This window comes from Paraburkholderia sp. RL17-347-BIC-D (assembly GCF_046027915.1).
Classification (GTDB): domain Bacteria; phylum Pseudomonadota; class Gammaproteobacteria; order Burkholderiales; family Burkholderiaceae; genus Paraburkholderia.
Genome location: NZ_JARESS010000011.1, coordinates 1 through 115343, shown reverse-complemented (window position 1 = coordinate 115343; position 115343 = coordinate 1). Strand labels below are relative to the sequence as shown.

Annotated in this window: 99 protein-coding genes, 1 pseudogene and 1 riboswitch (1 of these 101 running past the window's edge); of the genes and pseudogenes, 35 read left to right on the top strand and 65 right to left on the bottom strand. The window is 64.3% G+C overall.

Features of this window, described 5'->3' with window-relative positions; genetic code table 11:
• The 5 genes from P0D96_RS17220 to P0D96_RS17200 form a co-directional block, all read right to left on the bottom strand.
• A protein-coding gene (locus P0D96_RS17220) for a carbonic anhydrase (protein WP_408180954.1) crosses the window boundary here: on the bottom strand, positions 1–551 show its 5' portion. 169 nt of this gene lie to the left of the window's left edge; the window shows 551 of its 720 coding nt (coding positions 1–551); its start codon is at positions 549–551; its stop codon lies beyond the left edge, outside the window.
• 122 nt (positions 552–673) lie between these two features.
• Positions 674–1309, bottom strand: coding sequence for a carbonic anhydrase (locus tag P0D96_RS17215; protein WP_408180955.1), 636 nt, complete (start codon positions 1307–1309; stop codon positions 674–676).
• A gap of 353 nt (positions 1310–1662) precedes the next feature.
• Complete coding sequence (locus P0D96_RS17210) at positions 1663–1971, bottom strand: DUF4148 domain-containing protein (RefSeq protein WP_132377319.1); 309 nt, start codon at positions 1969–1971, stop codon at positions 1663–1665.
• Positions 1972–2116: 145 nt separating this feature from the next.
• Positions 2117–3268 carry a porin gene (locus P0D96_RS17205; RefSeq protein WP_408314478.1) on the bottom strand — a complete coding sequence of 384 codons (1152 nt, stop codon included), beginning with the start codon at positions 3266–3268 and terminating at the stop codon, positions 2117–2119.
• A 295-nt stretch (positions 3269–3563) separates the two neighbouring features.
• Complete coding sequence (locus P0D96_RS17200; RefSeq protein WP_132377321.1) at positions 3564–3830, bottom strand: DUF1488 family protein; 267 nt, start codon at positions 3828–3830, stop codon at positions 3564–3566.
• 215 nt (positions 3831–4045) lie between these two features.
• Between P0D96_RS17200 and P0D96_RS17195 the strand changes: the two genes are divergently transcribed.
• A complete protein-coding gene (locus P0D96_RS17195; protein WP_408290708.1) occupies positions 4046–5539 on the top strand; it encodes an MDR family MFS transporter in 1494 nt (497 codons plus the stop codon).
• A 75-nt stretch (positions 5540–5614) separates the two neighbouring features.
• Here P0D96_RS17195 and P0D96_RS17190 read toward each other — a convergent pair whose 3' ends face one another.
• The 3 genes from P0D96_RS17190 to P0D96_RS17180 all read right to left on the bottom strand — a co-directional run bounded on the left by P0D96_RS17190 (position 5615) and on the right by P0D96_RS17180 (position 8639).
• On the bottom strand, positions 5615–6739 hold the full coding sequence (locus tag P0D96_RS17190) for an alpha/beta hydrolase family protein (RefSeq protein WP_408314476.1): 1125 nt from the start codon (positions 6737–6739) through the stop codon (positions 5615–5617).
• A gap of 2 nt (positions 6740–6741) precedes the next feature.
• The gene (locus tag P0D96_RS17185; RefSeq protein WP_408314474.1) at positions 6742–7635 is read right to left on the bottom strand and encodes an AraC family transcriptional regulator; all 894 of its coding nucleotides are present in this window, start codon (positions 7633–7635) and stop codon (positions 6742–6744) included.
• Positions 7636–7751: 116 nt separating this feature from the next.
• On the bottom strand, positions 7752–8639 hold the full coding sequence (locus P0D96_RS17180; protein ID WP_408180960.1) for a LysR substrate-binding domain-containing protein: 888 nt from the start codon (positions 8637–8639) through the stop codon (positions 7752–7754).
• A 178-nt stretch (positions 8640–8817) separates the two neighbouring features.
• Here P0D96_RS17180 and speB point away from each other — a divergent pair, with 178 nt between their 5' ends.
• A complete protein-coding gene (speB, locus tag P0D96_RS17175) occupies positions 8818–9795 on the top strand; it encodes an agmatinase (RefSeq protein WP_408314472.1) in 978 nt (325 codons plus the stop codon).
• A 61-nt stretch (positions 9796–9856) separates the two neighbouring features.
• Positions 9857–10942 carry a polyamine ABC transporter substrate-binding protein gene (locus tag P0D96_RS17170; RefSeq protein ID WP_408314586.1) on the top strand — a complete coding sequence of 362 codons (1086 nt, stop codon included), beginning with the start codon at positions 9857–9859 and terminating at the stop codon, positions 10940–10942.
• Positions 10943–10969: 27 nt separating this feature from the next.
• On the opposite strand, the gene P0D96_RS17165 is transcribed toward P0D96_RS17170, so the two are convergent.
• The gene (locus tag P0D96_RS17165) at positions 10970–11902 is read right to left on the bottom strand and encodes a LysR family transcriptional regulator (protein WP_408314470.1); all 933 of its coding nucleotides are present in this window, start codon (positions 11900–11902) and stop codon (positions 10970–10972) included.
• Between the two features lie 135 nt (positions 11903–12037).
• On the opposite strand from P0D96_RS17165, the gene metE reads away from it, so the two are divergent.
• On the top strand, positions 12038–14332 hold the full coding sequence (gene metE / locus P0D96_RS17160) for a 5-methyltetrahydropteroyltriglutamate--homocysteine S-methyltransferase (RefSeq protein ID WP_408314468.1): 2295 nt from the start codon (positions 12038–12040) through the stop codon (positions 14330–14332).
• 84 nt (positions 14333–14416) lie between these two features.
• On the opposite strand, the gene cobM is transcribed toward metE, so the two are convergent.
• Genes cobM through cbiE form a run of 4 tightly spaced genes read right to left on the bottom strand, consistent with a single transcriptional unit; the run spans position 14417 to position 18429 of the window.
• Entirely contained in the window at positions 14417–15142 is a 726-nt protein-coding gene (gene cobM / locus P0D96_RS17155) for a precorrin-4 C(11)-methyltransferase (protein WP_132377327.1), read from the bottom strand.
• Between the two features lie 46 nt (positions 15143–15188).
• Positions 15189–15911: a cobalt-precorrin-6A reductase gene (locus P0D96_RS17150; protein WP_408314465.1), complete on the bottom strand. Its 723-nt coding sequence runs from the start codon at positions 15909–15911 to the stop codon at positions 15189–15191.
• On the bottom strand, positions 15908–17005 hold the full coding sequence (locus P0D96_RS17145) for a cobalt-precorrin-5B (C(1))-methyltransferase (RefSeq protein ID WP_408314464.1): 1098 nt from the start codon (positions 17003–17005) through the stop codon (positions 15908–15910). Before P0D96_RS17145 ends, P0D96_RS17150 begins: the two co-directional genes overlap by 4 nt.
• The gene (gene cbiE, locus P0D96_RS17140; RefSeq protein WP_408314462.1) at positions 17005–18429 is read right to left on the bottom strand and encodes a precorrin-6y C5,15-methyltransferase (decarboxylating) subunit CbiE; all 1425 of its coding nucleotides are present in this window, start codon (positions 18427–18429) and stop codon (positions 17005–17007) included. Before cbiE ends, P0D96_RS17145 begins: the two co-directional genes overlap by 1 nt.
• An 84-nt stretch (positions 18430–18513) precedes the next feature.
• Positions 18514–18692: riboswitch (cobalamin riboswitch) on the top strand.
• A gap of 84 nt (positions 18693–18776) precedes the next feature.
• Here cbiE and cobG point away from each other — a divergent pair.
• The 4 genes from cobG to cobJ are packed head-to-tail and all read left to right on the top strand — an operon-like array spanning position 18777 to position 23297.
• On the top strand, positions 18777–20246 hold the full coding sequence (cobG, locus tag P0D96_RS17135; RefSeq protein ID WP_408314460.1) for a precorrin-3B synthase: 1470 nt from the start codon (positions 18777–18779) through the stop codon (positions 20244–20246).
• Positions 20239–20865 carry a precorrin-8X methylmutase gene (locus P0D96_RS17130; RefSeq protein ID WP_408314458.1) on the top strand — a complete coding sequence of 209 codons (627 nt, stop codon included), beginning with the start codon at positions 20239–20241 and terminating at the stop codon, positions 20863–20865. Before cobG ends, P0D96_RS17130 begins: the two co-directional genes overlap by 8 nt.
• Positions 20866–21597: a precorrin-2 C(20)-methyltransferase gene (locus tag P0D96_RS17125; protein ID WP_168790346.1), complete on the top strand. Its 732-nt coding sequence runs from the start codon at positions 20866–20868 to the stop codon at positions 21595–21597.
• Positions 21594–23297, top strand: coding sequence for a precorrin-3B C(17)-methyltransferase (gene cobJ, locus P0D96_RS17120; RefSeq protein ID WP_408314584.1), 1704 nt, complete (start codon positions 21594–21596; stop codon positions 23295–23297). The genes P0D96_RS17125 and cobJ overlap by 4 nt, the downstream gene beginning before the upstream one ends.
• 15 nt (positions 23298–23312) lie before the next feature.
• On the opposite strand, the gene P0D96_RS17115 is transcribed toward cobJ, so the two are convergent.
• The 5 genes from P0D96_RS17115 to P0D96_RS17095 form a co-directional block, all read right to left on the bottom strand.
• Positions 23313–23924 (bottom strand): hypothetical protein, encoded by a 612-nt coding sequence (locus P0D96_RS17115; protein ID WP_408314456.1) that lies wholly within the window; start codon positions 23922–23924, stop codon positions 23313–23315.
• A complete protein-coding gene (locus P0D96_RS17110) occupies positions 23921–24391 on the bottom strand; it encodes a DUF2778 domain-containing protein (protein ID WP_408314455.1) in 471 nt (156 codons plus the stop codon). Before P0D96_RS17110 ends, P0D96_RS17115 begins: the two co-directional genes overlap by 4 nt.
• A 30-nt stretch (positions 24392–24421) precedes the next feature.
• A complete protein-coding gene (locus P0D96_RS17105; RefSeq protein WP_408180973.1) occupies positions 24422–24898 on the bottom strand; it encodes an Hcp family type VI secretion system effector in 477 nt (158 codons plus the stop codon).
• A 233-nt stretch (positions 24899–25131) separates the two neighbouring features.
• Positions 25132–27789, bottom strand: a complete 2658-nt coding sequence (locus P0D96_RS17100; protein ID WP_408314452.1) for an AAA family ATPase — start codon at positions 27787–27789, stop codon at positions 25132–25134.
• Positions 27786–28928, bottom strand: a complete 1143-nt coding sequence (locus P0D96_RS17095; protein WP_408314451.1) for a metallophosphoesterase family protein — start codon at positions 28926–28928, stop codon at positions 27786–27788. The genes P0D96_RS17100 and P0D96_RS17095 overlap by 4 nt, the downstream gene beginning before the upstream one ends.
• A gap of 215 nt (positions 28929–29143) precedes the next feature.
• Between P0D96_RS17095 and P0D96_RS17090 the strand changes: the two genes are divergently transcribed.
• From P0D96_RS17090 to P0D96_RS17075, 4 genes are all read left to right on the top strand, one after another.
• Entirely contained in the window at positions 29144–30424 is a 1281-nt protein-coding gene (locus P0D96_RS17090; RefSeq protein ID WP_408314450.1) for a DUF445 domain-containing protein, read from the top strand.
• A 136-nt stretch (positions 30425–30560) separates the two neighbouring features.
• Complete coding sequence (locus P0D96_RS17085; RefSeq protein ID WP_132377340.1) at positions 30561–32513, top strand: AI-2E family transporter; 1953 nt, start codon at positions 30561–30563, stop codon at positions 32511–32513.
• A 161-nt stretch (positions 32514–32674) separates the two neighbouring features.
• A complete protein-coding gene (locus tag P0D96_RS17080; RefSeq protein ID WP_408314448.1) occupies positions 32675–34432 on the top strand; it encodes an FAD-dependent oxidoreductase in 1758 nt (585 codons plus the stop codon).
• 18 nt (positions 34433–34450) lie between these two features.
• Positions 34451–34642 (top strand): hypothetical protein, encoded by a 192-nt coding sequence (locus tag P0D96_RS17075; RefSeq protein WP_132377342.1) that lies wholly within the window; start codon positions 34451–34453, stop codon positions 34640–34642.
• Positions 34643–34699: 57 nt separating this feature from the next.
• Here the strand turns inward: P0D96_RS17075 and P0D96_RS17070 are convergent, their stop codons facing one another.
• From P0D96_RS17070 to P0D96_RS17060, 3 genes are all read right to left on the bottom strand, one after another.
• A complete protein-coding gene (locus tag P0D96_RS17070; protein WP_408314446.1) occupies positions 34700–35683 on the bottom strand; it encodes a 2-dehydropantoate 2-reductase in 984 nt (327 codons plus the stop codon).
• Positions 35684–35687: 4 nt separating this feature from the next.
• The gene (locus P0D96_RS17065) at positions 35688–36479 is read right to left on the bottom strand and encodes a class II aldolase/adducin family protein (RefSeq protein ID WP_132377344.1); all 792 of its coding nucleotides are present in this window, start codon (positions 36477–36479) and stop codon (positions 35688–35690) included.
• A gap of 197 nt (positions 36480–36676) precedes the next feature.
• Entirely contained in the window at positions 36677–37876 is a 1200-nt protein-coding gene (locus tag P0D96_RS17060; protein ID WP_408290671.1) for an amino acid aminotransferase, read from the bottom strand.
• A gap of 284 nt (positions 37877–38160) precedes the next feature.
• Here P0D96_RS17060 and P0D96_RS17055 point away from each other — a divergent pair, with 284 nt between their 5' ends.
• On the top strand, positions 38161–39102 hold the full coding sequence (locus P0D96_RS17055; protein WP_408314444.1) for a LysR family transcriptional regulator: 942 nt from the start codon (positions 38161–38163) through the stop codon (positions 39100–39102).
• Positions 39103–39126: 24 nt separating this feature from the next.
• Here the strand turns inward: P0D96_RS17055 and P0D96_RS17050 are convergent, their stop codons facing one another.
• The 5 genes from P0D96_RS17050 to P0D96_RS17030 form a co-directional block, all read right to left on the bottom strand.
• Complete coding sequence (locus P0D96_RS17050; protein WP_132377347.1) at positions 39127–39945, bottom strand: helix-turn-helix transcriptional regulator; 819 nt, start codon at positions 39943–39945, stop codon at positions 39127–39129.
• Positions 39946–40219: 274 nt separating this feature from the next.
• Positions 40220–41347 carry a hybrid sensor histidine kinase/response regulator gene (locus P0D96_RS17045; protein WP_132377348.1) on the bottom strand — a complete coding sequence of 376 codons (1128 nt, stop codon included), beginning with the start codon at positions 41345–41347 and terminating at the stop codon, positions 40220–40222.
• 9 nt (positions 41348–41356) lie between these two features.
• On the bottom strand, positions 41357–41983 hold the full coding sequence (locus P0D96_RS17040) for a chemotaxis protein CheB (RefSeq protein ID WP_408290664.1): 627 nt from the start codon (positions 41981–41983) through the stop codon (positions 41357–41359).
• A gap of 10 nt (positions 41984–41993) precedes the next feature.
• Positions 41994–42839 carry a CheR family methyltransferase gene (locus P0D96_RS17035; RefSeq protein WP_408180985.1) on the bottom strand — a complete coding sequence of 282 codons (846 nt, stop codon included), beginning with the start codon at positions 42837–42839 and terminating at the stop codon, positions 41994–41996.
• A gap of 18 nt (positions 42840–42857) precedes the next feature.
• A complete protein-coding gene (locus tag P0D96_RS17030) occupies positions 42858–46433 on the bottom strand; it encodes a response regulator (protein ID WP_408314441.1) in 3576 nt (1191 codons plus the stop codon).
• 263 nt (positions 46434–46696) lie between these two features.
• Here P0D96_RS17030 and treF point away from each other — a divergent pair, with 263 nt between their 5' ends.
• Positions 46697–48511 carry an alpha,alpha-trehalase TreF gene (gene treF, locus P0D96_RS17025; RefSeq protein ID WP_408314440.1) on the top strand — a complete coding sequence of 605 codons (1815 nt, stop codon included), beginning with the start codon at positions 46697–46699 and terminating at the stop codon, positions 48509–48511.
• Between the two features lie 68 nt (positions 48512–48579).
• On the opposite strand, the gene katE is transcribed toward treF, so the two are convergent.
• Both katE and P0D96_RS17015 read right to left on the bottom strand, forming a co-directional pair.
• Positions 48580–50703, bottom strand: a complete 2124-nt coding sequence (katE, locus tag P0D96_RS17020; protein WP_408314439.1) for a catalase HPII — start codon at positions 50701–50703, stop codon at positions 48580–48582.
• A gap of 199 nt (positions 50704–50902) precedes the next feature.
• The gene (locus P0D96_RS17015; RefSeq protein ID WP_342960403.1) at positions 50903–51799 is read right to left on the bottom strand and encodes a MipA/OmpV family protein; all 897 of its coding nucleotides are present in this window, start codon (positions 51797–51799) and stop codon (positions 50903–50905) included.
• 238 nt (positions 51800–52037) lie between these two features.
• Between P0D96_RS17015 and P0D96_RS17010 the strand changes: the two genes are divergently transcribed.
• Positions 52038–52169, top strand: coding sequence for a hypothetical protein (locus P0D96_RS17010; protein WP_408314437.1), 132 nt, complete (start codon positions 52038–52040; stop codon positions 52167–52169).
• A 22-nt stretch (positions 52170–52191) separates the two neighbouring features.
• Here P0D96_RS17010 and msrA read toward each other — a convergent pair whose 3' ends face one another.
• The 3 genes from msrA to P0D96_RS16995 all read right to left on the bottom strand — a co-directional run bounded on the left by msrA (position 52192) and on the right by P0D96_RS16995 (position 54189).
• A complete protein-coding gene (gene msrA / locus P0D96_RS17005) occupies positions 52192–52935 on the bottom strand; it encodes a peptide-methionine (S)-S-oxide reductase MsrA (RefSeq protein ID WP_132377354.1) in 744 nt (247 codons plus the stop codon).
• A gap of 24 nt (positions 52936–52959) precedes the next feature.
• A complete protein-coding gene (gene msrB / locus P0D96_RS17000) occupies positions 52960–53511 on the bottom strand; it encodes a peptide-methionine (R)-S-oxide reductase MsrB (protein WP_408314436.1) in 552 nt (183 codons plus the stop codon).
• A gap of 147 nt (positions 53512–53658) precedes the next feature.
• Positions 53659–54189 (bottom strand): Lrp/AsnC family transcriptional regulator, encoded by a 531-nt coding sequence (locus P0D96_RS16995; protein WP_408314434.1) that lies wholly within the window; start codon positions 54187–54189, stop codon positions 53659–53661.
• Positions 54190–54350: 161 nt separating this feature from the next.
• Between P0D96_RS16995 and P0D96_RS16990 the strand changes: the two genes are divergently transcribed.
• Entirely contained in the window at positions 54351–55367 is a 1017-nt protein-coding gene (locus P0D96_RS16990; protein ID WP_408314432.1) for a 1-aminocyclopropane-1-carboxylate deaminase, read from the top strand.
• Here P0D96_RS16990 and P0D96_RS16985 read toward each other — a convergent pair.
• The gene (locus P0D96_RS16985; RefSeq protein ID WP_408180038.1) at positions 55364–56251 is read right to left on the bottom strand and encodes a LysR family transcriptional regulator; all 888 of its coding nucleotides are present in this window, start codon (positions 56249–56251) and stop codon (positions 55364–55366) included. The genes P0D96_RS16990 and P0D96_RS16985 overlap by 4 nt on opposite strands.
• A gap of 131 nt (positions 56252–56382) precedes the next feature.
• Between P0D96_RS16985 and P0D96_RS16980 the strand changes: the two genes are divergently transcribed.
• Both P0D96_RS16980 and P0D96_RS16975 read left to right on the top strand, forming a co-directional pair.
• The gene (locus P0D96_RS16980; RefSeq protein ID WP_408180037.1) at positions 56383–57108 is read left to right on the top strand and encodes a pirin family protein; all 726 of its coding nucleotides are present in this window, start codon (positions 56383–56385) and stop codon (positions 57106–57108) included.
• Between the two features lie 80 nt (positions 57109–57188).
• The gene (locus P0D96_RS16975; RefSeq protein ID WP_408180036.1) at positions 57189–57602 is read left to right on the top strand and encodes a DoxX family protein; all 414 of its coding nucleotides are present in this window, start codon (positions 57189–57191) and stop codon (positions 57600–57602) included.
• A gap of 125 nt (positions 57603–57727) precedes the next feature.
• Here P0D96_RS16975 and P0D96_RS16970 read toward each other — a convergent pair.
• The 4 genes and pseudogenes from P0D96_RS16970 to prpR form a co-directional block, all read right to left on the bottom strand.
• Positions 57728–58057, bottom strand: a pseudogene (locus P0D96_RS16970) (alkane 1-monooxygenase); the annotation flags it as partial.
• A 31-nt stretch (positions 58058–58088) separates the two neighbouring features.
• Positions 58089–59681: an alkyl hydroperoxide reductase subunit F gene (gene ahpF / locus P0D96_RS16965; protein WP_132377360.1), complete on the bottom strand. Its 1593-nt coding sequence runs from the start codon at positions 59679–59681 to the stop codon at positions 58089–58091.
• 152 nt (positions 59682–59833) lie between these two features.
• On the bottom strand, positions 59834–60397 hold the full coding sequence (ahpC, locus tag P0D96_RS16960; protein WP_063499251.1) for an alkyl hydroperoxide reductase subunit C: 564 nt from the start codon (positions 60395–60397) through the stop codon (positions 59834–59836).
• A gap of 138 nt (positions 60398–60535) precedes the next feature.
• Entirely contained in the window at positions 60536–62530 is a 1995-nt protein-coding gene (gene prpR / locus P0D96_RS16955; RefSeq protein WP_408314429.1) for a propionate catabolism operon regulatory protein PrpR, read from the bottom strand.
• A gap of 203 nt (positions 62531–62733) precedes the next feature.
• On the opposite strand from prpR, the gene P0D96_RS16950 reads away from it, so the two are divergent.
• The 4 genes from P0D96_RS16950 (at position 62734) to P0D96_RS16935 (ending at position 66720) form a co-directional block, all read left to right on the top strand.
• Entirely contained in the window at positions 62734–63615 is an 882-nt protein-coding gene (locus P0D96_RS16950) for an isocitrate lyase/PEP mutase family protein (protein WP_408180033.1), read from the top strand.
• A gap of 350 nt (positions 63616–63965) precedes the next feature.
• Positions 63966–65405 carry an MFS transporter gene (locus P0D96_RS16945; RefSeq protein WP_408314428.1) on the top strand — a complete coding sequence of 480 codons (1440 nt, stop codon included), beginning with the start codon at positions 63966–63968 and terminating at the stop codon, positions 65403–65405.
• A gap of 58 nt (positions 65406–65463) precedes the next feature.
• Entirely contained in the window at positions 65464–65898 is a 435-nt protein-coding gene (locus tag P0D96_RS16940) for a GNAT family N-acetyltransferase (protein ID WP_408314426.1), read from the top strand.
• 165 nt (positions 65899–66063) lie between these two features.
• On the top strand, positions 66064–66720 hold the full coding sequence (locus tag P0D96_RS16935; protein WP_408314424.1) for a cation diffusion facilitator family transporter: 657 nt from the start codon (positions 66064–66066) through the stop codon (positions 66718–66720).
• 19 nt (positions 66721–66739) lie between these two features.
• On the opposite strand, the gene P0D96_RS16930 is transcribed toward P0D96_RS16935, so the two are convergent.
• From P0D96_RS16930 to P0D96_RS16920, 3 genes are all read right to left on the bottom strand, one after another.
• Positions 66740–67627 carry a 2OG-Fe(II) oxygenase gene (locus P0D96_RS16930; protein WP_408314422.1) on the bottom strand — a complete coding sequence of 296 codons (888 nt, stop codon included), beginning with the start codon at positions 67625–67627 and terminating at the stop codon, positions 66740–66742.
• A 91-nt stretch (positions 67628–67718) separates the two neighbouring features.
• Complete coding sequence (locus tag P0D96_RS16925) at positions 67719–68204, bottom strand: nuclear transport factor 2 family protein (protein ID WP_408314420.1); 486 nt, start codon at positions 68202–68204, stop codon at positions 67719–67721.
• A 124-nt stretch (positions 68205–68328) separates the two neighbouring features.
• Complete coding sequence (locus P0D96_RS16920; protein WP_408314418.1) at positions 68329–69894, bottom strand: MFS transporter; 1566 nt, start codon at positions 69892–69894, stop codon at positions 68329–68331.
• A gap of 112 nt (positions 69895–70006) precedes the next feature.
• On the opposite strand from P0D96_RS16920, the gene P0D96_RS16915 reads away from it, so the two are divergent.
• The 3 genes from P0D96_RS16915 to P0D96_RS16905 all read left to right on the top strand — a co-directional run bounded on the left by P0D96_RS16915 (position 70007) and on the right by P0D96_RS16905 (position 73172).
• Positions 70007–70882, top strand: a complete 876-nt coding sequence (locus tag P0D96_RS16915; protein ID WP_408314582.1) for a LysR family transcriptional regulator — start codon at positions 70007–70009, stop codon at positions 70880–70882.
• 18 nt (positions 70883–70900) lie between these two features.
• Positions 70901–71671, top strand: coding sequence for a hypothetical protein (locus P0D96_RS16910; RefSeq protein WP_408314416.1), 771 nt, complete (start codon positions 70901–70903; stop codon positions 71669–71671).
• A gap of 148 nt (positions 71672–71819) precedes the next feature.
• A complete protein-coding gene (locus tag P0D96_RS16905) occupies positions 71820–73172 on the top strand; it encodes a DUF2325 domain-containing protein (RefSeq protein ID WP_408180024.1) in 1353 nt (450 codons plus the stop codon).
• Positions 73173–73196: 24 nt separating this feature from the next.
• On the opposite strand, the gene P0D96_RS16900 is transcribed toward P0D96_RS16905, so the two are convergent.
• The 3 genes from P0D96_RS16900 to P0D96_RS16890 form a co-directional block, all read right to left on the bottom strand.
• A complete protein-coding gene (locus P0D96_RS16900; protein WP_243658296.1) occupies positions 73197–73598 on the bottom strand; it encodes a winged helix-turn-helix domain-containing protein in 402 nt (133 codons plus the stop codon).
• A gap of 52 nt (positions 73599–73650) precedes the next feature.
• A complete protein-coding gene (locus tag P0D96_RS16895) occupies positions 73651–74196 on the bottom strand; it encodes a nitrogen fixation protein NifQ (RefSeq protein ID WP_408180044.1) in 546 nt (181 codons plus the stop codon).
• 173 nt (positions 74197–74369) lie between these two features.
• Positions 74370–74858, bottom strand: coding sequence for a molybdopterin-dependent oxidoreductase (locus tag P0D96_RS16890; protein WP_408180023.1), 489 nt, complete (start codon positions 74856–74858; stop codon positions 74370–74372).
• A gap of 216 nt (positions 74859–75074) precedes the next feature.
• Here P0D96_RS16890 and P0D96_RS16885 point away from each other — a divergent pair, with 216 nt between their 5' ends.
• The 3 genes from P0D96_RS16885 (at position 75075) to P0D96_RS16875 (ending at position 78823) form a co-directional block, all read left to right on the top strand.
• Positions 75075–76001: an NHL repeat-containing protein gene (locus tag P0D96_RS16885; RefSeq protein WP_408291072.1), complete on the top strand. Its 927-nt coding sequence runs from the start codon at positions 75075–75077 to the stop codon at positions 75999–76001.
• 78 nt (positions 76002–76079) lie between these two features.
• A complete protein-coding gene (locus tag P0D96_RS16880) occupies positions 76080–76970 on the top strand; it encodes an extracellular solute-binding protein (RefSeq protein WP_408291070.1) in 891 nt (296 codons plus the stop codon).
• Between the two features lie 5 nt (positions 76971–76975).
• Positions 76976–78823: an ABC transporter ATP-binding protein/permease gene (locus P0D96_RS16875; RefSeq protein ID WP_408314414.1), complete on the top strand. Its 1848-nt coding sequence runs from the start codon at positions 76976–76978 to the stop codon at positions 78821–78823.
• Here the strand turns inward: P0D96_RS16875 and P0D96_RS16870 are convergent.
• From P0D96_RS16870 to P0D96_RS16860, 3 genes are all read right to left on the bottom strand, one after another.
• Positions 78820–80262, bottom strand: coding sequence for a nicotinate phosphoribosyltransferase (locus P0D96_RS16870; RefSeq protein WP_408314412.1), 1443 nt, complete (start codon positions 80260–80262; stop codon positions 78820–78822). The genes P0D96_RS16875 and P0D96_RS16870 overlap by 4 nt on opposite strands.
• Before the next feature lie 342 nt (positions 80263–80604).
• A complete protein-coding gene (locus tag P0D96_RS16865) occupies positions 80605–81807 on the bottom strand; it encodes a CpaE/TadZ family protein (protein WP_408291064.1) in 1203 nt (400 codons plus the stop codon).
• A gap of 67 nt (positions 81808–81874) precedes the next feature.
• Positions 81875–82162 (bottom strand): hypothetical protein, encoded by a 288-nt coding sequence (locus P0D96_RS16860; protein ID WP_408291062.1) that lies wholly within the window; start codon positions 82160–82162, stop codon positions 81875–81877.
• Positions 82163–83511: 1349 nt separating this feature from the next.
• On the opposite strand from P0D96_RS16860, the gene P0D96_RS16855 reads away from it, so the two are divergent.
• The 4 genes from P0D96_RS16855 to P0D96_RS16840 all read left to right on the top strand — a co-directional run bounded on the left by P0D96_RS16855 (position 83512) and on the right by P0D96_RS16840 (position 90359).
• Positions 83512–84948 (top strand): sigma 54-interacting transcriptional regulator, encoded by a 1437-nt coding sequence (locus P0D96_RS16855; RefSeq protein ID WP_408180016.1) that lies wholly within the window; start codon positions 83512–83514, stop codon positions 84946–84948.
• Positions 84949–85172: 224 nt separating this feature from the next.
• Positions 85173–86921: an MFS transporter gene (locus P0D96_RS16850; protein ID WP_408314411.1), complete on the top strand. Its 1749-nt coding sequence runs from the start codon at positions 85173–85175 to the stop codon at positions 86919–86921.
• A 140-nt stretch (positions 86922–87061) separates the two neighbouring features.
• A complete protein-coding gene (locus P0D96_RS16845) occupies positions 87062–87412 on the top strand; it encodes an NIPSNAP family protein (protein ID WP_408314409.1) in 351 nt (116 codons plus the stop codon).
• A gap of 286 nt (positions 87413–87698) precedes the next feature.
• Positions 87699–90359 carry a mechanosensitive ion channel family protein gene (locus tag P0D96_RS16840; protein ID WP_408291055.1) on the top strand — a complete coding sequence of 887 codons (2661 nt, stop codon included), beginning with the start codon at positions 87699–87701 and terminating at the stop codon, positions 90357–90359.
• Here the strand turns inward: P0D96_RS16840 and P0D96_RS16835 are convergent.
• From P0D96_RS16835 to P0D96_RS16770, 14 genes are all read right to left on the bottom strand, one after another.
• Entirely contained in the window at positions 90298–91149 is an 852-nt protein-coding gene (locus P0D96_RS16835) for an alpha/beta fold hydrolase (RefSeq protein WP_408314408.1), read from the bottom strand. The genes P0D96_RS16840 and P0D96_RS16835 overlap by 62 nt on opposite strands.
• 121 nt (positions 91150–91270) lie before the next feature.
• A complete protein-coding gene (locus tag P0D96_RS16830; RefSeq protein ID WP_408314407.1) occupies positions 91271–93535 on the bottom strand; it encodes an ATP-dependent DNA helicase in 2265 nt (754 codons plus the stop codon).
• Positions 93532–95325, bottom strand: coding sequence for a VRR-NUC domain-containing protein (locus tag P0D96_RS16825; RefSeq protein WP_408314405.1), 1794 nt, complete (start codon positions 95323–95325; stop codon positions 93532–93534). The genes P0D96_RS16830 and P0D96_RS16825 overlap by 4 nt, the downstream gene beginning before the upstream one ends.
• Positions 95326–95408: 83 nt before the next feature.
• Positions 95409–96296 carry an MBL fold metallo-hydrolase gene (locus tag P0D96_RS16820; RefSeq protein WP_408314580.1) on the bottom strand — a complete coding sequence of 296 codons (888 nt, stop codon included), beginning with the start codon at positions 96294–96296 and terminating at the stop codon, positions 95409–95411.
• A 280-nt stretch (positions 96297–96576) separates the two neighbouring features.
• Entirely contained in the window at positions 96577–97992 is a 1416-nt protein-coding gene (locus P0D96_RS16815; RefSeq protein WP_408314403.1) for an MFS transporter, read from the bottom strand.
• 37 nt (positions 97993–98029) lie between these two features.
• Positions 98030–99043, bottom strand: coding sequence for a succinylglutamate desuccinylase/aspartoacylase family protein (locus P0D96_RS16810; protein ID WP_408314402.1), 1014 nt, complete (start codon positions 99041–99043; stop codon positions 98030–98032).
• A 156-nt stretch (positions 99044–99199) separates the two neighbouring features.
• Positions 99200–100084, bottom strand: a complete 885-nt coding sequence (locus P0D96_RS16805; RefSeq protein ID WP_408314400.1) for a LysR family transcriptional regulator — start codon at positions 100082–100084, stop codon at positions 99200–99202.
• Between the two features lie 71 nt (positions 100085–100155).
• Positions 100156–100743: a LutC/YkgG family protein gene (locus P0D96_RS16800; RefSeq protein WP_408314398.1), complete on the bottom strand. Its 588-nt coding sequence runs from the start codon at positions 100741–100743 to the stop codon at positions 100156–100158.
• On the bottom strand, positions 100730–102124 hold the full coding sequence (locus P0D96_RS16795) for a lactate utilization protein B (RefSeq protein WP_408180005.1): 1395 nt from the start codon (positions 102122–102124) through the stop codon (positions 100730–100732). The genes P0D96_RS16800 and P0D96_RS16795 overlap by 14 nt, the downstream gene beginning before the upstream one ends.
• Positions 102121–102864, bottom strand: a complete 744-nt coding sequence (locus P0D96_RS16790) for a (Fe-S)-binding protein (protein WP_408314396.1) — start codon at positions 102862–102864, stop codon at positions 102121–102123. Before P0D96_RS16790 ends, P0D96_RS16795 begins: the two co-directional genes overlap by 4 nt.
• Before the next feature lie 347 nt (positions 102865–103211).
• A complete protein-coding gene (locus P0D96_RS16785) occupies positions 103212–103958 on the bottom strand; it encodes a FadR/GntR family transcriptional regulator (protein WP_408291039.1) in 747 nt (248 codons plus the stop codon).
• A 181-nt stretch (positions 103959–104139) separates the two neighbouring features.
• Positions 104140–105924 (bottom strand): S10 family peptidase, encoded by a 1785-nt coding sequence (locus tag P0D96_RS16780; RefSeq protein ID WP_408314394.1) that lies wholly within the window; start codon positions 105922–105924, stop codon positions 104140–104142.
• A 187-nt stretch (positions 105925–106111) separates the two neighbouring features.
• The gene (locus P0D96_RS16775; RefSeq protein WP_408314392.1) at positions 106112–107290 is read right to left on the bottom strand and encodes a pyridoxal phosphate-dependent aminotransferase; all 1179 of its coding nucleotides are present in this window, start codon (positions 107288–107290) and stop codon (positions 106112–106114) included.
• A 134-nt stretch (positions 107291–107424) separates the two neighbouring features.
• Positions 107425–108906, bottom strand: coding sequence for an RNA polymerase factor sigma-54 (locus P0D96_RS16770; RefSeq protein ID WP_408314391.1), 1482 nt, complete (start codon positions 108904–108906; stop codon positions 107425–107427).
• A 496-nt stretch (positions 108907–109402) separates the two neighbouring features.
• On the opposite strand from P0D96_RS16770, the gene P0D96_RS16765 reads away from it, so the two are divergent.
• Positions 109403–109744 carry a BON domain-containing protein gene (locus P0D96_RS16765; protein WP_408180000.1) on the top strand — a complete coding sequence of 114 codons (342 nt, stop codon included), beginning with the start codon at positions 109403–109405 and terminating at the stop codon, positions 109742–109744.
• Between the two features lie 190 nt (positions 109745–109934).
• Here the strand turns inward: P0D96_RS16765 and P0D96_RS16760 are convergent, their stop codons facing one another.
• Positions 109935–110387 (bottom strand): PA2169 family four-helix-bundle protein, encoded by a 453-nt coding sequence (locus tag P0D96_RS16760; RefSeq protein ID WP_132377396.1) that lies wholly within the window; start codon positions 110385–110387, stop codon positions 109935–109937.
• A 371-nt stretch (positions 110388–110758) separates the two neighbouring features.
• Here P0D96_RS16760 and P0D96_RS16755 point away from each other — a divergent pair, with 371 nt between their 5' ends.
• Positions 110759–111001, top strand: a complete 243-nt coding sequence (locus P0D96_RS16755) for a hypothetical protein (RefSeq protein WP_408314389.1) — start codon at positions 110759–110761, stop codon at positions 110999–111001.
• A gap of 92 nt (positions 111002–111093) precedes the next feature.
• Here the strand turns inward: P0D96_RS16755 and P0D96_RS16750 are convergent, their stop codons facing one another.
• The 5 genes from P0D96_RS16750 to P0D96_RS16730 all read right to left on the bottom strand — a co-directional run bounded on the left by P0D96_RS16750 (position 111094) and on the right by P0D96_RS16730 (position 113814).
• A complete protein-coding gene (locus P0D96_RS16750; protein ID WP_408314387.1) occupies positions 111094–111675 on the bottom strand; it encodes a hypothetical protein in 582 nt (193 codons plus the stop codon).
• Between the two features lie 94 nt (positions 111676–111769).
• Positions 111770–112114 carry a DUF1488 family protein gene (locus P0D96_RS16745; protein WP_132377399.1) on the bottom strand — a complete coding sequence of 115 codons (345 nt, stop codon included), beginning with the start codon at positions 112112–112114 and terminating at the stop codon, positions 111770–111772.
• Complete coding sequence (locus P0D96_RS16740; protein ID WP_408179997.1) at positions 112111–112674, bottom strand: DUF4142 domain-containing protein; 564 nt, start codon at positions 112672–112674, stop codon at positions 112111–112113. The genes P0D96_RS16745 and P0D96_RS16740 overlap by 4 nt, the downstream gene beginning before the upstream one ends.
• Positions 112675–112774: 100 nt before the next feature.
• On the bottom strand, positions 112775–113326 hold the full coding sequence (locus P0D96_RS16735) for a type 1 glutamine amidotransferase domain-containing protein (protein ID WP_408179996.1): 552 nt from the start codon (positions 113324–113326) through the stop codon (positions 112775–112777).
• 146 nt (positions 113327–113472) lie between these two features.
• Positions 113473–113814 (bottom strand): chemotaxis protein, encoded by a 342-nt coding sequence (locus P0D96_RS16730; RefSeq protein ID WP_132377402.1) that lies wholly within the window; start codon positions 113812–113814, stop codon positions 113473–113475.
• A 202-nt stretch (positions 113815–114016) separates the two neighbouring features.
• Here P0D96_RS16730 and P0D96_RS16725 point away from each other — a divergent pair, with 202 nt between their 5' ends.
• Positions 114017–115309, top strand: coding sequence for a DNA topoisomerase IB (locus P0D96_RS16725; RefSeq protein ID WP_408314578.1), 1293 nt, complete (start codon positions 114017–114019; stop codon positions 115307–115309).
• Positions 115310–115343 lie beyond the last annotated feature (34 nt).

The following is a 115343-nucleotide window of genomic DNA, read 5'->3' as shown; positions in this document are numbered from 1 at the left end:
ACTTTCGCCAATTGCACGGCGGGTTTGAGCGCACGGACCAGTTCCGGCAGATGGCCGGGCAAACGCGTTCCGTCCTTCAGCGCCTTGACCGTGGCGGTTACCGCGCCACACTGCGTGTGCCCGAGCACCATGATAAGCGGCACGCCGAGAATCTCGACGCCATACTCGAGGCTCGCGAGAATATCGTCGTTGACGAAATTGCCTGCCACGCGCACCACGAACAGATCGCCCGGCCCCTGATCGAAGGCGAGCTCCGGCGCGACCCGCGAATCCGCGCAGCCGACGATGGCGGCAATCGGATACTGCGCCGAGACACGCGCCGCGCGGTCAGCGGAATAGTCCTTGTTTGAAGGGGTATTCGCGGCGTAGCGGGCGTTGCCCTGCATCAGGCGGTCGAGCGCTTCAGCAGGTGGAATCGAATTCGGCGCATTGCCGGACGCGGGCTGCGCCGCCACGGCAACGTGCCGCGACAAACCCGCCAGCGTGATCGACGACGCACCAGCCAGCAGCAGATTGCGCCGCATGGGGGAAGACAGATGACGGCCCCACATGGCTCGCCTCCTATGTCATGAGCAACGCCCCAGCGGTGCCGTTCGAACGGGCATGAGCCGTGAAAGTTGGTCGCGCACGCGACGCCTCATCGTGCGCCTCTCACGTTCAAACATCAATCAAGTTAGACGGCGTAAATGTCCGGGTTGTCCGCCAGCGGCAAAAACTTGCCGGTAGATCCGTCGAGCGCGAGCATCGCACCGCTTTCGATATCGAAGATCCAGCCGTGCAGCCGCAGCGTTTTGTTCGCGAGCCCGACTGCCACCGACGGATGCGTGCGAATGTTCGCAAGTTGCGCAATCACGTTGTCTTTGACCAGGGCTTCGAGACACTCCGCGTCCGAATGGTAAGTGCGTGATGCGTTGATGGCCTTGGCCGCATCCGCGTGACGCAGCCAACCCGCCACCGCCGGCAGATGGTCGAGGTTTTTGCACGTCGAGATCGCCGTCATCGCGCCGCAATTCGAGTGGCCGCAAATCACGATATCGCGAACACCCAATACAGCCACCGCGTACTCGACGGTCGCCGACACGCCGCCCGGCTCCGGACCATAAGACGGCACGATGTTGCCCGCATTGCGGATCACGAACAGCGAACCCGGCTCGGTCTGCGTCAGCAGCTCCGGCACGACACGGCTGTCCGAGCACGTCACGAAAAGCGTACTGGGACTTTGCGCCATCGACAAACGCTTGAACAATGCGCTCTGCTGCGGAAAGACTTCTCGTTGAAAGCGGATGAAGCCTTCGATGATTTCCTGCACGGTTGTTCTCCAGATAAATCAAAGAATGAGCCTGCGGTGCCCGCGACAATACGAAAGCCGGGAGCACGCAGGCGATCTATTCGCGCGACTATACCGCAGCCGCAACCACGAACTCGACGAACCTGCAGGCGCGAGCAGCAACGAGGCGCCTTCATCACGACATCTTCATGCCTCACTGAAGCGCAACAAAAAAAAGCCCCGGCTGTTACCAGCCGGGGCCAACTCTCTCGCTCGCACACCGGAAACCGTGCGTGCATGACTACTTTACCGATACCGACGAAGCCTATCTATACGCCGCGCTGGAAGAGTCCTTTCCAACGTGGCCCAACACACACTACGTCGGGCCCGTCGAATCAACGGCTATACATTGCGTTCCAGTCCGCTGCGGACACAGCCGGGCGGCCACTTTGCGACGAACCCACCACGCTGCCGCCATAACCGCTGGTCTCGCCGTTGCGCGCGGCGACGCGCGCTTGCGCGGCCTGAATCGCTTCCGGATAACGCGTCTGATCGCCGTCGCCGACGTGATAGCCGGCCTGTTGCAGTTGAACCAGTTCCGCGCGCACCTGCTCGCGCGTGATGCGGGAATTCGATTGGGCGAATACGGTGGCCGAAGCAGCCAGCGATGCAACGATAACGACGGCCTTGATCAGGGACTTCATGATGGAAACAACCTCCGGGAATTGATGGTCAGCGACACTTCGAATCACTCTCCGTGCAACCAGTGAACTCAATATAGGCGCCGATTCCTCAGAGAATAATTGCCGCCCGTCGAAGGGATTGTTCCTGAATCTGGAGAAATCACGCTTAGAAGCGCGTGCGGATCCCCACCGTGCCGACCACCTGATTGCCCGTCGACGACGCGCCGCCCGCCGTGTTGATAAACGCGGTGTAGCCCTTGCCGCTCACGTGCTGGTACATCGCTTCGGCATACACGTCGGTGCGCAGCGACAGCGCATAGACGGCCTGCAGGTTCACCTGATTCCATTTCGGATCGGAGCCGAAGCTCGACGTGCCGCTCACATGCGCGTTCGTATACGTGTAGGCCACGCCGAGACTCAGCGCCGGCGTCACGGTGTACTTGCCGTTCACCTCGTAGTTGTCGAAGCGCATCGAACCATGCGTGGCGCCGAACGACGCGGTGTTCTGGAACTGGCTATGCGTATAGACGAAGCCGGCCGTCACGGGACCGAAGCCATAGCTCAACGCAGCACCGGCAGTGCGTTGCACATCGGCGCCGAGCTGGAAGCCGCCCGTGCCGTTGGCCGCGGATTCGCCGAGATCGATCGCGCCGGCCGTATTGGTAGTCGAGTTCGAACCGTTGATCTGCAAATAGCCTGCAGCCGCCTTGAACGGACCGTTGGCATAGCTCACGCCGGCGCTATAGGCACGATTGACCGCAAAGTCCGTGTTGTTCGAAAACGCATACATCCCGCCGAACTTCAGACCGGCATAATTCGCGCTCGTGTATTTCACGGCGTTGCTCATGCGCACAGAGTGGTTCAGATTGTCGTTGTCGAACGGATGCGCGAACCCGGTATCGCCGAAGGTGCCCGCCGTGCCCGAGAGCGGCGCGACGAAGTCGACCAGCGAGTCGTACTGGCGGCCGAGCGTGAACGTGCCGTACTGCTTGCTGCTCAAGCCGACGAATGCCTGACGGCCGAACAGCCGGTTATTCTGGCCGAGCTTTCCGTTCTGCACGTTGTAGCCGTTCTCCAGCACGAAGATCGCCTGCATTCCGCCGCCGAGATCCTCGGCGCCGCGCAAGCCGAAGCGGCTGCCGTTGATGTTGCCGCTCGTCGCCTGAACCAGCGGACCCTGCGAGTTGCCCTTCTTCACGTTGTTGGTGTACATCACGCCGGCGTCGATGAGGCCGTACAGCGTGACCGAACTTTGCGCATGCGCGGTGGCGGCGGCGAGTCCTGCGAACGCCGCGACCGCGGCGGAAATCTTTTTCACGTCAATGCTCCTGCGTAGCTGAAATGTCAGGTTGAACAGCGACGCGAGTATAGAAACGCGGGCATCGAAAACGAATGCCCGTGGCCTGGAGCAGTCCTTTATGGAATCTGGAAGAATCGGTCATCTAAACGCAGCAATCGCGATGCGCTGCGCTTTGACGAGGTGTTTTGGAAGGTAAAGACGCGCGACGATGGGTGTGCGCGAAGTGAACGGGTTGCGTGTGAACAACAACCGTCGAGTGGCTTGCGAGCCCGGCGCGCGCGCCGGACTCATCGTCAATCAGAAACCGGGCCGCTCAGGCCCTGTTGAAATCGCCAGTCTCGAGTTCCACGGACTGTCCCCCGTTTTTTTCGAGGACCCGGCGTGTAGCGTTTTCAATCCGCGTGCGATTCGCCTCGAAGGTATTGACAAGGTTGTGGGCCGATGGGCCGTCGTTGCCGAAATGGTCGTTCAGCGCATCCAGCGACACGCTACACCAGACGTCGGCCCCGTCGACATTGGCTTCGAAGGCGACGCGTGCCGCTGCTACGACTTCACGGCGTCCGGTGAATTCGATCCTCATGATGACCCTCCATTTGTCGAAAGAAAGCTTCGAACGCGCAAACGCTGTGCCAAGGCGGCGTGGTCCGCAAGGCCGCCCAGGGTCAGCGCACATTCTCAGCAGGGTGCATACTCGACACCGGCCGTCCTCGTACGGTCGTGCTGATGCGTCACGGTGTGCCCGCTTTTGGCCACGCCGCCCGACGTGCCTTATATCCTAATACTAACTCCTGGCCCATGTCCCGCAACCCGCAATCGTCGCGTCCTCTCGTCATTGCCGCCGTGATGGCGTCCATGGCGATGGTCGCCATCGAAGCCACCATCGTTTCCACCGCCATGCCTCAGATCGTCGCGCAACTCGGCGATCTGCATCTGTACAGCTGGGTCTTCTCGTCGTTCCTGCTCACCCAGACCGCGATGACCGTGGTCTTCGGCAAACTCGCCGACCTGTATGGCCGCAAGCCGATCGTGCTGGCCGGCATCGCGATCTTTCTGATCGGCTCGGTGCTGGCCGGCTTTGCCTGGTCGATGCCGGCGATGATCGCGTTCCGTCTGATTCAGGGCGTCGGCGCGGGCGCGATCCAGCCGGTCACGCTGACCATCGTCGCCGACCTCTATCCCGCGCGCGAACGCGGCAAGGTGCAAGGCTATCTCGCGAGCGTCTGGGCGATTTCGGCGGTGGTGGGTCCGATGGTCGGCGGCTTCATCATCCACAACATGTCGTGGGCCTGGATCTTCTGGATGAACGTGCCGATCGGACTCGCCTCCGCGGCCGGCTTCATCGCGTTCCTGCGCGAATCGGAACGGCATGCGCGCCCTTCGATCGATTTCGGCGGCGCGGCGCTGTTCATGGCGGCAATCGCCGCGCTCATGATGGCGCTCACTTACGCCGGCGACGACCAGGTCGCGCAAGCCTCGATGGCGGGCGGAGCCTTCGTGCTGTGCGTGCTGCTGTTCGTGTGGCAGGAGCGCCGCGCGGCTGAACCGATGATCTCCTTCGCGCTGTGGAGCCGCCGGCCGATCGCCGCCTGCAACGGCTCGACCTTGCTGTCCGGCATGATCCTGATGGGCGCCACCACGTTCCTGCCAATGTACGTGCAGGGCGTGCTGCATCGCTCGCCGGTGATCGCCGGCCTCGCGTTGACGATGATGATGGTGGGCTGGCCGACCGGCGCCACGTTCGCAGCGAAGTCGTTTCATCGCCTCGGCTTGCGGCGCATTCTGATCGGCGGCAGCACGTTCATTCCGCTCGGCGCGGTGCTGCTGCTGTTCCTGTCGCCCGGCGGCTCGCCGCTCGTCGCCGCGTTCGGTTCGCTCATCATGGGCTTCGGCATGGGCACGTCGAGCGTCAGTTCGCTGGTGCTGATTCAGGAGATCGTCGGCATGGGCGAGCGCGGCAGCGCCACCGCGTCGAACCTCTTCTCGCGTAATCTCGGCAGCACGTTGGGCGCGACGCTGTTCGGCGCGGTGCTCAACTTCGGGCTCAGTCATTCGAATGGCGCGGCCGCGGTCACCTCGGATCAGTTGAGGGCGCTGCTGCAGAATCAGGCCGTCAATCTCGGCGAGAGCGACATGATCCGCGCGGTACTGCATCAGTCGCTGCACCTCACGTTCATCTCGCTCTTCGTCATCGCGATCTTCGTGGTCGCGCTGCTGTTGTTCGTGCCGTCGATCAGCATCGGGGCGGAGAAGAAGATGCCGCTCGAGGCGTTGTCGCCGCTAGAGGATTGACATGCGTGGTGAGCACGGCGCCGCACTGCGCGCTGCCACGCTCGGTTCGATAGCGCGGCGGCGCTGTTGCTAGCGTCAGCGCGCGGGCAACGTCGCCGCGAAAAAGCGGATCGCCCGATCAGCAGCCAGCGCATGCACCGCATCACGATCGACGCCCGGCCCGTCCTCGCAGATGCCCGCGAGATGCGCGACCACATCGGCGAGACACGTATCCAAGAATGTGTAGTGCGACGCGCCCGGCACCATCTCGACATGCGCTTTGGGCATCAAGCCCGCGATGCGGTGAATGTTGGTGGCCACGGGCGCGGTGACGTCGGCCTCGCCCGCGAGCAGCGAGACTGGAATCGTCACGTCGGCGAACGTGGCGCTGTCGAAGGCTTCACCGAGCGCGGGCGCAATGGCGAACACGGCTTTAACGCGTGGATCGCGATACGATGCGCCGGACCGTGCGCGCGACGCCTTGGTTTCCGGCGAAAGATCGTCGAGCGTCAAGGGCGCCGCGCCCGATGCGTCGCTGATCCGCGCCGCCTCTGGTGGATGGCAGATGGCGTCGGCCTGGGGTGACGTGCAGAAGCGCTCGAACGCCTGCAGATTGGTCCGCGCGCCCGCCAGTTCGAGCACCGTGTAACCGCCCAGCGAGAACCCCACCGCGCCGATCCGCTCGCGGTCCACATGCCGGCCGAGCATCGGATCGGCGAGCACGCCGTCGAGCACTTCGCTCGCGTCGGTGGCGCGCTCCCACCAGAGCATGAAGCCGTCGCGGGTCAGCGGCGCCGCCGCGGTGTTACCCGGATGATTGGCGCCCGCCACGATATAGCCTTGCGCGGCGAGCGCCGCGGCCAGCCAGTCGAGACTGTCCGCGGTGCCGCCCGTGCCGTGCGAGAGCACCAGCAACGGGTAGCTTGTGCGCGCGGTGGAGAGCGGCGCATCGTCGGCGGCGGCGTGGCCGCGAAAGATCGGATGACCGGGCGCGCCGATCTCGCGCGGCGTCTGCGGCACCGACGTATCGACCGGATACCAGATGCGCGTCACCAGCGCCTCGGTCTTCGCCCCGCGCCAATTGCGGGCTACGGCGGGATGAAACACCCGCGTGGTCTCGCCCACATGCAAGTCGACCTGATCCGCCGACGCGGCACCCGCCCAGCACAACGCCGCCGCACACGCCAGCCTGGCGATGACGGCACAACTCACACGAAACATGGTCAGTCCTTGCGGATTGGAATCATCAGGTCGGTCACGCACGTCTGCTGCAAACCGGCGACCAGTGGACTGCGATACAACTCGAGCGCGGGACGCCGGTCGCGCAGAAAGCCGCTTTGCGGCAGCCAGCCGCCGTAAAGTGCGCGAAAGGTCGGTGAGATCAGCGCATACGGGCCGATCAGCCGATGCACCGCATACAGTCCGCCTTCGAGCCGCAAGGGTTCGACGGCGTCGTCCATCTCGACGGCCACGGCATGCGGCCCCGTGAGAATCGCCGCGCGATAGCTGAAGCTGTCCTTTACCGCGGGATCGCGCACGCAGATGCCCACGCGCTGATCCATCGCCGCGTTTTCGTCGCAATGCAGCATCGTCATGAGCGAGCGAAAGGTCTGGCCGATGGTCGCGACCGGCCCGTCATGCCGAAGACTGAGCACGTCGAACGGCGCGATCTCCGTGAGTTCGACGGCAGGCAACGCCGGAACCGGGACGTTGCTCCGTGACGCGGCGAGCGGTGCGTCCGCCGACCTGCCCGTGCATGGCGCCGCCAGACGTTTCTGGCGCGCCTTGAACTCGCTCGGCGAAACACCGGTGAAGCCGCGAAACGCCCGCGCGAAAGCCTGCGGGCTGTTGTAGCCGGCATCGTGCGCGACCGTGGTGACCGACGCGGCGGCATCGGTCAACCGTTGCGCCGCTTGCGCAAGCCGCAGGCGTTGCACGGTCTCCACGACGCTTTCGCCCGTCAGCGCGCGGTAGACGCGATGAAAATGAAACGGCGACAGATGCGCCACCGCGGCGAGGCTCTCCAGCGTGTGGTGCGCGCCGGGTTCGAGCAGAATCGCCTCGACCACGCGGGCGATCCGTCGGCGGTAGTCACGTTCGGTGCTGGGCTTCATCATGGCGCTAGGATAGCGGCGTCGCTGCCGCAAGACGGTGCAGAGCTTGCGAAATTTTAGGCGGCGCGTGCCATGTGATGTTTCACACTCATTCCCGTTCGGGTCGGCAGCCCGTTCGGTCAAGCTCCGGCGCGGCATTGCGCCATCATCCACGCATGAACCGCATCCACCGCGGCCGAGCGCGCCGGCTGCGCGGAGCGCATCAAAAAGAGCGGCGCGAGCGCGAAGCCCGGCACTTGCGGCAGGACTTCGACGCGGCCGCTTGTCAGCGCGTCGCCCGCGTCGAGTCGCGACACCATCGCGATGCCCGCTTCCTGTTCCGCAGCGGCTACGAGAAAACGTGGATCGCTGACCGTCATCGCCCGGCGTGTGCGCAAGCCGCCGCGCTTCAGTTCGGGCAGCCACGGCGCCCATTCGGGATGCGCCTCGTGAACCAGCAACGGCGCCTGCGTCAGCACCCCGGGAAACGGCGCGTCGCGCAGACGGCGCGCCGTCATCGGTCCGCAGATCGCCACGGCCGCTTCTTCGAGCAACGGCTCGCACACGACTTCGGGCGTACGGATCGCCTTCGCCGACACCACCAGGTCGACATCCACACGATCGATCTCGTTGACTTCCTCGCCGGTCACGAGCCAGAGCTCCAGATTGGGCAAGGCCTCGGCGAACGCGCCCATGCGCGGCATCAGCCAGCCTGAAGCGAATTGTGGCGCGCACACCAGAATCACCGAATCCGGATTGCCGTACGGCTCGATGCGATCGCGCCCGTCGGCAAGCGTGGCGAGCGCCGTCGCCACGGTTTGCGCGTACAGCGTGCCGGCGGCCGTCAGCGCCACGCCGCGGCCGATCCGGCGAAACAGCGGCTGCCCGGTCCACTCCTCGAGTTGCTGGATCTGATGGCTGATCGCCGATTGCGTCAGCGCCAGTTCCTGCGCGGCGCGCGTGAAGCTGCCGAGCCGCGCGGCGGCGTCGAAGGCGAGCAAGGCTTGCAAGGGCGGAAGTCTGCGCATCGTTCGGTCAGGGTCAGATATTAGATATTTCGATACTTCCAGCAAGATTCTTCGCTTTTCGGCGGAATTTTTCCCCGCAATCATAGACCCAGTTGCCCATCCCTCGTAATTGCGGTTCTGCAGATATGAAAAATATTGGTGTGATGGGCACCCCATAAAACCGATTGGATTACTCCGCATGACCTTGAATCTGAACGCGCCGCACCCGTATCTGAAAAGCCCCGGCCAGGACGGCGGCCAGCCTGCCGCTCCAACCTACGCGGGCGTGCTGTCCTTCATGCGCCGCCCCTACTCGCGCGACCTCAGCGGCGTGGACGTGGCCGTGTCGGGCATTCCGCTCGATCTCGCCACGACCTTCCGCCCCGGCACGCGCTTCGGTCCGGCGGGCGTGCGCGCCGCCTCCGTACAACTGGCGGAACTCGGCGCATTTCCGTGGGGCGTCGATCCTTTCGACCATTTGAACGTGGTCGACTACGGCGACTGCTGGTTCGACGCGCACAACCCGTTGGGCATTCGCGACGCGATCATCGCGCACGCCCGCGGCATTCTCGCCACCGGCACGCGCATGCTGACGTTCGGCGGCGACCACTACATCACGTATCCGCTGCTGGTCGCGCACGCCGAGAAATACGGCAAGCCGCTGAGCCTGATCCATTTCGATGCGCATTGCGACACCTGGCCGGACGACAACCCCGATTCGCTGAACCACGGCACGATGTTCTACAAAGCGATCCGCGAAGGGCTGATCGATCCCGCGCGTTCGGTGCAGATCGGCATTCGCACCTGGAACGACGACTTCATGGGCGTGCGCATTCTCGACGCGCCGTGGGTCCATCGCAACGGCACGCAAGCGACGATCGACGAAGTGCTGTCCGTCGTCGGCAGTGCGCCCACTTACCTCACCTTCGACATCGACTGTCTCGATCCCGCCTTCGCGCCCGGCACGGGTACACCGGTGGCAGGTGGCCTGAGTTCGGCGCAGGCGCTGGAGATCGTGCGCGCCCTGGGCGCCGTGAATCTGATCGGCGCGGACGTGGTGGAAGTGTCGCCGCCGTACGACCACAGCGACGTGACCGCGCTCGCCGCGGCGCATCTCGCCGCGGACATGCTGTGCCTGATGCGCAATCAGAAGCTGCAACGCCTCGCGCGTCAATAGGCGCGCCCTCGCCCCGTTGAACCCTTTCCGGATGAGATGACCCACCATGCCCCGCACCACGATGAAACCGCTTCTGGCCGCCTTGCTGCTCGGTGCATTCAGCGCCGCCTCGCACGCCGACGAAAAACAGCTCAACCTGTACAACTGGGCGGACTACATCGCGAAAGACACCGTGCCGAACTTCGAGAAAGAGTCGGGCATTCATGTGCGTTACGACGTGTACGACGGCGACGAAACCCTGCAGGCCAAACTGCTGACCGGATCCACCGGCTATGACGTCGTGGTGCCGACCTCGAACTTTCTCGCGAAGCAGATCGAAGCCGGCATCTATCAGAAGCTCGACAAATCGAAGCTGCCGAATCTGACGAACCTCGACCGCAACCTGCTGAAGCTCGTCGCCGACGCGGACCCCGGCAATCAGTACGCGGTGCCGTGGGCGTGGGGCACAACGGGGCTCGGCTACAACGTCACCCGCGTGAAAAAGATTCTCGGCAGCGAGCTGCCGCTCGATAACTGGGACATCCTGTTCAAGCCCGAGTACCTGAGCAAGCTGAAGAGTTGCGGCGTCTCTGTGCTCGATGCGCCGTCCGATGTGTTCGCGGTCACGCTGCACTATCTCGGCCGCGACCCGAACAGCGAGAATCCCGCCGACTATCAGGCCGCGTACGACGCGCTGAAAAGGATTCGCCCGTATATCACGCAGTTCAACGCGACGAGCTACATCAACGACCTGGCCGGCGACGACGTCTGCTTCGCACTGAGCTGGTCGGGCGATGTTTCGATGGCGAGCCATCGCGCGCGCGAAGCCGGCAAGAGTTACGAGGTCAAGTACTTCATTCCGCAAGGCGGCGCGCCGGTCTGGTTCGACATGATGGCGATCCCGAAAGATGCGCCGCACCCCGAAGCGGCGCTCGACTGGATCAACTATATCGAGCGCCCCGAAGTGCACGCCGACATTACCAACACCGTGTTCTATCCGAACGCGGATGCCGCCGCGCGCAAATTCGTGCGGCCGGAAATTCTCAACGACCCGACCGTGTATCCGCCTGAGCCCGTGCTGAAAACGTTGTTTCTGCTCAAGCCCTTGCCCGCGCAGATCAAGCGTCTGGAAGGCCGCTTGTGGGCGCAGCTGAAATCGGGTTCGTGATGTACCGCTGAAGTAACCGGGCGGCCGTCAGGCCGGCTGGCCTTCCGCCGTTAGCAACTCGATGCCGTCGAGTTGCGCCGCGCAGGTATCGCGCACGATCGTGACGAAATCATCGAAATAAGGCCGGCTCGCGAAGCCTTTCGCGGCCACCGCGTACAGCTCGCTCCACAGTCCCTGTGTGCCCACGCGTTTGGCCAGCACGTAATCGTGGTCGACGTAATTTTTCACGCCCCAGTTCGGCAGCGCCGCGATCCCGCGGCGGCTCGCTACCAGTTGCATGATGGCGATGGTCAGCTCCGCCGTGCGTCGTTCGAGTTTGATACCGGCCGGCTCCAGCACCTGGCGAATCAGATCGATGCGCGCCTCGGGCACCGGATAGGTAATCAACGTCTCGTCGCGCAGATCGTCCGACACCACGCGACGCTTGTTGCGCAGCCGATGCTCGTTGGCCATCACCACCAGGATCTCGAAGCGGAATAGCGGCGCGATATGCAGGCTGCGCCGCGTGGCCGGTTTCGAGCCGATCACCACATCGGCCTTGCCGTCGCTCAGCAAGCGCAACGGGTCAGCGTGGAAGCCGGCGACCAGATCCACTTCGACTTCCGGCCAGCGCCGGCGGAACTCGTCCATCACCGGCATCAGCCAGTCGAAGCAGGTGTGGCATTCCAGCACGATGCGCAACTCGCCGCGCGTGTCGCCCTTCAGACGCACGAGATCGCGCTCCGCCGCACTCACCGCCGCGATCGTCTCGCGGCCGAGCGCCAGCAGCCGCTCGCCGGCGGCGGTAAAGCGCAAGCCCTGTTTGGTGCGCTCGAACAGCGACACCTCGTAGTGCGCCTCGATATCGCGAATCTGATGTGACAGCGCCGACTGGCTCAGATGCACGCGCTCGGCGGCCGCCACCAGCTTGCCCGAATCGGCAATGGCAATCAGCGAACGCAAGTGGCGAAGCTCAAGCATGGGATGGCTCCGCGTTAAACGAATCAGGTTGGATATGAATCTGGCTCATACATTGGTGAAAACATGTCGCTTGATGAATCATAGCGTGACTTTCACACTGGGCGCCAATTCACACAACGTACAACAGGACTTCACATGGCCCGCACGCATATTCCCGGCTTTCCCCGCATCGGCGCGCAGCGCGAACTGAAATTCGCGCAGGAATCGTTCTGGCGCGGCGAATCCGACGAACAGTATCTGCGTGGCGTCGCGCGCGAACTGCGCGCCCGTCATTGGCAATTGCAGCAGGATGCCAGGCTGGATTTCGTCACCGTCGGCGACTTCGCCTACTACGACCAGATGCTCAATCTGAGCGCGCTGCTCGGCGCATTGCCGCAGCGGTTCGGCTTCGATCCGAAGGCGCTGTCGCTCGCGCAGTACTACGAGCTCGCGCGCGGCAACGCCGCGCAACCGGCGATGGAAATGACCAAATGGTTCGACACGAACTACCACTACCTCGTCCCCGAACTGGGCCCGCAGACGAGTTTCGACGGCGGCGTCGAGTGGCTGTTCGAGGAGATCGATGAAGCGCTCGCGCTGAATCTGCCGGTCAAGCCGGTGCTGATCGGGCCGATCACTTACCTGTGGCTGTCGAAGAGCCATGTCGCCGGTTTCGACCGTTTGTCGTTGCTGCCGAAGCTCGTGATCCGCTACAGCCGTCTGCTGGACAAGCTCAAGCAGCGCGGCATCGAATGGGTGCAGTTGGACGAGCCGGCCTTGTGCGTCGATCTGCCCGCTGAATGGCTCGACGCGTTTTCCGCCGCCTATGACGTGCTCGGCACGTCGGGTGTGAAAGTGCTGCTGGCCACGTACTTCGAAAGCGCCGCGGAGCACGCGCCGCGTGTGGCCGCGCTGCCGGTCGCCGGCGTGCATCTCGACCTGGTGCGCGCCCCGCAGCAACTCGACGCGTGGCGCGCGGCCTTGCCCGCGCACGCGGTGTTGTCGGCCGGTGTGATCGATGGCCGCAATATCTGGCGCGCGGATCTCGGCGAGATCGTCGAATCGTTGCAGGCATTGCATGCGGAATTTGGCGAACGGCTGTGGGTTTCGTCGTCGTGCTCGTTGCTGCATGTGCCGGTCTCGCTCGACGCGGAAAAGAAACTCGACGCCGATCTGAAATCCTGGCTCGCCTTCGCCACCGAGAAACTCGACGAAGTCGCCACGCTCGCCCTCGCCTTGCGCGATCCCGCGGCAGCCGAAGCGACGCTCGCCGCCACTGACCGCGCGCTCGAAGCGCGCCGCCACTCCAGCGCGGTGGTCAACGCGTTCGTGCAAAAACGCGTGGCCGCGGTGAGCAGTGCGATGGCCGACCGGCAAAGCCCGTTTGCCGAACGCATTCGTCTGCAGCGCGAAGCGCTCGGTCTGCCGCTCCTGCCGACCACCACGATCGGCTCGTTCCCGCAAACGCCGGCGATCCGCCAGGCGCGTGCCGCTTACAAACGCGGCGAACTGCGCGCGCTCGACTATCTGCAGCGCATGCGCGCCGAGATCGAGATCGCCGTTCGCAAACAGGAAGAGTTAGGTCTCGACGTGCTGGTGCATGGCGAAGCCGAACGCAACGACATGGTCGAATATTTCGGCGAACAGTTGTGGGGCTATGCGTTCACGGAAAACGGCTGGGTGCAGAGCTACGGCTCGCGCTGCGTGAAACCGCCGATCATCTACGGCGATGTCTACCGTCCCGAACCGATGACGGTCGAGACCACGCGTTACGCGCAATCGCTCACGCAGCGTCTGATGAAAGGCATGCTGACCGGCCCGGTGACGATGCTGCAATGGTCGTTCGTGCGTGACGACCAGCCGCGCTCGAGCACCGCACTGCAACTCGCGCTCGCGATCCGCGACGAGGTCGTGGATCTGGAAAAGGCCGGCATTCGCATCATCCAGATCGACGAACCGGCTTTCCGCGAAGGCTTGCCGTTGCGTCGAGCCGATTGGGCCGCCTATCTGGAATGGGCCACGCGTGTGTTCCGCATTTCCGCAGCGGGCGTCGCCGATCAAACGCAGATTCATACGCATATGTGCTATTCGGAGTTCAACGACATACTGCCGTCGATAGCCGCGATGGATGCCGACGTGATCACCATCGAAACCTCGCGCTCGGCGATGGAACTGCTCGACGGCTTCGGCGCCTTCGCGTATCCGAACGAAATCGGCCCGGGTGTCTACGATATCCACTCGCCGCGCGTGCCGGACGCGCAAGCCATGCAACGTCTGCTGGAACGCGCGTGCGAAGTGATTCCGGCCGAACGCCTGTGGGTCAATCCGGATTGCGGGCTGAAGACGCGCGGCTGGCCGGAAACGGAAGCGGCGCTGACGAATATGGTTCGGGCCGCCAAGGCATTGCGTGCGAAGCTGGCGGCGAGGCAGCCGGATGCATTGACGGCTTAAGAGGATCAGCCGTTGATCTGGCGTTGGTCGCCCATCCGTGCGTTGTTTCGTGTCGCGCGGATGGGTTTTTTCACGTAGACAGGTTCAGTCTTTCGCGTACAGCGTCGAGTCCGCGAAGCCTTCCGCGGCGAGCACCTGTCCGACCAGAATCAACGCGGTCCGCTCGATGGATGTCGACTGCACCTTGCTGACGATGTCGTCGAGCGTGCCGGTGATCTTCTCCTCGTCCGGCCAGCTCGCGCGATAGATCACCGCGATCGGACATGCGCCGCCGTAATGCGGCCGCAATTCGTCGACGATGCGTGCAAGGTGCCGCACGCCGAGGTGAATCGCCATCGTCGCGCGATGGCGGGCGAGGTCGGCCAGTTGTTCGCCTTCGGGCATGCTGGTTTTGCTTGCGAAGCGCGTGAGGATCAGCGTCTGCGAAACGTCGGGCAGCGTGAGTTCGCAACCGAGCGCCGCCGCGCTTGCCGCCGTAGCGGTGACACCCGGCACGATCTCGTAGGGAATCTTCAGTTCGCGCAGTCTGCGGATCTGTTCGCCGATCGCGCCGTACAAGGACGGATCGCCGGAATGCACGCGCGCCACATCCTGGCCTTTGGCATGCGCGGCCGCGAGCAACGCGATGATCTGATCGAGGTCGAGCTCGGCGGTGTTGACGACCTGCTGCGCCGCGTGACCTTCGAGCACCGCGGCCGGCACGAGCGAACCCGCGTACAGGATCACCGGACAGCTGCGCACGAGGCGCTGCCCTTTTACCGTGATCAGTTCCGGGTCGCCGGGACCCGCACCGATAAAAAACACCGTCATTCACTACTCCATGATTCGTTGAGGCCGCATGGCATGCATGCACGATTCAGGCTGCGGCTTGCAGCGCGTCGAGCAGACCTGAAACGCTTTCGAATTCCCGCTCCGCCGCCGGTAACTCGGGACGGCGCAGCATCACGACTGGCAAACCGCGTTCACGCGCGACTTCGAGTTTCGCCTCGGTTGCGTTGCCGCCGCTGTTTTTACTGACGACCACGTCGAATGCTTGCAGCGCGAACAACGCGCGCTCGCCTTCGGGCGTGAACGGACCGCGCGCCGCGAGTATCCGCGCACGCGGCGTGTCTGCGTGTGCTTCGAGACAACGCACGATCCAGAACTGATGCGGGGGAATCTCGTCGAGATGCGCGAGCGGCTCGCGGCCGAGCGTGAAGAGCGGCTTTCTGAACGGCGCGAGCGCATCCGTGAGCTCGTTCCAGTTGCCGACCATGCGCCAGTCGTCGCCGGCTTGCGGCTGCCAGGCCGGGCGGCGTAGCGCCCAATATGGCACGCGCATGGCGCGGCTCGCCTGCGCCGCATTTGCGCTAATTTGCGCGGCATAGGGATGTGTCGCGTCGATCACGAGACCAATGCCTTCGCTTTCGATGTAGCGTGCCATGCCTTCGCTGCCGCCGAAGCCGCCCACGCGCACCGTGCACGCCAGATCGTCCGGCACCTTGCCGAGGCCGGCGAGACTATACACGTGCTCAGCGCCGAGTTGCCGCGCGATCCGCAGCGCGTCGCCGGTACCGCCGAGTAGCAGAATCCGCTTCATTGCGCGGCTCCGATCAGCTTGCCCTGGCGATCGATCGCGAACATTTCGACGTTGACCTGCGGCGGCACGATCTCGCGCGCCACCGCCAGCGCATGCCGGCAGACGATATCGCCGAGCGGCACCTGCTGCGCGCGCGCCAGCGCAACCGCCTGCTGACTTGTGTTGGCCGCACGGATCGCAGCCTGAAGCGCGTCGTCGGCACCCTGTTCGGCGGCCCATTGCGCGAGCCGTTCGAGGTCGATGCTCGAATTGCGGCTATGCAGGTCGAGATGCCCCGCCGCCAGCTTGCTGAGCTTGCCGAAGCCGCCGCACACGCTCAGGCGCTCGACGGGCGCGCGCTTCATATGCTTGAGCACCGCGCCGACGAAGTCGCCCATTTCGATCAATGCGATATCCGGCAGGCCGTAATGCGCGCGCATTGCGTCCTCGCTCGCGTTGCCGGTGCAGGCGGCGAGATGCGTGTAGCCGTTCGCGCGCGCGACGTCGATGCCCTGATGGATCGACGCGATATACGCCGAGCACGAGAAGGGCCGCACGATACCGGTGGTGCCGAGGATCGACAACCCGCCGAGAATGCCGAGGCGCGGGTTCATCGTTTTCAGCGCGAGCGCTTCGCCGCCTTCCACGCCGATCGTCACTTCGAAGCCGCCGCCATACGCATGCTCCGCTGCGAGTTCGGCGAGATGCTCGGTCATCATTCTGCGCGGCACCGGGTTGATGGCGGGTTCGCCGACCGGCAGCGTCAATCCCGCGCGCGTCACCGTGCCGACGCCCGGCCCCGCGCGAAATATCACGCCCGGTTCGGCGACGAGGCGCACGCGAGCGAAGACGACCGCGCCGTGCGTGACGTCGGGATCGTCGCCGGCGTCCTTGACGGTGCCGGCTTCGGCGCCGCCGCTGCCGTTGTCGATCAGGCGGCAGAACACCAGCGGCATTGGCACATGCTGGCCCTTCGGCAACACGATCTCGGCGACCTCGCTGACGACACCCGCGAGCAACAGACGCGCCGCCGCCAGCGACGTCGCGGTGGCGCAACTGCCGGTCGTGTAGCCGCTACGCAGCGGCGCGGGGTGTTCGGGCGTTTCTTCGCGCATCAGGGTTTTTGCGGTAAGTCGGTGTTGGTGGTGCTTGTGCCTTTCGTAGCTTTCGCTTCGTTCGTGACACTCGTGGAGCTCACGGCGTTCGTGGCACTCTTGGCGTTCGCGTCGTTCTTGGCGTTCGTGCCGGTCTTAACGTTGGTAGCGTTCGTGAAACTCTCGGCAGTCGCGGCGTCAATCGCGTTAGCGGTTCCAGCGGCGTTCACGTCCCCGCCCCCGACCGGCTTCGTCGCCTCCAACAGCGTAATCGGCAACGCCTGCCGCCACGTATCGAAACCGCCGAGCGGTTGCGCATCCGCCAACGCGATCCGCGTCAACGTCCCGCCATGCCGCTCGCGCCATGCCGCCAACGCCGCCTCGCCTTGCAACGTGACCGCATTGGCGACCAACCGGCCGCCTTCGCGCAGACTGGCCCAGCAAGCCTCCAGCACGCCCGGCGCCGTCACGCCGCCGCCGATGAACACGGCGTCCGGCACCGGCAACCCCTGCAGCGCTTCAGGTGCGCGGCCCGCCACGAGTTGCAGGCCCGGCACACCCAGCGCATCGCGATTGTGTTCGATAAAGCGTTGCCGCTCCGCGTGTCCTTCAATCGCGATCGCGCGGCAGGTGGCATGCGCGCGCATCCATTCGATGCCGATCGAGCCGCTGCCCGCGCCCACGTCCCACAGCAATTCGCCCGGCGTCGGCGCGAGGCGCGCGAGCGTGATCGCGCGCACGTCACGCTTGGTCAACTGGCCGTCGTGGCGAAAGGCGTCGTCGGGCAAACCGCAGGTCAGCGGCAGACGCGGCGCGCCTTCAGTGGCACGGCAGTCGAGCGCGATCAGGTTCAGCGCGGCCACCTCGCCCGCGGACCACTGATCCGCGCGGCCGTCGATGCGCCGTTCCAACTCGCCGCCCAGGTGTTCCAGCACGCTCATGCGTGTCGCCCCGAAACCGCGTGCATTCAGTAGTTCTGCGAGCGCCGCGGGCGTGCGGCCGTCCGCGCTCAGCACGAACACGCGCGCGCCGTCGTGCAGATGCGCGTTCAGCGTGGACAACGGCCGGCCCACCAGCGACACCGTCGCGATGTCCTGCAACGGCCAGCCGAGGCGCGCGGCCGCGAGCGACAACGACGAGGGCGCGGGCAGCACCCGCAACTCCCCCGCCGGCAATTGCCGCGCGAGCGTCGCGCCGACGCCGAACAGCATCGGGTCGCCGCTCGCCAGCACGCACACGGCGCCACCGCGCTCGGCGAGCAGCGGTGCGAGATCGAACGGACGCGGCCACGCGGCACGGCGCGCAGTGAGGCGCGCGGGCAGCATCGCCAGATGGCGTTCGCCGCCGTACACCACTGATGCTTCCAGCAAAGCACGCCGCGCGGGCCTTCCCAAACCGGCGAAGCCGTCGTCGCCTATGCCCACCACCGTCAGCCACGCCGGCATGCATCCATCCTCGTTCTGTGTCTTCAAATAATGCGCTGTGCCACGCCGATCAAAGCGTCCAGCCTCGTTGTGCTGTTCGAAAAAAGGCATAATACAGCCGCCGGTGCCCTTCGGGGCCGAAGAGGGAACACAGTGCCGCTGTGGCTGCCCCCGCAACTGTATGCAGCGAGTCCGCCTGCGCTCCACGCCACTGGTTCGACCGGGAAGGCCGCGGCGGACCACGACCTGCCAGCCAGGAGACCTGCCGGCGAGACTGTTCGTGCCAGCCAACATCGGGCGGGGTGTACCGATGCCGTAGCAATGCCCGCCTCGCGGCTTGCTCGGGCCGTCGCGCGACGCTAAACCCGGTGTCCGTCTTGAATCAAGCTTCGCCTTTCACCGTTTTATCCGACGCGGCTCTCACGCTGCGGCCCTCGGCGTGTCCGGGGCTGCTGCGCATCGTCGCCGCGCGCGACGGCGGGATTTGCCGGATCAAGTTGCCCGGCGGTGAATTGAGCGCGGCGCAGGCTCGGGCGGTCGCGCAGGCCAGCGCACGGTACGCGGCCGGGGTGATCGAGCTGACCAATCGGGCGAATGTGCAGGTGCGTGGGGTGAAGCGCGGTGACGAGGCGGCGTTGATTGCGGCTTTGGTCGATGCGGGTCTCGGGCCGATGCCGGCGACCGGCGCGGGGAACGCTGCGGACGCACTCGCCGCAGCCGCAGCCGACGACGTGCGCAACGTAATGATCAGCCCCGCTGCCGGACGCGATCCGTTCGCCCTGTTCGACACGCGCCCGCTAAGCGCCGAGTTGCTCACGATGCTGCAAAGCGAAGCGCGTTTCGCGGCGCTATCGCCGAAATTCGCGCTGCTGCTGGACGGCGGCGAGCGGCTCGCGAGAGTGGATCATCCGCACGATGTGTGGCTGGCGGCATCGCAAGAGGCGGATGGCGTGCGGTTCGTGTTCGGGTTGGCGGGTTGTCCGCCTGTTAGCGAGTCTGCTGGCTTTTTAGCACACAGCGAGCGCATCGCGCCGGACAAGCCCCGCGCAGACGGCACAGGCGCATTAGCCGCGATACTTCCTTCGCAAGTCACCGCACTAGTCCGCGCGCTGCTCCTCACATTCCTCGACCTCGCTTCCGCCGACGCCACGCGCATGCGCCATCTGCTAGCCGCGCATTCCGTCAATGCTGTACTGCGTCACGCTCAGCGATATCTCGACTTCCCACTGACGCAAAACGCGAAGCTGGCCAAGTGGCATCGCGTTGCACCGGCCGACGCCAGCCTCCGCCTCGGCGCCCACGCTCAACGCGTGGCCGAAACCTGGCACGTCGGCGGCCAGCCGTCGCTCGGACGCCTCGACGCCGACACCCTTAACGGCCTCGCGACACTTTCGCAACAGCACGGCAACGGCACGCTTCGCCTAACACCCTGGCAAAGCGTGCTGCTACCCGACATCGCCACGCACGCCGTCCCGACAGTGCTGTCCGGTCTGAACACGCTCGGTCTCGCCTGCGATTCCGCGCAAGCCATCACGCGCCTGATCGCGTGCGCCGGATCGAGCGGCTGCGTGAAGGGCCTCGCCGACACCAAGTCCGACGCGCTGCGCCTCGCGGCCCGCCTGCCTGCGGACGTCGACGTGCATCTGAGCGGCTGCTCGCGCTCGTGCGCCGCCGCGCATTGCGCACCGTACACGCTGCTCGGAGCCGCGCCCGGCCTCTATGACCTTTATCGACGCGACGGCCAGCCCGGTTTCGGCCAGTGCGTCGCGCGCCAACTGACGATCGGCCAGGCCGCCGACATGCTCGAACGCCTCGCCCGGAGTGACACCGATGCTTGATTACATTCGCGACGGTCAGGAGATCTATCGCCAATCCTTCGCGACGATTCGCGCGGAGGCCGACTTGTCGCGCATTCCCGCCGACCTCGAGAAACTCGCGGTGCGCGTGATCCACGCGTGCGGCATGGTCGACGTGATCGACGATCTGCAATCGTCCGCAGGCGCGGGCGCAGCGGGCCGCGCGGCGCTCGCGCAAGGCGCGCCGATCCTGTGCGATGCCGGCATGGTCGCGCAAGGCATCACGCGTGCGCGGCTGCCGGCGCACAACGAAGTCATCTGTACGCTCGCGCATCCGGACGTGCCGTCGCTCGCACGCGAACTCGGCAATACACGCTCGGCGGCGGCGCTCGAATTGTGGCGGCCACATCTGGCGGGCAGCGTCGTGGTGATCGGCAATGCGCCGACCGCCCTCTTTCATCTGCTCGATATGCTCGACGCCGGTGCGCCCAAACCCGCGCTGATTCTCGGCTTTCCAGTGGGTTTTGTCGGCGCGGCCGAATCCAAAGCCATGCTCGCGGACGACAGCCGCGGCGTGCCCTACGTGGTGGTGCATGGCCGGCGCGGCGGCAGCGCGATGGCGGCAGCCGCGGTGAACGCGCTGGCCACGGAGGTCGAATAAATGACGGCGCAAGGACGTTTGTTCGGACTCGGCGTCGGCCCCGGCGACCCGGAACTCATCACACTGAAAGCGCTGCGTTTGCTGAAGGCGTCGCCGGTGGTCGCGTACTTCGTCGCCAAGGGCAAGAAAGGCAACGCGTTCAGCATCATCGAGGCGCATTTGCACGACGCGCAACAGCATCTGCCGCTGGTGTATCCCGTCACGACGGAGGCGCTCGAACCGCCGCTTTCGTATGAAGCGATCATCGCCGACTTCTACGACACCGCCGCGGAAGTCGTCGCCGCTCACCTCGATGCGGGCCGCGACGTCGCGGTGATCTGCGAGGGCGATCCGTTCTTCTACGGCTCGTACATGTATCTGCACGATCGCCTTGCGGCGCGCTACGAAAGCGAAGTGGTGCCCGGCGTCTGCTCGATGCTCGGCGGCGCCGCCGTGCTCGGCGCGCCGCTGGTGTATCGCAATCAGAGCCTGTCGGTACTCTCGGGCGTGTTGCCGGAAGACGAACTGCGCCGGCGTCTCGCCGACGCCGACGCCGCCGTCGTGATGAAACTCGGCCGCAACTTCGACAAGGTGCGGCGCGTGCTCGGCGAACTCGGTCTCGCGGACCGCGCGCTCTACGTCGAACGCGCGACGATGGGCAATCAACGCATCGTGCCGCTCGCCGAAGTGGATCCGATGGCGTCGCCGTATTTCTCGCTGCTCGTGGTGCCGGGGGAAAAATGGCAAGGATGAGCGCGCCCGCGATCGTGATTCTCGGCACGGGCGCGTTGGCGACGGCGCGGCGCATTCAGGCGTTGTATGCCGGCAGCCAGGTGCATGCGTTGCAAGGACGCGTCGAAGCGGACGTGTCGTATAACGAACTCGGCGCGCATCTGCGGGAACTGTATGCGCGCGGCACGCCGATCGTCGCGTTGTGCGCGACAGGGATCGTGATTCGTTGCCTCGCGCCATCGTTGTCGAACAAGGGCGTCGAGCCGCCGGTGCTGGCCGTTGCCGAAGACGGCAGCGCGGTCGTGCCGCTGCTCGGCGGCCTCGCCGGCGTCAACCTGATGGCGCGCGAAATTGCCGCGATGCTGGCCGTGCCGGCCGCCATCACGACGAGTGGCGAATTGCGTTTCGGCACCTGCCTGCTCAATCCGCCCGACGGCTATACGCTCGCCGACATCGGCCAAGGCAAGCGCTTCGTGTCGGACCTGCTGGCCGGCGAAAGCACGCGCATCGAAGGCGAAGCGCCGTGGCTCGACGACGCGCAACTACCCCGCTCCGCCTCGGCGCGTCTTGCGATTCGCGTGACGCCGCGAGCATGGGACGGACGCGAGGATGAACTGGTGATTCATCCACGCAGCGTGGTCGCGGCGGTGACGGGCGTGGATGGCGGCATCGTGGCGCGCGTGCGCGAGGCACTGGACTCGCATGGTCTCGCGCCGCTGTCGCTCGCGGCCTTGCTGGCACCGTCTGATCGCATGGCGGACCCGGCACTTGCCGAAGCCGCGGCGAACCTGGACGTGCCGTTGCGTTTCGCGCTGGCACGCCCCGAAGATGGCGAGCCGCCTGCCAACCTGCTGCACGCCGCGCTGCGCATTCCCTACGAGACGTTGCACAACGATGCAGTTGCAGGCGTCGCGCTGGCGTTGGCGCCGCTCGCCATCGATGCGGACACGATCGGCCGCAAGCGTGGCCGCCTGAGCGTGATCGGTCTCGGGCCCGGCAGCGCCGATCTGATGGTGCCGGCCGCTCGCACGGCGCTCAACGTTGCCACCGATATTCTCGGCTACGACACCTACGTAAAGATGGCCGGCCCGTTGCGCGCCGACCAGCGCGTTCACGGCACGGACAATCGCGAGGAAATGCAACGCGCGCGGCATGCGTTCGAACTGGCGAGCGAGGGACGCGCGGTGGTCATGGTGTCCTCGGGCGATCCGGGGGTGTTCGCGATGGCGGCGGCGGCACTCGAAGCGCTGGAGTCGTCGGATAACGCGGATTGGGCGGCGGTCGAACTAAAGATCGTGCCTGGTGTATCGGCGGCGATGGCAACGGCGGCGCAAGCAGGTGCGCCGTTGGGTCACGACTTCTGCATGCTGTCGCTGTCCGACAATCTGAAGCCTTGGACGATTATCGAAAAGCGTCTGAGGCATGCCGCCGAAGCGGATCTGGTGATGGCGTTCTATAACCCGATTTCGCGCGCACGGCCATGGCAACTGGATAAAGCGCTGGACATCGTACGGGAGTATCGTGCGGCGCAAACTCAGGTTGTGCTGGGCCGAGACATCGGTCGACCCGGCAGCACGCTGAGGACGATCACGCTAGGCGAACTGCGCTCGTCCGATGTGGATATGCGCACGATGGTGATCGTGGGGTCGTCGACGACGCGGCGGTTTGGCAACGTGGCAGAAGGTCGTGAGTGGGTTTATACGCCTCGGTGGTATGAGTGAGTGGGCAGGCGGTGGTTATGGTGTTTTTCTGTGTATGAACCGGCGTATCGCGAGGCAGCAGACGAGCACAGGTGTGCCGATAAGTAGCGTAGCCACGGCCCAATAAAGGTTCATGACATACGACAACATATCGCCCTCGTTATCTGCCTTACTGCCTTCGCCCGTGACTGACAGCCAGAGTCTGACTATCGCACTGACAGATGACGGGACATGCAACGGGTATGTTGTGTACGGACTCGACAGGTACCATCCAAGATCACTAATGGCGAGAAGTGCAAGTAAAGATGCAATGAGGGTTACGGAAAAAGGCATCCTGGGAGTCTTCTTGCCACTCTTTCTTGCAACGAGATAGCGAGGCAGCCATCCTTTGAATTTCGCCAGAGCTAAAGCAATCAATAACGTAGAAACTAGCCAGTAGAGCAGCCACGCAAGCACGTTGATGTCATCAGGATTTGCCAGATATTCCGTGTTCGTGCAGCGTAGCCAGAATAGGAAAAATGCTTCCTCGCTGCTGGACATTTCGACCGGAAGTATGTCGAGAAGATGCACTGCGTACCAACCAGCAATCCCCGATATCACGGTCAAAACGGTGTAAATCGAAAGACGGATTGCGAATCGTTTTTTCATTTCACGTCGATCGTTCCGTAAGCTCGTAAAGCTGTGCCTGGCACTGGCACAGTCTGTCCCCTCGAACGAATGAATTTCTGAAGTCGATCGAATTCCTGAGGGTTCACGACGGTGATACATCCGTGACTCAACCTCAAGTGCCCCATTGGATGCAGTCGGAAGTTACCGCGCTTGATGCCATTGATATTGGTCGTGTCTCCCGTTGCTGGATTCCAGAGCGTGAACCACTTTCGACGGTCGGTAGTGACGGAGTCGGTCGCATACAACCAATCGTACAGAAAACCCATTAAGCCCCCTGACTGACGATCAACGAGAAAGTAGGTTCCCTTCGGAATCGGTCCAACGTTTTCTATCGCAGTATCAGCTGGGTTATCCCGGCCGTGACCGGTTCCCGAGAAGGCAGCAACGGGGATGCTTCCCTCGCACAAAAGGACCGAATCCGTCTGCCCATAAGAACAAAAGTACATTTAACCGGCATCTCCTCTTCCCCCGCCCGGTCAGTTCGTAGTGTTGTTCTTGATATACAGCGTCGCGGTCACCGCACCGCCGCTTCCTCCCTGGGCGTTTTGCACGAAGTACTCATGCTTCATCGTAGAAAAAGACAGATGAACATCTTCGTGGCATTCGTCGCCGCCGCCGATCGGCTCGACCTGGGTAATGACCACGTCGTACATCGTGATCATCAGGTATTCGAACGGCACTCCCCCGGCCTTGCGCACGGTCAGTTTCACCTGGTCAATATGCTTGCCGGTGAAGCAATATCTGGCTAGATTCGGACTCGCGCGGTCCAGCTTGTGCGTGAACTCCAGATCTGAAACGGTGGCCTTGCCCGCGCCACCGCCGGAGCCCGACATCATGGTTGCATCCTGTGAAACCTTCCAGCGCCAACCGATTACGTCGATTTCGTTCAGATGCGAGGCGTCCTGCGATTCGCCGTCGCAGCCGTTAATCTTGATGAACGTGTCTTGAGCCATTGACCACCCCCGTGACATTTGCGACTGTTCAGACGGTCGTCACGCGGACAGGCATAAGCATTCGACACAAGCAGATTTGACTACTGTTGGCAAAAGGCGCAGACCGCAGCGAAGACTCGAATCAGTAGTGTCGGGGGAAATGACAACTGACGGAGATGCGATCTTTCTGCAAATGTGCGTGGATTTACGTAAATTCATCGGCCGCATGCCACGATTCATGCGGTCTGGCCTGTTCATCCCGACACCGTGCTCGCCTGGCCCGGCGCCCAAGCAGCCACCTTTAAATCCTCAATCGACCGCTGCCTCACGCCGAGATCGTCCCACAGCTCCGGGTGGCACGTGAACACAAGAATCTGATGCCGCGTGGCCGCGTCGATCAGCGCGCGCTTGATCGCATCGCGCCGCGCGGCATCGGTATGCACGGCGGCATCGTCGAGCATGAGCAAGGTCGGCCGGCCCGACGCCTTCAGCAGATCCGCATACGCGAGCCGCGTCAGAATGCCGAGTTGTTCGCGCGTGCCGAAGCTCAGCGCATCGAGCGTGTCCGCGCGGCCGAAACGGTCCAGCGTGGCGGGACTCAGATCGTCGCCGAGCGCGATCGTCGACTGCGGAAAAATCCGCTTCAGATAATGCCCCAGCCGTTCGGTCAACGGCGCGCGCAATTGCGCCACCGCGGCATCGCGTTCGTCGACCAGCACTTCGTCGAGCAGACTCAGCGCGCTCGCGCGCAAGCCAAGTTCGTCCTTGCGCCGCGTGGCCTGCTCCACCTTGGCCTCGACCGCCGCCAGACGCTCGCCGAGACCGGACGCGCCGACCGTCTCCAGTTGACTGCGCAATCCCGCGATCTTCACTTGCCGATCGTTCTGCTCGCCGCGCGCAAGTTCCGCCGACGCGCGATAGCGCTTCGCCTCGGCCGCCGGATCGTCGAGGCGCGCCGCTTCCAGCTCGCGCTCGCGCCCTTCGCGCTGCTTGCGCAATGCCTCGACCTGCACGCGTTGCTCGACGATTTTCGTCTGCCACTGCGCGCGATTGCGGCGGAACGCTTCGTCGTTCAACTGCGCTTCCTTGCGCTGCAACTGAGCCGCGAGTGATTCCTCATTCGCCATGCCGGTCGATTTTTTATCGGCCGCCTGGATCAGCACTTTGCGCGCGGCCTCCAACGCGTCGCGCGCGATCTCGGCGTTGCGGCGCGCTTCGTCGAGCGGCGGCGCAGCCGACACGTCGGGCAGACCCGCGAGCCGCTCGTTGGCGGCCTGCATGCGCGCCGCGGCCGTTGCCGACGCCGCGCGCAACACCTCGATGCCTTGCGGCGCGTGCACGTCGAGAATCTTCGCCTGGCTTTTCTGCTGCGCGACCGCAGCCTTCCAACGCTCGTGCCTCGACTCGCCCTCGGCGAGCGAGGCGACGCCGAGCGCCTGCAACAACTGCGCATGCTGGGCTTCGAGCGACGCGAGTTCGGACAAGCGCGCCGGCAGATCGGAGACGCCCGGAATCACCTGCAAGTCGCCTAACGTGCCGAGACTGATCCGCTTCTCCTCGTCCAGACGCAGCACGCCTGCGCCGCTCAGCGGCTCATCGTTGACCGTGATCGCGCCGTTCAAGCGGTATTCGATGCGCGTCATGGCGGCTTCGGTGCGGGCGCGCAGCACGCTCAACTCGCTGCCGAGCGAGGCAAGCCGCTTCAGTTTCGCCTCGTCGATTTCGAGCGTGGCCGCCTCGCGCGCGGCTTCGAGCACGGCGTCGTTCGCTTTGCTGGCGGCGGCGATCGATGCTTCGAGCCGCTCGCTCTCAGCGCGATAGAGTCCGATCTGGCTACGCAGATCGGCTGCGGTCACTGCCGCGTTGGCCAGTTCGAGCGCGCGGTTGGCATCGGCGAAAGCCTGCTCGAATTGCGTCACGCTGGAGACTGCTTGCCCGTGCTCGGCCTGGACCGCCGCCACGCTCGCCCGCAGTGCGTCGAGTTGCTGGCGCTCGCGCGCGACGGCCGCTTCCAGTTCGAGCGCGTTCTGCTCCTGTTGCAACGGCAGCGCCAGTTCGGCTTCGCTCGCCTTCAGCGACTGCTCAAGTCCTCGCAGGCTGCCCGCGAGTTGCACGACGGCGTCGGCGCGTAGCTGCGCCTGCAAGGCCTTCTGCTCGTGAAGCTCCCACGGACGCTTGCGCTGGGTATCGTCGAAAGCTTGCTGCTGCGCGGCGAGACTCGCAATGTTCGCCTCGAACTGTTGACGCTGCTGTTCAAGATCCCCACGCTCTTCGATCAACCTGGCCAGCGTCTGCTCCGCCTCCGCCAGCGGCCCAGTCGGCTTCTGCGTACGCGCGGTGAGCAGTTGCCGAAGCTCACGCTGCACGGCGGCGATCAGCGCATCTTCGCCCGCCGATTCGCGGCTGCCCGAGAGTTGCGACAGCGCATCGCGCAGATACTGCGCCGCGTGACCGGTGGAATCGCGCATCTCCTGCGTGCTGCCTTGCTGCACCCACAACAAACCGGGAACGCCCGCGTTCTCGGCCTTCAACGGCCCACGCGCGGCGCGTGAAAAACCGAGCAAGGCCGCGAGCCTGTCTTCGGCTTCATCTTCGCCGAACGCGCTCTGGCCGATCTTCAACTCGCAGCGCTGCCGCGTGACGAACTGCTTCGACAATCGGCACGCCGTGCCGTCCAGATCGAAACTCACTTCGACCGACGGCTGTCCGCTCGCCTTGCCCCACGGCAACAGGTCTTTCAGATGCGAGGCCTTGTAGCGCTCCAGAAACACGGCGCGTACGGCTTCGGCAATGGTGCTCTTGCCGGCCTCGTTCGGACCGACAAAGAGATTCAAACCAGGCTGCAGATCGTCGATGACGAGCTTGCCGGTGAACTGCTTGAATTCCTGAATCGCAATACTTTGCAGCTTCATGCGGACCTCGCTTCGCGCGGCAATTCACGTTGAAAACGCGCCAGAAGCAGCAATGCCTCGGCCGCGCGCTTGACCTCTTGCGGGTCGGACTGTGGGTCTTCCTGCAAGCCACGCAGACGCGCCACCACCTTAGCGAGGTAGCCGCTTTGCGCGCCGAGTTCGGCGAGGTCGTCGTCGGTGGGCAGCACTTGCAGGCCACTCAGGTCGACGCGCAAGGCCCGCACGCGGGCTCGCGCTTCTTCCACCGCGACGTGAAGCGCTTCGGCGTCGGCCAGCGCGGCCGTGCCTTCGACCGTCACGCGCAGCACGTCATGGCTGCCCAGCGTGGCGAGGCGCGCCTTCAGCGTATCCACATCGGTCGGCACGGCGATGGTTTCGTCCCAGCGATGCCATTGATATTGACCGACCCGCACCGGCTCGACCACCGGCGACGCGCCCGGCTCGTTCAGCGTGACGTCGAGCATGAAACCGGGATCGTTGCCGCGGAAGCGGTCCTGTTCGTGCGTGCCGGCATACCAGATGCGCTCATCGACACGCAGATGGCCGTGCCAGTCGCCGAGCGCCAGATAGTCCAGACGCGCACTCGCGGCACGCGACGGCGCGAGCGGATTCGACGAGTCGATGCCTTCCTGCAGAATCCCGCTCACGCTGCCGTGCGCGAGCCCGATGCGGTGATAGCCCGGCGGCGTCTCCGTCGTATCGAAGAAACCGGTGGTGTCGTCATACGTGATGCGTTGCGTGAGCGGCGCACATAGCAACGCGCAGCGGCACTCGTCCAGCAGCACCACGCCGGGTTCGAGCACCAGGCGCACATTCGGCGCGACGCAGTTCAGGCGCTGCGCGCGGGTCCACACGCTCTCGACGAGCGCGGCGTCGTGATTACCCGGCAGCATGATCCACGGCCCGGTGAAGGCTTGCAGCGCGCCGAACAGACGGCGGATCACCGTGTCCGAGACCGTTTGCAGATCGAATACGTCGCCGGCCACGAGCACCGCATCCACCTTGCGCGCGGCGGCTTCTCCGGCTATCCGGCGCACGGTCTCGAAGCGCGCCTCGGCAAGATGCGCCGCTTCGTCCGGCTCGAACTGGCCGAATTGCGTGCCGATCTGCCAGTCCGCGGTGTGCAGAAACCTGATCACTGTGCCTCCCTTCCATTCAATTGCAATCTGCCTCGCCGGGCAAGGCGGCGCAGTCTAACCGCAGATGTTACCGTGCCCACGCGGCAAAGCTAGTCCTTGACGGCCAGCGCGCCTGACCCGTGTGCTGACGAGCGGCGCTACACTCGCGTTTCCGGACGCGCGAGCCAAGCGCTCCACATTATTTCAATCGACCTCGACCCGCTGCCCTGCCGCCGATGAACAAAGCAATCGAACTGAAGAAGGCCAAGCGCACGCCGTTACTGCTGTTGCTCGCCGCCGCCTGCGTTTTCGTGGTGACCGCGTTCATGCCGCGCGGCATCTGGGTGGACGGCATCAAGGCGATCGCCGAGGCCGCGATGGTGGGCGCACTCGCCGACTGGTTCGCGGTGGTCGCCCTGTTTCGCCGCGTGCCGATCCCGATCGTCTCCGCGCACACCGCGATCATTCCGAGGAACAAGCACAAGATCGCCGACAACCTCGCGGTGTTCGTGCAGGACAAGTTTCTGGATGTGCCTTCGCTAGTCGGCCTGATCCAGAAGCACGATCCGGCGCGCAGCATCACCGGCTGGCTGACGCAGCCGGCCAACACCGCGCGTTTGGGCGACTACGTCGTCAAGCTCACCAGCGGCATTCTGGAATTGACCGACGACGTGCGTATCCAGGTCTTCATCAAGGACGCGCTGCGCGACGTGCTGGCCAAGGTGGATCTGTCGCAATCGATGGGCGCGATTCTCGACACGCTCACCAAAGACGGCCGTCATCAGGAACTGCTCGACGCCGGCATCGAACAGGTGGTGGCGCTGCTGCGCGAACCGCATGCGCGCGAGTTCATCGCCGAACGGATCGTCGACTGGGTGAAAAGCGAGTACCCAACGATCGAAAAGATTCTGCCTTCGGCGTGGCTCGGCGAGAAAGGCGCCGAAGCCATCGCCAAGGCGGTGAACCGCATGCTCGAACAGATCAGCGAGAACCCCACGCATCAGTTGCGCCAGAAGTTCGACGACGCCGCGCACAAGCTGATCGTCAAGCTCAAAACCGATCCCGCGTTCCTGCAAAAAGGCGAGGAGCTGAAACGCTATCTGGTGGAAGGCGACGCGCTCAGTTCGTATGTGAAAGACATGTGGGGCGAATTGCGCGCGTGGCTCAAGCGCGATCTGCAAAGCAGCGACTCGGCGCTGCATGCGCGCGTGGTGGCGATGGGCCAATGGGTCGGCCGCGAACTCGCGCACGATCCGGCGTTGCGCCAGTCGCTCAATGACCACCTTGAGGAAGCCGCACGCGCGATGGCGCCGGACTTCGCGCAGTTCCTGACGCGCCATATCAGCGACACCGTCAAGAACTGGGACTCGCACGAGATGTCACGGCAGATCGAACTGAACATTGGTAAGGATCTGCAATACATCCGCATCAACGGGACGATTGTCGGCGGCTTTATCGGCCTGCTGCTGTATGCGAGCTCGCAATTGCTCGGCTTGCTGCGTCTGCACATGGGCTGAGCAATAGGCCGTCCTGCGTCAAAGCGCCTACAATCCGGGCATATGAATTGCTCATGCGTATGGCCCGGACTCCCTCTCTGTGTCCGCTAGCGGCGAGCATAAGAACGACAGCGCGTCTCAATCGGAAAGTGTGCTCATGAAAATATCCTTACCGCCGCACGGGCGGCCAAACCGCGTTTACCCGCCGGGCACGCCCAGTCTGCATGGCCTCGCGTCGGTGATTACCGGCGTGGTGGTGGTGTGCGGGTTGTACTTCGGCCGCGCGGTGTTGATCCCGATCACGCTCTCGGTGTTGCTCAGCTTCCTGCTCGCTCCGCTCGTGCAGATGTTGCGGCGTTTCCATATGGGGCAACTGCCGTCGATCTTCATCGCCGTGCTGTTCGCATTGGCCAGCTTGCTCGCGGTGGGTGCGCTGATCGGTGCGCAACTGGTGCAACTCGCGGCCGATCTGCCGCAGTATCAGGAGGCGATCGAGCAGAAAATCGAAACGGTCCAGGAGAAAACCGTCGGCCGCGCCGATTCGCTGATGAGCCGCGCCGCCGTCGCCTTGCAGCGCGTGGCCCCGCCCAAGCCGAACCCGCCGCGTCCCACCGGACGCGCCGCGCGCAACGCGCCCGCCGTGCCGCAGCAGGTCGAGGTGCACGAGCCGTCGCCCACGCCGATGCAACTCGCGCAACGCGCGTTGTCGCCGGCCATCGCGCCGATCGAAACGACCTTTATCGTGCTGGTCGTGACGATTTTCATCCTGCTGCAACGCGAGGATTTGCGCGACCGTTTGATCAGTCTGTTCGGCTCGCGCGATCTGCACCGCACCACCACCGCGATCAACGACGCCGCCGTGCGCCTCTCCCGCTACTTCGTCGCGCAACTCGGTGTGAATCTGAGCGCGGGCGGCGTGATCGCTATCGGTCTGGCCATCATCGGTGTGCCGGGTGCGCTGCTGTTCGGGGTGATCGCCGCGTTGCTGCGCTTCGTGCCGTATATCGGCATCTGGATCGCCGCGATTCTCGCCGTGTTCCTCGCGGCCGCGATTCAGCCGCAATGGACCATGGCGGTCTATACGCTGATCCTGTTCATCGTCGTCGACGTGGTGGCGGGGCAGATCGCCGAGCCGCTGCTGTATGGCCACCGCTCCGGCCTGTCGCCGCTCGCGGTGGTGGTGGCGGCGATTTTCTGGAGCTGGCTGTGGGGGCCGGTCGGCCTCGTGCTGTCGACGCCGCTCACGTTGTGCGTGGTCACGCTGGGGCGCTACGCCGACCGCCTGAACTTTCTCACGGTGCTGCTGGGCGATCAGCCCGCGCTCACGCCCGCGCAGAACTTCTATCAGCGGCTGCTCGCGGACGATCCGCACGAGGCCATCGTGCAGGCGGAGCGCCTGTTGCGCGAGATGTCGCTGATCGACTACTACGACAAGGTCGCGCTCGAAGGCCTCAAGCTCGCCCGCAACGACGCGATGCGCGGCGTGCTGATGCCGGACCAGTTGCAGCGTATCAACGACGCGCTGGTGGACATCGTCGAAAACCTGGAAATCGCGGACGGCTTGCCGGACCGCCTCGCGCGCAGCGAACCCGCTGACACCGCGAGCGCGCTGCTCGCTTCGGCCTCGGCCGATCTTTCCGAGCGCCACGATAGCCACATTTCAGCGCAGCCACAGATGCGCCGTGAAACCGAAAAAACGTCCGTGCTGTGCGTACCCGGACGCGGTTCGTTCGACGAAGTCACCACCGCGATCGCCGTGCAGTTGCTCGGCCGCCAGGGCCTCGCGCCGATGATGGCCACGCACTCGGGTTATCGCAGCGCACGCGCCGACGAACCGAGCTTCAAGGACGCGCCGATCATCTGCATCGTCTCGCTCGATGCGCCGGAATCGCCGCCGTATCTGCGCAACATGCTGCGGCGCACGCGCGAATGGCGGCCGCGGGCGACGCTGGTGGTCGGCGTCGGCGGCGCGCCGGAAGGCGGGCCGGAGACGGGCGCGACCGGCGCTTCGCACGCGGCCCCCACCTTCCGCGCGATGATCGAGGAATGCCAGGCGGCCTCGAGCCTGCAGCATGCGCGCCAGCCTTCGCATGTGGGCGGAGCGGACTGAGAGCCTGCTTCGCCGCCGCGGCCTTGCCCCGCTCTTTGTACCCAAAATGAGGACAGCCGCACGCGCGCCCTCCTTCATACTTCGTTATCGATTCGCACCGCCTTGAAGAGCTAACCAGCCCCGGCGGGCAATTCCCGGCATCGAAGATCCAGGAGACACGCATGAGCCGCCCCTTCAAACCCTATCCGTTTTCGCCTCGTCACTATGAGGGCGTGGTGCCATCGCTCGTCGACGGGCGCGACCCGCTCAGGCGGTCCGTGGCGATCGTCGGCGGCGGGCCGGTCGGCATGACGCTGGCGCTCGCGCTGGCTCGCCAGGGCGTGCGCTCGGTGCTGATCGAAGCCGACGACGGTGTGTGCACCGGCAGCCGCGCGATCTGCATCTCGCGGCGCAGTCTGGAGATATTCAAGCGACTCGGCGTCGTGCAAGGCTTCCTGCAAAAAGGCTTGCCGTGGACGGGCGGCCGCAGCTTCTACCGCGACACCGAAGTGTTCCGCTTCGCCATGCATCAGGACGACGAGCAATCGCTGCCGCCGATGATCAACATCGCGCAATACCAGATCGAACAGTTGCTGCTCGACGAGGTGGAACGGCATGCCGATCTGATCGAGATCCGCTGGCAGACGCGCGTGACCGGCATCGAACAGCACGCGGCGGAAGGCGGCCGCGGGAACCTGGAAAGCACGGGCGGGGCGACGCTCGCGCTGCGCACCGGCGACACCGCGTGGCAGATGCACGCCGACTGGGTGGTCGCCTGCGACGGCGGCCGCAGCACGATCCGCGAGGCGCTCGGCCTCAAGCTCACCGGCACCACATATGAAGGCCGCTACGTGATCGTGGACATCGAACTGGACAGCGCACGCGCCACCGAGCGTCTCGCGTATTTCGATCAGCCCTCCAACCCCGGCTCGACGGTGCTGGTGCACAAGCAGCCCGACAACGTCTGGCGCATCGACTATCAGCTTCGCGACGACGAAGACCCGGAAGCCGCCGTGCAGCCCGAGAACGTCATGCCGCGCGTGCAGAGCGTGCTCGACTCGATGGGCGAAACCGGCGCATGGTCGCCGATCTGGATCACCGTCTACAAGGCCAACGCGCTAACGCTCGAACGCTACCGGCACGGCGCGGTGCTGTTCGCGGGCGACGCCGCGCATCTCGTGCCGATTTTCGGCGTGCGCGGCGCCAATTCCGGTATCGACGACGCGGACAACCTCGGCTGGAAACTGGCCTGCGTGGTGAACGGCGTGGCATCGCCGCGACTGCTCGACAGCTACAGCGACGAGCGCGTGTTCGCGGCACGCGAGAACCTGAGCTACGGCATGAAGAGCACGGAGTTCATGGCGCCGCCCTCATTCGCCTTCGATCTGATGCGCCGCGCGGTACTTGGCCTCGCCGAGCATCATGCGGCCGTGCGTCCGCTGATCAATCCTCGGCAGACACATGCGATTGCCTATGTGAAGTCGCCGCTCAACGAAGCCGCGGGCGACGTGGCCGACGCTTTCAAGCAAGGCCCGGTGCCCGGCACGGTGTTGCCGGAATGCCGGCTCAAACGTACGGAAGATGGCGTGGTCGTCGATATTCATCTGACGGATCTGCTCGGGCCTTGCTTCACCGCGCTGTGCTTCGGTCCAAACGCGAACGCGAACGACGACTCCGCGCAACACACAGCGTGGCAGCCATTGCAAACCACGCTGGCCGAACAAGGGATTCCGTTCAAAGCCGTCATGCTGGTCAGGAACGACACGCAAAACGCTACGAGCTCAAACGTGATCGACCACACCGGCCGTCTGCACGACATGCTCGACGCCACGCCCGGCACCGTCTATCTGATCCGCCCCGACGGCCACGTACTCGCCCGCTGGCGGGACGGCAGCGCCGCGGCCACGCAGCGCGCCATCAGCACGGCGCTGACGACTTAACAAAAGGAGACCCACCTCATGACCGATAGCGATCTCGATCTCGTCTACACGACGCTCTGCAAGACCCTCACGAACGAAGGCGAAGCTCAGGCGCCGTTGTATCTGGCCCGCCTCGCGATGCTGTGCCTGACCGAACTCGACAACCCGCGGCGCGCGTTGTCGTTGATCGAAGCGGCACGGCTGCCGGCTTCGACCGCGGTGACGGCATAAGGCGTAAAAAAGCCGCCGCGCCTCTCATGGCACGGCGGCTTTTCATCGAGGCTGGTGTCACTGCTTCGGATACAAACCCAGCGTGCTCGCGTGCAGACGCGCGAGACCGAGCAACGCATCTGTATATGGCGTAGCTACGCCTGTCAGTTGTCCTAGTTCGCGCACCGCGGCCACCAGCGCGTCGAGTTCGACCGCTTTACCCGCTTGCACGTCCTGCAGCATCGAGGTTTTCATCGCGCCGAGTTTCAGTGTGACCTCGTGGCGATCCGCCGGCTCCTGGTCGATCGGAATGCCGAAGCGCGCGCCGATTTCCTTTGCCTCCAGCATGATGCTCGTCACGAAGTTGCGCGCCAGCTCGTCGCTGAGAATCCGGTCGGTGGTCGTGCCGGTGATGGCGCTGATCGGATTCATCGTCATATTGCCCCACAGCTTGTACCAGACGTCGCGCTGGATCTGCGCCGACACCGACGCATTGAAGCCCGCCGCCGCAAGCGTGGCCATGAGCGCCGCGACACGCTCGCTCGACTGCCCCGACGCTTCGCCGATAATCAGCCCATTGCCCTGATGATGGCGGATCACGCCCGGCGCTTCGACCAGACAACTGGCGTGCACCACGCAGCCCACGGTCTGCGCAGACGGAATCGCGGCGGCAATCGCGCCGTCGGGATCGATCGATTTCAGGCGCCTGCCGGCGAAGTCCGCGCCGAGCCCGTCGCAGAACCACCATGGCACGCCGTTCATCGCGGTCAATACGATCGTTTGCGCGCCAAGCAGCGGCGCGATCTGCGCGGCCACCGACGCCATCGCCGGTCCCTTGACGGCGACCACGACGAGATCCTGCACGCCGAGGTCCGCGGGCTTGTCGCTCGCCATCACCTTCACGGCATGCGTCACGCCGCCTTCGATCAGACGCAGGCCGTGCTCGCGCAGCGCGTTCAGCGTCCCGCCGCGCGCCACCACGCTCACGTCATGGCCGGCCTGCGCGAGCTTCACACCCATCCAGCCGCCGATCGCGCCTGCGCCGTAGATAGCTACTTTCATCGTTTCAATCCTTGTAACTGGCGTCGATGCGGTCCACTCGCCGCACCAACGCATCGAACACGTCCTGCCCCGCGCCGTGACGCGGATCGAACTGCAGCGCGTCGCGCGAGCAGCGAATCGCAACGTCTTCCGGCACCGGCCGTGCGCGGCCCATCGCGAATGTCGCCATCTGGATTTCGCAGGCGCGGTTGAGCGTCCACAGGACCGCGAAAGTTTGCGGCAAGGTGTGGCCCCACGCAAGCAGGCCATGATTGCGCAAGATCACCGCCTGCCTGTCACCGATGTGCTTCAGGAGGCGCGGACCTTCTTCGGCGTGAACCGTGATGCCCTCGAAGTCGTGATACGCAATGCGGTCGTGCAATTGTGCGCTGTAGAAATTGGTCTGCTGCAGACCGTCTTCCAGACAGGCCACGGCGACGCCTGCCGTGGTATGCGTGTGCATCACGCAGTGCGCGTCGGGCAAGCCTTCGTGAATCGCCGCATGCACGACGAAGCCGGCCGGATTCACCGGATACGGCGAGTGATCGAGCACGCGTCCCTGTGCATCGATCTTCACGAGGTTGCTCGCGGTCACTTCGCTGTAGTGCAGCCCGAACGGGTTGATCAGGAACTGCCGCTCGCCGCCGCTCACGCTGGCGGGGACGCGCAGCGTGATGTGGTTATAGATCATCTCGGTCCAGCCGAGCATGTCGAAGATCCGATAGCACGCCGCAAGCTGCACGCGTGCATGCCATTCGTCCGGATGCATCGAGTGGGCCTTCGGCGCGCTCGGCGCTTGTATGTCGAGGGTGGTCATTTGGGTCTCCCTTGTCGACCGGAGTTGGCGCTTTAGCGCTTACTCCGGTCCCATGCAAAGCGGTCGACCAGAGTTGGCGCTTTAGCGCCTTACTCTGGTCCCATGCAAAGCGGTCGACCAGAGTTGGCGCTTTAGCGCCAACTCCAATCCCATGCAAGATCGTTGCTGTTATCGTTCTCTTGATCGAAAAAACGCGCTTATGCGCCCGACACCACGGCCGCGATCGACGCCGCCACATACTCCGCATTGCGTTCGTTCAGACCGGCCACGCACATGCGCCCGGAGCGCAGCACATACACCGCGTATTCGCTGCGCAGGCGTTCCACCTGGCTTTCGCTCAAACCCGTATAAGTGAACATGCCGCGCTGCGCGACATAGCGCGCGCGCATCACTTCGTCCACACGGCCCGCGAGTCCGGCGTGAATCGTTCCGCGCATGGCGAGAATCCGCTCGCGCATGGTGGCGAGCTCCGCTTCCCACGAAGCGCGCAACGACGCATCCGCGAGCACGTTGGCGACGAGCCGCGCGCCGTGCGTCGGCGGATTGCTGTAGTTCGCGCGCACCGTCGACATCAATTGGCCGAGCACGCGGCCGGCCTCTTCCGCGCTCTTGCAAACCACGCTCAACGCGCCGACGCGCTCGCCGTACAGCGAGAAATTCTTCGAGAACGAATTCGCGGCGATCAACGGAATGCCCGCGTCGGCCAGCAGACGCACGCAGGCGGCGTCTTCTTCCAGACCGGCTCCGAAACCCTGATAAGCCATATCGACGAAAGCGATCAGCTTGCGGCGCTGCAAGACCGGCACCAGCTCGGCCCATTGCGCCGGGCTCAGATCGACGCCGGTCGGGTTGTGGCAGCACGCGTGCAGCAGCACGACGCTCTGTTCAGGCAAGCGGCCGATCGTCTCGATCATGTCGGCGAAACGCAAGCCGCCGGTGTGTTCGTCGTAATACGGGTAGGTGTTGACCGTCAGCCCCGCGCCTTCGAACACGACGCGATGGTTTTCCCAGCTCGGATCGCTGATCCAGATCTGCGAGCTGGGGAAATAGCGCTTCAGGAAATCGGCGCCGACCTTGAGCGCGCCCGAGCCGCCGATGGTTTGCAGCGTCGCGATCCGGCCTGCTTTGCGCGCCTCGCTGTCCGCGCCGAATACCAGCGCCTGCGCCGCGTCGCGATAGAGCGGCAGGCCAGCCATCGGTAGATACGAGCGCGGGCCGATCGAATCGAGCAGCGCGGTTTCGGCGCGGCGCACGGCGTCCATCACCGGCAGCTTGCCGGCGTCGTCGAAATAGATGCCGATGCTCAGATTGACCTTGTTGGTGCGCGGGTCGAGTTGAAAGTCTTCGTTCAGGCTCAGAATCGGGTCGCCTGGGTAAGCGGGAATGTGGTCGAACATGGCAATTCCTTGAATGCGGCCGCGCTGCGGCCTTGGTGTGACGCTTGGTGTGGCGTAACGACAGCCCGGCGTGAACCGGCTTGCGTGCCGGCCTGGCTCAGACGGCAATTCACTTGCATGGGACCGGAGTAAGCACGAAGGCGCCAACTCTGGTCGACAGAGCGAGACCGAAGTCTAAGCGGGTTTGGCTGGGTGCGTCGATTAGGAGAAGTCTCCGCGCATGGCGCACGGCGCACAATCAATCGATTTTTCACGATTCGTTAGTTTTTCTTTAGAATCGCCGAATGCCACTCACGCGCGTCACCATCCGTCAGTTCGAAGCGTTTCTCGCCATCGTCGATTTGCATAGCATCGGCGCGGCGGCGGACCGGCTCGGCCTGACTTCGTCGGCGGTCAGCCAGTTGCTGGCCGACCTCGAAGCGGAACTCGGCTTTCGCCTCTTCGACCGAACCACGCGGCGCGTGAATCTGTCGAGCGCGGGGCAGGATTTTCTATCGTCGGCGGAATCGGTGCTGCGCCACGTGCGCGCCGCCGCGCAATCCGCCGACGATATCCGCAACCGCGCCGCGGGCATCGTGCGGATCGGCGCGCCGCTGGTGCTGGCGGCGACCGCGCTGCCCGCGGCCATCGCCGAATATGCGCGCGACAAGCCGAAGGTGGTCGTGCGCATTTGCGACACCGTGGTCGAGCAACTGGTGGAACGCGTGGAAAGCGGCGACGTGGACCTCGCGATCGGCCCCGACCGGCCAAGCGGCACACGCGTGCGATGCGACCCGGCGTTCGCGAGTCCGTGGGTGATGTGGTGCGCGCCGAGCCATCCGTTGAACGCGCGCCGCCGCGTGCTGTGGCCGCATTTGCGCGAGGTGCCGATCGTCGCCACCGGCCGCGACCACGAACGCGCGGTCGGTCAAATGCTGGCCAATCTGCCGGCGGAGGCGCGCATCATTCCGGTGGACGTGGTGGACAACGTCACCACGGCGTTCGGCCTGGCCTCGCAAGGGCTGGCCGTTACGCTCGCGCCCGCCTATGTCGCGCCGCTGGCGCGGACCTTCGGGCTGGTAATGAAGCGCATCGTCGATCCCGAAACGATCCGCGAGGTGTGCGTGTATCGTTCCACCGAGCGCGCATTGTCGCCGCCCGCCGATGGTTTCGCGGATTTCATCATGCCGTGGCTGAAGCGCTGGGATCGCGAGACGCAGGCCGATGTGCGGCCTAAGCGTGCGTGACAGGCGACTGCTGAACGCGTCGGCTCAAGCCCGCTCGGGCACCATGCACAGCGCGAACAACTGGCGCTGGCTAGAGATGCCAAGGCGCGCGTAAGCGCGCTTTTGATAGGTGACCACACTGGCAGGCTTGACGCCCATTTGCACAGCGATTTCCGCGGCGCCGGCGCCTTCGAGCGTGCCGCGCAACACATCGAGTTCGCGCGGCGTGAGTGCCGGGCAAGCGCGTCTGACCCGCGCCAGCATCGCGGCGGCCGAACCCTGCTGATGCTGTCCATTCAGCGCGTAATGACTCTTCGCCGCGTGCGCGAACAGATGCGCGAGGCTTTCGACGCGTTCCAGCTCGCCCGGCTGAAACACGCCATAGGCGCGGTCGCGATACAGATTGATCGACAGCCAGACGCTTTCCATCGGCTGCACGAGCAGCGATAGCCGGTCGGACACATTCGGCTGCGCGTAACAGGCCGCGCGATACGCTTCGTTTTCGATCTCTTCGCTTTGTTGCTGGTGCAGCACCAACGCGTCGCGCGCCGGTTTTTCATGCGAACGGCCGATAATCGCGCGATTGCCGTCGAGGGCATAAAAGTGCGTGGCGTAGCGATCGGCGACGTCGCGCAGAAAGCGGCCGCCGCGATGATCGGCGGCTGACACGGTGCGCGGCCTCGCGTCGAATTCATAGGCGAAGATGGTGCACTGCGAGACAGGCAGCGTATCGCCGACGGTTCTGAGGATGCTGGCGGCGAGCGCGTCGGCATCCGCGTGCGAGATCGACATGACGAGCTCGGTCGCGCGCGAGGTGCTGATCTGTTCGTTGCGGTGCGGTGCAGAGATGCGCCAGGAACGCATGATGAGAGTCGGGTCGCTGTGCAAGGGGTTCGGTTCGCCAAGCGTAGCACAGCGCAACGCGGGACTGTTTCCGGTGGTCTGCAAGAACGCCTACAGTTGTCCAGAACGCGTGATCTCACTGACTGAGCAAGGAGCACTGGCATCACATCGACATGCGCGGACATGCGCTATCGCAGCATCGAGATCGACGGCCTGGGCATTTCCTACCGTGAAGCCGGCCCCCGTGACGCATCTCGCCCGCTGATTACCGGACCCTGCCGGTGACATCGGGCGCTTACTTGCCCGTAAACGACCCGCGCTGGAACGTCACCATTCTCGGCAACTCGATCGTAAAGATCGTCCCTATCGCTTCGTCGGAATGCACGCTGACATTGCCGCCGTGCATCCGCGCGATCTCCTGCACGATATGCAGGCCGAGCCCCAGCCCTTCGCGCGAGCGCGCACCGCTGTTGTTCGGGCCAAACGCCTTGAACAGATGCGGAAACACCTCGGCCGGAATCGTGCCGCGATTGGCGACCTTCAGACGCACGGACTCGACCGCTTCGCCATCCACCTCGACGCCGATATCGCTGCCCGGCGCGCCATGATGCAGCGCGTTGCTCACCAGATTCGACACAGCCTGCCAGACCAGGTCCGTGTCCCACGCGCCCGATGTATTGCCGCGGCTCGCGAACACGATCTGCTTGCCGTTCTCGCGCGACGCGAATTCGTCGATCACGGAACGGCACAGCGTCGCCAGTTCGATCGAGCGCGGTTGCAACGGCAGGCGCCCGCCCTGCAAACGCGCGAGATTGAGCAACTGGTCGACCATGCGCGCCATGCGCAGCGAACTGTTCTTCACCCGCGCGGCCACTGTCACCGACTGTTCGTCGGCCGCCGTGCGCATCAGATATTCCGCCGACGCCAGCACCGCGCCGAGCGGCGTGCGCAAGTCGTGACTCAGCACCGCCATCAGCATCTCGTTGGCTTCGAGCATCTGCCGCGTGGTGACGAGTTGCGCCGCGAGCTGGCGCTTCTGCTGTTCGAGCTGCACGAACACATCGACCTTGGATTGCAGAATCCGCGGATCGAACGGTTTGTAGAGAAAGTCGACCGCGCCGGCTTCGTAGCCGCGGAACGTGCGCGACGCATCCTGCGCGGTTGCCGTCAGAAAGATGATCGGCACGTGCGAGGTGCGCGGGCTGCCACGCATCAGCGCGGCCAGTTCGAAGCCGTTCATGCCGGGCATGTTGACGTCGAGAATCGCCAGCGCGACTTCGTGCTTGAGCAGCAGGTCGAGCGCCGCCGTGCCCGAGTCGGCCACCAGCACGGCGAGATCCGGCCGTGCCAGCAAGGCTTCGAGCGCCGTGATGTTGTGGACGATGTCGTCGACGATCAGAATGTTCACAGGTGAGTTCGTCATGGCATCGGGTCAGAAAGAGGCCGGCAATGCGGCAAGCCGCCGGGCCATGGTTTCGGGAGTGTAAATAAAATCCGCCACGCCGCGTTCAATCGCGGCGCGCGGCATCTCGGGGGAAGCAGCGGAGTCCGGCGCCTGCACCCAGGCCGTGCCGCCGAACGCGCGCACGCGCTTCAGGCCTTGCGCGCCGTCGTCGTTGGCGCCGGAGAGCAGCAGCGCCAGCAGGCGTTCGCCATACACGGGGGCGGCCGACTCGAACAGCACGTCGATCGAGGGACGCGAAAAGCGCACGGCGGCGTCGGTCGACAGCGCGACGGTGCGGTCCACCTCCACCAGCATGTGGTAGCCCGGTGGCGCAATGTGCACGCGGCCCGGCATGATGCGTTCGCCCGCATCGGGCTCGAGCACCGGCAACGCGCAGCGATGCGCGAACGCATCCACCAGGTAGCTCGGCGGATCGGGCGGCAGGTGCGTGACGATCAAAACGGCCGGCGCGAAGTCCGCGGGCAGCGCGCCGAGCAGCACGTTCAGCACTTCGATGCCGCCCGCCGACCCGCCGATCACGACGAGCTCGTAGCCGCGCGCCGCTTCGGCGCGCGGTTCGGAATCGACGGCTGGCTGGACAGGTGAGCGTGGCATGGTGAGCGTGCTAGCGCTTCTGATAAATGCGTTCGCTCGGACGGAATTCGTCGAACGCTTCGTAATGACGGGAAAAACGCAAACTTTCCTTGCTGCCCAAGCCCAGAAAACCACGCCGCACGAGCGCGTTCTCGAACAGACCCAGCGCGCGATCCTGCAAGCCGCGATCGAAATAGATCAGCACGTTGCGGCACGACACCAGATGCGCTTCGAGAAAGACTTCGTCGGTGGACAGGCTGTGGTCGGCGAACACCACGCGCTCCTTCAGCGAGCCCGCAAAGCGCGCGCCGCCATAGGCAGCATGATAGTAGTCGGACAGCGAACGCTTGCCGCCGGCCGCCAGATAGTTCTGCGTGAAGCCCTGAATCCGGTCCAGCGCGTAGATGCCGGACTCGGCGCGCGCCAGCGCGTCCGGGTTGATGTCGGTCGCGTAGAACAGCGTGCGCTCGGTCAGGCCCTCCTCGTCGAAGAGGATTTTCAGCGACCAGAGTTCTTCGCCCGTGCTGCATCCCGCTACCCACACCTTGATCGACGGATAGGTGCGCAAGCGCGGCAGCACGTGTTCGCGCAGCGCGAGGAAATACGCCGGGTCGCGAAACATCTCGCTGACCTGGACCGTGAGGTACTGGAACAGCCGCGAAAACTCGTCGCCGTTGCGCATGATGCGGTCCTGCAACTGCGACAGTGTCTTCAGCCCGAATTCCTCGAGCGCCTGCGACAGGCGGCGCCGCAGCGACGACATCGCGTAGTGCCGGAAGTCGTGCTGATACTTGAGATACACCGCCTCCAGCAGCAGCTTCAACTCGATGTCGAAGTCGCTGATGCGTTGCGGCGCGTCGAATTCTGACTGGCTCATTCTGTTCCCGTGTTCCTGCTACCGTTGCCGCAACCAGACGCGGCATAGCGCGACCAGCTTGTCCACGTCGATCGGCTTCGAGACGTAGTCGTCCGCGCCGGCTTCGAGGCAGCGCGTGCGGTCGTTCGCCATGGCCTTTGCCGTCAGCGCGATGATCGGCAGATGAGCAAAGCGCGGATTGCGGCGAATCTCGCCCATCGCGGTCAAACCGTCCATCTCCGGCATCATGATGTCCATCAGGATCAGATGCACTTCGGGCCCGTTTTCCAGCGCTTCGAGCGCTTCGCGGCCGTTGCGCGCAATCTGCAGTTTCGCACCGAGCGGCTCCAGCACGTGCGAGAGCGCGAAAATATTGCGGACGTCGTCTTCGGCCAGCAGGATCGTGCGGCCCTCGAAGGCATTGTCGCGCTGCCGCACCGTGCGCAGCATGCGCTGCTGCTCGGGCGCGAGCGACGACTCCACGCTATGCAGGAACAGAGTCACCTCGTCGAGCAGGCGCTCGGGCGACTTCGCGCCCTTGATGATGATCGATTTCGAATAGCGGCGCAGGCGGTGCTCTTCCTCGTCGGACAGCATGCGGCCCGTGTAGACGATCACTGGCAGCGCGGCATGCGCGGTGTTCGCGGCGAGCCGTTCGAGCAGATCGTAGCCGGTGCCGTCGGGCAGCGCGAGATCGGTCACCACGCAGTCGAAGGTGAATTTGCCCAGATACTCCAGCGCTTCGGCCAAGGTTGCGACTGCAACGATCTCGGTGTTCTCGCTTTGCAGGAGCGCGCGAATGCTTTCGCGCATCGGCGCGTCGTCCTCGATCACCAGCACGCGTTTGAGGCGCTGCTGCAGACGCGCTTCGAGGCGGCGGATCGCGGCTTCCATCGTGCTGCGCGCGGTCGGCTTGAGCGTATAGCCGATGGCGCCGAGATGCAGCGCCTTGTCGGCGTGATCGGTGGCCGAGACGATGTGGATCGGGATATGACGCGTGAGCGGATCGTTCTTCAGCCATTCCAGCACGGTCAGGCCGGAACGGTCCGGCAGGCCGACGTCGAGCAGCACCGCCGCCGGGCGCATGTCGCGCACGAGGGCGAGACCGGTGGCGGCACTGCTGGCGTGGACGAAGTCGAAGTCGAGGTCGTGCGTCAGATCGCGCAGGATTTCGGCGAAGGCGAGATCGTCTTCCACCGCGACGATCAGACGGCCGGCGCGCGTGCGGTTGTCGCGGTCGTCGGCAATCGGGCCGTTGGTGGTTTCGGGCGCGTTGCCGTTGATGAAGCCGCTCGTCAGGCCATTGGCCGGCGTGATCACCGTGGGCTGGCTGCCGCCCGAAGACGGGCGCACGAGCAGCGGTTCCATCGTCGATTCGGCCGCGGCCGGCGCGCCGGCTGACGTCTGAGCCGAGGCGAAGGCCGGCGCCGGCGCCGGCTGCGCGCCCTGGCTTGCGTTCAAGGCCGCCTCTGCATCGAGCGGCAACCACAGCGTGAACACACTGCCCTTGCCGACCTCGCTGGCGACGGTGATCCGGCCGCCCAGCAAGCGCGAAAACTCGCGCGAAATCGATAAGCCCAAGCCGCTACCGCCGTATTGTCGGCTGGTGGAACCGTCGGCCTGCTGGAACGCTTCGAAGATCATGTCCAGCTTGTCCGCCGCGATGCCGATGCCGGAGTCGCGCACGTCGATACGCAGCATGTCGCCTTCGGCCGGTGCCACCGAGAGCGCCACCTCGCCGCGTTCGGTGAATTTCACCGCGTTCGAAAGCAGGTTGCGCAGAATCTGAGTGACGCGCTGGCCGTCGGTGATGAAGGTATCCGGCGTGCCCGGCGAGCGGTCGAACGCGAGACGCAAATGCTTGGCGCTGGCCATCGGCCTGAACAGTTCCTCCAGCGCCTGCAGGGTTGCGTCGATCGACACCGTTTCGAGTTCGACCGTGACCTGGCCGGCTTCGACCTTCGACAGATCGAGAATGTCGTTGATCAGCACCAGCAAGTCGCTGTTGGAAGCATGAATCGTTTCCGCGTAGCGCACCTGCTCTTCCGTCAGATTGCCGGTGCGGTTCTGCTGCAGCAGCTTCGCGAGAATCAGCGAACTGTTCAGCGGCGTACGTAGTTCGTGCGACATGTTGGCAAGGAACTCGGACTTGTAGCGGCTCGACTGTTCGAGGCGCGCCGCGTTGGCCGCGAGGTCGTCCTGCGCGCGCAGCAGATCGGACTTCTGCCGCTCGAGACGTTGCGCGTATTCCTCCAGCTGCACGTTGGTCTGTTCGAGCTCGGCCTGCTGCGCCTCGAGCCGTGTTTGCGATTCCATCAGCGCGCGGCCGCGCTCTTCGAGTCCTTCATTGGAGACGCGCAATTCCTCCTGCTGCACCTGCAGTTCTTCGTTCAACTGTTGCGTTTCGGCCAGCGCGTCCTGCAGACGCTCGCGATACAACGCGGCTTCGACGAAGTCGCCCATGCCCTTGGCGATCAGTTCCATGAACTCCTGGTCACGCGCGGTCAACTCGCGCATGAAGCCCAGTTCGACGACGCCATTGACCTCGCCGTCGTTTTCGATCGGCATGACGAGCAGGTTCTTCGGCGCGCTGCTGCCGGTCGCGGACACCACTTGCACGTAATTCGCCGGCAAGTCGCGCAAGATCAGCGTGCGGCGCGCGAGAGCCGCCTGGCCGACAAGCGTCTCGCCTTCGGCAAAATTGCGCGCGCTGGCCTGCTCGCTTTCGCGGCTGAAACCATAAGTTGCGATGCGCCGTAGCGCGCCGTGCTGCCTGTCGCGCACGTAGAGCGCGGCCACGGCGGCGTCCAGATATTGCGCGAGAAAGTCGAGCATCGCACGGCCCACCAGCGGCGAAGTCGCCTGACCGACCACCTTTTCCGCAAGCAGGCGCTGCCCCGAGCGCAACCACACTTGCCCTTGCAGCATCTCGGTCTGTTCGGCCTGCTGGCGCAGCGCGCCGTCATACGTGGTCGACAGGCCCATCAGTTCGCGCCGGCCCATCCACGCGAGCAGGCCGCTCACGCTCAGGCTGAACAGCAGGAACACGCTCACCAGCGTGGTGGTGACTCGGCGCGTCGCTTCACTGCGCTCCTGACGCAAGCGCAACTCGACGTCGAGAAACTCTGCAAATTCACGGCGCGTTTCGTCGAATTCGGTCTTGCCGCGACCGCTCGCCAAGGCGTCCTCGAAATTCTGATTCCGACGGCGTGCGTCGATCATCTCTTCCGCGAAACGGCTCCAGCGTTGCTGAATGGCCTCGATCTGCTTGAGCTTCTCGACTTGCGGCGGGTTGTCGGCGACCATCTCCTGCAAGGCCTCGATCTGCGTCTTGAAGCGCGGGCCGCCGGCTTCATAAGGCGCGAGGAAGCTCTCGTCGCCCGTGATCAGGAAGCCTCGCATCGAGGTCTCGCGGTCGACCGCGAGGCGCAGCATTTCATTGGCCTGGCCGATCACGCGCTCGGAATGCTCGGCCCAATTCATGGTCGAGACCAGGTAGGCAATCAGTCCAACGAAGACGGCCATCGTGACCAGGCCGACACCCAGAGGCAAGGCAATGTTGCGGCGAATGATGCTGCGAAAACGATTCTGGTCGACGGCCTGGGATGCGGTCATTTTTTCTGTCTTCGGCTTGGCGAATCGAGTCGATTCGGAATATTTTTCGGGTATTTCGTGTGATTCATTTTGTCGCGATGCGACGCGCGTAATCATACAGGATGGGGGTTGTTTTTGAGGCGCGTGTCAGCGGTTCAGGCTTGCTGGACGGGCCTGTTGCCGACTCACGCAACTTTGCGCCGCTCACGCGGGTCAATCGTGCGAGGAATGCAAATCCGCTCTCTTCGATCAACCGATCGCCGTCCACTCTCTTCCGGTAGCCGATGCCTTCTCACGCCCTCACCGATTTCTCCCGCGCGCCCTTGCGTATCGCCCTCGCCGCCGCGTTCATCTGGCATGCCTCGTTGAGCGGCGCGGCGCAGGTTGCCGAGCCGCCCTCGGCACACGGCAGCATCGTGGCCGCCACCGTGCACGTCGAGGCGCCCACGGAAGCTTCGCCGGTCGTGCCCATCCCGCCGTCCGAGCAATATCCGACGCTCTATCGTGATGTGCAGCTCGCGCATCTCTATCCCGACAGCAAAACTTTCGCGGACATGGTGCCGCTTTCGGCGCCTGCGCAGATCGCGGCTGCGTATAGCACCGCCAGGCAACAGCCCAACTTCAATCTCGCCGACTTCGTGAAGCACAATTTCACGCTGCCCACGCGCACGGCGAAGGTCTATGTGTCCGATCCGAATCAGGACGTGGTGGGCCATATCGATACACTCTGGAACGTGCTGCGCCGCGAGCCGGATGCGACCGCAAGCCCATGGTCCTCGCTGCTGCCGCTGCCGTACGCGTATATCGTGCCGGGCGACCGCTTCGATGAGATCTACTATTGGGACTCGTATTTCATCATGCTCGGCCTCGAACAGAGCGGACAGCATGCGCTGGTCGTCGACGAACTGAAGAACTTCGCAACCCTGATCGACCGCTACGGCCATATTCCGAACGGCAATCGCACCTACTACCTGAGCCGCTCGCAGCCGCCGTTCTTCGCGCAGATGGTGCGGCTCGTCGCCGAAAAGGATGGTGACGCCGTCTACGCGCAGTATTTGCCCGAGTTGCAGCGCGAGTACGCCTACTGGATGGACGGCAGCGATGGCCTGGCCGCCGGCCACGCGAACCGGCATGTGGTGCGCATGACCGACGGCACGTTGCTCAACCGCTATTGGGACGAACGCGCCACGCCGCGCGACGAGTCGTATCGCGAAGACGTCCTCACCGCGCAGCAGACCCCACAACGGGATTCCGCGGATCTCTGGCGCAATCTGCGCGCCGGCGGCGAAACCGGCTGGGATTTCAGCTCGCGCTGGTTCGCGGACGGCAAGACGCTCGCTACCGTGGACGTGACTTCACTCGTGCCCGTCGATCTGAATTGCCTGCTGGCCGATCTTGAGCGCACGCTGGCCAAGGCCTATCGTCTGCGCGGCGACGTCACGCATGCGGAAAATATGGAGCAGCGCGCCGCCTCGCGCGCCGAAGCCATTCGCCGCTTGCTGTGGGACCCGCAATTGCAGGCATTCGGCGACTACGACTTCGTGCATCACACGCTCACGCACAGGCTCACTGCCGCGACGGTCTATCCGTTGTATACGGGGATAGCCAGCCGTCAGCAGGCGAAAACGGTCGCCGCTACGCTGCAGCGCGAATTGCTGCGCCCGGGCGGACTCGCCACCACACAAGCGGCGACGGGCCAGCAGTGGGACGCGCCGAACGGCTGGGCGCCATTGCAGTACCTGGCGGTGATCGGCTTGCGGCGCTACAGCGAAGCGGCGCTTGCGCAAACCATCGCCACGCGCTGGATCAAGACCAATGTGTCGTACTACCAGCACACCGGCAAGCTCGTCGAGAAATACGATATCGACGCGGCCACGCCCGGCGTTTCGGCGGGTGGTGGCGAGTATCCGCTGCAGGATGGTTTCGGCTGGACCAATGGCGTGCTACGCGCGTTGCTCGTGCTGTATCCGCAGACGGTGCAGGCCTCGCGTCCTAGCGATATTCCCGAGGGTCCGGCGGGCGTGTCGGCAGCCGCGGCTTCCGCGGCCGCCGCGCCGAAGAATACGCATCGGCTGCATGGCACGCGGGTGAATCCTTAAGGCTGCGTCATGAAAAAAACCTGGCCGGTGCGAACCGGCCAGGTTTTTTCTAACGACTCTTGTGACCTTTAAGCCGGCACTGTCTCAGCCTGCTTCGCACGCGACCACACGCGATGCTGCTCAACCGCCTTGATGAAGGCCTTCAGCACGTCGGCGGCCTGCTTGTCGTCGCCGGTTGCGACGCCGTCGGCATGGTCCGGCAAATGTGCGGCAGTCAGCACATCACGCCCTGCGCCGATCGCCGCGATCGCCTTCAGATGTTTGAACGCCTCGAGCACGAAATGCCGCGCGTCGCCCGATTCCGCCAGCGTCTTCGCGCCCTTGTCGCCGCCCACCACGATCACCGCGTCGAACATGATCGACGGCAAGCCGGCAATCGTGGCGTCCGGCGCCATGCCGTCGATCGCGGCAAGCGTCGGCGCGATCAGCATGGGCGCCGCGCCTTCGCCTTGCAGCGCCTGCTGCAGCGTCTTGATGGCTGCGCTATCGGAACCCGGCGCGGCCAGCAACGCGATCTTGCAGGTCTTGATGCCCGGCTGCACCCGGTTGAGCAAACTCAGCGCGGGCGATTCCTTGGGACCGGTCAGCTTCGCCGTGCCTTTCTTAGGCGCCGGCAAACCCAGACCTTCAGCCACCTGCGCGGCGAGCTTCGCGTCGAAGTTGGCGATAATCTCGTTCACCACGCGCGCTCGAATTTCCGGCTTCGTCACCTTGCCGAGTTCGAACTGATAGGCTGCGGCGATATGGTCTTTCTCCGGCTGGGACATGCTGTTGTAGAACAGCGCCGCCTGCGAAAAATGATCGGCGAACGATTCGCTGCGCACGCGGATCTTGGTGCCTTCCACGCGCTCCTGGTAACTTTCGAAGCCGCCATCCGAGGGCGCCGGATCGGTTTCCTTCGGCCAGCCGCCACTCACCGAATTCGGCTCGTACGAGGCCTGGCCGACGTTGATCGCCTGGCGGTGCATCGCGTCGCGCTGATTGTTATTGAACGGGCACACCGGCCGGTTGATCGGAATCTCGTGGAAGTTCGGGCCGCCCAGCCGGCTGATCTGCGTATCCGTGTACGAGAACAAACGGCCTTGCAACAGCGGATCGTTCGAGAAGTCGATACCCGGCACGATATGGCCCGGATGGAACGCCACCTGTTCGGTCTCGGCAAAGAAGTTGTCCGGATTGCGATTGAGCGTCATCTTGCCGATGATCTTGACCGGCACGATTTCTTCCGGGATCAGCTTGGTCGGATCGAGCAGATCGAAATCGAATTTATGCTCGTCGGCTTCTTCAATGATCTGCACGCCGAGTTCGAACTCGGGGAAATCGCCGCGTTCTATCGACTCCCACAGATCGCGCCGATGGAAATCCGGATCCTTGCCGGCCAGCTTCTGCGCTTCGTCCCACAGCAGCGAGTACGAACCCAGCACCGGACGCCAGTGGAATTTGACGAAGCGTCCCTTGCCTTGCGCATTCACGAAACGGAACGTGTGAACGCCGAAGCCTTCCATGGTGCGCAGACTGCGCGGAATCGCGCGGTCCGACATGGTCCACAGCACCATATGCGCGGATTCGGGCACCAGCGAGACGAAGTCCCAGAAGGTGTCGTGAGCGGAGCCGCCGGTCGGCATTTCGTTCGGCGCTTCGGGTTTGACCGCATGCACGAAGTCGGGAAACTTGATGGCGTCCTGAATGAAGAACACCGGCATATTGTTGCCGACCAGATCGTAATTACCTTCCTGCGTATAGAACTTCACGGCAAAGCCGCGCACGTCGCGCACCGTGTCGGCGGAACCGCGCGGGCCCTGCACCGTGGAAAAGCGCACATAAACCGGCGTCTGTGCGGCGGGATCCTGCAGGAACGCGGCCTTGGTGTACTCCTTCATCGACTCGTACACCTGAAACACGCCGTGCGCCGCCGAGCCGCGCGCATGCACGATGCGCTCGGGAATGCGTTCGTGGTCGAAGTGCGTGATCTTTTCACGCATGATGAAGTCTTCGAGCAACGAGGGGCCGCGCGGACCCGCGCGCAGGCTGTTCTGATTGTCGGAGATCTTGACGCCCTGATTGGTTCTCAGCGCCTGGCCTTCAGGATTGACTCGAAACTGTTCGAGATCCTTCGATTTCGGATCCGCTTGCGGAATATTCGCCTGCGCGTTCTTCGCTGCGGGCTTCGGCGTGTTCGTTTTACCTGCCATGAGAATCTGCTCCTTGCGTTCGGGGGCGTGCCGGTGGGGAAATCCGGTCTGACGCACCGAAACAAGGGAGCAAGCGCTGTACCCGCGCGGGCTCCATCGCACTATATGATTGCCGATGAACCAGCCATGCGGGACGAACGATGCGGCGCGCCGCGATTGCGCGCCGCCGGCCATCTTATGCAAGCGCCGAAGCGCGCCATCAGAAACGGTAGTTGATCGAAATATCCGCTACGCCATTGGCTTTGCGGTGCGTGACCGGGCTATTGCCCGCGCTGCCCACCAGTTGCTCGAAGGCGCCGTCCGCGGTGGCGAACCAGTGCTTGTCGAACAGCCACACTGCGCTGATGCCGAAGCCCACCGATTTGAAGCCCGCGCTCGCGTGATACTGCGGGTACTTCGAGTTCGCCGCCTGAGTCTGATTCACGCCGAACCAGCTATTCATGTAAGTGGAGTCCGCGAGTGTCACGTTCGGACCGGCGAACCAGAAGAACTTCTTGGTGCTGCCCGGCATCGGCATATACGCGCCTAAATCGCCGATCCAACCATTCGAGCCGCCAAAATAGCGCCTGACGTCGGCACGCAGCACGAGCGGGAAATCCTTCGACACCACATACTCACCGGACAGTTTGACGCCCGGCGCGGGGTTGATGTTGCCGAGACCGTCCAACTCCTGCGGGTCGTCGTGGCCGCGGCGTCCGAGGTCGTAGACAGCGGCGAGACTCGCGCGCCAGTTCTCCCCTTGTGCGAAGTTGACCCCGAAACCCTCGCCGCTCGACAGGAAGAACAGATCCTTGTAGCGAACGTCGACGCTCGGACCCGCCATCAGGTGATAACGATCGGAGCCCTCGTAGCGCGGCTGGAACGACGTCGCCGCGCCGACGCGCACCTGCCAGTCCGGAATGTTCGGCTGCCACATCTTCTGCAGCGGAATGCCGACCGAATATTGCCATTCTCCCAGCGGCGAAGGCGTTTGGGCCGAGGCCGAGCCCGGTAGGACGGCGACGCCGCCGATGGTCACGGCGACCAGGGAAGTTGCCGCGATGCCTGTTTGTTTATTGCGGAGCTTGCCGCCCCGCTTTCTACGGCTGTTAAACACCAGAAGCCTCCGATCTCGCGTATCGCGAAGAGGGTTTATGTTCTCGCCCCGGGTCCGCAAGGGGATAAAAAGCACCCGGGCGACTGCCGCATCGTTACTTACGGCATGTAATTTTTTCAGCGAACGCCACGCGCCGCTCGACAAAATACGCGACTCGTTCCGATCGGGAGCCCGTCAATTGGGCATTTGTCTGAACAGACCGGTACGAAAGATTTGCCGACGGACGCACTGGTGCAAAATGCGGGCCTGGTCGCTGGAGAGCGGGCTCGATTGGCTGAAGAACAAGACGCGAAAACGCCGCGCTGCCACAACGGCAACGAAACGCATGGAAGCGGATGCGATGAAAAAAGACACGGCCGGCATCGCATGAGCGGCGCCGGCACGCCCGCGGCCTACTGCGACGCTTCGACCAGCACCGGCTTGTCGCGATACAGATTCGGGAACAGGCGCTTCAGGTTGGCGACCTTCGGCATGTCGTTGATCGCGATATACGCGGAGTTGGGATGCAGCGTCAAATAGTTCTGGTGATACGACTCGGCCGGATAGAAGCCTTTGAACGGCTCCGTCTTCGTCACGATCGGCGCAGGGAAGGCGTGCGCCTTGTCGAGTTGCGCGATATAGCTTTGCGCGACGCGCCTCTGCGTGTCGTTCAGCGGAAACACCGCCGAGCGATATTGCGTGCCGCTGTCCGGCCCCTGGCGGTTCAACTGGGTCGGATCCTGAATCACGGAGAAATACACCTGCAGCAACTGGCCGTAAGTGACCTTGGTTGGGTCGAACGTGACCTGCACCGATTCCGCGTGCCCCGTCTCGCCGCCGCTGACCGTTTCGTACTGCGCGGTGTCGCGCTGGCCGCCCGAATACCCCGAGACCGCCTTGGTAACGCCGCGCACGTGCTGGAACACGCCCTGCACGCCCCAGAAACAGCCGCCCGCAAACACCGCCGTTTCTTCGTGCGCGGTCGAAGCCGCGACCGGTTCGTCGAGCGCCGGCGGCGCGATCACGACGGCGGCCTCCGATGAGAACGCCATGCGCTGCGCCAGCAGCAGCGCGAGCGCACCGAATCCGACCGAGAGTGAAATCGCCGCCATGCGCGAGCGGGCCGGCCTGCCGTCAATGCGTTTGTCGAAGTTCATGAGGTCCATCCTGATTCGCTCAGTTCACGCGCCCGATGCGGGCGTAAATGTCATCGCCAGACCGTTCATGCAATAGCGCAGGCCGGTCGGCTTGGGGCCGTCGTCGAACACGTGGCCGAGATGGCCGCCGCAGCGCCGGCATAGCACTTCGTCGCGCGTCATGCCGAACGACTTGTCGGTATGCGTGATAACCGCATGGTCGAGCGGCTGCCAGAAACTCGGCCAGCCGGTACCGCTGTCGAACTTGGTCTTCGACGAGAACAGCGGCAGTTTGCACCCGGCGCATGCAAAAGTACCCGCGCGGTGTTCGTCGTTTAACGCGCTGCTGAAGGGGCGCTCCGTGCCCGCCTCGCGCAGCACGCGGTATTGCGCGTCGGTCAGCAGTTTGCGCCATTCGGCGTCGCTGTGCACGACCTCGTAGGCGGCTGCCGCGCTGCCGTTTGCTGCCTGTGCTGCCTGTGCTGCCTGTGCCGATTGTGCCGGCTGCGCCGCGCGCGCCGTGCGCCACATCGAGGCGCCCCCGGCCAGCGACATGGCGCCAATCAACCTGAAGAAAATCCGTCTGCTGCAAGCCATGATGATCGCTCCGGAAAGTCCGTACCGTTCACCCGTTCCGGCGCTGATCGCGCCGCCCGCGAGTGGTCCCGATGCTTGGTCGCACGAGAGCGGGATAAATGACAGCATGCGCGTCTTTTTGCATGGCGGTGGCAGCCGCAGCGGCGATTACAGCGGAAATTTGGTGGTCGAGAGGATTTCCTTGAGCACCATGAATGAGCGGATTTGCCGGACGCCCGGCAGATAGAGCAGTTGCTCCGCGTGCAGGCGATTGAAGCTGTCGCTGTCGCGCGTGCGGATCGTCATGAAATAGTCGAATTCGCCGGTCACCACGTGGCACTCCATGCAGCCCGCCACCTTTTGCGCCGCTTTCTCGAACTCGGCGAACGACTCCGGCGTGGAGCGATCCAGCACCACGCCGATGATCACCAGCATCCCGGCCCCCGCCGCCTTCGGGTCGATCAACGCGACGACTCCGCGGATCAGCCCGGACTCCTTGAGCCGCTCCACGCGCCGCAAACACGCCGGCGCACTCAGCTTGACCTTCGCCGCGAGCGCGACGTTCGAAATCGACGCGTCGGTTTGCAACTGCCGCAGGATCGCGCGATCGATGCGGTCGAGCGCCTGCAGCGGATCGGCCGGGACGGCGGCAGCAGTTGTCACCGCTGTCGAAGGTCGACGAAATTTTGTTGCGTTCATGAGTTCCTACACGTTTCTTTCTTGATCTGATTACGGATTTTAATTTCCAAAAGTATGCCGAACCCAATTTATTCGCAAGCTCATTTCCAGCGGATTTCCCTACCATCTGCTTAACGCGACCGGATGCCGTTCGCGTCCCACCTACCGACCACGGAGCTGCCATGAACCTGCAACGATTCCCTCGTTACCCGCTGACCTTTGGGCCGACGCCGATCCAGCCGCTCAAGCGCCTGAGCGACCACCTCGGCGGCAAGGTGCATCTGTATGCGAAGCGCGAAGACTGCAACAGCGGCTTTGCCTTCGGTGGCAACAAGACGCGCAAGCTCGAATACCTGATCCCCGAAGCGCTCGCGCAGGGCTGCGACACGCTGGTGTCGATCGGCGGGATCCAGTCGAACCAGACGCGCCAGGTGGCGGCCGTGGCGGCGCATCTGGGCATGAAGTGCGTACTCGTGCAGGAGAACTGGGTGAACTACTCGGACGCGGTCTACGACCGGGTCGGCAACATCCAGATGTCGCGCATTCTCGGCGCCGACGTGCGTCTCGTCGCCGACGGCTTCGACATCGGCTTTCGCAAGAGCTGGGAAGATGCGCTGGAAAGCGTGCGGGCCGCCGGTGGCAAGCCGTACGCGATTCCGGCCGGCTGCTCCGACCATCCGCTCGGCGGTCTCGGTTTCGTCGGCTTCGCGGAGGAGGTTCGCCAGCAGGAAGCGGAATTGGGCATCAAGTTCGACTACATCGTGGTCTGTTCTGTGACCGGCAGCACGCAGGCCGGCATGGTGGTGGGTTTCGCCGATGACGGCCGCGCTGAGCGTGTGGTCGGTATCGACGCTTCGGCGAAGCCGGCGCAAACGCGCGAGCAGATCACCCGCATCGCGAAGCAAACCGCGGAACAGGTCGGGCTGGGACGCGATATTACGAGTAAGGACGTGGTGCTCGACGAGCGCTTCGGCGGCCCGGAGTACGGCTTACCGAACGACGGCACGCTGGAAGCGATCCGCCTATGCGCGCGTTTGGAGGGCGTATTGACCGACCCCGTTTACGAAGGCAAATCCATGCACGGCATGATCGAGATGGTGCGCAACGGCGAATTCCCCGAAGGTTCGCGCGTTCTGTATGCGCACCTCGGCGGCGTGCCGGCGTTGAACGGCTATAGCTTTATTTTCCGCAACGGCTAAACGAGGCGCTTCCTCAGATGCTCCCTTAAGAATTCCACGAACGCCCGAATCGTGAGGGAGCTCTGCCTGTGCTGCGGATAAACCGCGTAGACGCTCGTGGCGGTAGGCAGGAATGCTTCGAGCACCGGCACGAGCTGACCGCTTTTGAGCGCGTCGGCAACGATAAAGTCAGGAAGCCGAACAATTCCCAGGCCCGCGACCGCCGCATCGCGCACCAGTTCGCCATTGTTGGCGCGCAACGGACCGTGGACCTCGACGCCCTTCGTCGCGCCATCGACGACAAACTCCCAGCTCACGGCGCCGCCGTGGCCATACAACAGGCACGCATGGCGCTCCAGGTCAGCGGGCACCTTAGGCGCGCCACGACGCCGCAAATAACCAGGACTGCAGCAGGCCACCATCCGGATATCCACGAGCTTCTGCCCGATCAGCGTGGAATCCGGCAAGGTGCCGATGCGGATCGCCATGTCGAAGCCCTCGCCGACCACGTCGACGGTGCGGTCGCTCAATTCCATCTCGAAGCGCACGTCGCCGTGCTCGCGCAGGAACATCGCCACCAGCGGCGACAGATGCGCCATGCCGAACGACATCGGCGCGCTCACGCGTAACAGCCCGCGCGGCCCGGCACGGCGCAGCGACATGGCCTGCTCGGCGTCTTCCACTTCGCCGAGAATGCGTTTGGCGCGCTCGTAGAACTCCTGCCCGAGGTCGGTCACGGCCAGCTTGCGCGTGTTGCGGATCAGCAATTGCACACCGAGCGTTTCCTCCAGCGCCATCACCCGGCGGCTGACGAACTGCTTCGACAGCGACAGCCGGTTGGCGGCCGCCGTGAAGTTATGCGCGTCGACCGTGGCCACGAAGATCCGCATGTCATCGAGTTGCATCGTATTGTCTACTCCACAGTGACAGTGTTTCCGGTTTGATGGCGATTATACCCATCCGGATTGACCTACACTCTCATTCATGGATCGCGGACAAACATCTGGCCGGATCGCACAACCCAAGGAGAAAAAAGATGCTTGAAATCAGACATGCCAATCAACGCGGCCGCGCGGAGCACGGCTGGCTCAGCTCGCGTCATACGTTTTCCTTCGCTAACTATCACGATCCGAAGCAGAATGGCTTTTCCGACCTGCTCGTGATCAACGACGACCGTGTCGCGCCGGCGCAAGGTTTCGGCAAGCATCCGCACCGCGACATGGAAATCTTTTCGTACGTGCTGGAAGGCGCGCTGGAGCACAAGGACACGATGGGCACCGGTTCGGTGATCGTGCCTGGCGACATCCAGTTGATGAGCGCGGGAACCGGCGTCGCGCACAGCGAGTACAACCATTCGAAGAGCGACCCGGTGCACTTCCTGCAAATCTGGATCGCGCCGGGGCAAAAGGGTACGGCGCCGCGTTATCAGCAGCGTCACTTCGGCGCGGACCATAAGCGCGGCGTATTGCGCCTCGTGATCTCGCCGGACGGCGCGGACGATTCGCTGGTGGTGCAGCAAGACGCGCGGGTCTATGCCGGTCTCTTCGACGGCGATGAAACGGCGCGGCTCGAACTGGCCAGCAATCGCTATGCGTATGTCCACGTGGCGCGCGGCAGCGTGAGCGTGAACGGCGTCGAGTTCAAGGAAGGCGACGGCGCGCGTGTGCGCGGCGAAGAAGCGTTGACCTTCACGCAAGGCCACGGCGCGGAAGTCCTGGTGTTCGACTTGCGCGACATCGAAATGTCGGAGTTGTGGGCTTAAGCGGTTGAATGAGCTTAGTGCGGGCTCGCCGGAGAACATTCCGGCGAGCCGCCCTCTTCCTACCTTGTTGAGAAAAAATCATGCGCTATACGCTGTTTGAAAATCAGAAAGACGCGGTCATCCTCGTCGCCCGCATCCTGTTGATGGTGCTGTTCGTCATGTTCGGCTGGTCGAAGCTCGCCGGCTTTTCCGGCACCGTGGCCTATATGACGTCGAGCGGCGCGCCGGTGCCCGAGTTGTCGGCGGTGATCGCCGTGGTGATGGAGTTTGTCGTGGGCATCGCGCTGCTGGTCGGTTTCTATACGCGGCCGCTTGCCTTGCTGCTCGCGGTTTATACGCTCGGCGCCGCGTTCATCGGCCATCATTACTGGAACATGACCGGCGCGGTGCAGTACGACAATATGATTCACTTCTACAAGAACATCAGCATCATCGGCGGATTATTGCTGTTGGGTGTGACGGGCGCCGGGAAGTATTCAATCGACCGGCGTTGAATCTGCTGTCTTGCACGGCACGCCAGAAAGAAAGCCGCCCGGTTGACGCCGCGCGGCTTTTTTCTCGTATTGCGCGGTTCACGCTAGCCCGCGAACGCGCTTGCGAATGGTCCGGTGGATATTCGACTGCGCCATGTCGCCACGATAGTGCGCGGCAGAAACGCCCAGAACGATTCGCCATAGCGCGCACTCGCTGGATCGGATGGCGTCGCCACCCGCACGTAATGCCCACGATTGTGCTCGACGAAAAAATGGCCGTAAGCGACCGGCGCCAGCGTGATTCTGGCGAGCCATCGCTCGAAGCGATCGGTCTTGTGGCCGAGTTCGTGCGCCGTGTCGATCGACACGCCAATTGCCGCGTGGAGTGAGAGCGAGAGCGCGAAGCACTGGTAGTCGTGCCAAGTCATCGCATGCGTGCCCACGATCCATAAACCACAAACAAAAACGGCGGCCCAAAGGCCGCCGTCCACTACTCACACAACCGCATCAGGCCACTACCTCAGCCTCAGCTTCTCCAACCACTTCCACTTCTTCACTATTACGGATCAGATGATCGAACGCGGAGAGCGATGCCTTCGCGCCTTCGCCCACGGCGATCACGATCTGCTTGAACGGCACCGTGGTCACGTCGCCGGCGGCGAACACGCCCGGCACCGACGTCGCGCCGCGTGCATCGACGACGATCTCGCCGTGCTTCGACAACTCGACCGTGCCCTTGAGCCATTCGGTGTTCGGCACGAGGCCGATCTGCACGAACACGCCTTCCAGTTCGATCTGCTTCACTTCGCCCGAACGCAGATCTTTGTAGACCAGACCGTTGACCTTCTTGCCGTCGCCGGTGATTTCCGTGGTCTGGGCCTGCGTGACGACGGTCACGTTCGCGAGGCTGCGCAGCTTGCGTTGCAGCACTTCGTCGGCACGCAGCGTGGCGCCGAACTCGAACAGCGTCACTTCACGCACGATACCCGCGAGGTCGATCGCCGCTTCGACGCCGGAATTGCCGCCGCCGATCACCGCGACGCGCTTGCCCTTGAACAGCGGACCATCACAGTGCGGGCAGTAAGCCACACCATGATTGCGGTACTCGCGCTCGCCCGGCACGTTGATTTCGCGCCAACGGGCGCCCGTCGCCAGAATGATGGTCCTGGCCTTGAGCACCGCGCCGTTTGCCAGACGCACTTCGTTGATGCGGCCCGGGATCAGCGCTTCGGCACGCTGCACGTCCATGATGTCGACTTCGTAGCTCTTCACATGCTGCTCGAGCGCCGTGGCGAACTTCGGACCTTCAGTTTCCGTCACGGAGACGAAGTTCTCGATGGCCAGCGTGTCCAACACCTGCCCGCCGAAGCGTTCCGCCACCACGCCCGTCGCAATACCCTTGCGCGCCGAGTAAATCGCCGCAGCCGCGCCCGCAGGACCGCCGCCGACGATCAGCGTATCGAACACGGGCTTCTTTTCCAGTTCCTTCGCGGCACGCGCACCGGCGTTGGTATCGAGCTTCGCAAGGATTTCCTTCACGCCGCTGCGGCCCTGGCCGAACACTTCGCCGTTCATGAACATGGTCGGTACCGCCATGATCTGGCGCGCTTCGACTTCGTTCTGGAACAGCGCGCCGTCGATCGCCACGTGGCGGATGCGCGGGTTGATCAGCGCCATCACGTTCAGTGCCTGGACAACTTCCGGGCAGTTCTGGCATGACAGCGAAAAATACGTTTCGAATTGATAGTCGCCGTCGAGGTTGCGGATCTGTTCGATCACGGCGTCTTCGAGCTTGACCGGATGGCCGCCGACCTGCAACAGCGCAAGCACGAGCGACGTGAATTCATGACCCATCGGAATGCCGGCGAAACGGATGCCCGTATCCTTGCCCGGCTCGCCGATCGAAAACGACGGCTTGCGCTCGGCGTCGCCACGACGCTCGATCACGTTGACGCGCTCCGACAACGTCGCGATATCGTTCAGCAATGCCAGCAGCTCTTGCGATTTCGCGCTGTCGTCGAGCGACGCGACGATCTCGATAGGCCTGCTAACCTTTTCGAGGTACGTTTTCAACTGAGTCTTGAGATTGGCATCAAGCATGGCTATTCGATTCCGTGACGATGGGTGTTGGGTTCCCGGCGCCGCACGCTTCCGGATAGGATAGGTGCGGCCCGGGGACGTGCGAACCACTGTAAGAAGCGGTCCGCACGGTGATGCGCCGCGAGGCGCTAACTGCGTAAGGTGGTGAGACCTTAGATTTTGCCGATCAGGTCGAGCGACGGGGTCAGCGTTTCTGCGCCCGGCGTCCACTTGGCGGGGCACACTTCACCCGGGTGAGCCGCGATGTATTGCGCAGCTTGCACCTTGCGCAGCAGTTCGCCGGCGTCACGGCCGATGCCGTTATCGTGAATTTCGGCCAGCTTGATCTCGCCTTCCGGGTTGATCACGAACGTGCCGCGCAGTGCCAGACCTTCTTCTTCGATCAGCACGTCGAAGTTGCGCGAGATTGCCAGCGTCGGGTCAGCGAGCATCGGGTACTTGATCTTCTGGATCGTGTCCGACGTGTCGTGCCATGCCTTGTGCGTGAAGTGCGTATCGGTCGACACGCTGTAGATTTCGACGCCGAGCTTCTTGAATTCGGCGTAACGATCGGCCAGGTCGCCCAGTTCGGTCGGGCACACGAAGGTGAAGTCAGCCGGGTAGAAAACGAAAACCGACCACTTGCCCTTCAGGCTTTCTTCGGTGACGGTCTGAAAATCGCCATTGTGATAAGCCTGTGCCTTAAACGGTTTGACTTGACTGTTGATGATCGGCATTTACTGAGTCCTCTTTCGAAGTGGTTGGAAAGTGGAGTCAGTATGTCAGACGACGCTTAATAGGTAAAGCGGTGTGTTTTAATGGTAGCGATAGTCTTACGCTATTTATCTCGCTACGCCTGCCTATCACGCCGTGGATCAGTCCTTCAGAAGCCGCCAGAGGGTAGTGCGGCCGATTCCTAGCGCCCGGCTGGCCGCAGCGCGGTTGCCGCCAGCCTGTTCGAGGGCGTGGAGAACGTCCTCGCGGGTCGGGCTGCTGCGGTTCGGGGCGGGTTCAGCGGCGGCATTCGCGCCGTTTGTACCGTTTTTTGTGCCAATGGTGCCGTTAGTGCTCGCATTAAAGGCCGCCGGCTGCCTCATGCGCCCAAATTCCGGAAACACCGCCTGCCAATCCTGACCGGCAACGCCCGCTGCGTCGCCGAGATAGATCGCGGCGCGCGTCAGCAGATTTTCCAGCTCCCGCACGTTGCCGGGCCACGCGTACTGCTCGAACAGGGGCGCGAGAAACGCCAGCACCCGCTCGAGCGCGGCCTCCGACAACCCATATTGAAGCGCGCTGCGGCTCAACAAGTGCCGCGCCAGTTGCGGAACATCGTCGCGCCGTTCGCGCAACGGCGGCAATTCTATCTGAAGCAGGTTCAGACGAAAATACAAATCCGCGCGAAACGCGCCCTGCTCGACGAGCGCGTGCAGATCTCGATGAGTGGCGGCGATCACCCGCACGTCGACCGGCGTGGCGCGTCCCGAGCCGAGCTTCATCACCTCGCGCTCCTGCAGGACCCGCAGCAGACGGCTCTGCAGCGCCGCCGGCATCTCGCCGATTTCGTCGAGGAAGATCGTCCCCGTGTGGGCGATTTCGAACAGCCCCGGCTTGCCGCCGCGCCGCGCGCCCGTGAACGCGCCTTCCTCGTGGCCGAACAGTTCGCTCTCGATCAGGCCTTCCGGCAGGGCCGCGCAGTTGAACGCGACGAACGGATTGCCGCGCCGGCGACTCGCATTGTGGATGCCTTGCGCGACCAGCTCCTTGCCGGTTCCGCTTTCGCCGCTCAGGAGCACGGTCGCGTCGTGCGCCGCGCCTGCGCGCGCCAGCCGCCGCACGCGCTCGAGCGCCGCCGAGTTGCCGATCAGATCGTCCAGTTGATGCCGCGCGACCAGATGCTTCGGCCGCTGGCTGGTGCGCAGCGACCGGTCGATCCGCTGCGCGACCAGCGCGTCCTGCAAGGTCACCACGGAGCCGGAGCGCACGCCCTGCTCCACGATCGGCACGCAATTGACGATCAGCGCGCGTCCGCCGATCTGCTCGATACGCTCCTCGATCGGCAGGTCGTGCTCGAGCGTTTCACGCAGCAACGGCCCGACAGCGCGCTCGACTTGCGCGGGCACGTCCTGGTCGCGGTCGAGACCCAGCAGATCGAGCATGGCCGGGTTGACGGCCTCGACCTGGCCGGCATCGTCGAAAGCGGCGACGCCGTCGCGCAGATGCGCCACGATCGTGTTCAGACGAACGCGCTTCGATTCCTTCTGTCGGCTCACGCGCGCCAGTTCGACCGAGCGTTCGAACGCTTCTTCGACCGCCCCGAGCGAGTACAGGAAAACGCTCGCGAGGCCGGCCTGCTGGGCGAAGTCGCAAGCCATGCCGGGCCCGATGATGACGCTGCAGCCTTCGGCGGCGAGGCTGTCGACGGCGAGCCGCACTTCGTCGATCGAACGGTAGGCGCGCTGTTTCAGGCTGACTTTCAGCCACGCGCTCAGGTCGGCCAGTTCGTGCGAGATCGTTTCGTGCAGCACGAGGCCGATCTGCGCGTTCGGCCACGTGGTCGTGGCGCGGGTGATCGCGCTCAGCACGTCGAAACCGTTCACCTTGACCATCACGACCGGCACGTTCAGGTTGTCGCGCAGGTAGGCGCCGTTTGATCCGGCGGCCAGCACGACATCGACCGAGCCTGCGTCCACGTAGGCCTGCAAGGCCGTGACGGCCGCGCTGTAGCCTTCCCGGACCGAGAAGAATTTTGCGCGCCCGGCGTAGCGCGGCGCGACGGTCTCGCAAAGCGACTGCAACCGGCTGATACTCACCAATGCAATGCCTGGGCGGCCCGGATCGGAATTCGCAAGGGACGGCGTGAAAGTGGACATCGCGGCACTCGGTCTATGTTGAAACGTTCCATGGAACGTTTCATGGAACAGTACGCTCATTGTGCCACAGACCGCCGCGCCGCCGCCTTCCAGCTAACCTGTTGATTGTTTGGGACAAACCACCAAGGCCGCGAAATGGCACGCTTCCTGCAGTTTCTCGTTCGCGCCATTTATCCGACTTTCCTGAAAGGAGACACACCGTCATGACCACATCCGCCACCCGCCGCGCCGCCTTCCGCGCCAAAGTCAACGAACGCCAGGGCCTGCTCGTGCCCGGTGCCTTCAATGCGATGAGCGCCCGTGTAATCGAAGACGCCGGTTTCGAGGCGATCTACATCACGGGCGCCGGCGTCACCAATATGTCGCTCGGCCTGCCCGACCTCGGCTTCATCGGTCTTGCCGAAGTTGCCGAACATACGGCGCGGATTCGCGACGCGGTCGCGCTGCCGCTGATCGTCGACGCCGACACCGGCTTCGGCAATGCGCTGAACGTGCGCCAGACGGTACGCGTGCTCGAGCGCAGCGGCGCCGACGTGATCCAGTTCGAAGACCAGATCATGCCGAAGAAATGCGGCCACTTCTCCGGCAAGGAAGTCGTCAGCGCGAGCGAGATGGTCGGCAAGATCCGCGCGGCCGTCGATGCCCGCGAAGACGGCAATCTGCAGATCATGGCGCGCACCGACGCGGCCGCGGTGCACGGCATCGAGGACGCGATCGAGCGCGGCCATCGCTTCATCGAAGCCGGCGCCGACATTCTCTTTATCGAAGCGACCGAATCGCTCGCCGACATCGAACGTTTGCCGGCGCTGTTCGACAAGCCGCAACTGATCAATATCGTGATCGGCGGCAAGACGCCCGTGCAATCGCGCGAGGCGTTAGCCAAGGTCGGCTACGGCATCGTGCTGTACGCGAACGCGGCGCTGCAAGGCGCGGTGCTCGGCATGCAACGCGCGCTCGGCACGCTGAAGAGCAATGGCCGGCTCGACGAGGACGCCACGCTGGTCGCGCCGTTCAGCGAACGCCAGCGGCTCGTCAACAAGCCGCTGTACGACAAGCTCGATCGCGAGTACGCCGCGAAAGACTGAGCGGCGCAGAGAAAACAGTATTTCCGGTAGATGGGCGGATGGGCGCTCCCGCTTGCGGGCACGCCGCGTCCGCCTGCCGTCGTCAACGGTATGGCGCCGTTTATTGCGTTAGGATTCAGGGCTAGCAGTCGTTTGCGACTGCCGGCGTGCCATCTTCGATGGCTTCGCCGGCGCGTCAACTGCGGCCGCGATCCTGTCGCTCGTCCGCCTCGTCCGGATACCGGAAACACGTTTTCAAAAGGTAGTCGCAAGAACATGAAGGCCAAACCATCGCGCGCAAAGCGCCGGCACCGCATCGGCGCTGATACGCGTTCGCACGACACTGCAGGCAGCGCGGCGGGAGCAGCGCAATGAGCGGCAGCGACACGCGCAACGCGCACATCGGCTGGCTGCCGTATATCGTCGCGGCCACCTTCTTCATGGAGTACCTCGACACCACGGTGATCGCCACCGCGTTGCCGCAGATGGCGCACTCGTTCGGCGTCGGTCCCAACAGCCTCAGTCTCGGCATGACGGCCTACATGCTGGCGCTGGCGATCTTCATCCCGGCCAGCGGCTGGGTCGCCGACCGCTGCGGCTCGCGCACGGTGTTCTTCAGCGCGATCGGCGTGTTCACCGTGGCTTCCGTGTTGTGCGGCCTGTCGCAGAACGTCACCGAGTTCACCGCTGCTCGTCTTTTGCAAGGCATGGGCGGCGCGATGATGGTGCCGGTGGGACGGCTGATCGTGGTCCGCAGCACCGAAAAAAGCCGCATGATGCAGGCGATCTCGACCATCACGTGGCCGGCGATTGCCGCGCCGGTGGTCGGGCCGCCGATCGGCGGTTTCATCACGACCTACGCGTCGTGGCGCTGGATCTTCCTGCTCAACGTGCCGTTCGGCCTCGCGGCCATGGCCGTTGCGCTCGCGCTGGTGCCGAACCTGCGCGGCACCGATCGCAAGCCGCTCGACGTGGTCGGCCTGCTGCTGAGCGGCACGACGTTGACGGCGATTCTCTACGGCGCGGAGTTGGCGAGCCAGCCCGGCGAGAATCCGTGGATCGCCGGCGCGATCATCCTCGGCGGCTTGCTGATGGGCGTGGTGGCGTTCAAGCATGCGAAGCGTCATCCGCATCCGCTCGTCGACGTCTCGACGCTGAAGATTCCGACCTTCTCCGTGACGGTGGTGACGGGCTCGTTCACGCGCATCGGCATCGGCGCGGTGCCTTATCTGATGCCGCTGCTGTTCCAGGTGGGCTTCGGCTTGTCGGCGTTCAAGTCAGGGCTGCTGCTGCTCGCAAGCGCACTTGGCAACCTCGGCATGAAAGCGCTGACCACGCGCATCCTGCAGCGTTACGGTTTTCGCATGGTGTCGATCGTCGACGTGACGGTGGCTGGCGTGTTCATCATCGCGTGCGGATTGCTGAGCCCCAACGTGCCGCTCGCGCTGGTGCTGTTCGTCGTGTTCATCTACGGCGTGGCGCGTTCGATGCAATTCTCGACGCTCGCCACGCTAGCCTATGCCGACGTCGCGCAACCGCAGATGAGCGCGGCGAGCACGCTGTGGAGCGCGGCCGCGCAGATGACGATTGGTCTCGGCATCGCCTTCGGCGCCGTGTCGCTGCGGGCGGCGGCCTTCTTCAACGGTGAGACCACGGGCCGCGTCTTCACGCTCGACGATTTCCGCCTCGCGTTTCTGTTCGCGGGCCTGGTGACGCTGGCATCCGTGATCGGCTACATGGGTCTTGCACGCGATGCCGGCCAGAGCATCGGCGGCGGTTCGCGCGGCAGCGAAGATCCGGCGAAGGGTTGACGGCGAAGCACTCTGATAAAACGGGCGGAGATACGCGGAAAACGGGCGGAGATACGCGGTGCAAGCACAAGAACTGACGTTTTCGAATAACAAGGCCGATCTCGACATCGAGATGGTCTACACGTTCCTGTCGCAAGAAACTCCGTGGGCCAAGGGCATGCCGCGCGAAACGTTCGAGCGGGCCATCGCGGGCTCGATGTGTTTCGGCGGCTATATCGATGGCAGGCAGATCGCGTTCGCGCGCCTGATCACGGACGAGGCGACCTTCGCGTACCTGTGCGACGTATTCGTGCTGCCGGACTATCGCGGCCAGGGACATGCGTCGGCGTTGATGAAGCACGTTTTCGCCAGCCCCTCGCTGCAGGGCCTGCGAAGAATCGTGCTGGTGACGACGGACGCGCATCGCGTGTACGAGCCGCACGGCTTCACCGGACTCGCGACGCCGGAGCGTTATATGGAGCTGCACAACCCGGACGTCTACAAGACGGCCTGAGCGCGGCGCGCGCCGCGAGCCTCGCGGCGTTGTCATCGGCGTGCCACGTTGGACGGTTAATTTGCTGCGGGAACAGAAACCGCAAAAACGGAAAAAACCGCCCCCAGCCCATGCCACAGCATTTCGCGCGCGAGTCCCGCAGTGATTCCGTCAACGGCGGCTGCCTTGTTTAAGGCCGCCTCCGCCAGCGCGCTGCTCAATGCCTTCCTTTCGGCGATGCAGATCGCCATCGGCCTCATGGCGCATTCGGACGGACTCTTTGCCGACGGCGTGCACACCTTGAGCGACCTCGCCGCCGACGGCGTCGTGCTGATCGTGCTGTACCTCACCACGCGACACCAGCGTACGAAGCTGCGCGATGCTGGCCACAGCGCCGACACCGGCATCGAGCAGGCGCTGGCCGCGCTGTTCATCGCCGCCGTATTGATGATCACCGCCGCCGACATGCTCTGGACCAGCATCGCGCAGACCTCGACGCTGAGCGGCGGCACCGCGATGCATATCGGCGCGCTGGCCGTGAGCGGCTTCGTGATGCTCGCCAAGGAAGCGCTGTTTCGCTATATGCGCGCCGAAGGCGCACGCACGGGTTCAGCAATTTTGCTGGCCAGCGCATGGCATGCGCGCGTCGACGCGGTGTCGGCGCTGGTGGCGACGTTGGGACTCGCCGGCAGTCTGGCCGGCATGCCGATGCTCGATCACATCGCCGGCGCGGCGATCGGCCTGATGATCATGCGCATGGGCTACGCAAGCGGCCGCGGCGCGTTGAAGCAACTGTTCGCCGGCGCGCCGGGCAACGCGCCCGCCGGCCAGCCGGTTGAATAGAATCTGGAATCGGTTTGCGTCAGCCGTAAGCGCGTTCGCGCATCCACTTCGTCATGATCCATTTGTCGCCGCCGAGCACCGGCGCGCCGCCATGCAAGGTCAGCGGATCGAGTTGACGCTGGCCGTTCATATAGCGGAAATACACCGCGCCGCCCTGCCTTGCCGCGACGGACATGCCCGCTTCGGGAAAGATGGTTTCGCCGCCGTCGGGCACGTCATTCAGATAGATCACCAGCGTGGCGACACGCTGGCCGCCCTGCGCGGTATGCACCGCGCTGCCGGGTTGATCGGGCGGGAAATAGTCGAAATGCGGGCGGTATTCGCCGGTCGTGCCGTAGTGCAGAATCTGCAGCCCTTCGCCATTTTCGACCGGCCAGTTCATCAGACTCGAAATGCGCCGGTCCATCCGTTCGATGAACGCGTCTTCGCCGCGCTGATACCAGATGCCCTCGCTGGTGCGATTGCGGATCACGTCTTCCTTGCCGGTATCGGGATTGACCGTGGTGGAGCGCTTTAACCGATGCCGCGAGCGCTCGATCATCTCGGCGCATTCGTCCGGCGACAACACGTCGCCGAATACGATCACTTGCGGCCGCTCGCAGCGCATCAGCACACGCACGTCACGATCGTACGCGCGGATCACATTGCCGCGCGCGACGGGCGGGTCGTCGTATTGGTAAGTCTGTGGCGCGGCTTTGGCGAGCGCCGCCTCGGTCGCGGCCGCCGCGGCAAAGGCCGGATTCGCCGGATTAGCCGGGTCCTGGCCGAAGGTTTTGTGCACGGCCGCGCGCGCGGCGTCGGTGGCGAAACCGGCCTGCACCATGGCGTCGACCATCGAATCGGGACTGCAGCCGCGCGCCACGTTGCTGCTCAGCCACTCTTCCCATGCGGCATCCACTACTGGCATAGCATTCCTCATTCGTCCGCTTGAAGAAATTCAGCATCACGTGGCTGAATGATAGCAAGCGGGCGTGGCTCGGCCGGGGTCAAGCCGCAGATCAACCGCGCTGCTGCCGGCGCCGGTAGAGGTCGAGTCCCTTTCGCGCCTGCGCCCGAATGGCGCGCTGCACGAGCGGCGACCAGCCGAGCAGCGTCCCTTTGAGGCCGAGCGCCTGGCGCGTCCAGCTCCACAAGTCAAAGCTGTCGCGATGTTCGACGATGCGGCCATCGCGGAACACGAAACGGGCATCGATGCGGTTGACCACCGCGCGCCCCGTCTGACTGAAGAGATAACTGGCCACCCAGTGGGCGCGGCCGCTGCGGTCGTCCGCTTCGACGTCCTCGAACGTCAGCGAGAAGTCCTGTGCGCGGGCCACCAGCATGCGCCACATGTCGCGCGCTTCCTCGCCGCGCAACTCGCCGAACGCGGGGTCGCTGAAGACAACGTCGTCCGCGTAACAGGCCACCATGGTTTCGGCGTCGCGTTGCTGAAACGCCGTGTAGAAACGCTGGATCAGTTCGGTGTTGGTGTTGGGATGGCTCATTGTTTTGATATCGTGCGATGCCCGTGTTTGAAGTCGATCCGGAAAAGGCGCCCGGCGACCATTCGACGGCGGGCACGCCGCACACGATATCGGAAAACTGAGCCCAACGGGCGACGCGGCGTGCCTACCCGTTCGAGGCCGCGCCACGCATCCGCGCGGCCTCGCTTTTGCCGGCCAGCAGCCAGACACCGGCCGCGATCGACACGGCAATGAAAGCGGCCAAACCCAGCGCGGCGGCAAAGCCGCTCGCAAAGCTCGCATGCGCAGCCGACATCAGCGTGGCCCGTACGGCGGGCGGCAAGCTCGCCGTGGCCTGCGCCGTATCGCCGGCCAACACGCGCGACATGAAGCCGGCGTCGAGCGCGGTTTTCACCTCGGGCGTCAGCGGCGCCGCGGCGAGGAATGCCGTGTGAGTGCGCGCCGCGAGCACCGCGCCGAGCACTCCGACCGACGTCACGATGGCGGTGAAGCGCGTCGTCGTGCTGATGCCGGAGGCCATGCCCGTGCGATCCGGCGGCACACAGGCCATGATCGCCTTCTGCGTGTCGCCGTTCAGAATCCCGGCGCCGAGACCCGTCACGATCATGCCGAGCGCGACCAGTGCGTACCGTTCGTCGCTCGCGATCAACGCCGTCAACAGGTTGCCGAAGGCGATCAGCAGCAAGCCCATCGACAGCACGGCCATGCTCGAAACACGCCTGCCGAGCGCGGCACCGATGTACGGGCCGATCACCATCGACAGCGCGAACGGCAGCATGCCGACGCCCGCGGCCACCGCCGACAGACCGAACGCGTTCTGCAAATACAACGGCAGGAACGTCATCATCACCTGGGCGCAGGCGGCGTAACCGAACATGGCGAGCACCGCGGCGACAAAGCGCGGTTGCCGGAACAGCGCGAGATCGACCATCGCATGCGCTCGCACCCGCTGCACCTGAACGAACGCGCCGAACAACAGCACGCAGGCCGCGAGCCGCATGGCGGTCGGCCAGCTTGCGAGGCCGTCGGCCGGCACTTCGATCAACGCCCAGATGCCGAGCGCGAGCGCGCTGCCGAACAAAAGACTGCCGGCGATATCGAGCGGACCGGGTTTCGGATTGCGCGACTCGACGATTGCGCGCGACGCGCACCACACGAGCACCGCGCACACCGGCAGGTTCAGCAGAAAGATCCAACGCCAGCCGAACCATTGCGTGATGACGCCGCCGACCAGCGGCGCCACCGTGGTCGCGAGGCCCATGCAGGTGCCCCACACGGCCCAGGCGCGCACGCGGGCGGGGCCTTCGTGAAACGTGTTCGCGATGATGGCGAGCGCGGCGGTGAGCAGCATTGCCGCGCCGACGCCCTTGACCGCCCGCGCGATGTTCAGCACCGCAGCCGTCGGCGCCGCGCCGCAACCGAGCGACGCCAGAAAGAACACCGCCAGCCCGAGCAGCAGCATTTTCTTGCGGCCGACGCGGTCGGCGAGACCGCCCGCCGGCAGCAGGCACGACGCGAACGCGACCATGTACGCGCTGACGACCCATTCGACGTCGGCGAAACTCGCGTGGAACGAGCGCGCGATCGACGGCAACGACACTGCCACGACGTTGGTGTCCAGCACGATCAGCGCGCAGGTGGCCGACGCGGTGGCCAGCACGAATGCGGGGTTGGCCGGCGCCGGGCGGTGGTCTGAGGAAGGAGACGGCATAGGGAGGCGAATGGCGGCGAGTTGAGGTCGACTCAATGTTAGCGACGCCTCTATTGCCTGTCATTGGCATAAAATCACAAAATAATTAGCTTCAGTGGAAATACAGAAAACCATGCGGCAACTCGAACTCCGTCATATCCATGCCTTCGTTTGCGTCGCGAAACAGCTTCATTTCTCGCGCGCCGCCGACGAATTGGGAATCGCCGCGCCGTCGCTGACCAAGCTGATCCAGGAGGCGGAACGGCTGCTCGGCGTACGGCTCTTTCATCGCACCAAGCGCTCGGTCGCGCTGAGCGCGGCGGGCAGTGCCTATCTCGCCGAGGCGCTGGTCGCGCTCGATCACCTCGCGCGCGGCGAGGAGCGCGCGGGGCTGGCCGAGCGTGGCGAGCTCGGGCGCGTCGAAGTCGGCTATGTGGCGTCGGCGGCGTATGCGGGCGTGTTGCAGCGCGATGTCGGCGGATTTCGCGGCGCGCATCCGGGCGTCGACATTTCGATCCGCGAGGTGCCGATGGACAACGTCGCCGCCATGCTGCGCGACGGCCTGCTCGACGCCGCCTACGTGCGCCCGCCGATGCTGCTGGCCGACGGCATTCAGGCCACGACCGTGCATCGCGATCAATTCGTCCTCGCTTTGCCAACCGATTCCGCACTGGCTGCCTCACCGAGCGTCAAGCCGGCGCAATTGCGCGACCAGTGCTTCGTGCTGCCGGAACAGGAAGCCGGCACCTTCGAAGTGGCGCGGCGCGGGCGCTTCTCAGCGCGGCTCGGACCGCGCCCCGGTACGCTCGCCTCCGTGCTGGCGTGCGTGTCGCTGGGCGGCTACGTCGCCGTCGTGCCGCATACGCTGGCGGACTGCATCGCTTTGCCGGGTGTGGTGTACCGCGACATCACCGGTCAGCCCATTCCTTCGGAGATCGCGATTGCCTTCCGGAAGTACGAGCGGGCCCCGGCCGTCAAGGCGTTTCTCGACTTCGCACGGCATAAGTGACTCCGGTCTGAAGGCGGCGTGAAGCCTGTCCGACGGCTCAGGAAACGGCGTCTGTTCAACACGCCGGCCGCTTTTCGCTATATCCTGCCGAATATCACGGTAGGCTTCGTGGTGCGTGGCGGCGTGTCTTTCAGCGCTTCTGAGAGCCCCGCGCGACGAGGCGAAACGAGCCAGCAGGAGCCAGTAGCGGTGCGCAGTCGATCCATTTCATCCGCCCCGGCAAGACGCCGCGAGCGTCCGCCCAACGAGCTTTCATCGACCATCGTCGCGGTGAAGTCGGCGTCCGAGCGCGGCCGCGCCGAATCGATCCGCGATGTCGTCGACGCCTACCGGCGTCTCTACGGCAGCGTGCAGCGCTTCGTGCTGATGCTGACCGACGACCAGTTGAATTTCGCCTCGGTCGGCACGTCCGGCTCGCATTCGCTGAACCAGTTGCTGTCGATCCTCGCCGAGCGGGCGAGAGCCGCGGCGTTCGCGCGTCTGCGCGACCTCAAAGCGGCGATCGAGGAAGCGCGCTGCGCCGAACAACTGCGCGACGCGATTTTTTCCGACACCTTCAGCAACGACCTGGCTGCCCTGCGCAAGGTGGTCGCGGAACTCGAACGGCTCGACGCGGCCTTCGTGGGCCTGTGCGTCGGGCATGTGCTCGAACAGCACGCACGGGCTGCGAATGACATGAGCCCGGCGGCCGGCAAGCGCGCCGCCACCGCGCGAAGCCCTGCGGACAGGTCGGCCGTGCGGCGCAAAGCGCGCGTCGCCGAGCCCGCCCTCGCCCCCTCCAACGACTGATTAACGACAGCCGCAGATGAACGCTCTCTTTCGCCCATCGTTATATCTTTCCGAATATATCGTCGGCCGCGCTTGCGCGGCGAATGTGCGCCATGAGCTTCACCTGCACTTTCAACTCGCCTGACACCGAACCGGATTCGAGATTCCCATGCACACGCCCCCGTTCCGTCTCGCCCAGCCCGCGCGTCTGAAACTGTCCGGCGACGAGCTTGCCGGCACCGGCATGCACGTTGCCGACGCATGTTGCGCCCCCGCCAAAGTGTCGTTCTCGAACACCAAACGACGCGCGCGCCTCGCCGAACTCGACAGCCATCTGCATTGTTCGATCATCGGCACGTGTCTGAGCACGCACGAGTTGCGCAAGCTGGTGCCGAAATTCACGGGACTCGATCGCCGCGACGCGAGCGATCTGGAGATCCATCACTCGGCGGTCGAACTCGCTATCGAAGGCGGCGCGGCCGCGAAGGCGCTGCAGAAACTGCTCGACGAACACTATGCGGGCGCGATCCGCCGCTTCGACAAAGCCACCGACGACGTCGACCTGCTCAAGCTCTGGGACGAAGCGCTGAAGAGCGGCGACATCCCGCCCGCCTACTGGGCGTTGATGACGCATCCGTTTGCGACCATGCCCGTGCGCCAGAAAGCATTCGGCGAATTGCACATGCTGTCGCATCTGGTGGGCGCGGCCAATCGCGCGGACATTCGCCGGCTGGTCGCGCTGGAAGAGGAGAACGCCGCATTGAAAGAGAAAATCGAGCGTCAACAGAGCCGTTTGCAGGAACTCAGCCTGCAACGCGACGCGTCGATTGCGGCGCTCAACGAGCAGATCGCGCAGCTCACGGCGCAGACAAGCCGCCAGATCCCCGGCGATGTCGCCGGTCTCGAAGCCGAAACGCAACGGCTGCACGACAAACTGGCCGACGCCGATCAGCGCGTCGCGCTGCATACGAGCCGTCGCGAGGCCGCGGAACAGCGCGCGCTGCAGGAACAGGACGCGGCGCTCGCGCTGCGCAGAAGCCACGATCAGACGCTGACGCTGCTCAAGCTGGTGCAAAGCGAATGCGACGCCCTCGAACGCGCGACGGTAGACGCAGCGGACGCGGCGAGCGGAGCCGGCACGCGCCGGGCGAGCCTCGACAGCGTGCAAGGCAAACGGATCGCGTATGTGGGCGGCAGGCCGGGTTCCAACGCGGCGCTCAAGCGGCTGGTGGAAGCGGCCGGCGGCGAACTGATCGTGCACGACGGCGGTGTGGAAGATCGCAAGGGCCTGCTTGCCGCGGCGTTGCCGGGTGCGGATCTCGTCGTGTTTCCGGTCGATTGCATCGACCACGATTCGATGAATACGCTCAAGCGCGTCTGCGAGCGCCATCAGATCGACTATCACCCGCTGCGCACGGCGAGTGTGGCGAGCTTCGTCGAATTGATGGCGCGCCTGCACCCCGAGCAGCTTGCGCAATTGGGCAATCCGCCGCCTTCGGCGTTTTGCCTGCGTCACGGCTGAGCGCACTTGCGCGACCGGGGACGCTCAGGAGCGGATCAGCCTGGTCAACTCGGCGATCTGTTTCGCGCAACTTCGCTGCGCCTCGACTTCAACGTCGCGGTACAGGCGAATGATGGTTTCGCCCACGGGCGTGAGCGTGCAGCCGCCGCCGCTCTGGCCGCCCTGCTCCGAATGCGTGGCAGGCGACTTGAGCGAACGGTTCAGTTCATCGATCAGCAGCCAGGCGCGACGGTACGACATATCGAGGCTGCGCGCCGCCGCCGAGATCGAGCCGAATTCGCGCACGGCTTCGAGCAATTCGACTTTGCCCGGCCCGAGCGCGACCGCGTCGCCGCTACGGATGCGCATTCTGAAGCGCACTTCGGGACGCGCCTTCGCGGCTTTTTTTGCCGCGGGTGCGGGTTTGGTTTTTGGGGTGTCAGCCATGCGCGAAAGCATACACGAACCGCCTCGTACTGCCACCCTGGCCGAACGGCCATCACAATCCTCCCTGAAGCTCCGGGAAGCAATGCCCGTAGTCTTCACAGCCGGGACAGCCTGGCGCCGGGCCAGGCTGCAAACCCAGTGACAACGCGCGTTGTTCAGCGAGGAACTTCTTCCACCGCAAGTTGGCGGTATTGAGCGCGACGAGCGTGGGGAAATAACGCGTCAGCATCCACGTGACTTCGTCGCGGCCGGCGAGGCCGAGGTCGCGCCACAGGTGATCCGGACGCAAACAGGCATGGGCGATGATTGCAGCTAGACACTGCGCGTCGTCTGCATGGATCGTGGCGCTAGCGTACGTGAGCAATAGCGCGTGGAGCGTGCGGACGAATTCCGCGTGCTCGCTCGAAGTGACCACGAGCGGCAACGCGGCCGGGACAGCGGCACGCGCGAAGTGCCGCGCCACCAGCGCGCGCCACGCCGGTTGCTGAAGTCCGAGCAGCGCGAGTTCGTTGCGCGCGTCGCGCTCGGCGATCAGTTTGGCGAAGAGTTGTGTGTCGGGTGATGCGGCATTAGTCGCTGCGTCCAGCCACTTTGTCATGCGCGCGGCGGTCAATGCGTCCTGCGGCAACGACAACGACCGCACCCACAAAGGCGCGTCTTCGCCAGTTGCGGCAACACCAACAACGCGTGCAAGCGGATCGTCAGACATGGCGGCAACGTGATAAGGATCAGCGACCCATGTTACGCCTACCGGCTGTGCCTCGCGTTCACCTACGCCAACGGTCCCAACACATGCGCCTCGATCCGCGCGAGCCGTTTGACATGGCGCGGCGCGGGCAGGATGTCGGATCCGGAAAACAGAATCGGCGCGCCGTCTTCAGCGTCGAGCGCTCGGCCGCCGCATTCGTAGGCGACCATCACGTTCTCGCCGATCGGCGTGTTGAAGAGTTCATGCCACGAAAACGTCACGACATAGCCGTCGTGCCCCACCGCGACGAACACCGTGCGCTTGAATTCGCCCGGCACGCTATTCGGCAAGCCCGCTTCCGTGATCAGCGTCGTCAGGCGCACGCCGCGATACGGCTCGACGCTGCGAATAAAGCGGTTGGTCGTATAGCAACGCAGATCGAACGGCGTGGCCACCACGCTTTCGTAGCGTTTGAGTTCATCGAGCCCGAATGAAAGCGGCCGCTGGAATCGTCCGCTCAGGACAAGCGCGCTGTCGACAGCGGGCGCGGCAATCACATTCACACTATCCATATCCGTTTATCTCCAGCATGTGCGCCTGAGCGGCTTGTTCACCCGTTATGTCCGTGTGTATATTACGCTGCGATGGCGGCTTGCGCGCAAAACCGCGTCGATACGCGTCATATCGCCGGGAATATAGCCCGGCCTCACCTTCATTCATAACAATCACGGCACGCGTGGGCGCGCCGGCATACGGCCGGTGCGCAGCCGGGCTGCTCAGGAGATCACATGCGCTTCTCACCCGCCTGGCGACGCACCACGTGTCTCGCTTTCGTCTCCCTCGGCCTGATCGCGGCGCTCGCCGGTTGTGGCGGCGACGAGATTACCGCCACGCCGCAAAAGGTCGCCGTCAGCGCGTCGCCGAACGGCATCGCGGTGCGCGCGGCGGACGGCGCCGTCTTCATCACCGACGACCAGACCAATAGCGTGCTCTCCTCGCCCGACGGCCGCACGTTCGCGCATTACGCGAGTGTGCCGGCGGTGGCCGGCCAGTCGAACAGCCTGAGCCAGTTGAGCTTCGCCGACGCGTCCACGCTGATGATCGAACGCTTCGGCTTCGGCACGGCGAGCGCGGTGTTCAGCATCACGGGCGTCGATGCGATCGCGGCGCTGAGCGGCCCGGATCCGGCGCGCCGCCGCCTCGGCCTGATCTCGATCGGCTCCAATCGTTTGCTCTCGACGTGGTTCGTCAAAATCGGCAGCAATCCGCTGCAAGGCGGGCTGAGTCTCATCACATACGATCCGGCCGCTCACACGGCGGTCGAGCGCGATCTGCTGAGCGGACTCGGCAAGCCGGTCGGGATCGCCGTGTCGGGCGACGCGGTCTACGTCTCCGACCAGGCCAACAACGACATCGTCAAAGCGAGTCTGAGCGCGTTGCTGGGCGGATCGCAGGCCGTGACGCCGAGCGGCACATTCGTGCGGATCACCAGCCCGGACCTGATGGCCGTCGACGCGGGCGGCAAGCTATACACCAAATGCAATACCACCGGCCTGTGCCGGATCGCGCCGGACGGCACGATCAGCGTGCTTGCAAACGACTTTCAGGACGCCCGCGGCGTAGCCGTCGACGCGCCGCGCGGCCGGCTGTACGCCATCGACCGCGCCGCCAGTGCGAGTGGCACCAGTTACGTGCGCAGCTTCCCGCTTGACTGATGCAGAGCGGCGTCGTCACACAAGATAATGCGATGACGTCGTAATATAGCGCTCTTAATAACGTATCGGGGTTATCGCATGATTCGCAAGCTGCTCGCTTCTCTCGTCGTTCCTCTCGTGGTCGTTACCGGCATCGTGACGGCCGCGCCTGCTTTCGCGCAGGACAACACGGTCAACGTGCTGTACGCCGGCTCGCTGGTCAATCTGATGGAGCGCAGCATCGGCCCGGCATTCGAGAAGGCCACCGGCCAGCATTTCCGCGGCTACGCGGCGGGCTCGAACAAGATCGCCAACGAGATCAAGGGCAAGCTGCGCCGCGGCGACGTGTTCATCAGCGCGAGCCCCAAGGTGAATGACAGTTTGACCGGCGCGGCGAATGGCGATCACGTCACGTGGTATGTGAATTTCGCCGAATCGCCGTTGATGATCGGCTACAACCCGCAGAGCAAGTTCGCGCCGCAGTTCAAGAGCAAGCGCTGGGACCAGGTGCTGCAGGAGCCGGGCATCCGCATCGGCCGGACCGACCCGAAGCTCGACCCGAAGGGTGCCTTCACCGTCGAGATGGTGACCAAGGCGGCTGAGCTCTACCACCAGCCGGACCTCGTCGAGAAGACGCTCGGCGCGGCGGAAAACCCCGAGCAGGTTTTGCCCGAGGAAACGCTGGTTGGCCGCCTGCAATCCGGCCAGCTCGACGCCGGCTTTTTCTATTCCACCGAAACGTCTGATCTGAAGATTCCGGCGATCCGCCCCGCACCCGAATTGCAGGCCAAGGCCAGCTACACGCTGACGATTCTCAGCGACGCGCCGAACCGTGAAGGCGCGAGCAGCTTCGTCGACTTTCTGTTGAGCGCGAAAGGCCGCGCGCTGCTCAAGCAACATGGCGTGGACGTCATCAAACCCACGGTAAGCGGCAACGGGCAAGCCATGCCGCCTTCGGTGCAAGCCGTGATCGACGCCGCCGCGCAGTAAGCGCGGTGAAACGTACCGCTGCGCGTCCGCTGCTGTGGCTGGCAGCGCTGCTGGCCGTCTATCTGTGCGCTCCGTTCGTTGCGAGCGTGCCGCAGCTCGGCGTGGCGGACTGGGCGAATGTCGATTGGCGCGCGACGTGGTCGGCGGTCGGTATCTCGGCGGCGAGCGCGAGCGTGGCCTCGCTCGCGATTCTGCTGGGCGGCGTGCCGCTCGGCTATTTCCTGGCGCGTTCGACTTCGCGCACGGTGGCGCTGCTCGGCTTCGTCGTGCAATTGCCGCTGGCGCTGCCGCCGCTCACCAGCGGCGTGCTGCTGCTGTTTCTGCTCGGGCCGTATAGCTGGGTTGGCCGCTTCACCAATGGCGTGCTGACGGATTCGTTCGCCGGCATCGTGCTCGCGGAAGTCTTCGTCGCCGCGCCCTTCCTGATCATTGCCGCCAAGTCCGCGTTCACCGCCGTCGACCCGGTGCTCGACGACGTGGCCGCGACGCTCGGCCATCACGCCGGCAGCCGTTTTTTCCGCGTCATGTTGCCGGTCGCGTGGCCGGCGATTCGCGCGGGACTCGCGCTCGCGTGGCTGCGCGCGTTCGGCGAATTCGGCGCGACCGTGATGGTGGCCTATCACCCGTATTCGTTGCCGGTCTATACGTACGTCGTATTCGGCGGCCAGGGGTTGCCGGCGATGATGCCCCTGCTGCTGCCGACGCTCGCCATCGCGATCGTCTGCGCGGCGCTGTCGATTTACAGCCTTCGGCAAAAGACCACGCTCGAGCAAACCGAAAACGGCGACGATGCGCTCGAACCCGGCGCGGACCTGACGGCGAGCCGCGGCGAAACTGCGGACCTGCGCCTCGCTTTCCATTTGCAACGCCGGCTGGGCGCGTTCGATCTCGACATCGCATGGACGCCGGTCACACGGCGCCTCGCGATCATCGGGCCGTCGGGCTCGGGCAAGTCGTTGGCGCTGCGTCTGATCGCGGGGCTCGAATCCAACGCGTCGAGCAGCGTGACACTCGGCACGACGCCATTGAACACGCTGCCGCCCGAGCGCCGGCAGATCGGTTATATGCCGCAAGACTACGGCCTGTTTCCGCATATGACGGTGGCGCAGCAACTGGCCTTTCCCGTCGATGCCGATCCCGCCAGCGCGCGTTACTGGCTCGATCATCTGGGCCTCGCCCAACTGGTCGCGCGCCTGCCGCATCAATTGTCGTTCGGCCAGCGGCAGCGCGTCGCGCTCGCGCGAGCGCTGACACGGCATAGCGAACTGCTGCTGTTCGACGAGCCGTTCGCCGCGCTGGATACGCCGCGGCGGCGCCGCTTGCAGCAGTCGTTGCGCGCCTTGCAGCGCGAGATCGCGGCGGTGACGATCATCGTCACGCACGATCCGGATGAAGCCGCGTTGCTGGCCGACGAAGTTCTGGTCGTCGAACAGGGCCGCGTGTTGCAAGCGGGTTTTATCGACGCCGTATTCGAGCGGCCGGCGTCGATGCGAGTGGCCGGCCTGCTCGGCTTGCACAATGTAGGCGAAGGCGTGATGAGTGCTTCAGGCAAGGTCGAGATCGCTCAGGGCCTCGTGATCGGAACGGGCGACAGCGGACTCGATCTCGCCGCCGGTCAGCGGGTCATGTGGCGCGTGTCGTCGCATGCCATTGTCGTGACGGTGGACGGCACGCATGCCGGTGTGGTCGACGCGGTCGAATTGCGGCGCGGCGAGCGCTATGTCCGCGTGAATATTGCCGGAGTCTGCTTCGACATTGCCAATGAAGATACCCGCCTGCGCGAAGGCGCGCCGTGCCGGATCGAGATCCGCGCTTCAGGTGTTGCCGTCTGGCAAGCGAGCAGTCCGCATTAACCTTCGTGCGCGTGAGCGCGGCCTCTGATTTCGGCAAGCGACATATCGACCAGCAGCTTGCCGGAATCGAACACCGTCACCAGCGCATCTTCCCAATCGCCTTCGACGGTGCGCTCGTCCCAGGCAACGGGCAGCGTCGTCGTTCGATACTCGCCCGTGTGGCGATTCACCAGCAGCGTCAGGCGCCCTTTCATCGAGCGCTTTCCGGCGTCCGTGACCGGGTCCTTGAGCACGTCGTGCCACTCGTCGCCTAATCGGATTGCGGAACACTTCATCGCGAAGCGCTGCGTGTCGCGGTTGATCTGCTGCAACAACGCGCCGCCCATGCCGAACACGATGTTGTCCGCCGCGAAGCCGGCTTCGTCCATAGCGGCAAGAATCGCTTCAATCGAATCGGGGTTCACGCCGTCGCCCTGGATCACCCGCACGTTGTTGAGCACGCGCCGCCCTTTGCCGTTCACTACCGATCCGAACGACGTCTCGAGTGCCCGGAGGGTTTGCAGCACGATCGTCCGTGGATCGCCGGAGTCGGGCCGGATCACCAGCGTGCCACCGGAGTCGAGCACCGCCTGCTTCAACTCCGTGCCCCAGGCGTCGAGCGCGGCGAACAGATCGTAGGAATCGGACACCACGGAAACGATTGCCCCTGGCTTGCCGAACTGCGCAATCATGTTGCGAAACGCGTCGGTTTCGCGCTCGCGGCCCCATGACGTGATCGTGCTGTGCTCCGCCGCCGGCACGGAAAACGCCGCCATCGTCTCGTTGTAGTAATGGTTCGCCGCGACCACGCCGAGCACCGTGTCCGAGCCCATGAAGCTGACGAGGTGCGCGGCGCCGCCGATCGCCGCCGACTCCGCGCTCGACACGCCACGCGCGCCGAAATCGTGCAGCTTGAACGGCAATTGCGTGAGGTCGTCGCTGCTCTTTAGCAGATAGCCGCGGATCGTCTTGCGCAGATGCCAGCTTTGCGTCGCCACCGTAATCGGATACCACACGCGCAGCAGCATGGTCTCCATGTACGACGCCAGCCAGAACACCTGCGGATCGTCGCATTCGACCGTGACGAGCGCGTTGTGCGTCGGCACGACCGAGCCTTCCCGCACCGCGCGAATGCGCACCGGCAGATAGCCGCCGTGGTGTTCGACGATGTAGCGCCAGCCCGCTTCGTTGAACGGCTCGCCGTGCGCCGTGAAAAAAGCCTTGGCCTGCTCGATCATGGCCGGCGTGACCGGGCGGCACAGATATTCCTTGATCAGCATCTGCAGGCCGAAGAACAGCGTGCGATCGTAGCGCCCGCCGCGCGATTCGATGTACGAGAACATCGCAGATGCTTCGGGCGGATATTGCAGGTAGTGCGACGCCTTGTACGAATCCGTGTTGAGAATCGGATTGGACAGGATCGACGCGATATCGTTGAGACCGTTGGACTCGTTTTGCATGGACGATGCTGCGCTCACAGGCGCTCTAGAGAGTAATCAGACAGGCCGCGAAGTAGCTGGCCACAACGACACGATACACTGTCAAAACACACCGGGAATCAAGCGAAAGCACAGCTTGCCTTGATACGCGCGATAGCTGCTCGCCGCGACGTTCTAAAGGCGGAGTGGTCCACGTCATTGCCTATTCGTTTCGACATGCGAATTATTATTTTGGCAGGTTACGCCAAAGGCTGCCCGCCTCCCAGGATCGCAACGTAGCAGCGGCACGGATCCGCTATCCAGATCATGCCACGTATGTGCGGATTCGCTTCTGACGAGTCTGTCCAGTTTGACAGAACGGCTTCAATGGCCGGGTTTGAGCTGCGGCGGCACATTCGGCCGCGACGCGAACAGACGGCCGAGCACGCCTTTGCGGCGCTCGGCGCTGGACGGCCACAGCATGTCCGCCAGCAGGCTGATACCTTGCGCAAGCGTGCTGTCTCGGGCCGATGTCACCAGCGGCACGCCGCGGCTGAGCGCTTCATTGGCCTGCTTTTCGTCGCGCGGAAGCTGATGCGCCACCCTCGCGCCAAGCGTCTGTTCGAGCTTCGACAGGTTGATCTGGGCGTTCTTGTCGTAATGATTCACCACCACCCGCACCTTGCTCGCCGGATAGCCCAGTTCCCTGAAAATATCGAGCATGCGGCGCCCGCCGTGCAGGTAAAGCAGGTTCTGACGCACCACCATGCAGATGGCGTCGCTGCGATCGAGTGCATGGATCGTCAACGGATTCAGGCTCTGGCCGACGTCGATCAACACTGCGTCATAGCGCTCACGCGCCAGCGCGAGAATGCTCTCCATCTGCGCGGGCAGCAATTCCGCGGCCTTGAGCGGATCGCCCGCACCCGCCAGCACATCGAGATTTGCGTGGACATGCATCACGCATGATTCGAGTAGCGCGGCGTCGAGGCGCTCCGCGTGGGAGCAGAGATCGGCAAGCGTGGTGGGCGGCGGTTTGTCGGCCATGAGCAGGCTGGCGTCGCCGAATTGCTGGCTGAGATCGATCAGCAGCACACGCCGGTTGCTCAGCGCGGCAAGCGAATACGCGAGATTCACGGCGATTAGCGTGGTACCGCTGCCACCCTTGCTCGAAGCGAGCGAGACGACACGGCCGACGCGGCGGCCGATGGCGTTTTTCCGCACGTCGGCCTGGATGAGGATGGTGGTGATCTCGTCGGCGTCGAGCGGCCACGCCAGCACATGCCGCACGCCGACGCGCATCGCCGCGCCCAGCAAGGCGGTGGACGGCGCCGCCGTCATCAGCACGCAATGCAGGGCCGGCGTGCAGGCCAGCGCTTCCTCGACGCCGTCCAGGTCGCGCGCATTCAGATCGGCATCGTCGACGATCAGCATATCGGCGCTTCGAATCGCACGGTCGTGCGCCCGCACTTGCCGGGCCGTGCCGTGAGCGGTGCGCAGCCGGTAAGCCACGCCGCTTGCCTCGAGGCGAGCGACGATGTCCGGCGCGCGCTCCATGCTGGATGAAATCAGGAAGATGTCGATCATGTCGGCTCTCCGCCGGTCTGACGCCGTTCGGTTGGCGAAGCCACCTCGATAGCGATCGATGTTCTGGTTATTCGTCGGAATCGGACCGGTAAATGTCCGCACCGCGTTCGTAGTTTCGTTCCTGCGACACCGGCATCTCATACACCGAGTCGCGCAACGCCTCGCGCTGAAGCTCCGCTTGCGACCGGCGCTTGATCGCCTCGGCAATCACCAGCGTCGTCAGATCGACCGGCGGCGCGGCGAACAATGCGCGCGGCGCGGCGATATGCCGTTGATAGGCGACATCCGTTGAGTACACGGTGGTTTGACGAGCCGGCTGTGCTGTGCCGGCCGGCTTGGTGAACTGTCTGGTCATGACAACCCCCAAAAAAAAATCTGTTTTTTTCACTGCTCTGTCCAGGTGAGCCGTGTCCGCACATTCGCGGACACGGCGCCCGGTCCACCTCGTAAGCTGCGCCTCTCTACGGAGACTCTGGCCATTCCTCCCCGCTCCATGCGCCCGGTTGGTCCTCGACCGCGCGCTACCCCGCCGCTCTTCTTTCGCTGTTTTCTTGTTGTTGTGCGTATCGTTCGCTCACCAACTCCGCGAGCGCGGTACTTGTTGTTTTTGCCATCCCCTTCATGTCCGCCGAAACAGACGGAAAAAGTGGCGAGGTCGACCTTTACATCGTCCGGTCACATTGACCGGTACGTTGTACCGATCATTCGCGCCGTGCTCTTATGTCGTTTGTTTTTCAGTGGCCCCGCCGCCCCCTCGTAAAACGCATTGGCTTCCCCCCGCCGCGCCTACGAAGTTTTATGTGCCGCCGATCTCTCTTCACTCCGGCTTCCCGGAGTTCGGACCGGGCGGCAACAGCATTCGCTGTGAAGTGCTTATTGCAACGGCTATGCCATGTGCCCTCAAACCCTTATGCCACCGTGATCGTTGCTGCGGCGCACCCTGCTCGCGCACTCTTCGCATCTCGCGTTGATTCGAATTCGACACGCACTTAGGCCTCCGCCGACGCGCCGCGGCGACGCGTAGCTGGCCGTTGGCTCGCCGGGCAATCCGCACGCCCCGCGTGGGGCCGGGCGCTGCGTTACATCCCGGTCAAATATGCCGATGCTTCGGAACCCTACCGGGTAGTCTCGACCCCCTGTCCGATGTGTCGCAAGCGTGAGACGAGGCAAATCCCGAACTACAGTTCCGTTTCACATTTGCCGTAAAACGAATTGAGGCGCTATGTGGGATGCCGAGCATAGCGGGACTTGACCGTCTATTTTTTTACCGCAAGCACAATGGGGTGATATGAAAAACGTTTCTGAATCCAGACTTGTTTGTATGGCGCTCGAAAGCGGTTTCGCTTATCGTTAAGCCCATGCGCCAAGAAGAGTGCTTGTATCAGGCCAACGAGGTTAAAAACGGTTTGAGTGATTCGGGGAAAAGATCGTGTGACGGTTACAACGGTGAACACCGTTCCCGCCATTCGTCCGATATGTAGCACCTCGCGGCTCGCGCCGCCCGCTCCATGCCCCCGAAGATTGCCGCTACCGTGAATCGTCACCGCCGGGCGTCGAGTCGCAGAACCCCAAAGCGGTGGATCAATCCATGTCCGGGTCCGCACACGCGGACCGGCTGGCTCAGTTGGCCGGAAGCCGGCATCTTGCCGGTCTGTTGGGTACGTCGCAGAACAGTCCTGAGAGCTGCATCAAACCGGGGGTAACATGAACACGACTTGCACGCCTGTCGACACGGAACGCACTGTTCTGTATGTGTCGAATTCGCCGGATCAGAAACTCGCCGCTTTTCTGGCGGCTTCTGGCTGGCAAGCGGTGCATGCCAAAAGCACGGCCGTCGCCGAGCGTATGCTCGAGCGCGGCAATATCAAGGTCGGCCTAGTCGAGCTGCCGGGCGACTGCACCTCACAGCATCTGTCCGCACTGGCGTCCTGCATGCGGCGCGTGGAAACCAACTGGGTCGCCCAGATCGCGCCGGGCCAGGCGGAAAACGAACTGGTCAGCCGTTTCATCCTCGACTATTGCTTCGACTTCGTCACGCGACCGTGGCTCAACGACCGGCTCGTGTTCGCGCTCGGCCACGCGCATGGGCTGTCGAGCCTGCGGCATGTGGAGGTCGCGCCGGAGCCGTCGCTCGGCCGGCACGGCATGGTCGGGCAATGCGAGGCCATGCAGCAGTTGTACCGGCGCATCGACAAATGCGGCGTGACCGACGCGCCGGTGTTCGTCGCCGGCGAATCCGGCACCGGTAAGGAGCTGACCGCCAAGGCGATTCATGAACGCTCGCCGCGCGCCGGCCGGCCCTTCGTCGCGATCAATTGCGCGGCGATTCCGCCGAGCCTCCTGCAAGCCGAATTGTTCGGCCACGAACGCGGCGCCTTTACCGGCGCGCTCCAGCGCAAGATCGGCCGGATCGAGAGCGCGCATGAAGGCACCCTCTTCCTCGACGAAATCGGCGACATGCCGCATGAATGCCAGGCGGTCCTGTTGCGCTTCCTGCAGGAAGGCACGATCGAACGGCTGGGCGGCAACGGCCCGATCAACGTCAACGCGCGGGTCATTTCGGCGACTCACGTCGATCTGGACAAGGCGGTCGAAGACGGGCGCTTCCGCTCCGACCTGTATCACCGTCTGTGCGTGCTGCGCCTCGTCGAGCCTCCGCTGCGCGAGCGCGGCGGCGACATCAAGCTGCTCGCCAACTATGCATTGAGCATGTACAAACAGGACGGCGCGCGCAAACTGCGCGGTCTGTCGAGCGACGCGATCGTGGCCATGTCGAACTATCCGTGGCCGGGCAACGTGCGCGAACTGATCAATTGCGTGCGCCGCGCCGTGGTGATGAGCGAAGGCCGCTTTATCACGGCAAGCGATCTGGGTCTGCCGGAAGCCGACAACGGGCCGGCCGTGACGCTGGCGGAAATCCGCAGCAAGGCCGAGAAGGACGCGATCGAGCATGCGTTGCAGCGGCATGGCTACAAGTTGTCCGAGGCGGCGGCCGAACTCGGCATTTCGCGGGCCACGCTGTATCGATTGATGCATGCCAACCGGCTGCATCAGGAGCCGGCAGCCGGGCGCGCGTCGAACGCCACCGGCGGCGCGGATGCCGACGGCGAGACGGAGCGGCGGGCGGCTTCGCTGGTGTGAGCGGGTAAGTTCGGCGTCGCTTCTGCTTCGCTGGGTTCCGCCGGGTCCGGTCTGAACCTCGCTCGCCCGGATGATCGCGGGCCGCGCGCGCCGCCATTTCGCGCGCACCATAGGGCGAAATGACGTGACAAGGTGCGCTAGCAGCGCCTGACGCATTCTTCGCGCCTTTCGCCGACACGCCGGCATTGCTATGCTGAAGGCCGTTCATCCATCCGGGAGCGGACTTGGCCGACCAGCACGTACCGGCGCTCGAGCGCCGTTCCTCGTCCGTCCTGCCCGCTCAGGCGAGCCCGTGCGACGCGCTCGTCATTCGCGCGCAACATCCCAGCCTCGTCCATCCGTGCCGGCGTAAAAAACTCGCGCTGGCCGCGACCATTCTCGGCTCGAGCATGGCCTTCATCGACGGTTCCGTGGTCAACGTCGCCTTGCCGTCCATCCAGACCGAACTGGGCGCGAGCGTGGCGGCGATCCAGTGGGTTGTCGACGCCTATCTGCTGTTTCTCGGCGCGCTGGTGCTGGTGGGCGGCTCGCTCGGCGACAAACTCGGCCGGCGCACGGTGTTCATCGCCGGAATCGGGCTGTTCACGCTGGCCTCGATCGGCTGCGGCCTCGCGCCGGGCGCCGCCGCCCTGATCGCGGCGCGCGCCGTGCAAGGCGTGGGCGCGGCGTTGCTGGTGCCGAGCAGCCTCTCGATCATCGGCGCGGTATTCGACGACAAGGAGCGCGGCCAGGCGATCGGCACCTGGGCCGGTGTCGGCGCGATCACCTCGGCGCTCGGGCCGGTGGCGGGCGGCTGGCTCGTCGATGCGTTTTCGTGGCGCGCCATCTTCTTCCTGAACGTGCCGATCGCCTGCGCGACCGTCGCGCTGGCGGTCATGGCCGTGCCGGACAGCCGGCAGGACGACGACGGCGATCCGTCATCCCCCGCCGCCGCCGGACATGCGGCGGCCGGACTCGACTTGCCGGGCGCGGTCACGGCCACCGCCGGACTGGCCGCCTTGACCTACGGCCTGACTCTCGCCTCGACGCATGGCTTCGGCAACCGCTGGGTGCTGGCGTCGATCCTCGGCGGACTGCTGGTGCTGATCGCCTTCGTCGCGCTCGAAGCGAGAACCCGCAATCCGATGATGCCGCTCGACGTGTTCCGCTCGCGCGACTTCGTCGGCGCCAATCTCGTCACACTGCTGCTTTACTTCGGCTTGGGCGGCGCGCTGTTCTTCCTGCCGTTCACGCTGATCCGCGCCTATGGTTACAGCGCGACCCAGGCGGGCGCGGCATTGCTGCCGGTGCCGGTCACCATCGGACTGCTGTCGCGCTTCACCGGCGGCCTGACGAGCCGCTACGGCGCGCGAGCCTTGCTGACCGCGGGGCCAGTCGTCGCCGCGGCCGGCTTCGCGATGCTCGCGCTGCCGTGGGTACGCGGCGAGTACTGGCGCGGCTTTCTTCCCGCGTTGACCGTGCTCGGACTCGGCATGACCATTACCGTCGCGCCGCTGACGACGACGGTGATGACCTCGGTATCCGCCGCCCGCACGGGCGTCGCTTCGGGCATCAACAACGCGGTGGCGCGGGTGGCGAGCCTGCTGGCGATCGCGGTGCTGGGGATCGTGTTCGTGTGGTCACACGATGCGGCGCTCGCTGCGCGGCTCGATGCGCTGCATGTGCCGCAGGCGGCGCGCGCAGCGGCGAGCCTGGCGCAGGTCGGCATGGATTCGGGCGCTGGGACCGATGCGTCGGAAGGAAAAGTGGGCGCAGCAGCGGCAAGTGCCGCAGCGGCGCAAACCCACGCCGATCCGGATGCAGGCGTGGCCCAAACACATGCAGAACCGGCAGGAGCGCAAGCCGAGGTCGCACAGGCACAAGCCGAAGCCTTGGGCGCGGCATTGCGAGCGGTGGCGCTGGTGTCGGCGTTTTGCGCGCTGGCGGGCGCAGCGCTGGCGGCCTTCACGATCCGCTCGCAACGGCCGCTTTAGATGCCCGGCGCCCGATTCATGACTCGCGCACGGTCACCATCCATAGTTCAGAGCGCGCTGAAACATCGCCGGCCGGCGCTCGCCATACTGCAGTCATGGTGCTTCAGACCACGCCTCTCAACCGACCCGGAGCTATGCACATGACAATTACCTGCTTCATCCGCTATCAGATCGATCCTTTCCAGCGCGATGCCTTCGACGAATACGCCCGCAACTGGGGCCGCATTATTCCGCGCTGTGGCGGCCACCTGATCGGCTACTTTCTGCCGCACGAAGGGACCAACGACATCGCGTGGGGCTTGATCGCGTTCGACAGCCTCGCGGCGTATGAGACATATCGCGCGAGACTGCGCGCCGATCCCGAGGCACGCGACAACTTCAAGCTGGCGCAGACGAAGCGCCTCATTCTGCGCGAGGAGCGCACCTTCACCGAAGTCGTGGAAGGCACCTTGGGCGTGCCGGCGGTGCGCGCGTCGGCAGCGACGGAGTAATTGCGAGGGGTTGCGATTGCGGCTGCGGCGGTGAAGGTATACGCACGCGCCGGGGGCAATTCCTGCGCGTCGCAGCCGGCATGGGACAATCGGATACTGTCTGACAGGCAAGTTTTTTGCTACCGCAAGGTGCCGCTGCACGGGGCTCGCCGGATTTCCGGCGCCTCGCGCCACGGCAGGTCAAGGAACTTGTACCGCCAAAACCGTGTCGGTTCATGGTCACGCCGCCGAACCGGTCCGTACGTATCGGCACAGCCGTCCGCATCTGTCCCCCGCTTTACACCCTATGCGCAAATTATTCCAGGTCTGGTTTTTCGTTCTTCTCGCCTTCATCACCGCGCCGGTTTTCGCCGCAACAGCGCCGGCCACGCCCGCGTCGTCGGCCTCCGGCGTCGGCGTCACGCTGACACCCGAGCAGGCCCGCCAGGCTCTCGCCGTTCTCAATGACCCCACGCGCCGCGCGCAAGTCGCCGACACGCTGCAGGCCATCGCCGCCGCCGGCGCGCTGAGCGCGCCGCCCGCTTCCGCGCCCGCGGCCGCCTCGGCGCCCGCTGCGGCGAGCGGCGCCGCCGCCATCGTGCCGGCGGCGTTCAAGTCCAACGGCCTCGCCTCGCAACTGGCCCGCCAGGGCGCGCATTGGGCCGTGGACCTCGGCAAGTCGTTACGCAGTTCGGTCGCCGCGCTGCTCGACCTCGCATCGGTCCGCGCCTGGTGGAACTGGCAATCGACCAACCCGCAAGCGCGCGCCGTGCTGGGCCACGTCGCGTGGTCGCTGCTGGCCGCGCTGATCCCCGCGCTCGTGCTCGAATGGCTGGCGCGCCGCCTGCTGCGCCGCGCCTACCGGGCGCTGGCCGCGCGCCGCGAACTGGCAGACGAAGACGACGCCGCGCAAGCCGACCTGCCCGTCGACGTCGCGCCACAACCCGCCGACGCGCCGAACGCCGCGCCGCCCTTGCCCGTTTCGCCGCCCTCGCCGGTGAGTACGGCAGAGGCGCGAGCCGCGGCCGTGCCGTCCGGCACATCCGCCGCGACGAAGGCCAAAGGCCGGGTCAACGAAGCCAAAGGCAAGCAGAACGCCAAACATCACTGGACGCTGCTGCGGCGCCTGCCGCGCGCGCTCCTCTCCATGGCGCTGCGGCTGCTGCCGCTCGTGGTGTTCGTCGGCGCGGCGAGCGCGCTGATGTCGATCTTCGCCGACGACGGCACGCCGCAAGACCGCGCGCTCGATTCGCTGGTCGACATCTACGTGCTGTGCCGCGTGATCGTGATCGTCAGCGGTTTCTTCCTGCAACCGGCGGCGCCGCGTCTGCGTCTGCTGCGCATGAGCGACGCGTGGGCCGCTTTCGTGCAACGTTGGATGGTGCGGATCGTCAGCGTGGTGGGCGTGGGTTCCGCGATCGCCGAGATCGCGCAGTCGCTCGGTCTGAACGACGCGGCGCATCTCGCCTTGATGAAAGTGGTCGCGCTCGCCGGCCATGTCATGATCTCGATCCTGCTGCTGCAATGCGCGACCCCGGTCGGCGAATTGATCCGCAAGCGCCTCGCCGCGCGCAAGTCGCTGGAGATGTTCGGCAACGTATTCGCCGAAGTCTGGGCGTGGGCCGCGGTGTTCGTCGTCATGGCGTTGTGGTTCATCTGGGCGCTCGATGTGCAGAACGGCTATCACGCGCTGCTGCATCTCGGCGGCATTTCGCTGGCGGTGCTGGTGGGCGCACGGGTCGTGTCGATCGTGGTGTTCGGGGCACTGGCCCGGCTCTTCAATGTGCAGGACGACGCGGCCAAATCGCTCGTGCATCAGCACGCGTACCGCTATTACCCGCTGTTGCGCCTCGTGGTGGCGTGGCTCATCGGCATCGTGACCGCGCTCGCGCTGTTGCAGGTGTGGGGCGTGCATGTGGGCGACCTGTTCCGTACCGGCACGATCGGGCACCGGCTCGCGTCGGCGATCATCACGATCGGCGTGGCGGCCGTGATCGCGCTGCTCGTGTGGGAAGGCGTCAACGTATCGGTCGAACAACGGCTGGACAGTTGGACCACCAGCGGCGACCTCGTGCGCGCCGCGCGCTTGCGCACCCTGCTGCCGATGCTGCGCAGCGCGCTCTTCTGCGCGATCGCGCTGGTGGTGGTGCTCACCGGTTTGAGTGAACTCGGCGTAAACATCGGGCCGCTGCTGGCGGGCGCCAGTATCTTCGGCGTGGCGCTCGGTTTCGGCTCGCAAAAACTGGTGCAGGATTTCATCACCGGCATTTTCCTGTTGATGGAAAACGCGATGCAGGTCGGCGACTGGGTCACGCTCGCGGGCGTGTCCGGCACTGTCGAATATCTGTCGATCCGCACCGTGCGGCTGCGCGGCGGCGACGGTTCGCTCTACACGGTGCCCTTCAGTTCGGTATCGACGGTGAACAACACCAACCGCGGCATCGGCAATGCGGCAGTGAAGGTCAATATCGTGTTCGGCGCGGATGTCGATCTCGCCATCAACACGCTGAAGGAAATCGGCGCGGCCCTGCGCGAGGACGACAAGTTCAAGGACGGCATTCTGTCGGACTTCAGCTTCTGGGGCGTCGATGCCCTGGACGGCTCGGCCATCACGCTGGCCGGCCAGATCCAGTGCCGCGACAGTGCGCGCTGGGGCGTGCAGCGCGAATTCAACCGGCGCATTCTCGACCAGTTCCGCGAGCGCGGCATCGAGATCGCGAACCCGCAGCGCAATCTGCTGACGTGGGACCCGGAAAGCGCACCCGCGAGAATCGAAGCGGATGACACACACAAAGACGCACCTGACGCAGCTGACGCACCGAAGGCCGTGCCGCCCGCCGATGCGCCTTCGTCCGCCGCAGCGGCGCAGACGGACGCGCCGGTGGAAGACCAGTTGCCCGTCGACCCTAAGCCGGCTGGCGGCCCAGGAACGCCAGCAAATCCTGGTTCAACCTCTCCGCATGAGTGAAGTAAAAGCCGTGACCCGCGCCTTCATAGACATGCAGTGACGCGCCGGGTATCAGTGCCGCCGTAGGCCGCCCGGTTAGTTCGAGCGGCGCCGACGCGTCACGATCGCCATGCAGGATCAGCGACGGCACCTCGATCTTCGCCAATTCCGCGCGGAAATCGGTGATGGTCTGCACGCGGGCCAGTTCGAGCATCGCCTGATGCGAGGTTTGCAGCATCATGCGGATCGTCCAGTCGAGCGGCGCGCGCGACACGCCCGGCCCGAAGTACGGCGCCGCATTCGCCTCGATCCAGTCGGGAAAGGAACGGCTCAGCGCGAGGCGGCCTTGCTCGAATAAAGCGGCGTCGATGCCGTTCGGGTTGTCCTCGGTTTTCAGCAGATACGGCGTGGCCGCAGGCGCGACGAACGCGACCCGGGCGACGCGCGCCGAACCGTAACGCGTCAGATAACGCACCGCTTCGCCGCTCGCAATCGAATGCGCGACCAGGGTGACGCCGCTCAGATCGAGCGCGCTCAACACGCTCTCCAGATCGTCGGCGAGCGTGTCGAAGTCGTAGCCGCGGCCCGGATCGCTCGAACGGCCATGCCCGCGCCGGTCGTACGCAATGCAGCGGCAATCGAGGCGCGACAGCGGTTCCATCTGGTACGCCCACATGTCGGAGTTCAGCGTCCAGCCCGAGAGGAACACCAGCGGCGTGCCCTGCCCCCAGTCGCGGTAGAAAAGACGCGTGTTGTCGGCGGTGCGGATGGTGTTCGGTTCGTCGGCGAGATACGGTGCGGTCGCGTTCATGGAAGTCTCCTTGCCTCAAGTGGGAGTCGTGATGCCGTGACGCCACTGTGCCGGGCGACGGTAGGCAGGTCGATTACCTGGGAGGTAAAGAGGCGCGCTAATAACGCGCCGGGCTGCCGCGCTATTGCACGTCCCACCAGCGCGGCAGCAACCGCCGCACTTCCGGCCGCCGGTAGCGGTCGTCGATCAGATGCACCACACCCTGGTCCTGCTCCGTGCGGATCACGCGTCCGGCCGCCTGCACCACTTTCTGCAAACCGGGGTACAGATACATGTAGTCGTAGCCGTTGCCGAACTTCACCTCCATCGTGCGACGCATCTGTTCGTTGATCTCGTTCATCTGCGGCAAACCGAGCGTGGCGATGAACGCGCCGATCAATTGCTGGCCGACCAGATCGACGCCTTCCGAAAACGCGCCGCCCAGCACCGCGAAGCCCACGCCCTGATTCATGGTGCGAAAGCGCGCGAGAAACGCGTCGCGCGCCGCTTCGTCCATGCCGGGTTCCTGCGCCCAGACCGGCAAGTCCGGATGCCGCTCGCGCATCAGCGCGACCACGCGCTGCAAATACTCGAAGCTGCTCAGAAAGCCCAGATAGTTGCCCGGCTGCGCCGCATATTGCCGCGCGATCAGATCGACGATCGGCACGAGCGAACGCTCGCGGTCGCGCCAACGCGTCGATACGTTGCCGGCCACGCGCACCTGCAACTGTTCGGCGCGAAACGGCCCTTCCACGTCGAGCCATTGGGTTTGTTCAGGCAGGCCCAGGGTGTCGCGATAGAAATGATGCGGGTTGAGCGTGCCGGAGAACATCACCGTGGTGCGCGCGGCCGCGTAGCGCGGCGCGAGGAACGGCGCGGGAATCACGTTGCGCACGCAGAGCGTGGCATTCGTTTTGTCGCGCGGCGCGTAACGGTCCGTGGTCAGCGTGAGATCGAAGATCGAATGCTCGCCAAACTGCTCGGCCAGCGCGACGAAATGCATCGCGTCGAAGAAAAAGCGCAGCGACGCTTCGTCGATGGAAAGCGGTGCTTCCGCCAGCTGATCGGTGACGGCGCCGATCAGATTCTGCGCGGCCGAGAGCAGTTTGCCGGGGACGTCGGCATAGACCTGATAGGTCGCGGTCTGCACGCGCTTGACGGCGTTCCACTCGCGTTGCAGCCGTTCGAGCGGCTTGCGCAAGGTGGCCGGCGCCGTTTTGCGCGCGAGCCGGAACGTCGCCTGATCGAGCGACGCGGTGTACATGCGGCGCGCGCGGTCGAGCAGATTGTGCGCCTCGTCCACCAGCACGCCCACGCGCCACTGGTTGATCTGCGTGAGCGCATACAGCATGGCGCTGCTGTCGTAGTAGTAGTTGTAATCGCCGACCACCACGTCGGCCCAGCGCGTGAGTTCCTGCGCCAGGTAGTACGGACAGACTTCGTGGGCGAGCGCCGCTTCGCGCACCGCCGCGCGGTCGAGGCGCGGACCGGCCAGCGCCGCGCTGCGGGCCGCGTCGAGCCGGTCGTAGAAGCCCCGCGCAAGTGGACAGGATTCGCCGTTGCAGGCTTTGTCGGGATGCTCGCAGGCTTTGTCGCGCGCGACCAGTTCGAGGGTTCTCAACGGCAGGCGCGTGACGCCTCGATGGAGCGTTTCGATCGCGTCCAGCGCCAGCGCGCGGCCTGGCGTCTTGGCGGTCAGGAAGAACACCCGGTCGATCTGGTCCGACGCACACGCTTTAAGCAAGGGGAAAATCGTTGCGAGCGTCTTGCCGATGCCAGTCGGCGCCTGCGCCATCAACGGCTTGCCGTCGCGTGCCGAACGATACACCGACACCGCCAGCTCGCGCTGTCCGCTGCGAAACTGGCCATGCGGAAACTGCAGCGCGTCGAGCGCCGCATTGCGCGCGGCCCGATGCGCTTCTTCCTGAACTGCCCAATCGAGAAACCGCTCGCATTGCTCGACGAAGAAAATCTCCAGGTCGCGCGCGGTATGCGTTTGCGTTAGCAACACTTCTTTCTGGGTGCCGATATCGAAGTACACCAGCGCTACCGTCAATTCTGTGAGTTCGCGTGTCCGGCACAGCAGATGTCCGTAGACGAGCGCCTGCGCCCAGTGCAGCGTACGGTGATTGGCCGGCATTCGTTCGAGATCGCCGCGATGCGTCTTGACCTCTTCCAGCCGGTTCGCGCTTGGGTCATAGCCGTCGGCGCGGCCGCGCACGGTCAGGCGGCGATGCGTGCCTGTCAGCGTGATTTCGGTTTCGTAGCCGTTCGCGCGCCGGCCGGCGACCGTCACGTGGCCCGCCATGCCTTCGAGCGAGGTCGGCGCCGGCGTGAAGCGCAGGTCGAGGTCGCCCCGCCTTGCGGTGAATTCGCACATCGCCCGCACGGCGACGATGTAGGTCATGCGGTGGCCTCGGTGGTGGCTTTGGCGGCGACCTCGATGGTGGCCGCGGCAGCAACTTCAGCCACGCCCCCACCTTCCGCGACTACGGCTTCATCGGCCCAGCGCACGTCGAGCACGCGTACCGGCATGCCGTGCTGCGCGCAATACGCGAGCCAGCGAATCTGATTGTCCTGCAAGCGGTCGCCGGGGCCTTTCACTTCGATCAACTCATAGCGGCGCTCGGCCGGCCAGAAGCGGATCAGATCCGGCAAGCCGGACCGATTACCGCGAATATCGCGCAGCAAACGCTCGAACCACAGTTTCAGATGTGCGGCCGGCAGACAGTCGAGCGCCAGCGCGACGAGTTCCGGCGTGAGCATCCCCCAGAACACGAACGGCGATTGCAGCCCCGCCTTGCCATGCAGATGCCGCAAAATCGTCTCGCGATAGACGCCGCTATCGAGTTGTTCGAGACACCCGGCGAACTGATCCGCGCGGCGCGCATGAAAATCCGGCGCGTGCAGATCGGCCGGACCACGCTGGAACGGATGAAAAAACGCCCCCGGCACCGCCGCGAAAACCGGCTCCCAGCACAGCAGCCCGAACAACGAGTTGATCAGCGCGTTCTCGACGTAATGCACCGGTGCGGTCTCGCACGTCAAATGGTCGCGGGCGACGTACTCGACCGGTATCGGCGCCTCGGGCCGTGGCAGCACCAGCGCGCTGCGCTCGACAGGACGGGCCGCCGGCACACGCGCGACCGCCTCGCCACGCTTGCGCTGCAAACGCGGCAGCATGCGCGCGAGGCGTTGCGCCTCTTCTTCGCTTTCAGGCGCGGCGGAGGCTTGCAAGGCCAGCGCGAAGGCATCGTCGAAACGCTCGCTGCGTTCGAGCACGCGCATGCGCCGATGGCGCGCGCCGGGCCACGCACAACGCTCATAAACCGCCAGCGCGGCCGCCCAGTTCTGCCGACGCTCGCACAGATTGCCGATGCGGAACAGCAATTTCGCGCGCCGCGTCTCGAGCCAGGGGTTGGCAGTCTCAATGGCGGCGACCGACGTGACAAGCTCGTGGATTGCCGCCGCTTCCGCGTCGCCACCGGGCAGCCATTCGAGCGCCTCGCGGCACGCATGCAAGGCGAGATAGACGTCGACGTCCGCGCGCTGCTGGAAAGCACGCGACGAAGGCGCGAACGCCACTTTCTCGTACTGGAACACACCGAGGTCGGCGAGCACGAACTCCGACCACTCCTGCTGCAAATTGCCGAAGAACATCAAACGCAAACGTTCGCAAAGCGGCGCGATCGCCACGTGAAGGACGCGGTCTTCAGTTCGACCGTGCCATGCCGAAAGCGGGCGCGCCGTGGCGCCTTCCTCGTCGCTCTCACTCGCAGAGAAAGGGCGCAGTGTTTCCAGCAGGTCCGGTTTGCGCAGGCTCCTCGCGCCCGGAATCAACGCGATGGTGTCCGCGAAAATCTCCATCAACTCGGCACGCGTGGTGAGCGAGAACAACTCGTCGAGCGTCAGACACGGTTCGGTATCAACCCAGCCGAGCGCCGCGATCGGCGCGGCCGCCTGCAACGGGCAGCCGATCTCGTCGTAAGACAGGCGGCTCGCGCGGAACAGCGTGCCTTTGCGCATCAGCATGCGAACCAGCAACGCGCGCGACGACTGCGGCAACGCGGCGAACTCGCGCAGAAACGCGTGTTCGTGAGTGTCGAACACATCGTCATAACGCTGCGCGAGCCACGCCAGGGCGCGCTCGAAGTTCAGCAGATAGTAGAGAGCGTAGGGAGAGACAGGTGTTGCCACGGCACTTTCATGAAACCTGTATGTTTATACAGTGATGATAGCAAAATCCGTGGAGGGCGCAGCCACATCGCGTCAAGGTAGCGTCATGGTGCGGCGTCAACGTATTGCCATTCGAATCCGTCCGCGCCGCGCCTCACCCGCCCCGCCGATGTCTGCGGAAAATGCGCGGTGAAGAGCGTCGCGTCGCGATCGGCCGCGTAGTTCAACAACCAGTGCCGCGAGTGACGCGCCGACGCCCCATCGAGGCAGAACGTCGAGTTCCATTCCGGGCGGTAGACCTGGATGGGGTTATGCATCACATCGCCGGTAAAGATCGCTTCCTCGCCGCGCGAACGGATCGATATCGACATATGTCCGGCGCTATGCCCCGGCGTGGGATGAAATACGATACCTTCGCGCCACGTGCCGCCGTCGGCAGGAATCGTTACGGCTTGACCGGATTCGATCACAGGCACCACGCTGTCATCGAAAACCATGCGGCGGCTGTCACCCGCCGGGGTCGCGAAGAAATCCTGCTCCGCTTGCGGGAACACGTATTTCGCGTTCGGGAAGGTCGGCTGCCAGCGGCCGTCGATCCACTGCGTATTCCAGCCGACGTGGTCCGCGTGCAGATGCGTGAGCAGCACCTCGTCCACCTGCGCCGGCAAGATGCCCGCGTCGGCGAGACGCTCCAGGTACGGATTGTTCAGCTGATGAAACAGCTTGCTGAACGGCCGCTCCTTGAAATTGCCGATGCCGGTGTCGATCAGCACGGTCAGGCCGTCGATCTGCACGACCCAGGTGTGCACGCTCAGCGTCACTTCGTTGTGTTCGAGGTCGAGACTTGCCGACGACAGGCGGCGGCCCAATTCGTCGGCTGCCGACGACGCCCACTCCGGATAGAGGACCGTGGGCGCTAACGGAAAGCAGGTTTCGCTGACGCGGGTGATGCGCGCGTCGCCTATTCGGTGCGTGAGGACCTCAGTCGGCATCATATGACTCCGTGAAAAGTGCGGCGGCAGCGAGTGGATCGGTTATGCCACTCTTCTGCGGTGAATGGCTTCACTATCGCAAATCCGTGGCTTGCCGGCTAATGCCGTTTTCTGCGTTTGGTGATGCTTTGTGGGCATCGCCATGTGAGGCTCGGTGTCCATCGGTCTATGGGGGCGCGACGCGCCTTCATGCAACCATCTCTTGCGCCGGTTCACGCGGCCGCCACCATGCGGGCCATGTCATGCACCGATTCACGCGGACGCGGCCATGCAAGCCGCGTCATGCGCGGGCGAACACCGGCGTGCGTCGCGCCGCCACGCCATACAGCAGCGCGCTGAGCGCAGCCGCCACACCGCCGACGCACGCCAGCGCCACGCCCAAACCAGCGCTTTGCCCGCCGAGCCGCTCATTGATGAAGCCGACCGCGAACGGCCCGAGTCCGCCGCTGATCGCGTTGGTGAGAAACACCAGCAACGCAATCGAACGTCCGCGCATACGATTCGGAATCGCGATCTGGATCGGCACCGGCGCCAACGCCATCGCGACACTCGCAGCAAACGCGGAGGCGCCATACAGGACCACCGCGATATGCACATCGCCGACGAGCGGCATCGCGATGGCGGCCGGCACGAGCAACGCAGCCGCCGACGCGGACAGCACCAGCACCTTGCGCACGGCGGCGGCATCGCTGACGCGCCCGGCGAGGCACCCCGCGCTCAGCACGCCGAGTATGCCGCCGAACATATAGGCCGGCGCTGCCATCTGTCCGACTACGCGTGGCGTCAGATGAAAATGCCGGATCAGCAGCGTCGGAAACCAGGCCGCGTGTGAGTAGAACAGCGTAATCAGCGCGACATAGGCGGCGAAGTACGGCAGGCAGAAGCGGTTCTTCACGAACAGTTCACGCAGCACGTCTTTCAGCGGCGGCGTACTGTCTTGCAAGGCCTCGGCCACCACAGCGGCCGATGGCGCAGTTTCAGTCGGGACGACACCCTGCGTGGCCGGGTCCGCGGCCACGTTCCGAAGCGTGGACGACACCCCACGCCGTTGCGGCTCCCGCACCGACAACGCGACAATCGCCGCAAGCGCGAGCCCCGGCAATCCGACCGCGACGAACACCGCCTGCCATCCGTTCAAACCCATGCCCGCGAGCCACGCAGCGCCCGCGCCGTGCTCGATCGAACCGAGCAGCATGCCGCCGCCGAACAGAGCGACGCCACCACCGATGTACGGTCCCAGCATGAACACGCTGCTTGCCCGAGTGACTTTGCGCGGCGGATACAGATCGCTGAAGATCGACAGCGCCGCCGGGCTCAGGCCCGCTTCCGCGATCGCCGTCCCCGCACGCGCCGCGAGCAGTTCGCCGAAATTGTGCGCGAACCCGCACAGCGCCGTGGAGACCGCCCAGATCGCCACGCACACGGCAATCAATCGCACGCGATTGGAGCGATCAATCAAGCGCGCGATGAACACGCCCGCCGTCGCGTAGCACAGCGTGAACGAAAACCCTTGCAGCAGGCCGATTTGCGTATCGGTGAGCGCCAGCGTTTCCTTGATCGGTTGCACGAGAATGCTCACGATCTGCCGGTCGAGATACGAAAACGCAAAGCAGACAAAGAACAGGACGACGACGTACGTGTGCCCACGACGCGCATCGGCGGCGTCGGCATCGGTCACGGTGGTGACTGCATTCATGGCGAATCTCCGGCTGGCTTCTGTTCGATGGACTGGGTCACTGCCACTGCGCATCCGCAGCCAGCACGGCGATACAGTCGCCCGGTTCGACGCGTGCGAACGAACGCATGCAGACCACCACACCATCGCCCGCAAAACGGATCTCCTGTGGTTCGCTCCACGGCGCGTACGGATCGAACACCCGCGCGGCCAACTGGTCCTTTTTGACCTGATCGCCGAGTGCGAACGCGGGTTCGGCCACGCCCGCCCGCGAGGCGAACACGTAGTGCCGTGCGCCGTCCACTTTCAACCAACGCGTGTCGTGCCGCGGCGCAGGCGGACGCTCGTCAGGCGTGACGCCGAGCGTATGCAGCACACGCCGTAGACCATCCTCGACGATCGCGACGCCGTTGGGATCGCAGGCCGCATAGCCGCCGAATTCACCGCACAGGAACAGCTTGCCGTGCCGCTCGACGGCCGCGCCATACGTGCGGTCCTCGCCGAGCAGATCCATGAGCATGGTTTGCGGCGCGGCAAACGCCTGCACCAGCCGCCGGTATTCCGCACGGCGCGACGCGTCGGCTGGCGGCGCCGCGAGCAAGGCCGGCAGATGATTGAACGACGCGCCGCCCGCGTGCAGATCGATCACGACGTCGGCGCGCGGAAACAGTTCGGTGTCCGCATAGTGCGCAATCATTTCGGTGACGTGGCCGTTGCGCGCGCCGGGAAAAACGCGGTTCAGGTTGCCCTTGTCGATCGGCGAGGTGCGCGAGCCGTTGATAAAGGCCGGGAAATTCAGCGCCGGCACGACGATCAGCCGACCGTTAATCGACATCGACAGCATGCGCCGGATCAGTTTCATCAGCGCGACAGGGCCTTCGTATTCGTCGCCGTGATTGCCCCCGGTCAACAGTACGGTAGGACCGTCACCGCCCTTGAGCACGGTGATCGGAATCGGAATGTGCCCGTACGCGGAGCGGTCGTGCGAATACGGCACGCGCAACGTGCCGTTTTGCAGGCCGGGGCGTTCGTAGTCGATGTCGGTGGAAATCAGCGATGGTGTGGACGGCATGGTTGTCTCCCGATAAGAAAGCGGACCACGGCGCTGTCGTCGGATGACGCGCCGTGGTCGTGCATTCAATATCGTCGAGGCAAAAAAGCAGCGCCAATGCCGATTTTTAGGGAAGCCGATGCCTTACAGGCATCACAGCAAGGTATTGCGAGCCGCTCACTTCTGCGCCTTGAGCAAGGCAATGAACTGCGCGAGCGCCGGATTGCGATGCTGCTCGTGATAGGCAAAATGCAGCGGCAGCACGATCGACAGATCGGACAGTGTGAGGAATTGCACCAGCGCGGGCGGCCGTTCGCGATTGGCCGAGTTGACGATCGCCGCGCCCACACCCGCCGACACTAACGAGAGAATCGCGGCTTCCGTCGACACTTCCTGCACCACGTCGAGCGTCAAACCGGCGCGCTCGCATGCGCCGATCAGGCGGTCGTAGTAAGCGGGATAAACATCGCGCGGAAACGTGATGAAGGGCTTGCCGGCCAGTTGCGCGGCAGGCACGGTCTTGCGCCGGCCGAACGACCACGAAGCCGGCGCCGCCAGCACGACACCGTTTTCGAGCAAGGGCAAGCTGGCGAATTGCTCGGGCAGCGCGCCGAAGTGGTAGATGAAGCCGCCGTCGAGCTGACCCGCGTCGATCGCGTCCAGTTGCTCGGGCGTGTTCATCGGCGTGAGTTCGATGCCGACCTGCGGCGCCTTGTGCTGGAACGCTTGCAGCGCGTTCGGCACGAGGCCGCCCCACACCGCGTTTTCGACGAACCCCATGCGCACATGACCCGACACGCCTGCCGCGACTCGTTGCGCGACGCGCGCCGCTTGCTCGACCTGCTGCAGAATGCCGCGCGCCTCGCGCAGATAGGCGTCGCCCGCCAGCGTCAACTTGAGGCCGCGTGGCGTGCGCTCGAATAGCGCGACGCCCAAGGTTTCCTCGAGGTCCTGGATTTGCCGCGAAATGGCCGGCTGGGTCACGTGAAGTTGCTCGGAGGCGCCGCGCACGCTCGCGTGCTCCGCAACGGCGACGAAGTATCGGAGATGCCGGAGTTCCATGTCAGCAGAGTGGCAGGCTTATCGACGGGATGCCGCATTGTGCCATTCGATCGTGCGCGGTTACTGCATTTTCATTGCGCCGCGAGCCACACCACCGTCAACGACCGCACGCCTTGCGCCCCGCGAATCAGCACGCCCTCGATATCCGCCGTCGCCGAAGGTCCGGTGACGAGCGCCGCATAACGGGCGTCACGAAAATCATCGCGCCGGTACACGTCCTGCAAGCCGTCGATCAATTGCGCCGGGTCGAGCAGCACGACCAGATGCTGCACGATGTAGCCCAGCGCGTTGACCACATACTCGAGTTCGCTGAACCACACCGAGCCGGTTTCGGCGACGCCGAAGCGTGCCCGCACCACGCCGACGTCGATGTCCTGCAACGAGGCGGGTTCCGTATCGGCTGTGAGCGCGCGCGTGCCTGGAACTTCGGCAGTCGCCGAAGCCACCGATGCCGCCGCGCCGAAGCGCTCGCGAATCAGCCCGGTCACATCGGTTGCGGAACTGGCTTCGACGCAGGCGCCGCCCATTGCCTGCAAGGCCGCCGTGAAGCGCGCGCGCAGATCGCCGCCTGCCGAGTCGAACAGCGGCACTTCGGGTCGTGGGCGCGACGGTGGCTGCGCCTGCCGCACCTTGTCCAGAAAAGCCTCACGCGTTGCCATTGTCGCCTCCACGATTCTTCTTGTACCAGGCGTGGAAGGTCAGCTTGGGCGCCTCCGGCAACTCGCGCTGCTTGCCCCAGATATTGAGCGGGTTATACAGCACGAAGTTCGGCAGCCGCCGCAGCGCGCTGCCCATCGACGACACCGTCGCGCGATACAAGGTCGGACTCGCCAGCAAGCGCCCCGCCATTTTCAGCACTTCCTGCTTCACGAACGGCACTTCATGACGCTCGGCGATCACCGTGCGCCATTTGTAGATCTGCTCGTGGATATTGATCTTCACCGGACACACGTTGGTGCAACTGCCATTGAGCGTCGACGCGAACGGCAACGCGCTGTAGCGCTTCAGATCGAAGGTCGGATTGATGATCGCGCCGATCGGCCCCGAGTACGTGCCGCCATACGACAGCCCGCCGCTGCGCCGGTACACGGGACACGTATTCATGCAGGCGCCGCAGCGAATGCATTTGAGCGAGTACCAGAAGTCCTCCATCGCGAGCCGCTCCGAGCGGCCGTGATCGACGAGGATGAAATGCATCTCCGTGCCCGGACGCGGCGCGCGGAAATGCGAGGTGTATTGCGTGATCGGCGAGCCGAGCGCGCTGCGCGACAGCATGCGGATGAACACGCCGAGGTCCGACACCTTCGGAATCAGCTTCTCGATCCCGATCGACGCGATATGCAAAGGCGGCACGTTCGCCGACAGATCCGCATTGCCTTCGTTCGTACACACCACGACCGTGCCGGTCTCCGCCACCGCGAAATTACAGCCGGTCATGCCTGCCGTCTTCTCGCGCACGAAGTACGGCCGCGTGTTCATGCGCTGGCTTTCCGCGAGGTAGTGAATGTCGCTATTCTTCGGATCGGTGCCGATGGTGCGGCCGAACAGTTCGGCTACATCGGCGCGCAGTTTATGCACCGCCGGCACCACCATGTGGCTCGGGTCCTGATGATCGAGTTGCTGGATGCGTTCGCCCAGATCCGTTTCCATCACCGTGATGCCGCGCGGTTCGAGATACTCGCGCATCTTGCATTCGTCGGTGAGCATCGACTTGCTTTTGACGAGCGTGGTCATGCCGCGTTCCGACATGATCTGGTGCACGAGCGCGTTGTGCTCTTCGGCGGTGGCGGCCCAATGGACCGTCACGCCGTTGGCTTCGGCCGCCGCCGCGAACTGCTCGAGATACGCGGACAGATTAGACAGCGTATGTTCCTTGATACCCGATGCGAGTTCGCGCATCGTCTCCCATTCCGCAATGCCGTGCGCCTGCACATCGCGCTTCTCACGCAAATCCCACAGACGCTTGTCGTGAAACGCCACGTGCTCCGTCTTGCTGATAAAAGCGCCCGCGGCTTTCGCGTGATCGATCCGGTTGCTCATACGCGTGCTCCATTGAGGACCTGCGCGATATGGATGAAACGCGCGTCGGCTTTCATGCGTTCCGCGCAGCCTTGCTGATGCATGAGGCACGACATGTCGCCCGAGACGATGTATTCGGCGCCCGCATTCAGATGATCGCGCACCTTGTCCTGTCCCATGCGCACCGACACCGGCTCTTCGGTGACGGAGAAGGTGCCGCCGAAACCGCAACATTCGTCGGGCCGCGCCAGCTTGACGAACTCGATGCCCTTCACGCCTTCGAGCAAGGTGCGCGGCTTCGAAAACGGCGTGCCCGCCACTTCCGAAATCGACGCTTCCTTCAGATGCCGCAACGCGCTGCAACTGTTATGCAAGCCTACGCGATGCGGAAACTCGGCCCAGGGAAATTCACGCGCGCCGACCACGTCGTGCAGAAACTCGACGAGTTCGTAAGCGTTCGCGCGGACCTGCTTCACTTCGTCGGTTTGTTCGAGCGCGGTCAGATGCTCGCGCACGTGATGGATGCAACTGGCCGACGGCCCGACGATGTAGTCGTAGCCCGCGAAGTTCCGCGCGAACACACGCTCGGTGCCGGCTGCCTCGGCATGCGCGCCGCTGTTGGCCATCGGCTGGCCGCAGCAGGTTTGCTCCTGCGGATAGTCGACCTCGATGCCGAAACGTTCGAGCAATTCGAGCGTGGCGATCCCCACTTCGGGATAGAACGCGTCGATGAAGCACGGGATGAACAGGGCGACTTTCATAAGCTTATTGAAAAGAAAAGCGGCAGTCGGCGATCCGCCTACTCTACTGCGGAATCGCGCCGGGGACCCAATCTGCGTCGCGGCGGCATGGATCGATAGACAACGTTTTCGTCGTTTCAGTCAGACTGGTAAGGTTGGTCTGACCACGAATATAAGTGAAGTTGCAAGAGGGTGTCAATCGCGGGATCGCGACGGATTAGCGGCGATTAGGAACGATAAGGCCGCGCCGTGCGCGCAAGCATCCACGGCAATGAACCAGCACTGAAGAGGATTTAAAGCGAAGGATTGAAACCGCAACCACGTGGGCGCCAGGCTAGCGTCCAGACAGCATTCAAGCGCTTACGCAATCAAGAAACCGCACTCGACGAAGGCTTCGCCGCGTCTTCCTTGTAGATCTCGCGCACGAAAGTCAAATGACGCTCGGCGGCCTTGCGCGCCTTTTGCGCGTCGCGCGCCATGACGGCGTCGTAGATGGCCTGATGCTGGCTCATCAACTGCTTTTCCATCGCGTCGTCGTAATCGATCAGCCGATGGTACTGGCGCATGCCTTCGCGAATCAGCGTATGGATGCCGTGCATCACATGCGCGAGCGCGATGTTGTGCGTGGAGTCGGCGATCGCGAGGTGAAACGCGGCGTCCAGTTCCGCGAGGTTCACGCGATCCTGCGACTGCGAGCCGGCCTTCAATGCTTCGAACGCCACGCTGATCTTTTTCAGGTCGGCGGCCGTGGCGCGCTCGGCGGCATACACCGTCGAAATCGATTCGAGCCCCTGGCGCAATTCCAGAATATCGGCACTGGTACGTGGATTTTGCAGCAGCAGCTCGGCAAGCGGCTTGGAGATGATCGGCGCGGTGACGTCGACCACCGTGAAACCGCCCCGCCCGGAGGTCTCGATGTAGCCATCCGCTTCCAGCCTGATCAGCGCCTCGCGCAACGACGGCCGCGACACGCCGAGCTGCGTCGCCAGATCGCGCTCGGCCGGCAAACGGTCGCCGGGCATCAGCGTGCCGTCCGAGATCAGTTGCTTGATCTGGTCGGACACCACGTCGGACAACCGTTTGCGTGTGAAGGACTGGATCGGGAGAAATGGCATGGGCAGCGGTGAGTGAAGCCGGTTGAGCGAGCGGTTTTCCGGCGGTGGAAGCGTCCAGGCGCGGTGCGCCGCAACGTTGCAGTCATACCGCGACGTTGCAACGAATTATACCGTTCAACCGAACCCGCCGAATCCGCTTGTAAGGCAAGCCCCGAGCGCCGCGCGAGTTCTTCAGAGCCAGCTAGCGCGCCCCCGCCGCATAGAAACTCGCCAGATCGCGCTTGAGCGTATGCAATGCCGCGTCGTCGAGATAGATCATATGACCGGTCGGATAGTAGGCGATTCGCACATTGGCGCGCAGCGGCCCATCCACGCCAAGATGCGCAAGCGCATATTCGGTCGCATAGAACGGCGTGGCCAGATCGAAATAGCCGTTCACCGACATCACGCGCAAATGCGGATTCTGTCGCATCGCCTCGGCCAGATCACCCGCCGCGTACGGCACAGGCAGATGCTCGCCCCACCATTCGCGATGCTTCCAGTCCCACTGCGCCAACGCTTCGTCGTTGAAGACGCGGTAGCGCTCGGCCGGCGTGAAGTGCAGATCCTGAGCGAAATGCTGGTGCAGCGCCGCGTCGAAAGCACTCGAGACGCTGCTTACCGACGCATCGTAATCAGGACGCTCGGATACGCTGTCGAAGTCGATGCCTTCGAAACGCGCATCGTAACGGCCGACGCTGCGCGCCTGATCGCGCAGCAATTCACTGCGATAACGCGACGGATAGAGACGCAAGCGGCTGCGCTTCACATAGCCGACATCGAGGCCGGTGAACTGCGCGACTCGCGCGGCGATCGCGTCGCGCTCGGCGTCGGGCAGCGCATCACCTTGCGCGAGCGCCTGCGCATACGGGCCGCGCGCGAACGCGCGGGCTTCGTCGAGAAAGGCCGGCAGACTGGCCGGCTTCGGCACGATCTTGTCGTGATACCAGGCGATCGCCGCGAAGCTCGGCAGATAGCTTTCGCTTTTGAAATCCGAGCCGGCCGAAAACGCGGCCGAGTCGAGCACCGACGACATCAGGATCACACCGTTGAGCGCGATATTGTTCTGCCCCAACTGATACGCGAGCATCGCGGCGCGCGCGGTGCCATACGATTCGCCCAGCAGGTACTTGGGCGAATTCCAGCGCTGATTCACCGTCAGATAACGGTCGATGAATTGCGAAAACGCGCCGAGATCCTTATCGACGCCCCAGAAGTCTTTGCCGGTGCCATGGCCGACCACCCTCGACAAGCCCGCGCCGACGGCGTCGATGAATACCAGGTCGGTGGTATCAAGCAGGCTGTCGGGATTGTCGGCGAGCGTGTAAGGCGCCGGCGGCGTGATGTCGGGACTCGCGGTGCGCACCCGCTTCGGTCCGAACGAGCCGATCATCAGGAACACGGTGCCGGCGCCGGGGCCGCCGTTAAACAGGAACGTGACCGGCCGCTTTTCCGGCGTTTTGCTAGCGACGGTGTAAGCGACATAAAAGACGCTCGCATTGGCCTGCCCCGCCCTGTCTCGCAACAACAGGTTGCCGGCGGTGGCCGTGTAGTCGATCTTGCGGCCATCGAGCCGGATGGAATGCTGCGTGACCGACGAGGTTTCAGGCGGTACCGGAATCGCCGCCGGCTCAGGTTTCGCGTTGCGCTGCGCCGTGCTGCCCGATGTTTCGTTCTGCGTCGTCGCGGCGGGGCGTGGCTGGCGAGGCGTGCGCTGCGGCGGGGCTGCGTGCGGCTCATCGAGCGGTTGGTCGTTCGCCTCCGCGCGTTGATTGGGCGTGCCGCTCACGACGCGTGGCGTGTCCGGCGCGGACGCCTCGACGTCCGCGCTTGCAGCGGCTTCCGGCGAATCGTCTGGTTCAGCCGCCGCGCACATCGTGCTGAACGTGGCGAGCGCGAGCAGCACGAGCGCCATCGCGACGAGCGCGGCCGCCATCGATCCTGCCATCAGTGATTGGCGCAACCAGAAGGTGAAGCGAAGGCCCATGAGTTTCCCGACCGAGAGTCGATAGGCGCCGATGTCCGGAAGGTCAATGGTTAAGACGAACTCGGCGCTCGATTTTTGACGCAAGCATTTGCGGCGTCAATCGAAAACTGGCGAGGACGCGCACTCCTCCCATAGCGCATCGCTGCGTGACGCTAATCGAAAAGCAAACGAAATGTTGACGAAAGACTCAACGACGCGGCAATGCACCGACGAATACAGCGATCCGCTCGCACGCATCGATGAGGCGCGCTTCGTCGACGACGAATCCCAGCCGCACGAACCCATTCGCCGTCTCGCCGAAAGCGCTCGCGTCGAGCAGCGATACGCCCTGCGCGCGAAACAGTTGCCAGGTGAAATCGACCGTATCGAGGCCCGTGCCGCTCACGTCCACCATCATGAACATGCCCGCCTCGGGCAACAGGCACCGCAAGCCCGGCACACGATGCAAACGCTCGAATACCACGTCGCGCCGGCGCCGGTAGATCTCACGCATCTCGGCGGCGATCTGAGCCTTGTGCTGCAACGCCGTCAATGCGGCCTGCTGGATGAAGCCGGGCAAGCCGTACAGCATCGCAAGCGCGAGCCGCCCCATATGCTCGATCAGTTCGGTGGGCCCGATCGCCCAGCCCACGCGCCAACCCGCCATCGCATGCGATTTCGACAGACTGCCGAGCGTCACGGTGCGCTCCGCCATGCCGGGCAGCGCGGCAATGCTCACGTGCTCGCGTTCGAAGGTCAGCTCGGCGTAGACCTCGTCGGACAGCACCCATAGGTCGTGCTCGCAAGCGAGCCGCGCGATACGTTCGAGATCGGCGCGTTGCATGACCACGCCGGTCGGATTGCATGGCGTCGCGAAGAAAATGGCCTTGGTGCGCGACGTGACGGCCGCCTCCAACGCGTCGCAGTCGACGTGAAACGCCCGCGCCGCATCGACCGGCACCGTCACGAGCGTGGCGCCGGCCGCGCGCACGCAGGCCTCGTAGGTCAGATACATGGGCTCCGGGACGATCACTTCATCGCCCGCTTCGAGCAGACACAACGATGCGGCGAACACGCCGTTCTGCGCCCCCGCGGTCAGGATCACGTTGGCGGCGCTCGCGGCACAGCCGGTCATGCGCGTGTGTTCCGCGGCAATCGCCGCGCGCACCGGCTCGCGGCCGGAAACGGCGCTGTAGTGCGTATCGCCGCCGCGCAGGGCCTCGATTGCACGCTCGACGATCGGCGCGGGCGTGGCGAAATCGGGGTCCCCCACGCTCAGCACGATGACGTCTTCACCTCTCGCCTCCGCCTGTTGCGCGACACGATGGATTTCCCACGCGGAGGTGCGCCGGCCCTGCAAGCGTTCGACCAGATTCGAGTACTTCATTGACCCCACCCCGTTTCCCATGGACCCGCCAATGTAAAGGGGCACGCGCGAAACGTCCAGATACGAAAAAGCGCCACGCGAGCGAACAGCCTCGCGTGGCGCTTGAGCGTTGCCCCGTTTTAAGGGGCGGCGCGTTAAAGCTGGCGGCGCAACTCCGCCGGCGGCACCTTCATCAGGTGCCGGTATTTCGCCACGGTGCGGCGCGCCACCAGCACGCCCTGATCGGCGAGCATTTTGGCGAGCGTCACATCCGAGAGCGGATCGCGCGTGTTTTCCGCGGCGATCATTTCCTTGAGCAGCGCGCGCACGGCCGCGGCCGAACACGTACCGCCGCTTTCCGTGCCCAGTTCGCGCGGGAAGAAGTGCTTGAATTCGAAAATACCGCGCGGCGTGGCCATATATTTGTTGCCGGTGGCACGTGAGATGGTGGATTCGTGCAGGCCGAGTTCCTCGGCGACGTCGCGCAGCACCATCGGCTTGAGCGCGATTTCGCCGTACTGGAAGAAGGCCTTCTGATGCGCGACGATGCATTCGGCCACGCGCTGAATCGTGTCGAAGCGTTGCTGCGCGTTGCGGATCAGCCAGCGTGCTTCCTGCAGTTGCTGCGCGAGCGGCGAACGGCTCGCGCCGGCAGACTGCGCGAACAGTTCCGCATACATGCGATGGATACGCGCGCGCGGCTGCACCGCCGGGTTGATCGCCACGACCCACTTGTTGCGGACCTGACGCACGATCACGTCCGGCACCACGTAGTTGTCTTCGGTACGGCCGTAGCTGTTGCCAGGTTTCGGGTCGAGCTTGCGCACCAGCGCGCAGGCCACCCGCAATTCTTCGGCGCTGCAGCCGATCTGCTTTTGCAGTTCGGCCTGCTCGCGGCGCGCGAGCCGTTCCAGATGATGTTCGACGATTTGCCGCGCGACTTCGCGCCCCGGCGTGTCGGCGGGCAACGCGTTCACCTGCAGCGACAGGCACTCGGACAACGAACGCGCGCCCAGACCCGGCCGATCAAGCGATTGCACGAGACGCAGCGCCACCAGCAATTCTTCTTCGGTCAATTCGGGTTCGAGATCGACGCTGTCCGCCAGATCGGCGAGTTCCTGGCGCAGATAGCCGTCGTCATCGAGCGCCTCGATGATGAAGCGGGCCACCGCGCGGTCACGGTCGTCGAGTCGGTAAAGGCGCAGCGAATCGTGCAGTTGCTCGCGCAAGGTCGGCTGCGAGCGCGCCCATTCGGCCGGGTCGCTGCTGTCCGAGTCGCCGTTCTGGCGCGTCGAACTGCGGCTGCTGTAGTCGCCGGAGAAGTCGCCCGGCATGTCGTCCTGGCCCGCGCCTTCCAGCGTATCGTTGGCGCCGGATTCAGCCTGCACCGAATCGGGTTCGGCGCTTGCAACGGTGTCGGCGGCGGGCAGCGCGCCGCCGTCTTCGCCGGAGCTTGCGGTTGACAGCGCAACGTCTTCCGTCTCCGACGAGTCGTACTCGAGGAACGGATTGGTGTCGAGCGCCGTGCGCAACTCCTGCTGGAACTCCAGAGACGACAACTGCAACAGACGCACCGATTGCTGCAGACGCGGCGTGAGTGCGAGAGACTGCCTTGTGCGTAGTTCAATTGAAGGCATTGTAGTGAGGTCCCGTTAATAGCCGAAAAATGGTGAGTAACCTCCCAAGAGCAACTGTCGTACCAGCTCGCGCAACGCCCTGTTTTTTCTACGCTTTGCGTTTTCAGGCCCGCCAATTGCGCAGGCCGCCAGGCGCTTTTTTTACAAGCACCCGGCAAATTCCGGTCCCTCCCGCCGCGAGCCGCCGAGCGTGGCGCCTACGCTTCGCGGCGGCCTATTCCTCAGCCTAAATACCTATGCCGTAACGGCTTTCCTGCGACGGCAGTCTTTTGACGCCATGGCGGGCACACCGCTTGCGTCCGAGCACTATGTGGACGGACGCCGGTCTTTGCATGCAACGCGCAAGCGCAGCGGATGCAGACCGTCATCCGGTGTCGATAACGGGCCCTGACGGAACCGTAGCGGCAACGATCCCACGCGTGTCATCGGCGGTTCCGGCCGCGATCGACCGCAGGCAACAAGACCGCAATTTTCATCAACACCCGAAGGAGAAACCATGAAGACCATCCAACTTTTGAAGACCGCAGGTAGCATCGCTTGTGTCGCTTTCGCACTGAACGCGACCAACGTCATGGCGCAGAGCAGCGCTCCGTCGGCGGCGTCCGAAACCATCGGCCAGCACGTCGATGACGGCACCATCACCACCAAGGCCAAGGCAGACCTGCTGGCCGCGAAGAACGTCAAGTCGACGCACATCCACGTGAAGACCCGCAAGGGCGTGGTGTGGCTCACGGGTACAGTGCCTTCGGCCGACGACAAGGCAGCAGCCGGCGAAGTCGTAGAGGCAGTGAAGGGTGTATCGAGCGTCAAGAACCATCTGAAGATCGCTGCTGAATAAGAGCGGCCGATCGACCCGGGAAGTGCCGGCTTCGGTTGGCGCTTCTCGGTGCTTCTGGTTCAGGAAACAGAAAAGCCATCCGCGTTGCGGATGGCTTTTTTATGTGCAATCGGCTTCCGAATGGACGCCGATTGCGGTTAAGAAAGAACAATAACCGGCGCCCTATCGAGCGCCGATTGCTCAGCCACTTTTAGCGCTTGGCCGCCGCATATTGATCGCGCAGATCACGCACGCGGTCATGATTCTGCAGCACGCCCTGGTACTGCCGCTCGACGATCGCCCGCACATCCGCCGGCAATTCCTTTTCGAGCGCATCGTGATAGCGCTTCTTCGCGACGTCCTCGCCCTTTTCGCACTCGGCCAGAATCTCGTGGTCGCTGCGATCCGTCACGGCCGACTTCACGTCGACCCAGCCGCGATGCAGCGCGCCGCTCATGCTGCCGCCGGTTTCGGGCTTGCCGCCCAGCCCTTGAACCACGTCCTGCAGCTCACGCGCGCCGCGAGTGCAGTCTTCCGCACGCGACAGGAACAGCGTTTTCAGCTGCGCGTCGTGCGCGTCTTCGGCTGCTTTGCGAAAGCCCTTCTCGCCGTCCTTCGACGTTTCGACCAGATCGTTCAACACGGAAACAACGTTCGTAGCCATTCAATACCTCCAAGGGTTTCGTTAGTCATGGAATCCGTCGCCGGAGAATCGTCAGGCTGTTGCCAGGCGCCCGCCCTCCAACGATGGAGTTCATGGATCTATTCGCACGAGGCGTGCCCGACGGCTATCGCCGTGGACGTCTTGCGCGCTGCGACGACGACGCACGTGCAATCTTGCCGACGCGCGTAAATGTTGCCCGCTGCGAAACCTCGCGACCGCCAGCAAAGCCCCGCCCAGCGGGCTTCCGCTCGATGGCACAGCGGTTGCTTTATATGCTCCGCCCCCAGCACGCGTGCAACGCAACAACACACTGCAAGACGTGCAAACGGATTGAAAACAATGGGCAGGCAACAACGACAGGGAATATCACCATGAAGATCAGGAGCGCAGAATTTCTGGCCGCCGTCGCGATCATCACCTCGGCCGCCGTGATGCAGATTCGAGAACATGTGCAAGTGCGGGAAGCGCCGTCCGCTAATGCTCAGGCAGCGTCGCCTTCGTGTGGCGTGATGCATGATGGACTCGTGCCGGCTGCTTGCGAGCCGACGCGCGATGAGCGCCAGGTGGGGCGCGCGCCGCAGCCGCAACGCAATGCGCCGCAAGTCTGGGTCTGAGCAGAGAGTCGAGTACTGACAGGCACCAAAAAAAACGGCCCGACTGATGTCGGGCCGTTCAGCTAATGACCGCAGCGAAAACGCGCGTCAACTCAAGCGCTCCTCTCGCTGAACTCACTGAGCGGCACAGGCTGCTTCAACGGATCGAAGTCGGCCCAGCGTCCCTGCTGCCAGCGTCCGCTTGCCCGCTCGATCGCCATGCCGCCTGCTTCGCGCAAAACGCGCGCGGCATCGAACTGATTATCCGGCGAGACGTGCACGGCCACGAGCACGCCGGAATCGCGCGTCTCCTCGTGGAATGCCGGACGATGGCCCGTATGGCCAGCGTCACGCGTTCGCGACATCGCGCCGATCAGCGAGCCGACATACGCGCCCACGCCCGCGGCAATCAACGACACGATGATCGGCGCGGAGAACGCCGCGAAGATCCCGACGCCGACCACGGCGCCGACTACCGCCCCGATGGTGACGCCCATGCCGGCACCTTTGGGCGCATCCCTCGCGCCGGCATCAGTGCTGGTGTCGCCGCCGATCGGAAAACGCGCGTGCTGGCCACGCGGATTGACGAAGAACAGCGTGACGTCTTCCTCGACGAAACCTGCATTGAAGAGCTTTGCCGCCGCATCTTCGGCGGCGGGAAAAGTCGTAAAGCGTGCTGCGACGATGAGTGACATGAGGCCTCCTTGCATCGTTGGATAGCGTTTGCGGACCATGCCGCCGCATTTCGCCGCGCCGCACAGCGCGCGCGAGCGAGGGCACGCGCCGGCACTACGCCGTGGTGCCGCGATCCGGTTCCATGCCTTCCACTCTGAACAGTCCGCTATGCAACACTACGCCTTCACCGTCGTTCTGGTCGAGTGCTTCTGCGCAAACCGAACGGATACGTTGACGGCCTTTGTCGAAGGCGGCCATCAGCGCGGCTTCCAAGGCGGAATCGGCGCCGAAATGATCCTCGAGCGCTTCGGCGGTAATCGTGCAGACGACCGGTTCGCCATCCACCCGCGCCATGAAGCGCACGGTCAGATTCGCTCCGTCGAAGACCGGCTTGTCGTCGGAAAAAGTGATCTGCATAAGGGAATCCTCATAGGCCGGTCGCGGCAGGATCGCGTTCATGGCGAACCCTTCATTGCGCCGGCGAGTTGCTGCGCCATCGCGAGATGATGTTTGATGGTCGGCAGCGCGTGCAGAGCCGCCGCCTTGAGTTGCGCATCGGTGCCGCTGGTGCTTTCCTGCTGGAACAGATCGACCGCTCGCTGATGCGCTTCCACTCCGATCTGCTCGACGTAGGCTTGATCGAATTCCTTGCCCTTGAGCGTCTGGAGTTTGCCGACCAGCGCGGAATCCGCCGACGGCGTCGAGGTGAAGCCCTTCTTCGAGACGAGCGCCGCCATCGCGTGGGAGAGTTTCGTGTGGTCCGTAATCATCTGCTGCGCGAATTTCTTCACTTTTGGATCGCTGGAATTCTTCAGCGCAACCTTGCTGGCCGCGATTTCGGTGGCGTCGGCCTGCGAGGCGTCCTGCACGAATTGCTGATCCGCCGGCGAAAGCTTCGTGCCGCTGACCGGTGCATCGCTCGCCGGAGCGTCACTGGCTTGCGCGTAGACCGCGCCGATGGACGCCGCGCTCAAACTGAGCGCGACAGTCATCGCTTGTAGGGAATACCGGAATCTCATGCACTTTCTCCCAGGTCGACGGATACACCGAAGCGGAACCGGTGAAACGTGGCGCGACATTCATCAAATGCGAATGCGCGCGCTCCGCTCGTCACTCCGCTCATGCCGCCTTGCGCTTCGACAATTGCGCAATGAGCGTTCTGTTAAAAGCCGGCAGGTCGTCGGGTTTGCGGCTGCTGATCAGGTTGCCGTCCTCGACCACTTCCTGGTCCACCCACGTGCCGCCCGCATTGCGAATGTCGTCCTGCAAGCTCGGCCAACTCGTGAGTGTGCGGCCCTTGATGATGCCCGCCGACACCGGCAACCACCCGCCGTGACAGATCACGGCGATCGGTTTCTTCGCGTTGTCGGCGGCTTTGACGAAAGCTTGTGCCTGCGGCAGCAGACGAATCGCGTCGCCGTTCACCACGCCGCCCGGCAACACCACGGCGTCATAGTCGTCGGCGCTTGCCTTGTCGAACGTCGCGTCCACCTCGACGGCGTCGCCTTTGTCCACATGCTTGAAACCCTGGATCTTGCCGGGCTTGGCTGAAATGACGTGCACCGTTGCGCCTGCTTCAACCAGTGCGCGTCTTGGCTCGATCAGTTCTGCCTGCTCGAAACCGTCCACCGCGAGTACCGCCACCTTGTAACCCTTCAGCGTGTCAGACATGCATACTCCCCTTCCTGTAAGTGCTGGACCGGGCTTGTCGCGACGCCCGCCCCCATCATCAATGTCGGTTCAGCAAAAGACGTGCCCACGCATTCGACCGCCTGCCCGAGCCAGGCGCCCATCTCTGATCGCTGCCCGAAGCAGAATCAAAGACCTTGCGGGTCATCGTCGAGGCCATCATCGTCGTTAGCCAGCGGATCGATCACCCGGTCGGGCTCGATATCACCGTCCGGCACAAGCGTCGAATCACCGTCGGCAGCGGCGCGTTCGCCTGTGCCGGCACGATCCGTATCGCTGCCAAGTTCGGTGTCGCCGGTTTCGAGCGCGTGGTTGTCCAGTTCGGTATCCACGTCGAACTCATGACGCTTCGCACCGGCGACGTCGCTGCCGCTATCGGACGAATCGCTCGGACCGAGCGCGCCGGTCGTGCCGGCAGTTTGCTTCACGACCTGTTGCGGCTCTTCATCGGGATTCAGTGTGCTGCTCATCGCGCTCTCCTTGGTTCGTTCGTTCATTCAGTACCCGTAGCGAGAGTTCGCAAGGACTGTTCCGCTCGTTCACGAAGCAACCAGAAGCAACCAGCAGCAGCCATGCGCGCCACGCCGACGGCGGTGCCAGGCATTGCCTTTGCTTGCAGGCACAGTCACCGGCGCAAAGCGTGCCCTCTGCTTGAAACTTCTACCTGCGACGATGGCTGCCACACCTACTTCGATTCAACGCCGCCCTGAACGCGCGGACGACGACAACGCGAAACAGCCCATGCCGGCCGCCATGCCGCCGGGCTTGCGCCATGCCGACGATACGAAAGCCGGCATCACGCGTCAGCGTGAAAAAGACGGCTTCGCGTACTTCGATGTGGCGGGCAAACGCATCGACGATGAAGACGAAATCAAACGCATCAACGCGCTCGCCATTCCACCGGCTTATGAGGACGTGTGGATCTGCCCGGATGCGCGCGGCCATATCCAGGCGACCGGCCGCGACGCGCGCGGCCGCAAGCAATACCGCTATCACCCGCGCTGGCGTGAGACGCGCGATGCCGACAAATACGAACGCATGGCCGAGTTCGGCCGCGCGCTGCCGAAAATCCGCGCCCGCGTCGCGCGTGACCTCAACCTGCCGGGCATGCCGTGCGACAAAGTCATCGCCGCGATCGTGCAGTTGCTCGACACGACGCTGATCCGGATCGGCAGTGTCGAATACGCGCGCGACAATCAGTCGTACGGATTGACGACCCTGCGCAAGAAGCACGTGAAGATCGAAGCCGGCCAGTTGCGTTTCAGGTTTCGCGGCAAGAGCGGCATCGAACACGACGTGACGGTGAACAATCCACGCGTGAAGCGCATCGTGCGGCGCTGCGCCGAACTGCCGGGCCATGACCTGTTCCAGTACCTCGACGAAGACGGCACGCGCCGCACCGTCGGCTCCGCCGATATCAACGACTATCTGCGCCGTGCGAGCGGTGCGGATTTCACGGCCAAGGACTATCGCACGTGGGCCGGCAGCGTCTATGCGTTGGCCGCGTTGCGCCGCTTGATGTGCAGCAGCGCGGCGGAAGCGCGCCGTCATATCGTCGCGACCGTGAAGGATGTGGCGGCGTTACTGCGCAATACGCCGGCCGTGTGCAAGCGTTGCTACATTCACCCCGCGGTGATCAGCTCATTCGAAGCGGACGAATTGCAGAGCCTCGCGCCCGCTCAATCGCGCCGCGGGCTGAGAGTGGACGAGGTCGCGTTTGCCGCGCTGCTCGCGCAAGCCGAGAAACGCGCGGCGAAGCTCGCGCGGCAGGCCGGCGCGAAGGGGCGCAAGGCGCGCGAAGCGGCGGTGGCGGACAGCATCGGCGATTCGATCACTAGCCTGCTGAAGAAGTCGCGCGTGGTGCGTAAAGCAGCGGCGGCAAAGGCCGATGCAAAGGCTGGTACGCAAGGAACCCGGCGCGCGACTGCATCTCGGGTTGCAGGCGTGGGGGCGCCGGGGGGGTAGCGCGCCCCAAAAAAAGCCGCGCCGTAAAAAAGAC

What these genes read in the sequence shown, in the direction of transcription:
- P0D96_RS16855 (WP_408180016.1), top strand. Translation starts at nt 83,512, where the DNA reads ATGAACACGACTTGCACGCCTGTCGACACGGAACGCACTGTTCTGTAT.
- P0D96_RS16865 (WP_408291064.1), bottom strand. Translation starts at nt 81,807, where the DNA reads ATGATCGACATCTTCCTGATTTCATCCAGCATGGAGCGCGCGCCGGAC.
- treF (WP_408314440.1), top strand. Translation starts at nt 46,697, where the DNA reads ATGCCTTCTCACGCCCTCACCGATTTCTCCCGCGCGCCCTTGCGTATC.
- P0D96_RS17035 (WP_408180985.1), bottom strand. Translation starts at nt 42,839, where the DNA reads ATGAGCCAGTCAGAATTCGACGCGCCGCAACGCATCAGCGACTTCGAC.
- P0D96_RS16925 (WP_408314420.1), bottom strand. Translation starts at nt 68,204, where the DNA reads ATGAGCCATCCCAACACCAACACCGAACTGATCCAGCGTTTCTACACG.
- P0D96_RS17070 (WP_408314446.1), bottom strand. Translation starts at nt 35,683, where the DNA reads ATGAAAGTAGCTATCTACGGCGCAGGCGCGATCGGCGGCTGGATGGGT.
- msrB (WP_408314436.1), bottom strand. Translation starts at nt 53,511, where the DNA reads ATGGCTTGCAGCAGACGGATTTTCTTCAGGTTGATTGGCGCCATGTCG.
- P0D96_RS16905 (WP_408180024.1), top strand. Translation starts at nt 71,820, where the DNA reads ATGCACACGCCCCCGTTCCGTCTCGCCCAGCCCGCGCGTCTGAAACTG.
- metE (WP_408314468.1), top strand. Translation starts at nt 12,038, where the DNA reads ATGGCCCGCACGCATATTCCCGGCTTTCCCCGCATCGGCGCGCAGCGC.
- P0D96_RS16820 (WP_408314580.1), bottom strand. Translation starts at nt 96,296, where the DNA reads ATGCCGACTGAGGTCCTCACGCACCGAATAGGCGACGCGCGCATCACC.
- P0D96_RS16770 (WP_408314391.1), bottom strand. Translation starts at nt 108,906, where the DNA reads ATGCCTTCAATTGAACTACGCACAAGGCAGTCTCTCGCACTCACGCCG.
- P0D96_RS17150 (WP_408314465.1), bottom strand. Translation starts at nt 15,911, where the DNA reads ATGAAGCGGATTCTGCTACTCGGCGGTACCGGCGACGCGCTGCGGATC.
- P0D96_RS17190 (WP_408314476.1), bottom strand. Translation starts at nt 6,739, where the DNA reads ATGTTTCGTGTGAGTTGTGCCGTCATCGCCAGGCTGGCGTGTGCGGCG.
- P0D96_RS16985 (WP_408180038.1), bottom strand. Translation starts at nt 56,251, where the DNA reads ATGCAACTCGATGACATGCGGATCTTCGTGGCCACGGTCGACGCGCAT.
- P0D96_RS17145 (WP_408314464.1), bottom strand. Translation starts at nt 17,005, where the DNA reads ATGCGCGAAGAAACGCCCGAACACCCCGCGCCGCTGCGTAGCGGCTAC.
- P0D96_RS16780 (WP_408314394.1), bottom strand. Translation starts at nt 105,924, where the DNA reads ATGGGCCTTCGCTTCACCTTCTGGTTGCGCCAATCACTGATGGCAGGA.
- prpR (WP_408314429.1), bottom strand. Translation starts at nt 62,530, where the DNA reads ATGTCCACTTTCACGCCGTCCCTTGCGAATTCCGATCCGGGCCGCCCA.
- speB (WP_408314472.1), top strand. Translation starts at nt 8,818, where the DNA reads ATGACCTTGAATCTGAACGCGCCGCACCCGTATCTGAAAAGCCCCGGC.
- katE (WP_408314439.1), bottom strand. Translation starts at nt 50,703, where the DNA reads ATGGCAGGTAAAACGAACACGCCGAAGCCCGCAGCGAAGAACGCGCAG.
- P0D96_RS16745 (WP_132377399.1), bottom strand. Translation starts at nt 112,114, where the DNA reads ATGAACGCGATCCTGCCGCGACCGGCCTATGAGGATTCCCTTATGCAG.
- P0D96_RS17100 (WP_408314452.1), bottom strand. Translation starts at nt 27,789, where the DNA reads ATGAAGCTGCAAAGTATTGCGATTCAGGAATTCAAGCAGTTCACCGGC.
- P0D96_RS17200 (WP_132377321.1), bottom strand. Translation starts at nt 3,830, where the DNA reads ATGAGGATCGAATTCACCGGACGCCGTGAAGTCGTAGCAGCGGCACGC.
- cobJ (WP_408314584.1), top strand. Translation starts at nt 21,594, where the DNA reads ATGAGCGCGCCCGCGATCGTGATTCTCGGCACGGGCGCGTTGGCGACG.
- P0D96_RS16800 (WP_408314398.1), bottom strand. Translation starts at nt 100,743, where the DNA reads ATGGCAACGCGTGAGGCTTTTCTGGACAAGGTGCGGCAGGCGCAGCCA.
- P0D96_RS17065 (WP_132377344.1), bottom strand. Translation starts at nt 36,479, where the DNA reads ATGACCACCCTCGACATACAAGCGCCGAGCGCGCCGAAGGCCCACTCG.
- P0D96_RS16765 (WP_408180000.1), top strand. Translation starts at nt 109,403, where the DNA reads ATGAAGACCATCCAACTTTTGAAGACCGCAGGTAGCATCGCTTGTGTC.
- ahpC (WP_063499251.1), bottom strand. Translation starts at nt 60,397, where the DNA reads ATGCCGATCATCAACAGTCAAGTCAAACCGTTTAAGGCACAGGCTTAT.
- P0D96_RS17115 (WP_408314456.1), bottom strand. Translation starts at nt 23,924, where the DNA reads ATGAAAAAACGATTCGCAATCCGTCTTTCGATTTACACCGTTTTGACC.
- P0D96_RS16810 (WP_408314402.1), bottom strand. Translation starts at nt 99,043, where the DNA reads ATGCCGTCCACACCATCGCTGATTTCCACCGACATCGACTACGAACGC.
- P0D96_RS17085 (WP_132377340.1), top strand. Translation starts at nt 30,561, where the DNA reads ATGAAAATATCCTTACCGCCGCACGGGCGGCCAAACCGCGTTTACCCG.
- P0D96_RS16860 (WP_408291062.1), bottom strand. Translation starts at nt 82,162, where the DNA reads ATGACCAGACAGTTCACCAAGCCGGCCGGCACAGCACAGCCGGCTCGT.
- P0D96_RS17045 (WP_132377348.1), bottom strand. Translation starts at nt 41,347, where the DNA reads ATGACGAACTCACCTGTGAACATTCTGATCGTCGACGACATCGTCCAC.
- P0D96_RS17210 (WP_132377319.1), bottom strand. Translation starts at nt 1,971, where the DNA reads ATGAAGTCCCTGATCAAGGCCGTCGTTATCGTTGCATCGCTGGCTGCT.
- P0D96_RS17040 (WP_408290664.1), bottom strand. Translation starts at nt 41,983, where the DNA reads ATGCCACGCTCACCTGTCCAGCCAGCCGTCGATTCCGAACCGCGCGCC.
- P0D96_RS16915 (WP_408314582.1), top strand. Translation starts at nt 70,007, where the DNA reads ATGCGGCAACTCGAACTCCGTCATATCCATGCCTTCGTTTGCGTCGCG.
- P0D96_RS17050 (WP_132377347.1), bottom strand. Translation starts at nt 39,945, where the DNA reads ATGCGTTCCTGGCGCATCTCTGCACCGCACCGCAACGAACAGATCAGC.
- P0D96_RS17030 (WP_408314441.1), bottom strand. Translation starts at nt 46,433, where the DNA reads ATGACCGCATCCCAGGCCGTCGACCAGAATCGTTTTCGCAGCATCATT.
- P0D96_RS16885 (WP_408291072.1), top strand. Translation starts at nt 75,075, where the DNA reads ATGCGCTTCTCACCCGCCTGGCGACGCACCACGTGTCTCGCTTTCGTC.
- P0D96_RS17125 (WP_168790346.1), top strand. Translation starts at nt 20,866, where the DNA reads ATGACGGCGCAAGGACGTTTGTTCGGACTCGGCGTCGGCCCCGGCGAC.
- cbiE (WP_408314462.1), bottom strand. Translation starts at nt 18,429, where the DNA reads ATGCCGGCGTGGCTGACGGTGGTGGGCATAGGCGACGACGGCTTCGCC.
- P0D96_RS17170 (WP_408314586.1), top strand. Translation starts at nt 9,857, where the DNA reads ATGAAACCGCTTCTGGCCGCCTTGCTGCTCGGTGCATTCAGCGCCGCC.
- P0D96_RS17010 (WP_408314437.1), top strand. Translation starts at nt 52,038, where the DNA reads ATGCGGGCCTGGTCGCTGGAGAGCGGGCTCGATTGGCTGAAGAACAAG.
- P0D96_RS17180 (WP_408180960.1), bottom strand. Translation starts at nt 8,639, where the DNA reads ATGCGCAGACTTCCGCCCTTGCAAGCCTTGCTCGCCTTCGACGCCGCC.
- P0D96_RS17055 (WP_408314444.1), top strand. Translation starts at nt 38,161, where the DNA reads ATGCCACTCACGCGCGTCACCATCCGTCAGTTCGAAGCGTTTCTCGCC.
- P0D96_RS16830 (WP_408314407.1), bottom strand. Translation starts at nt 93,535, where the DNA reads ATGACCTACATCGTCGCCGTGCGGGCGATGTGCGAATTCACCGCAAGG.
- P0D96_RS16845 (WP_408314409.1), top strand. Translation starts at nt 87,062, where the DNA reads ATGACAATTACCTGCTTCATCCGCTATCAGATCGATCCTTTCCAGCGC.
- P0D96_RS16900 (WP_243658296.1), bottom strand. Translation starts at nt 73,598, where the DNA reads ATGGCTGACACCCCAAAAACCAAACCCGCACCCGCGGCAAAAAAAGCC.
- P0D96_RS17090 (WP_408314450.1), top strand. Translation starts at nt 29,144, where the DNA reads ATGAACAAAGCAATCGAACTGAAGAAGGCCAAGCGCACGCCGTTACTG.
- P0D96_RS17185 (WP_408314474.1), bottom strand. Translation starts at nt 7,635, where the DNA reads ATGATGAAGCCCAGCACCGAACGTGACTACCGCCGACGGATCGCCCGC.
- P0D96_RS16775 (WP_408314392.1), bottom strand. Translation starts at nt 107,290, where the DNA reads ATGAAGTACTCGAATCTGGTCGAACGCTTGCAGGGCCGGCGCACCTCC.
- P0D96_RS16890 (WP_408180023.1), bottom strand. Translation starts at nt 74,858, where the DNA reads ATGGATAGTGTGAATGTGATTGCCGCGCCCGCTGTCGACAGCGCGCTT.
- P0D96_RS16730 (WP_132377402.1), bottom strand. Translation starts at nt 113,814, where the DNA reads ATGAGCAGCACACTGAATCCCGATGAAGAGCCGCAACAGGTCGTGAAG.
- P0D96_RS16815 (WP_408314403.1), bottom strand. Translation starts at nt 97,992, where the DNA reads ATGAATGCAGTCACCACCGTGACCGATGCCGACGCCGCCGATGCGCGT.
- P0D96_RS16725 (WP_408314578.1), top strand. Translation starts at nt 114,017, where the DNA reads ATGGCTGCCACACCTACTTCGATTCAACGCCGCCCTGAACGCGCGGAC.
- P0D96_RS16760 (WP_132377396.1), bottom strand. Translation starts at nt 110,387, where the DNA reads ATGGCTACGAACGTTGTTTCCGTGTTGAACGATCTGGTCGAAACGTCG.
- P0D96_RS16930 (WP_408314422.1), bottom strand. Translation starts at nt 67,627, where the DNA reads ATGCCAGTAGTGGATGCCGCATGGGAAGAGTGGCTGAGCAGCAACGTG.
- cobM (WP_132377327.1), bottom strand. Translation starts at nt 15,142, where the DNA reads ATGACGGTGTTTTTTATCGGTGCGGGTCCCGGCGACCCGGAACTGATC.
- P0D96_RS16895 (WP_408180044.1), bottom strand. Translation starts at nt 74,196, where the DNA reads ATGACAAAGTGGCTGGACGCAGCGACTAATGCCGCATCACCCGACACA.
- P0D96_RS16750 (WP_408314387.1), bottom strand. Translation starts at nt 111,675, where the DNA reads ATGTCACTCATCGTCGCAGCACGCTTTACGACTTTTCCCGCCGCCGAA.
- P0D96_RS16870 (WP_408314412.1), bottom strand. Translation starts at nt 80,262, where the DNA reads ATGCAAAACGAGTCCAACGGTCTCAACGATATCGCGTCGATCCTGTCC.
- P0D96_RS16990 (WP_408314432.1), top strand. Translation starts at nt 54,351, where the DNA reads ATGAACCTGCAACGATTCCCTCGTTACCCGCTGACCTTTGGGCCGACG.
- P0D96_RS16740 (WP_408179997.1), bottom strand. Translation starts at nt 112,674, where the DNA reads ATGAGATTCCGGTATTCCCTACAAGCGATGACTGTCGCGCTCAGTTTG.
- P0D96_RS17060 (WP_408290671.1), bottom strand. Translation starts at nt 37,876, where the DNA reads ATGTTCGACCACATTCCCGCTTACCCAGGCGACCCGATTCTGAGCCTG.
- P0D96_RS16880 (WP_408291070.1), top strand. Translation starts at nt 76,080, where the DNA reads ATGATTCGCAAGCTGCTCGCTTCTCTCGTCGTTCCTCTCGTGGTCGTT.
- P0D96_RS17110 (WP_408314455.1), bottom strand. Translation starts at nt 24,391, where the DNA reads ATGTACTTTTGTTCTTATGGGCAGACGGATTCGGTCCTTTTGTGCGAG.
- P0D96_RS16735 (WP_408179996.1), bottom strand. Translation starts at nt 113,326, where the DNA reads ATGTCTGACACGCTGAAGGGTTACAAGGTGGCGGTACTCGCGGTGGAC.
- P0D96_RS16835 (WP_408314408.1), bottom strand. Translation starts at nt 91,149, where the DNA reads ATGAACGCGACCGCACCGTATCTCGCCGACGAACCGAACACCATCCGC.
- P0D96_RS17075 (WP_132377342.1), top strand. Translation starts at nt 34,451, where the DNA reads ATGACCGATAGCGATCTCGATCTCGTCTACACGACGCTCTGCAAGACC.
- P0D96_RS16790 (WP_408314396.1), bottom strand. Translation starts at nt 102,864, where the DNA reads ATGAAAGTCGCCCTGTTCATCCCGTGCTTCATCGACGCGTTCTATCCC.
- ahpF (WP_132377360.1), bottom strand. Translation starts at nt 59,681, where the DNA reads ATGCTTGATGCCAATCTCAAGACTCAGTTGAAAACGTACCTCGAAAAG.
- P0D96_RS16945 (WP_408314428.1), top strand. Translation starts at nt 63,966, where the DNA reads ATGAGCGGCAGCGACACGCGCAACGCGCACATCGGCTGGCTGCCGTAT.
- P0D96_RS16920 (WP_408314418.1), bottom strand. Translation starts at nt 69,894, where the DNA reads ATGCCGTCTCCTTCCTCAGACCACCGCCCGGCGCCGGCCAACCCCGCA.
- P0D96_RS16950 (WP_408180033.1), top strand. Translation starts at nt 62,734, where the DNA reads ATGACCACATCCGCCACCCGCCGCGCCGCCTTCCGCGCCAAAGTCAAC.
- P0D96_RS16840 (WP_408291055.1), top strand. Translation starts at nt 87,699, where the DNA reads ATGCGCAAATTATTCCAGGTCTGGTTTTTCGTTCTTCTCGCCTTCATC.
- P0D96_RS16805 (WP_408314400.1), bottom strand. Translation starts at nt 100,084, where the DNA reads ATGGAACTCCGGCATCTCCGATACTTCGTCGCCGTTGCGGAGCACGCG.
- P0D96_RS17105 (WP_408180973.1), bottom strand. Translation starts at nt 24,898, where the DNA reads ATGGCTCAAGACACGTTCATCAAGATTAACGGCTGCGACGGCGAATCG.
- P0D96_RS16975 (WP_408180036.1), top strand. Translation starts at nt 57,189, where the DNA reads ATGCGCTATACGCTGTTTGAAAATCAGAAAGACGCGGTCATCCTCGTC.
- P0D96_RS16795 (WP_408180005.1), bottom strand. Translation starts at nt 102,124, where the DNA reads ATGAGCAACCGGATCGATCACGCGAAAGCCGCGGGCGCTTTTATCAGC.
- P0D96_RS17195 (WP_408290708.1), top strand. Translation starts at nt 4,046, where the DNA reads ATGTCCCGCAACCCGCAATCGTCGCGTCCTCTCGTCATTGCCGCCGTG.
- P0D96_RS17165 (WP_408314470.1), bottom strand. Translation starts at nt 11,902, where the DNA reads ATGCTTGAGCTTCGCCACTTGCGTTCGCTGATTGCCATTGCCGATTCG.
- P0D96_RS16755 (WP_408314389.1), top strand. Translation starts at nt 110,759, where the DNA reads ATGAAGATCAGGAGCGCAGAATTTCTGGCCGCCGTCGCGATCATCACC.
- msrA (WP_132377354.1), bottom strand. Translation starts at nt 52,935, where the DNA reads ATGAACTTCGACAAACGCATTGACGGCAGGCCGGCCCGCTCGCGCATG.
- P0D96_RS16785 (WP_408291039.1), bottom strand. Translation starts at nt 103,958, where the DNA reads ATGCCATTTCTCCCGATCCAGTCCTTCACACGCAAACGGTTGTCCGAC.
- P0D96_RS16980 (WP_408180037.1), top strand. Translation starts at nt 56,383, where the DNA reads ATGCTTGAAATCAGACATGCCAATCAACGCGGCCGCGCGGAGCACGGC.
- P0D96_RS17130 (WP_408314458.1), top strand. Translation starts at nt 20,239, where the DNA reads ATGCTTGATTACATTCGCGACGGTCAGGAGATCTATCGCCAATCCTTC.
- P0D96_RS16995 (WP_408314434.1), bottom strand. Translation starts at nt 54,189, where the DNA reads ATGAACGCAACAAAATTTCGTCGACCTTCGACAGCGGTGACAACTGCT.
- P0D96_RS17080 (WP_408314448.1), top strand. Translation starts at nt 32,675, where the DNA reads ATGAGCCGCCCCTTCAAACCCTATCCGTTTTCGCCTCGTCACTATGAG.